Source organism: Rhodococcus sp. As11 (assembly GCF_048957735.1).
In the GTDB taxonomy this organism is placed as follows: domain Bacteria; phylum Actinomycetota; class Actinomycetes; order Mycobacteriales; family Mycobacteriaceae; genus Rhodococcus; species Rhodococcus gordoniae.
The window spans coordinates 1-115,343 of sequence record NZ_JARDJE010000004.1; the positions used below are offsets into that span (position 1 = coordinate 1).

Annotated in this window: 92 protein-coding genes, 2 tRNA genes and 1 riboswitch (1 of these 95 running past the window's edge); of the genes, 45 read left to right on the forward strand and 49 right to left on the reverse strand. The window is 67.2% G+C overall.

Annotated features, from left to right (window positions below):
* Positions 1-356: 356 nt before the first annotated feature.
* The 6 genes from PV766_RS06190 (at position 357) to PV766_RS06215 (ending at position 4,400) form a co-directional block, all read left to right on the forward strand.
* Positions 357-905, forward strand: coding sequence for a recombinase family protein (locus tag PV766_RS06190; protein ID WP_421096666.1), 549 nt, complete (start codon positions 357-359; stop codon positions 903-905).
* Between the two features lie 94 nt (positions 906-999).
* Positions 1,000-1,401 carry an ArsR/SmtB family transcription factor gene (locus tag PV766_RS06195; protein WP_230825412.1) on the forward strand — a complete coding sequence of 134 codons (402 nt, stop codon included), beginning with the start codon at positions 1,000-1,002 and terminating at the stop codon, positions 1,399-1,401.
* Positions 1,398-2,495 carry an ACR3 family arsenite efflux transporter gene (arsB, locus tag PV766_RS06200; protein ID WP_230825415.1) on the forward strand — a complete coding sequence of 366 codons (1,098 nt, stop codon included), beginning with the start codon at positions 1,398-1,400 and terminating at the stop codon, positions 2,493-2,495. The genes PV766_RS06195 and arsB overlap by 4 nt, the downstream gene beginning before the upstream one ends.
* A gap of 3 nt (positions 2,496-2,498) precedes the next feature.
* Positions 2,499-2,912 carry an arsenate reductase ArsC gene (locus tag PV766_RS06205; RefSeq protein ID WP_256062354.1) on the forward strand — a complete coding sequence of 138 codons (414 nt, stop codon included), beginning with the start codon at positions 2,499-2,501 and terminating at the stop codon, positions 2,910-2,912.
* 14 nt (positions 2,913-2,926) lie between these two features.
* Positions 2,927-3,970: an ArsO family NAD(P)H-dependent flavin-containing monooxygenase gene (locus PV766_RS06210; RefSeq protein WP_230825418.1), complete on the forward strand. Its 1,044-nt coding sequence runs from the start codon at positions 2,927-2,929 to the stop codon at positions 3,968-3,970.
* A gap of 22 nt (positions 3,971-3,992) precedes the next feature.
* Positions 3,993-4,400, forward strand: coding sequence for a low molecular weight phosphatase family protein (locus tag PV766_RS06215; RefSeq protein ID WP_421096667.1), 408 nt, complete (start codon positions 3,993-3,995; stop codon positions 4,398-4,400).
* 52 nt (positions 4,401-4,452) lie between these two features.
* Here the strand turns inward: PV766_RS06215 and PV766_RS06220 are convergent, their stop codons facing one another.
* A complete protein-coding gene (locus PV766_RS06220; protein WP_230825422.1) occupies positions 4,453-4,944 on the reverse strand; it encodes an ArsI/CadI family heavy metal resistance metalloenzyme in 492 nt (163 codons plus the stop codon).
* Between the two features lie 97 nt (positions 4,945-5,041).
* On the opposite strand from PV766_RS06220, the gene PV766_RS06225 reads away from it, so the two are divergent.
* On the forward strand, positions 5,042-5,401 hold the full coding sequence (locus PV766_RS06225) for an Rv2640c family ArsR-like transcriptional regulator (RefSeq protein WP_230825425.1): 360 nt from the start codon (positions 5,042-5,044) through the stop codon (positions 5,399-5,401).
* 474 nt (positions 5,402-5,875) lie between these two features.
* Positions 5,876-6,292, forward strand: coding sequence for a hypothetical protein (locus PV766_RS06230; protein WP_421096668.1), 417 nt, complete (start codon positions 5,876-5,878; stop codon positions 6,290-6,292).
* 770 nt (positions 6,293-7,062) lie between these two features.
* On the opposite strand, the gene PV766_RS06235 is transcribed toward PV766_RS06230, so the two are convergent.
* From PV766_RS06235 to PV766_RS06260, 6 genes are all read right to left on the reverse strand, one after another.
* Positions 7,063-9,426 (reverse strand): DEAD/DEAH box helicase, encoded by a 2,364-nt coding sequence (locus tag PV766_RS06235; RefSeq protein WP_421096669.1) that lies wholly within the window; start codon positions 9,424-9,426, stop codon positions 7,063-7,065.
* Positions 9,423-12,659 (reverse strand): AAA family ATPase, encoded by a 3,237-nt coding sequence (locus PV766_RS06240; RefSeq protein ID WP_421096670.1) that lies wholly within the window; start codon positions 12,657-12,659, stop codon positions 9,423-9,425. The genes PV766_RS06235 and PV766_RS06240 overlap by 4 nt, the downstream gene beginning before the upstream one ends.
* 721 nt (positions 12,660-13,380) lie before the next feature.
* Positions 13,381-14,661, reverse strand: a complete 1,281-nt coding sequence (gene brxD, locus PV766_RS06245; protein ID WP_421096671.1) for a BREX system ATP-binding protein BrxD — start codon at positions 14,659-14,661, stop codon at positions 13,381-13,383.
* Positions 14,658-17,312: a BREX-2 system phosphatase PglZ gene (pglZ, locus tag PV766_RS06250; RefSeq protein WP_421096672.1), complete on the reverse strand. Its 2,655-nt coding sequence runs from the start codon at positions 17,310-17,312 to the stop codon at positions 14,658-14,660. Before pglZ ends, brxD begins: the two co-directional genes overlap by 4 nt.
* Positions 17,309-21,013 (reverse strand): DUF6079 family protein, encoded by a 3,705-nt coding sequence (locus tag PV766_RS06255; protein ID WP_421096673.1) that lies wholly within the window; start codon positions 21,011-21,013, stop codon positions 17,309-17,311. The genes pglZ and PV766_RS06255 overlap by 4 nt, the downstream gene beginning before the upstream one ends.
* A 397-nt stretch (positions 21,014-21,410) precedes the next feature.
* On the reverse strand, positions 21,411-22,814 hold the full coding sequence (locus PV766_RS06260) for a P-loop ATPase, Sll1717 family (protein ID WP_421096674.1): 1,404 nt from the start codon (positions 22,812-22,814) through the stop codon (positions 21,411-21,413).
* Between the two features lie 1,439 nt (positions 22,815-24,253).
* Between PV766_RS06260 and PV766_RS06265 the strand changes: the two genes are divergently transcribed.
* Positions 24,254-24,730, forward strand: a complete 477-nt coding sequence (locus PV766_RS06265; RefSeq protein WP_421096675.1) for a hypothetical protein — start codon at positions 24,254-24,256, stop codon at positions 24,728-24,730.
* A gap of 66 nt (positions 24,731-24,796) precedes the next feature.
* Here the strand turns inward: PV766_RS06265 and PV766_RS06270 are convergent, their stop codons facing one another.
* The 6 genes from PV766_RS06270 to PV766_RS06295 form a co-directional block, all read right to left on the reverse strand.
* Complete coding sequence (locus tag PV766_RS06270; protein WP_421096676.1) at positions 24,797-26,668, reverse strand: DUF262 domain-containing protein; 1,872 nt, start codon at positions 26,666-26,668, stop codon at positions 24,797-24,799.
* Positions 26,665-30,264 (reverse strand): BREX-2 system adenine-specific DNA-methyltransferase PglX, encoded by a 3,600-nt coding sequence (pglX, locus tag PV766_RS06275; protein WP_421096677.1) that lies wholly within the window; start codon positions 30,262-30,264, stop codon positions 26,665-26,667. The genes PV766_RS06270 and pglX overlap by 4 nt, the downstream gene beginning before the upstream one ends.
* Positions 30,264-34,496, reverse strand: a complete 4,233-nt coding sequence (gene pglW / locus PV766_RS06280) for a BREX system serine/threonine kinase PglW (RefSeq protein ID WP_421096678.1) — start codon at positions 34,494-34,496, stop codon at positions 30,264-30,266. Before pglW ends, pglX begins: the two co-directional genes overlap by 1 nt.
* Before the next feature lie 228 nt (positions 34,497-34,724).
* A complete protein-coding gene (locus tag PV766_RS06285) occupies positions 34,725-35,963 on the reverse strand; it encodes a DUF2201 family putative metallopeptidase (protein ID WP_421096679.1) in 1,239 nt (412 codons plus the stop codon).
* Positions 35,960-37,189 carry an AAA family ATPase gene (locus PV766_RS06290; RefSeq protein ID WP_421096680.1) on the reverse strand — a complete coding sequence of 410 codons (1,230 nt, stop codon included), beginning with the start codon at positions 37,187-37,189 and terminating at the stop codon, positions 35,960-35,962. Before PV766_RS06290 ends, PV766_RS06285 begins: the two co-directional genes overlap by 4 nt.
* Before the next feature lie 81 nt (positions 37,190-37,270).
* Positions 37,271-38,635, reverse strand: coding sequence for a hypothetical protein (locus PV766_RS06295; RefSeq protein WP_085468302.1), 1,365 nt, complete (start codon positions 38,633-38,635; stop codon positions 37,271-37,273).
* 183 nt (positions 38,636-38,818) lie between these two features.
* Here PV766_RS06295 and PV766_RS06300 point away from each other — a divergent pair, with 183 nt between their 5' ends.
* On the forward strand, positions 38,819-42,037 hold the full coding sequence (locus PV766_RS06300; RefSeq protein ID WP_421096681.1) for an SNF2-related protein: 3,219 nt from the start codon (positions 38,819-38,821) through the stop codon (positions 42,035-42,037).
* A gap of 51 nt (positions 42,038-42,088) precedes the next feature.
* Here the strand turns inward: PV766_RS06300 and mshC are convergent, their stop codons facing one another.
* The 5 genes from mshC to PV766_RS06325 form a co-directional block, all read right to left on the reverse strand.
* Complete coding sequence (mshC, locus tag PV766_RS06305) at positions 42,089-43,330, reverse strand: cysteine--1-D-myo-inosityl 2-amino-2-deoxy-alpha-D-glucopyranoside ligase (RefSeq protein ID WP_421096682.1); 1,242 nt, start codon at positions 43,328-43,330, stop codon at positions 42,089-42,091.
* A gap of 74 nt (positions 43,331-43,404) precedes the next feature.
* The gene (locus PV766_RS06310) at positions 43,405-44,211 is read right to left on the reverse strand and encodes an SCO1664 family protein (RefSeq protein ID WP_421096683.1); all 807 of its coding nucleotides are present in this window, start codon (positions 44,209-44,211) and stop codon (positions 43,405-43,407) included.
* Between the two features lie 4 nt (positions 44,212-44,215).
* Positions 44,216-44,806, reverse strand: a complete 591-nt coding sequence (locus PV766_RS06315; protein ID WP_064064851.1) for a DUF3090 domain-containing protein — start codon at positions 44,804-44,806, stop codon at positions 44,216-44,218.
* A gap of 45 nt (positions 44,807-44,851) precedes the next feature.
* The gene (locus PV766_RS06320; protein WP_129976750.1) at positions 44,852-45,580 is read right to left on the reverse strand and encodes a histidine phosphatase family protein; all 729 of its coding nucleotides are present in this window, start codon (positions 45,578-45,580) and stop codon (positions 44,852-44,854) included.
* 36 nt (positions 45,581-45,616) lie between these two features.
* Positions 45,617-46,462, reverse strand: coding sequence for an undecaprenyl-diphosphate phosphatase (locus PV766_RS06325; protein ID WP_421096821.1), 846 nt, complete (start codon positions 46,460-46,462; stop codon positions 45,617-45,619).
* A gap of 211 nt (positions 46,463-46,673) precedes the next feature.
* Between PV766_RS06325 and PV766_RS06330 the strand changes: the two genes are divergently transcribed.
* The 4 genes from PV766_RS06330 to PV766_RS06345 all read left to right on the forward strand — a co-directional run bounded on the left by PV766_RS06330 (position 46,674) and on the right by PV766_RS06345 (position 50,248).
* Positions 46,674-47,612: an aldo/keto reductase gene (locus PV766_RS06330; RefSeq protein WP_059383563.1), complete on the forward strand. Its 939-nt coding sequence runs from the start codon at positions 46,674-46,676 to the stop codon at positions 47,610-47,612.
* A 262-nt stretch (positions 47,613-47,874) separates the two neighbouring features.
* Positions 47,875-48,882, forward strand: a complete 1,008-nt coding sequence (locus tag PV766_RS06335) for a hypothetical protein (RefSeq protein WP_129976748.1) — start codon at positions 47,875-47,877, stop codon at positions 48,880-48,882.
* Positions 48,882-49,136, forward strand: coding sequence for a DUF5703 family protein (locus tag PV766_RS06340; RefSeq protein WP_064064855.1), 255 nt, complete (start codon positions 48,882-48,884; stop codon positions 49,134-49,136). The genes PV766_RS06335 and PV766_RS06340 overlap by 1 nt, the downstream gene beginning before the upstream one ends.
* Positions 49,137-49,177: 41 nt before the next feature.
* Complete coding sequence (locus PV766_RS06345) at positions 49,178-50,248, forward strand: quinone-dependent dihydroorotate dehydrogenase (RefSeq protein WP_421096684.1); 1,071 nt, start codon at positions 49,178-49,180, stop codon at positions 50,246-50,248.
* Between the two features lie 58 nt (positions 50,249-50,306).
* Here the strand turns inward: PV766_RS06345 and PV766_RS06350 are convergent, their stop codons facing one another.
* Both PV766_RS06350 and PV766_RS06355 read right to left on the reverse strand, forming a co-directional pair.
* Positions 50,307-50,849: a YbhB/YbcL family Raf kinase inhibitor-like protein gene (locus PV766_RS06350; protein WP_421096685.1), complete on the reverse strand. Its 543-nt coding sequence runs from the start codon at positions 50,847-50,849 to the stop codon at positions 50,307-50,309.
* 30 nt (positions 50,850-50,879) lie between these two features.
* A complete protein-coding gene (locus PV766_RS06355; RefSeq protein WP_064064858.1) occupies positions 50,880-52,232 on the reverse strand; it encodes a M20/M25/M40 family metallo-hydrolase in 1,353 nt (450 codons plus the stop codon).
* A 133-nt stretch (positions 52,233-52,365) separates the two neighbouring features.
* On the opposite strand from PV766_RS06355, the gene PV766_RS06360 reads away from it, so the two are divergent.
* Positions 52,366-52,451 (forward strand) — tRNA-Leu (locus tag PV766_RS06360).
* A gap of 283 nt (positions 52,452-52,734) precedes the next feature.
* Positions 52,735-52,820: transfer RNA gene (locus tag PV766_RS06365), tRNA-Leu, on the forward strand.
* Between the two features lie 65 nt (positions 52,821-52,885).
* On the opposite strand, the gene PV766_RS06370 is transcribed toward PV766_RS06365, so the two are convergent.
* Complete coding sequence (locus PV766_RS06370; RefSeq protein ID WP_421096686.1) at positions 52,886-53,119, reverse strand: hypothetical protein; 234 nt, start codon at positions 53,117-53,119, stop codon at positions 52,886-52,888.
* 87 nt (positions 53,120-53,206) lie between these two features.
* Between PV766_RS06370 and PV766_RS06375 the strand changes: the two genes are divergently transcribed.
* From PV766_RS06375 to PV766_RS06405, 7 genes are all read left to right on the forward strand, one after another.
* Positions 53,207-54,676 carry an SDR family NAD(P)-dependent oxidoreductase gene (locus PV766_RS06375; RefSeq protein WP_421096687.1) on the forward strand — a complete coding sequence of 490 codons (1,470 nt, stop codon included), beginning with the start codon at positions 53,207-53,209 and terminating at the stop codon, positions 54,674-54,676.
* A gap of 124 nt (positions 54,677-54,800) precedes the next feature.
* Positions 54,801-55,169, forward strand: coding sequence for a universal stress protein (locus PV766_RS06380; protein WP_064064861.1), 369 nt, complete (start codon positions 54,801-54,803; stop codon positions 55,167-55,169).
* A gap of 66 nt (positions 55,170-55,235) precedes the next feature.
* Positions 55,236-55,616 carry a DUF2784 domain-containing protein gene (locus PV766_RS06385; RefSeq protein WP_255162787.1) on the forward strand — a complete coding sequence of 127 codons (381 nt, stop codon included), beginning with the start codon at positions 55,236-55,238 and terminating at the stop codon, positions 55,614-55,616.
* Between the two features lie 13 nt (positions 55,617-55,629).
* On the forward strand, positions 55,630-56,865 hold the full coding sequence (locus PV766_RS06390) for a saccharopine dehydrogenase family protein (RefSeq protein ID WP_421096688.1): 1,236 nt from the start codon (positions 55,630-55,632) through the stop codon (positions 56,863-56,865).
* A 291-nt stretch (positions 56,866-57,156) separates the two neighbouring features.
* Positions 57,157-58,194 carry a sulfite exporter TauE/SafE family protein gene (locus tag PV766_RS06395; RefSeq protein WP_421096689.1) on the forward strand — a complete coding sequence of 346 codons (1,038 nt, stop codon included), beginning with the start codon at positions 57,157-57,159 and terminating at the stop codon, positions 58,192-58,194.
* A gap of 70 nt (positions 58,195-58,264) precedes the next feature.
* Positions 58,265-58,792 (forward strand): hypothetical protein, encoded by a 528-nt coding sequence (locus PV766_RS06400; protein WP_421096690.1) that lies wholly within the window; start codon positions 58,265-58,267, stop codon positions 58,790-58,792.
* A gap of 69 nt (positions 58,793-58,861) precedes the next feature.
* On the forward strand, positions 58,862-59,491 hold the full coding sequence (locus PV766_RS06405; protein ID WP_421096691.1) for a hypothetical protein: 630 nt from the start codon (positions 58,862-58,864) through the stop codon (positions 59,489-59,491).
* A 149-nt stretch (positions 59,492-59,640) separates the two neighbouring features.
* Here the strand turns inward: PV766_RS06405 and meaB are convergent, their stop codons facing one another.
* The 3 genes from meaB to PV766_RS06420 are packed head-to-tail and all read right to left on the reverse strand — an operon-like array spanning position 59,641 to position 64,810.
* Entirely contained in the window at positions 59,641-60,690 is a 1,050-nt protein-coding gene (gene meaB, locus PV766_RS06410) for a methylmalonyl Co-A mutase-associated GTPase MeaB (RefSeq protein WP_016934943.1), read from the reverse strand.
* Positions 60,691-60,697: 7 nt separating this feature from the next.
* Entirely contained in the window at positions 60,698-62,944 is a 2,247-nt protein-coding gene (gene scpA, locus PV766_RS06415) for a methylmalonyl-CoA mutase (protein ID WP_421096692.1), read from the reverse strand.
* Complete coding sequence (locus PV766_RS06420; RefSeq protein ID WP_421096693.1) at positions 62,945-64,810, reverse strand: methylmalonyl-CoA mutase family protein; 1,866 nt, start codon at positions 64,808-64,810, stop codon at positions 62,945-62,947.
* Between the two features lie 275 nt (positions 64,811-65,085).
* On the opposite strand from PV766_RS06420, the gene PV766_RS06425 reads away from it, so the two are divergent.
* Genes PV766_RS06425 through PV766_RS06435 form a run of 3 tightly spaced genes read left to right on the forward strand, consistent with a single transcriptional unit; the run spans position 65,086 to position 66,891 of the window.
* Complete coding sequence (locus PV766_RS06425) at positions 65,086-65,766, forward strand: TVP38/TMEM64 family protein (protein ID WP_064064869.1); 681 nt, start codon at positions 65,086-65,088, stop codon at positions 65,764-65,766.
* 31 nt (positions 65,767-65,797) lie between these two features.
* Positions 65,798-66,379: a hypothetical protein gene (locus PV766_RS06430; protein ID WP_421096694.1), complete on the forward strand. Its 582-nt coding sequence runs from the start codon at positions 65,798-65,800 to the stop codon at positions 66,377-66,379.
* Positions 66,376-66,891, forward strand: a complete 516-nt coding sequence (locus PV766_RS06435) for a hypothetical protein (protein WP_064064871.1) — start codon at positions 66,376-66,378, stop codon at positions 66,889-66,891. The genes PV766_RS06430 and PV766_RS06435 overlap by 4 nt, the downstream gene beginning before the upstream one ends.
* 16 nt (positions 66,892-66,907) lie before the next feature.
* Here PV766_RS06435 and PV766_RS06440 read toward each other — a convergent pair whose 3' ends face one another.
* Both PV766_RS06440 and PV766_RS06445 read right to left on the reverse strand, forming a co-directional pair.
* Positions 66,908-67,117 (reverse strand): DUF2945 domain-containing protein, encoded by a 210-nt coding sequence (locus PV766_RS06440; protein ID WP_064064872.1) that lies wholly within the window; start codon positions 67,115-67,117, stop codon positions 66,908-66,910.
* Positions 67,118-67,193: 76 nt separating this feature from the next.
* The gene (locus PV766_RS06445) at positions 67,194-68,519 is read right to left on the reverse strand and encodes a DUF2254 domain-containing protein (protein ID WP_421096695.1); all 1,326 of its coding nucleotides are present in this window, start codon (positions 68,517-68,519) and stop codon (positions 67,194-67,196) included.
* A 111-nt stretch (positions 68,520-68,630) separates the two neighbouring features.
* Positions 68,631-68,721: riboswitch (glycine riboswitch) on the forward strand.
* 143 nt (positions 68,722-68,864) lie between these two features.
* On the opposite strand from PV766_RS06445, the gene PV766_RS06450 reads away from it, so the two are divergent.
* Positions 68,865-69,875 carry a DMT family transporter gene (locus PV766_RS06450; RefSeq protein ID WP_421096696.1) on the forward strand — a complete coding sequence of 337 codons (1,011 nt, stop codon included), beginning with the start codon at positions 68,865-68,867 and terminating at the stop codon, positions 69,873-69,875.
* Positions 69,876-69,926: 51 nt separating this feature from the next.
* Here PV766_RS06450 and PV766_RS06455 read toward each other — a convergent pair whose 3' ends face one another.
* From PV766_RS06455 to PV766_RS06465, 3 genes are all read right to left on the reverse strand, one after another.
* Positions 69,927-71,168, reverse strand: a complete 1,242-nt coding sequence (locus PV766_RS06455) for an SPFH domain-containing protein (protein ID WP_421096697.1) — start codon at positions 71,166-71,168, stop codon at positions 69,927-69,929.
* Between the two features lie 2 nt (positions 71,169-71,170).
* Positions 71,171-71,611 carry an NfeD family protein gene (locus PV766_RS06460; RefSeq protein ID WP_421096698.1) on the reverse strand — a complete coding sequence of 147 codons (441 nt, stop codon included), beginning with the start codon at positions 71,609-71,611 and terminating at the stop codon, positions 71,171-71,173.
* 192 nt (positions 71,612-71,803) lie between these two features.
* A complete protein-coding gene (locus tag PV766_RS06465) occupies positions 71,804-72,637 on the reverse strand; it encodes a DUF3097 domain-containing protein (protein WP_421096699.1) in 834 nt (277 codons plus the stop codon).
* 80 nt (positions 72,638-72,717) lie between these two features.
* Here PV766_RS06465 and PV766_RS06470 point away from each other — a divergent pair, with 80 nt between their 5' ends.
* The 7 genes from PV766_RS06470 (at position 72,718) to PV766_RS06500 (ending at position 80,615) form a co-directional block, all read left to right on the forward strand.
* Positions 72,718-73,527, forward strand: a complete 810-nt coding sequence (locus PV766_RS06470) for a hypothetical protein (protein ID WP_064064877.1) — start codon at positions 72,718-72,720, stop codon at positions 73,525-73,527.
* 170 nt (positions 73,528-73,697) lie between these two features.
* A complete protein-coding gene (locus tag PV766_RS06475) occupies positions 73,698-74,552 on the forward strand; it encodes a MurR/RpiR family transcriptional regulator (RefSeq protein ID WP_064064878.1) in 855 nt (284 codons plus the stop codon).
* Positions 74,553-74,667: 115 nt separating this feature from the next.
* The gene (locus tag PV766_RS06480) at positions 74,668-76,161 is read left to right on the forward strand and encodes a tyrosine-protein phosphatase (protein WP_421096700.1); all 1,494 of its coding nucleotides are present in this window, start codon (positions 74,668-74,670) and stop codon (positions 76,159-76,161) included.
* A gap of 39 nt (positions 76,162-76,200) precedes the next feature.
* Positions 76,201-77,232, forward strand: a complete 1,032-nt coding sequence (locus tag PV766_RS06485; protein ID WP_421096701.1) for an ABC transporter substrate-binding protein — start codon at positions 76,201-76,203, stop codon at positions 77,230-77,232.
* Entirely contained in the window at positions 77,216-78,883 is a 1,668-nt protein-coding gene (locus tag PV766_RS06490; RefSeq protein WP_421096702.1) for an ABC transporter permease, read from the forward strand. The genes PV766_RS06485 and PV766_RS06490 overlap by 17 nt, the downstream gene beginning before the upstream one ends.
* Before the next feature lie 26 nt (positions 78,884-78,909).
* The gene (locus tag PV766_RS06495; RefSeq protein ID WP_421096703.1) at positions 78,910-80,007 is read left to right on the forward strand and encodes an ABC transporter ATP-binding protein; all 1,098 of its coding nucleotides are present in this window, start codon (positions 78,910-78,912) and stop codon (positions 80,005-80,007) included.
* Positions 80,004-80,615, forward strand: coding sequence for a histidine phosphatase family protein (locus PV766_RS06500; RefSeq protein WP_421096704.1), 612 nt, complete (start codon positions 80,004-80,006; stop codon positions 80,613-80,615). The genes PV766_RS06495 and PV766_RS06500 overlap by 4 nt, the downstream gene beginning before the upstream one ends.
* Here the strand turns inward: PV766_RS06500 and PV766_RS06505 are convergent.
* On the reverse strand, positions 80,596-81,426 hold the full coding sequence (locus PV766_RS06505) for a class I SAM-dependent methyltransferase (protein WP_421096705.1): 831 nt from the start codon (positions 81,424-81,426) through the stop codon (positions 80,596-80,598). The genes PV766_RS06500 and PV766_RS06505 overlap by 20 nt on opposite strands.
* Before the next feature lie 169 nt (positions 81,427-81,595).
* Between PV766_RS06505 and PV766_RS06510 the strand changes: the two genes are divergently transcribed.
* Entirely contained in the window at positions 81,596-82,276 is a 681-nt protein-coding gene (locus PV766_RS06510; RefSeq protein WP_064064991.1) for a winged helix-turn-helix transcriptional regulator, read from the forward strand.
* A 24-nt stretch (positions 82,277-82,300) separates the two neighbouring features.
* Here the strand turns inward: PV766_RS06510 and PV766_RS06515 are convergent, their stop codons facing one another.
* From PV766_RS06515 to PV766_RS06550, 8 genes are all read right to left on the reverse strand, one after another.
* Positions 82,301-83,371, reverse strand: a complete 1,071-nt coding sequence (locus tag PV766_RS06515; protein WP_421096706.1) for a ferrochelatase — start codon at positions 83,369-83,371, stop codon at positions 82,301-82,303.
* 22 nt (positions 83,372-83,393) lie between these two features.
* Positions 83,394-84,200: an NADH-dependent enoyl-ACP reductase InhA gene (inhA, locus tag PV766_RS06520; RefSeq protein WP_016935267.1), complete on the reverse strand. Its 807-nt coding sequence runs from the start codon at positions 84,198-84,200 to the stop codon at positions 83,394-83,396.
* A 67-nt stretch (positions 84,201-84,267) separates the two neighbouring features.
* Positions 84,268-85,017: a 3-oxoacyl-ACP reductase FabG1 gene (fabG1, locus tag PV766_RS06525; protein WP_064064883.1), complete on the reverse strand. Its 750-nt coding sequence runs from the start codon at positions 85,015-85,017 to the stop codon at positions 84,268-84,270.
* Between the two features lie 65 nt (positions 85,018-85,082).
* A complete protein-coding gene (locus PV766_RS06530) occupies positions 85,083-86,063 on the reverse strand; it encodes a VWA domain-containing protein (protein WP_064064884.1) in 981 nt (326 codons plus the stop codon).
* Positions 86,060-87,019, reverse strand: a complete 960-nt coding sequence (locus tag PV766_RS06535; RefSeq protein WP_016934892.1) for a DUF58 domain-containing protein — start codon at positions 87,017-87,019, stop codon at positions 86,060-86,062. The genes PV766_RS06530 and PV766_RS06535 overlap by 4 nt, the downstream gene beginning before the upstream one ends.
* Positions 87,016-88,296 (reverse strand): AAA family ATPase, encoded by a 1,281-nt coding sequence (locus tag PV766_RS06540; RefSeq protein WP_421096707.1) that lies wholly within the window; start codon positions 88,294-88,296, stop codon positions 87,016-87,018. Before PV766_RS06540 ends, PV766_RS06535 begins: the two co-directional genes overlap by 4 nt.
* Before the next feature lie 169 nt (positions 88,297-88,465).
* Complete coding sequence (locus PV766_RS06545; protein ID WP_421096708.1) at positions 88,466-90,388, reverse strand: NlpC/P60 family protein; 1,923 nt, start codon at positions 90,386-90,388, stop codon at positions 88,466-88,468.
* A 332-nt stretch (positions 90,389-90,720) separates the two neighbouring features.
* Positions 90,721-91,269: a DUF6676 family protein gene (locus tag PV766_RS06550; protein ID WP_421096709.1), complete on the reverse strand. Its 549-nt coding sequence runs from the start codon at positions 91,267-91,269 to the stop codon at positions 90,721-90,723.
* Between the two features lie 342 nt (positions 91,270-91,611).
* On the opposite strand from PV766_RS06550, the gene acnA reads away from it, so the two are divergent.
* Both acnA and PV766_RS06560 read left to right on the forward strand, forming a co-directional pair.
* On the forward strand, positions 91,612-94,416 hold the full coding sequence (acnA, locus tag PV766_RS06555; protein WP_421096710.1) for an aconitate hydratase AcnA: 2,805 nt from the start codon (positions 91,612-91,614) through the stop codon (positions 94,414-94,416).
* Between the two features lie 105 nt (positions 94,417-94,521).
* Positions 94,522-95,088 carry a TetR/AcrR family transcriptional regulator gene (locus PV766_RS06560; RefSeq protein WP_016934200.1) on the forward strand — a complete coding sequence of 189 codons (567 nt, stop codon included), beginning with the start codon at positions 94,522-94,524 and terminating at the stop codon, positions 95,086-95,088.
* Positions 95,089-95,105: 17 nt separating this feature from the next.
* Here PV766_RS06560 and PV766_RS06565 read toward each other — a convergent pair whose 3' ends face one another.
* Positions 95,106-95,357, reverse strand: a complete 252-nt coding sequence (locus PV766_RS06565; RefSeq protein ID WP_026003301.1) for a helix-turn-helix domain-containing protein — start codon at positions 95,355-95,357, stop codon at positions 95,106-95,108.
* A gap of 90 nt (positions 95,358-95,447) precedes the next feature.
* Complete coding sequence (locus PV766_RS06570; protein WP_064064887.1) at positions 95,448-97,079, reverse strand: ABC-F family ATP-binding cassette domain-containing protein; 1,632 nt, start codon at positions 97,077-97,079, stop codon at positions 95,448-95,450.
* 168 nt (positions 97,080-97,247) lie between these two features.
* Between PV766_RS06570 and PV766_RS06575 the strand changes: the two genes are divergently transcribed.
* Together PV766_RS06575 and PV766_RS06580 are read left to right on the forward strand one after the other, a co-directional pair.
* Positions 97,248-98,363 (forward strand): lycopene cyclase family protein, encoded by a 1,116-nt coding sequence (locus PV766_RS06575; RefSeq protein ID WP_421096711.1) that lies wholly within the window; start codon positions 97,248-97,250, stop codon positions 98,361-98,363.
* Positions 98,364-98,461: 98 nt separating this feature from the next.
* Positions 98,462-99,481: a Ku protein gene (locus PV766_RS06580; protein WP_421096712.1), complete on the forward strand. Its 1,020-nt coding sequence runs from the start codon at positions 98,462-98,464 to the stop codon at positions 99,479-99,481.
* Positions 99,482-99,537: 56 nt separating this feature from the next.
* Here the strand turns inward: PV766_RS06580 and PV766_RS06585 are convergent, their stop codons facing one another.
* The 7 genes from PV766_RS06585 to PV766_RS06615 form a co-directional block, all read right to left on the reverse strand.
* On the reverse strand, positions 99,538-99,957 hold the full coding sequence (locus PV766_RS06585) for a metal-sulfur cluster assembly factor (RefSeq protein ID WP_064064890.1): 420 nt from the start codon (positions 99,955-99,957) through the stop codon (positions 99,538-99,540).
* Complete coding sequence (sufU, locus tag PV766_RS06590) at positions 99,954-100,448, reverse strand: Fe-S cluster assembly sulfur transfer protein SufU (RefSeq protein WP_064064891.1); 495 nt, start codon at positions 100,446-100,448, stop codon at positions 99,954-99,956. Before sufU ends, PV766_RS06585 begins: the two co-directional genes overlap by 4 nt.
* Before the next feature lie 4 nt (positions 100,449-100,452).
* Positions 100,453-101,706, reverse strand: a complete 1,254-nt coding sequence (locus tag PV766_RS06595; RefSeq protein ID WP_064064892.1) for a cysteine desulfurase — start codon at positions 101,704-101,706, stop codon at positions 100,453-100,455.
* Between the two features lie 4 nt (positions 101,707-101,710).
* Positions 101,711-102,499 (reverse strand): Fe-S cluster assembly ATPase SufC, encoded by a 789-nt coding sequence (gene sufC, locus PV766_RS06600; protein WP_016934996.1) that lies wholly within the window; start codon positions 102,497-102,499, stop codon positions 101,711-101,713.
* 51 nt (positions 102,500-102,550) lie between these two features.
* Positions 102,551-103,780, reverse strand: coding sequence for a Fe-S cluster assembly protein SufD (gene sufD / locus PV766_RS06605; protein WP_129976722.1), 1,230 nt, complete (start codon positions 103,778-103,780; stop codon positions 102,551-102,553).
* Complete coding sequence (gene sufB / locus PV766_RS06610; protein ID WP_016935404.1) at positions 103,781-105,226, reverse strand: Fe-S cluster assembly protein SufB; 1,446 nt, start codon at positions 105,224-105,226, stop codon at positions 103,781-103,783. It abuts the gene before it with no gap.
* A 115-nt stretch (positions 105,227-105,341) separates the two neighbouring features.
* A complete protein-coding gene (locus PV766_RS06615) occupies positions 105,342-106,160 on the reverse strand; it encodes a helix-turn-helix domain-containing protein (protein WP_421096713.1) in 819 nt (272 codons plus the stop codon).
* Positions 106,161-106,234: 74 nt separating this feature from the next.
* Between PV766_RS06615 and mptB the strand changes: the two genes are divergently transcribed.
* From mptB to PV766_RS06635, 4 genes are all read left to right on the forward strand, one after another.
* Entirely contained in the window at positions 106,235-107,962 is a 1,728-nt protein-coding gene (mptB, locus tag PV766_RS06620) for a polyprenol phosphomannose-dependent alpha 1,6 mannosyltransferase MptB (RefSeq protein WP_421096714.1), read from the forward strand.
* An 11-nt stretch (positions 107,963-107,973) separates the two neighbouring features.
* Entirely contained in the window at positions 107,974-108,918 is a 945-nt protein-coding gene (locus PV766_RS06625) for an ABC transporter ATP-binding protein (protein ID WP_064064896.1), read from the forward strand.
* Positions 108,915-109,712: an ABC transporter permease gene (locus PV766_RS06630; protein ID WP_064064897.1), complete on the forward strand. Its 798-nt coding sequence runs from the start codon at positions 108,915-108,917 to the stop codon at positions 109,710-109,712. Before PV766_RS06625 ends, PV766_RS06630 begins: the two co-directional genes overlap by 4 nt.
* A 68-nt stretch (positions 109,713-109,780) precedes the next feature.
* A complete protein-coding gene (locus PV766_RS06635) occupies positions 109,781-110,746 on the forward strand; it encodes a COX15/CtaA family protein (RefSeq protein WP_129976720.1) in 966 nt (321 codons plus the stop codon).
* A 71-nt stretch (positions 110,747-110,817) separates the two neighbouring features.
* Here the strand turns inward: PV766_RS06635 and PV766_RS06640 are convergent, their stop codons facing one another.
* A complete protein-coding gene (locus PV766_RS06640; RefSeq protein ID WP_016934848.1) occupies positions 110,818-111,159 on the reverse strand; it encodes a hypothetical protein in 342 nt (113 codons plus the stop codon).
* A 23-nt stretch (positions 111,160-111,182) separates the two neighbouring features.
* Between PV766_RS06640 and PV766_RS06645 the strand changes: the two genes are divergently transcribed.
* Entirely contained in the window at positions 111,183-112,148 is a 966-nt protein-coding gene (locus tag PV766_RS06645; RefSeq protein ID WP_421096715.1) for a quinone oxidoreductase family protein, read from the forward strand.
* Positions 112,149-112,225: 77 nt separating this feature from the next.
* Here PV766_RS06645 and PV766_RS06650 read toward each other — a convergent pair whose 3' ends face one another.
* Positions 112,226-113,203, reverse strand: coding sequence for a heme o synthase (locus tag PV766_RS06650; protein WP_064064899.1), 978 nt, complete (start codon positions 113,201-113,203; stop codon positions 112,226-112,228).
* A 212-nt stretch (positions 113,204-113,415) separates the two neighbouring features.
* On the opposite strand from PV766_RS06650, the gene tkt reads away from it, so the two are divergent.
* A protein-coding gene (gene tkt / locus PV766_RS06655; protein WP_064064995.1) for a transketolase crosses the window boundary here: on the forward strand, positions 113,416-115,343 show its 5' portion. The gene runs 175 nt beyond the window's last position; only the first 1,928 of its 2,103 coding nucleotides appear in the window; its start codon is at positions 113,416-113,418; its stop codon lies off the right edge, out of view.

The window sequence follows — 115,343 nt, forward strand, 5'->3', positions numbered from 1 at the left end:
TGCGTTGCGCTCGCAGGTCTTGGCCCGCGGTGCTGCATCGGGCATAGCCGATCAGGATTCCGTCCATGAGGCGACGAAAGTGCTGTTTGAGTCAGCTATTCGAGACCGACATGCAGGACGGTTAAACAGGACGGTCGGACGGGCGTCTTCCCCAGGACGCGATCGAGTGCCGGGCCCCTTCGGGGTGTGCTGTTTGAGGATCGGTCCGCAGACTTGATCTTGTTCCGAAAACGAACGTATATGAAACATCCGCGACCGAATCGGACGACCAGGCGCGACGTCTGTTCCGAAACTCATGTCTAAAACCAATGGTTCAAAACCAGGCTTGTCGGTGAGTTATGGAACACTTCGAGCTTGTGACCGAACTTTTGGGCTATGCGAGGGTCTCGACGACCGATCAGACCCTGGATCTGCAGAGCGACGCGCTGAGGGCCGCGGGGTGTTCGCGGATCTGGACCGAGACCGCCAGCGGTGCCACCACCGCCCGGCCGCAACTCGACGACCTGTTCTCTCACCTTCGGTCCGGGGACACCTTGGTGGTGTGGCGCCTCGATCGCCTCGGCCGGTCCCTGCCGCATCTGCTTCAAGTGGTCACCGACCTCGAAGAGCGCGGCATCGGGTTCCGGTCGGTAACCGAATCGATCGACACCACGACCGCCGGCGGCAAGCTGATCTTCTCCATTTTCGGCGCGCTCGCCGAGTTCGAACGCAATCTCATCCGCGAACGCACCTCGGCCGGCCTCGCCGCAGCCCGGGCCCGCGGCCGACTCGGGGGCCGGCCGCCGAAGATGACGTCGAAGAAGATCAAGCAGGCGAAGCTGATGCGCGACAACGGGATGAGTCAAACCGAGATCGCGGAGATCCTCGGTGTCGGCCGCACGACGCTGTATCGCCACCTGAAGTAGTAGTGATACCGCGCCGACGGTCTGGATCGCCCACGAACGGCTCCATGAGAACCGACGAGTTGGAGTCCTATTCGATATCTGTCAATATTGATGTATGTCGATACAAGCAGATCCCAAGGGCGGTGCCTGTTGCGCTCCGCTGGCGCGGGAACCACTGACGCCGGATTGGGCCGCAGACCTGGCCCGGATGTTCAAGGCTCTCGGTGATCCGGTACGGCTGCGGATGCTGAGCCTGATCGCCAGCCACCAGGGCGGCGAGAGTTGCGTGTGCGATATCAGCCCGGCCTTCGACCTGTCCCAGCCGACCATCTCACATCACCTCAAGGTGCTGCGCGAGGCCGGCCTGCTCGACTGTGAGCGCCGCGGGACGTGGGTGTACTACCGGGTGATCCCATCGGCCTTGGCCCAGTTGTCGGCCGTGCTCTCTGTCGAGGTGGGGGTCCTACCGGGTTCGGACTGCACTGTGATCGACGATGCCGTGGAGCCGGCCCGATGACCACGACGAACACCGAACACCCGGCGGTCGTCGGGAAGATGTCGACCCTCGACCGGTATCTGGCCGTGTGGATCGGCGCCGCCATCGTCGTGGGCCTGCTGCTCGGCCGGATGATTCCCGGACTCGGTGAAGCGCTGAGTTTCATCGAGATCGACGGCATTTCTCTGCCGATCGCCCTCGGTCTGCTGATCATGATGTACCCGGTGCTGGCCAAGGTGCGCTACGACCGCCTCGACACCGTCACCGGCGACCGCAAACTGTTGGTCTCGTCGCTGATCCTCAACTGGATCCTCGGCCCGGCGTTGATGTTCGCGCTCGCCTGGCTGATGCTGCCGGACCTGCCCGAATACCGCACCGGCCTGATCATTGTGGGTCTGGCCCGGTGCATCGCGATGGTCATCATCTGGAACGACCTCGCCTGTGGTGACCGGGAAGCCGCGGCGGTGCTGGTGGCGATCAACTCAGTCTTCCAGGTGATCATGTTCGCCGTGCTCGGCTGGTTCTACCTGTCGGTGCTCCCCGGCTGGCTCGGACTCGAACAGGCCGCCCTCGACGTCTCACCGTGGCAGATCGCGAAATCGGTGTTGATCTTCCTCGGCATTCCCCTGGTCGCCGGGTTCCTCACCCGCTACTTCGGCGAGAAAGCCAAGGGCCGCACCTGGTACGAGGACACCTTCCTGCCGAAGATCGGGCCGTGGGCGCTCTACGGGTTGCTGTTCACCATCGTGATCCTGTTCGCGTTGCAGGGCGAGCAGATCACCTCCCGCCCGTTGGATGTGGTGCGGATCGCGCTGCCGCTGCTGGCGTACTTCGCGATCATGTGGGTCGGCGGATACCTGTTCGGTGCCGCGATCGGCCTCGGCTACGAACGCACCACCACGCTCGCATTCACCGCGGCGGGCAACAACTTCGAGCTCGCCATCGCCGTGGCGATCGGCACCTTCGGGGTGACCTCCGGGCAGGCTCTGGCCGGGGTGGTCGGACCGCTCATCGAGGTTCCCGTCCTGGTTGCCCTGGTCTACGTCTCACTCGCCCTGCGGAAGCGCTTCACCCGTCACGAGTCGGCGCAGGTGCCGGCGCCACGAAAGGTCTGAGCCGTGAGCACACCGAGTGTGTTGTTCGTCTGTGTCCACAACGCCGGTCGCTCGCAGATGGCCGCCGGGTTCCTCACCGCTCTGGCCGGGGACCGGATCGAGGTGCGTTCGGCCGGCAGCGCCCCGGCCGAGCAGGTGAACCCGGCCGCGGTCGTGGCGATGGCCGAGGTCGGCATCGATATCTCCGGTCAGAACCCGAAGATCCTCACCACCGCGGCGGTGCAGGCATCGGATGTGGTGATCACGATGGGCTGTGGGGACACCTGCCCGGTGTTCCCCGGCAAGTCGTACCGCGACTGGGTGCTCGACGACCCGGCCGGGCAGGGCCTCGAGGCGGTGCGCCCGATCCGGGACGCCATCCGCGCCAAGGTCGAAGCCCTCATCGCCGAGTTGACCGCCCCGTCCACCCCGCGCTGACCCGAGGCTCTCCGATGACGAACGTCGATGTCGTGGTGATCGGCGGTGGGCAGGCGGGTCTGGCTGCCGGCTACTACCTGCGCCGGGCCGGGCACCGCTTCGTGATCCTCGACGATCAGGAACGGCCAGGTGGGGCGTGGCCGCACATGTGGCCGTCGCTGCATCTGTTCTCCCCGGCGGAATTCGCATCCCTGCCGGGGTGGCCGATGCCCCGCTGGCCGGGCGGTTTCCCACCGGCACGGCATGTCGTGGACTATCTCTCCGCCTACGAAACCCGCTACGACCTGCCGATCGAGCGACCGGTGCGCGTGCAGGCGGTGCGGCGCGACAATACTGACCTGCTCGTCGACACCGACCGCGGGCAGTGGCGGACGCGTCGGGTGATCAGCGCCACCGGTACCTGGCAGCAGCCGTTCTGCCCGAGTTATCCAGGTGTGAAGGTGTTCACCGGGCGGCAGTTGCACACCGTCGATTACCGTAGTCCGGCCGAGTTCAGCGGCGCCGATGTGGTGATCGTCGGGGGCGGCAACTCCGCCGCTCAACTCGTCGCCGAGATCACCACCACCGCAAGAACCATCTGGGTCACTAACCGGCCCCCACGATTCCTGGCGGACGGCGTCGACGGCCGGGCCTTGTTCGAACTCGCCTCCCGCCGGGCGATCGCGCTGGCCGCCGGACGGCCCGATCCCGGTGGCATCGCCGCACTGGGGGACATCGTGATGGTCCCGGAGGTGCTTGCCGCCCGCGACCGTGGCGTCATGACCGCGCTACCGATGTTCGACCGGCTCACCCGCGACGGCATCGCGTGGGGACAGCGTCACCAGCACGCCGATGTCGTGCTGTGGGCCACGGGATTTCGGCCCGCCCTCGCACACCTGCGGCCGTTGCGGCTGCGCGATCACACCGGCACGGTGCCGGTCGCCGGCACCCGATCACTCAAGGAACCGCGCCTGCACCTGCTCGGGTACGGCGACTGGACCGGTCCCGGTTCGGCCACCATCCTCGGCGTCGGCCGCACCGCCAAGACCGCCGTCGCCGACCTCGACCTCGACACCTGATCTGCGTGAAAGGACCTCGACCGTGAGCACACCCTCGGTGCTGTTCGTCTGCGTGAAGAACGGCGGAAAATCCCAGATGGCCGCCGGCCTGATGAAAGCCGCCGCCGGCGACACCGTCGCGGTGCACTCCGCCGGTACGAAGCCCGGCGCCAGTATCAATGCCCTGGCGGCCGAAGTGCTCCTCGAAGTCGGTGTCGACATCGCGGGCGAGACTCCGACACTGGTCGACCCCGACCTGGTTCGGGACGTCGATCTCGTGGTCACCCTCGGCCGCGAAGCCCGTCTCGATCCGGTGGCCGGGACACGGTTCGAGAACTGGGACACCGACGAGCCGTCCGAGCGCGGCATCGACGGCATCGAACGGATGCGGTTGGTCCGCGACGACATTGCCGCTCGTGTCACCGAGCTTGCCGACCGGCTCCGTCGCTGAAGACACCGATGTCGGCCACCCGAATCCGGTGGCCGACATCGAGGGGTGTTGTTCAGCAGCAGGACGGTGCGGTCGGCGCCTCCTGCTTGTCCTCGGTCGGGGCGGCGGCGGTGCCGCAGCACACGCCACCCTCCGCGGCGGCCGGATCGTCGAGGTGCTGGGGGCTCGAACCGAAGGTCTCCGAATCGGCGAGGACGGTGTAGACCTCCCACTTCTCCCCGGCCGGACCGGTGACCCACACCTTGTCCTGGGTAGCGAAGCAGCAGGTGGTGCCGATCTCCTCGTCGGTGAACAGCCCTTCGCCGGTGAGGCGGGCGATCTCAGCGTGGACCTTCTCGCTCGACTCGACCTCCACACCGAGGTGGTTGATGGTGCCGCCCTTGCCGGGGTTTTCGAGCAGAACCAGCTTCAGGGGCGGTTCGGCGATCGCGAAGTTCGCGTAGCCGGGCTTGAGTTTGGCCGGTTCGGTGCCGAACAGTTTCGTGTAGAAGGCGACCGCTTCTTGCAGGTCGTCGACGTTGAGGGCGAGTTGTGCGCGGGACATGACATCCTCCACCTGTGTGACATATGTCGAAATACTGGACGCGTACAGGATGCGCCACCTTTTCGACATATGTCAAGTAAGTGGCTAAGCTTGAAGTATGCCGAAAGCTCTGCCCGTGATCGATGTCAGTGCCCCGATCTGCTGCGAACCGGTTTCGGCCGCACCTATGAGCGACAACGCAGCTCTCGAACTCGCACTGCGCCTGAAGGCTCTGGCGGACCCGGTCCGCATCAAGCTCATGTCGATCCTGCTCACCGCCGACGGCGGTGAGGTATGCACCTGCGATCTCGCCAGCGGCGTCGACCTGGCCGAATCCACCGTCAGCCACCACCTCGGCCAGCTTCGCAAGGCCGGCATGGTCGAATCCGAACGACGTGGAATGAACGTCTTCTACCGTGCCCGCGCCGAGTCCCTCGAAGCCCTGCGGATGGTGCTGGACCCGAACTGCTGCCGCTGACATCTCACTCGACAACCAGAGCACCAACCATTGGGTGCAAGCGAGGTGTCGCTGCCCGCTGTGGTCCTGCACTCGAAACTGTGCTGGTTGAGGATCGTCAAACAGCACAGCCATCTCACGGGTCCGTTCCTAAGCAAGACACGCAGAAGATCACACAGAGCGTGAGCGCAACTTGAGACGGGCTCCACTGGAAGCTGGGCGAAGCAAAGGATCAATGCTTGGCTCTTGCGTTGACCTAGAGGTCTTGCAGGCAATCACGACCGTCTGGTCGACCTATTCCGAGAAGTTCGGTGACGCCGACTCGTGCGGCAGCGAGCCCTAGACCGCACGAGTCTGGCTGCGTTCGACGATCTCGACCCGGCGACAACCTACGCCTACGTAACTTCCGAACAACGATGAAAAACTTTGACGACAACTTCGCGTGACACTTCAACGCAACCTCGTCTGCTAGACTTTTCGGACATAGGAGGAGCAATGGGATTCGAAGTGTTCGACAAGAGGATGGCCCCGCTGGCCAAAGCACCCAGCGTCACCATTCAGAAGCGTGGAATCTTCTCAATCAACAAGGCTGCCCACAAGCTCATAGGTGAGCCCGCATCGGTGGAGCTCCTGTTCGACAAAGAAAAAAAGATCATTGCATTGCGTGAGTCCGACCAGCCGCATGCGTACGCGATTCGACCTCAGTCCGCTCGGAAAGATACGGGTCAGGTCATCATGTCTGCGACTGCGTTCACACAGTTCTATGACATCGACACAACCATCAGCAGGCGATACAAGCCTTATGAGCAAGACGGAATGCTTTGCATAGACCTCAACGGACCAAGCGTGGAAGTTGTGGGCAATCGCTCGAAGCGCACTACGGATAGCCAGCCGGAGGGCGGCGACACTTAAAAGACTTCTGGCCTGATCCCGCGCCAACGGGATCAGGCCAGGAACCGGTCCGAGGACGCGGTTGATGACTTGGAGAGTCTTCTTCAGCGTAGCGGAGTCCCCTAGAGGCGCGTGCCTCTACTCCTCATCCTCGGGCCAATTACCGGATGAGGAGTAGCCTGATGGCTCCTATCACCAGCGCGTACGGGATCACGGGTTCCGTGCCGTTCCTGGACGTCGACATCTCTGTCGACAACAAGTGGTTCCTGGATCCGCGAGCCATTCGGCTCCATGAGCGATCGGATCCGTTCGCCGCTAAGGCGAACGAATGCACCAGGACCTTCTTTGAGGAAGTCCTCGATTGCGTCGTCCGGGGCGATACCCGCTACGGGTTGTGGCTTCTTCGGCAGTTTTCGGAGCCCTGGGAAACAAGGCTGGGCCTTGCGAAGAGTGGGTTCAGTGGGCATGGGGGAGCCGAGGAAGTCGGCTTTTGGATTTGGCGAGCTCTCAACGAGAATCTCAGAGCGTTCATCGTGCTTGGCATCTTCCGGGAGATCGAGGAGTTGCCACTCTTCATAGAGGGCATAGACAGGGACATCACCTCGGACATCACCACGCGCATCGTTTTCGATGCGTTGGCCGACTTCACGTCTTATGTGATGGATGAGTATCCCGAGTTCACCTCCGGTGGGCACCGAGTAGAGACGTTCAACTGCCAGGCCTGGGATTCCTCTAGGCGTAGTTGGGTCGTCAAAGCGTTCGAGCTTCCCGTTGCAGCCAGCAAACCTCTGCTACTCGTTCCCCGGGACTGGGCACGGCGCACCTTGCTGATGTCCGCCTCTCGCTACTACGAGACGAAGGTGTTGGGTTACGCGCAGCTCGAGCGGGCGGTGCCGTTGAGTACGGGCAAGCTGCTCAAGACTCCGAAGGACCAGTTGAGAACTGTTCCGGGACTCGGACGCGGCCGTGTCACCAACCTTGAGGTCACGCGTCGAGCACATGAGAACAACAGCGATCTCATCGCCGAGTTCAAGCAGTTCGTCGACATGAAGTGGAAGCCTTCCGGCGGCGAGCAGCGTATCGCGTAGGAACCGTGTGGGGGGGGGGGGGGGCCCCCCCCCCCCCCCCACCGCGAGGGTCTTCTCTGCCAGCCCCGGTGGTAGCGCTGTAGAAAATTTCAGTCCGGCCACAGCGCTCGGTGCGACATGCGGGACGGTCCACACGGGGTCGGTCAGAGCCGCGTGCACCTCGGCCGGAGTGATACCTGGGAGCAACCGCAACGATTTCTCGTCGACCCGCTGGCACGGATCCACCAGTGCGGGAAGCGAAGCCTGCAACGTACGGTTGGCAGCCGTGCCTGCCCAGGTCCACCATCGGCCGGACCCTTCCGACGGCATCATCATCACCGACGCTGCCGCGTCGACGGTGTCCGCGTAACCCTGACGCAGTTCCTCAAGCACTTTGTCTGCGCGTCGGGTGAGAGTCACGCCGGTAGGCGTGACGCCGAGGAGCACTGCGCGCATCCCCTGCGTGACGTCGAAACTCACTCCGCTACCGGTGCCGGACCACTTCGCCTTGCCGCCACCGTCCACAGGTTCGACGAAGCACCGTCGTCGTTGCCAATCGACGTGGGTCACCAGCCATGAGCGACCACCGAGCAACAACACGCGGGGTCCGTCGACCTCTTCGACGAGCAGGTCGGTACCCACGGTGCCGACCTCATTGCGGCCGGCCAGCACCGTGAACTCGGGTGGCGCGCTGAAGACGGCGGTCAGGTCGGAGAAGTACCGACGTCCGAACCGGCGCTCGGCCTCGGGACCGATGTGCAGGAAGCTCTCGTCCCGCTCGAAGAACCCCTCCGAGCAGAGAAACGCCATGATCTCGTCGGCGTGCTCGTCGAAGATGGGCAGCGATCCCCACCAGTCCCGCCAGCTCTTCTCCCCCAGCCGGTGTTCCTGCAGACATAGCGCCAACATCTGCTGGGCAGCGATGTGCCGAGGGGACGGTGGGGCGACGATCGGTTCGACCCATCCCCGCGACCAACATTCGAGCATTCCCAGGGTGAGCAGCACCTGTTCGTCGTCGATGCCGAGGAACAAACAGTTGCGGACAGTGCCCGGACGACGCCCGGTGCGGCCGAGCCGCTGCAGGAACGACGCGACGGTACGGGGAGAACCGATCTGGATGACGCGGTCGAGGTCGCCGACATCGATACCGAGTTCGAGGGTGGACGTCGCAACGATCACCGTGTCCCGAGCATCGGCGAAGGCCGCTTCGGAGCGCCGCCGTTCGGCGGCCGAGAGCGACGAGTGAGAGAGGAAAGTTGTCACTCCGCGTTCCCTCAGTGCCGCGCCGAGTTCTTCGGCTCGGCGCCGCGAGTCGACGAACACCAGTCGCTTTTCTCCCTGATGCAGGGCGGCGATGACCGTTGCGGCATTGTCGATAGACCCGACGTAGTCGACGGTGATCTCGGGTGAGGAAGCCGCAGCACCCACCGCGGGGTCGACGACTCGACGAGGACGGCCGGGGACCCCTCCCTGCAACCACTGAAGCAGTTCGTCGGGGTTGCCGACCGTTGCGGACAGGCCGATACGCTGCAGCGGGCGGTCGGCGATACGTGCGAGTCGTTCGAGCACGGCGAGGAGGTGCCAGCCCCGGTCGTCGCCGGCGAACGCGTGCACCTCGTCGACGACGACGGCCCGCAATCCGGCGAACAGCACGCGCGGGTCGACCTTGGTGGACACCAGCATCGCCTCGAGGGATTCCGGTGTGGTGAGCACAATGTCGGGGCGTTCGCGCAGGATCCGCTGCCGTGCGGACTGGGGCACGTCTCCGTGCCACACGGCGGCGGTGCGACCGAGCCACTGGGCGTAGCTGTGGAGGCGCGGCTGGAGGTTGTTGAGCAGTGCCCGTAGCGGGCACACGTACAGCACCGAGGTGCCCTGCCAGTCCTGCTCGGCCATCGCCGAGAGCAACGGGAAGGCTGCGGCTTCGGTCTTCCCACCCGCGGTGGGAGCGAGTACCAGTGCATCGTCACCGGCGAGGATCGGTTCGACTGCCGCCGCCTGGGTGGGACGAAGGCCGTTCCAGCGCAAAGTGTTCGCGAGGTGGTACTGAACGCCGGGATGCAGGAGTTCGAACGGGTCGGCGATCACGAGTCACGCTTCCATGGCAGTTTCCGGATCCGAGGCTTGGGCATCCTGTCCGTCAACTGCTCGAACTTCTCGGCCGCGCGCTTGGCAGCGCCGCGCAGCGGAGACCCTGTGCTCGTATCGTCGGTGTCCGACGGTTCGTCCGCTGCTTGCTCCTCCGGAAGATCCGCGACTGCCGGTGCGGCGACGTCCTCGGGTTGCACGTCCCCCTCCGCTGTGGCCGTGGATGGGGGACGATCCTCGTCGAGCAGGAACAGCACTCGTGCAGCTTGTTCTTCCCACTTTCGGACATCGACCCCGTCCCGATCGTCGGTCGTGAAGAGCACGCCTCGCGGTCCGCCGCCCTCGGTGATGCCATGCTCGGTGTACAGGGCGCGCCTACGCTCCCAGGATGCTGCGTATCCCGCATCGTCGAGCATCCCGAGGTGTTCCCAGAAGACGGTGCGACCGTCGGGAGTTCTGATGGTGAAATCCGGTCTGATCGGGATGCCGCCGAGGACCAGTTCTTCCTCGTACTCCCAGGCGCCTGGAACCAGATAGTCGAGAATCTGCGTGATGATCAGTTCGTTCTTGCTGCGGACACGGATCCCGTTCCGGGTGATGTGCTTGTACCCCGCGTCTTCCGCGCGGCTCGGCAAACCGAGGGTGGGAACCGCGATCTGGGCCGGAGTGGGCGGAATGGTCAGATCCGTCAGTCTGCGCCAGGTGTCGGACCGCGTGTCGTGCTTCCAATCGGCAAGCTCGTCCAGAGGTGCCTCATGACACAGAACCACTCGACACGTCTGTCGTGTCAGAGCGGTATAGATCATCTCGCGCGACACCCGTGCCACTCGTGCGGGCAGCATGACGATCACGAGATCGAATTCGGATCCTTGTGCCTTGTGGACGGTCAACGCCCACGCCAGCTCGATGGGTGGAGTATCGTCCGCACCGCCTCCGCCGGCATCGAAACGTCGCCCGACTTGGCTCGAATACTCTACGACGGTCCGTCCGGGAGCGAACTGTGTTCCGGGGGTCCGAACGTCACCGACCACGACCCCGATCTCGCCATTCGCCAGATACGCTTCATCGTCCTCGCCCGTAGTGGTGCGAAAGGACGCGTCCTTACGATTCCTGAGGTTGACGACCTTGTCTCCGAACACGATCCGTTCCGAGCCGATCGGCCGAGGGATTCGGCGGTGAGCATTGGCTTCGAGCGCCCGCATCAGGTCGACCCGACGATAGGTCTCCTTCATGTGCCGGTTGAGCCGCACCGACCCTGCTCCGAAATTACGCAACGGCGAGAGGACCTGCCACTTTTCGAGTTTCTCGGCCGCGCGGTCGTACCGCACTTCCTGGCCGACAGTAGCCCCGTAGGACGCGGCGAACGAGCGACCGCCATCGTCGCGCCGTACGCCGAGTTCCTCTTCGAGAACCTGCTCGAGAACCTCTTCAGGGCGTCGACCGGCCCAGTGCACTGCCCGCAGCGTGTCCATCGCGTCCCCGCGACGCAGTCGCTCCCACACACCCTCACCTGACGGATCGCCGCCCGAAAACCAGTCGGCCAACATCAGATCGTCGCGCCGCGCACCGCTCTGCCTGCGGCGCACCGTCAGTTCCACCCAGCCGGGTGCGGTTCGGGGCCATCCGCCGCTGTACCGGCGACGGGCGGCGCGATCCAGGTCGACGAAGGGGCGACCGTCTCCGATCGGCGGGAGTTGACGGGGGTCGCCGACCAGAATCAGACGGTCGGGAAGGTCGAGCGCGTCGACGAGAGCAGCCAGCATGGTCTCGGTGAGCATGGACGCTTCGTCCACCACGACGAGGCCGTACCGGGAACGCGACGATGTCTCTCCGGTACAGGTGTAGCGGCCCGTGACCGGATCGAACCGCTCCGCCCGGGTGAGGAACTGGGCTATCGTCTGAGCCTCGACGCCCACCTTGTTGCTCAGCTGCACGCGTGCCTTCCCTGTCGGCGCCAGCAGCAGAACCCCTTCACAGTGGAACTCGGGACGGGACACCAGGGCCCGGATCAATGTGGTCTTCCCGGTCCCGGCCCGTCCGTTGAGGATCGTGAACCGGCTTTCGTACATCTCGGTGAGAGCCACGAGTTTCTCCTGCTGCGCCCGCGTTTCCTCGTCGCGGTCCGCAACTCCCCCGTCCGGCAGATCTTTCAACACTCCTCGCAATCCGGCGGCGAGATCCCTCGGGGCGCTGTGTCGCGGGCGGGACTGCAACTCGTCGACCATGTCGCGCACCGTCTCACGAACTCTCAGGAGGGAGCGCAGTTTGTAAGCGCCGGTGCCGTCTGCCAGCTCGGTTCGTGCTATCACCGGCCAGTTCGCCTCGGTGTCGGGGGCGAAACACTCGGCGTCCGGATGAATCTCCAGGTAACGCAGCAACGCTTCGTCGACGTCGGGAGGACGCACGAGCGTGCGGGCAGCGATCCTGGCGAGCACCGTGGGCACCGGCAGGAGTGTGTGCCCGTCCCGGGCCGCGAGTCGCAGCTCCTCGGCGATCAGTGCTTCGATCCGACGGTGGTCGGCAGGGTGATCGAATGGGCAGGTCGCCGGTAACGGATGCCGCGCGAGGACATCGCCGACGCCGTAGCAGCCACGGTCGACGACATCGAACAGGATGGGTTGTTCGTCGTCGAGGGTGTGCGTGACCAGGTGGTAAGGATCGTCGAGCAGGTCGCCGATCGTCAGGGGCACGCCCGATTCCTGGTCGAGAACAGCATCGAGTTGTGTCCGTGAGAGATCGAACCGCGAGAGTAGGCGCAAGGCATGCTTCTCGTCCCGGTCCAATTCACTCCACTGTTGGCGTCGCTCAGCGGTGAACAACTCATCGATGCGGGGGGAACCTCCGTTTTCGGCCATGCTGCGTTCCAGGACGTCCCAGGGGTCGTTCCCTTCATCGGTCGCTGTGGTGATCAGACGTGCCGTGTACGCGGGATGCCGGAACCCGAGCCTCCCGACTACGGCGGGAAGACCGGGAGCGACACCACGACGTTCCCAGGTCTGGGCGAGTTGATCGTCGAGCCAGTACAAGGACTCTTGAGGTACCGGACATCCGAGCTGTTCCGCAGCATCTGCTGCCGCGCGCAACGCCATCAGGGACTCGACCGCGGTATCCGCGGCGACATGCTCGGTGACGTAGGAGAATTCACGGTCGCGCTGAATGGGCGGTGCCAGTGCGGTGGTGACGTCGTGTCCGTCCTCGGCGAGCTTTGCGAGTTGCTGGAGCGGCAGTAGCATTCCGCCGCTTCCGTCCGGACGTAAGGTGTGCTCGAGCGTCGTTTCCCACATGTGATTCGGGAATGGTACCGGCGCATGGGTCGGCCAACGCCCGGGTAGCGCGATCCGTCGGATGAGGGCCGCGCCGACCAGGATTCGGCCGACATCATCGAAGGGCGAATGACGTAGATAGAAGAAGACCAGGGACCGACCGACGGTGACGTCGCGAAAGAACGTTTCGATGAGGGCCTGTTGGTTGTCCCCATGCAACAACCAGGTTTGTTGTCGTGGGTTGAATCCGAGTGCCTTGCATGCTTCGGACTCGCGGCGTGCGTCGTATCCGACGATCCTGTGTTCCTCGGCCAGCGTCGGCGCGTTCTCTGCCATCATCCAGTAGTACGGAGTGGCGTGTACAGACCATGCAGGCAACGTCAGCGTTTCGGAGGTGATGCCCTGAAGCGCCTCGTTCCATCGGTACGGGTGACGCTTCGGCACTGGCACCGAGTAGGGGTTCAGGAACGTTCCTCGCTCCGCTACGCAGGGCGGCCACGGAATTCCCAGGCTGGTCAGGGGAAGACCTGCTCGCTTCTGTTCGTATGCGTCGTCCCGTTTGGGACCGATCCCGTTGAGCAACACACAAGATGTGTTGCGTGCGGGATCCGCGCAGATCGTCCCGTTCCAACCGGAATCGTGCCACGGAACACGCACGGAGAGGTGTTGCACCACGTGGCCCATCCGGCCCTCAGAGGTTGAGGTCGATGTCGTCCGCCGATAATGCTTCCCGCTCGGCATCGGACAGTTCGGTGGGCGCGATCCTGATCTCGTAGTCGGCGTACGGGTCGAAATCGAGGTGGAGTTCGACGACGTCCAGGACGTCCACGAGCTTGCGCAGGAACAGCCGCGGAGCGATCCCCACTCGTCCACCGAGGTTGCCGGCGACAGCGGACGCGAAGCGGCGCAGGAACTCGTCGTCGACCGTCGAACGTACGCGTTCTCCCGCGTCGATACCGGAGCAGAACAGTTCGCGCACACGGCCCCCGAGTTCGACGAGTCGGTCGAGGTCGAAGCCTGTCAGTCGCAACTGTGGGGCGCGCGGATTGTCGAAGCGCGGATCTCGGGAGAAGTCGGTGTGCAGCCGATCCGCCAGGGGCGGGAGCAGCTGGATGCCTTGCCGACCTTCGAAGAATGCCGGTGTGCCGGTGATCAGCAGGTACAGACCCGGAAAGTGTCCATCGTGGATCTCGTCGATCAACTGACGCAGCGCATTGAGCGCTTTCGCGCGGGCGTCCGAGCGCACCCGCTGCAGAGTTTCCACCTCGTCGAGCACCAAGAGCAGACCTGCGTTGCCGGCGTCAGCCAACACTGCGAGCAGGCCGCGGAGGAAGCCGAGCGCGAGGAAATGGTCGAGGTCGCCTTTGATGCCGGCGCGGCGCTTGACCGATGCTGCGACATGCGGTTGGCCACCGAGCCAGGCGACCAGCCCGTCGGCGCCGTCGTGGTCCCCTTCTGCCACCATCCGGCGGTAGGCCCGAATTGCCATGGGAAACACCGGTGCTCGCGCGGCGACGTCCGCGAGGCGACGTTCGAGGAGATCGTCGACGCTCACGCCCTGCTGGGTGGCGTCGTCTTCGATGGTGAACAGCCACGCATCGAGGATCGGACGCAGCGCGGACGGCGGAATGGAGGCAGTGCGCAGAGATTCGATGCTGCGCCGGTACACGGTTTCGAGCTTGTGCAGTGGTGTATCGATCTCGTTGATCTGCACTTCGGCGACGGCGAACCCGCGTTTGGTGGCGCGGTCAGCGAGCCAGCGGGCGAAGAACGTCTTACCGGAGCCGTAGTCGCCGCGCACGGCCTTGAACATCGCTCCCCCGCCGGCGACCACTTCGAGCTCGGCGTCGAGTTCGGATTCGAACCGGTCGAGTCCGACGGCGAGCTGGTCGAGTCCGTTCGCGGGGACGGTACCGCGGCGCAGCGCGTCGAGGATTTCTCGTCGCCGACGTGGCGACACCGCCGCGGTCACGACCCGATCCCGAACTGTTCGCGCAGCGCGGCTTCGTCGAGGCCGACAACCCCGCTGTCGAGAAGCAATACTTCGTAGCCTTCGACGTCGAGTACTCGCTTGACCTGCAGCAGCGCGCCACCGACACGACTCGGGGTCAATCCCAGCAGCGCCGCGGCATGGGCGGTGGTCAGTTCCCGCGCGGGTGCCGCAAGCAGTGCAGCCAGCAGCGCGCGAATCTGGTCGGGACGCACCACGATCCGGCCTGCCAGCCGGATCTGATCGGCAAAGACCGTGGTGGCGAGCACCTGATCCGCCACATCCCCACCGGCGTCTGCAACGACGGGTTCTTCGCTGTCGAAGAGCGTGGGTGCCGCATGCTTCGCTGCCGGTGTGGGGTGCACCTGAGGTGCATCGACCCGGACGGGACTGTGCCACCAGTGTGGCTCGACCGGACCGAGTGCGGTGAGCGTGTCGGGACGCACTCCGGTGTGCAGAGCGAGCACGGGCACCACCACCTCCTCGGGACTGGCCCCGCCGTGGTAACCGGCGTTGACGGGTCCGTAGCGGATGGTGTCGTCGACGGCGAGCACCACCGAACGACTGTCGGTGAGTACCCGCGGCCCTCGCACCACGATCTCGCCCTCGTCCACCCGGTCGAGGTCACCGTGTGCGCGCTGCCCGTACACGGTGACACGGTCGCGTTTGACGGAGGTGCGGCGCTCGATGATGTGCCCGTGGTCGGAGGTGATGATCACAGCGCGACCTGCTCGCTGCGCCGCCTGCAGCAGTGGGCGCAGGTGGGTGATGGTGTCGATGCCCCAGTTGGTTCCGCCCGGGTCGGTGTGGTGGAGGGTGTCGTCGACGAAGTTCAGCACCGTAGCCACCAGCGGGCGTCCGGTGGTGTCGGCGATGGCATTGGCGACGTCGGTGGCCAGATCCGCGCCGGCGGGCACGGTGTCGAGTGCCTTCTTGTGGAAGATCGGGTCGGTGCGCCCCGGTGCCGCTTCCAGCTTCGCGTCTCGCAGGAGCTTGAGGAATCCGGTGCGTTCGGCGGCGTCGTTTCCTTCCCGCAGTTCACCGGACAACAGTGAACAGCGGCTCCGCTGCGTGAGGGTGGGCAGGACCGCAAGTGCGCCCGTTCGCCGGGAGGATCCGAGGACACCCGCCTCCATCCAGCCGGATTCTGCGGCGGCCGCGGCAAGTTCCGTTGCGGCCGCGACCGACAACGCATCGACCACGATCAGCAGCGTGGGCGTCGACTTGGCCAGGGGCAGCACCACGGTGGGCAGTAACTGTTCGACGAGTACGCCGGTGGGGTGCGGCGTGTCGGCGAGGGCGGCTGCAAACCGACGATCGTGACCGCGGCGGTGCGCGGTGACCAAGGCGATGACCTGGGTGATCGCCTCGGCGAGACGCCGATGATCCGAACCGCGATGCGCGGTCACGAGGGCGGCATCGACCCAGCCGTCGACGTCGACATATCGGCGGGTCAACGTGTCGAGCCCACCGTCGGCCGGGGTGTCCACGGCGAGCCACCGCAGCAACCGCACGGCGGCTTCGGCCGCTCGGCAGGAGGCGGAGGTGCGGGCGGACAGATGTTGCAGCACCTCCTCCCATGCCCGTTCGACACCGTCGATGCCCTCATGTTTCGGTCCGCGGGCGGCGGCGGGCAGGGCGTTCTCGATGGCCTTCGCCAGCTCGTCGAGGCGGGCGGTCAAACCCTGGGGAAGAAGTTCGGACCTCTCGGCGAGATGTTCGACGTTCAGCTCGCGCACGTGTGCGGCTGCGGATTCGAGAACCGCGCGGCGTTCCCGTTCGACGAGGCTGCCGACAACCAGGCCCGAGGTGTCGTCGTACCACGCGGCGAGATCGTCGGCACTGAGGCTGTCGAGGCCGAAGCGCTCGAGAAATACTCCGAGTTTGAGATGAGTGGTGGGGTCGGAGAACAACCCCGCAATGAGACCGAGTGGCACAAGCTCGGTGATCCGCTGGGCTTTCAGTAGCGCCGCCACGGGTTTGCTGAGTCGCCCTGCTCGTTCGGCAAGCCATGCGGCGACCGTCTGCGTGACCTCGGTGCCTCCATCTGCGCGGAGCCGAGCGAGGTTGTCGCTCACGTCGGCACGACGGCTCCATTCGAGGATCGCTAAGGTGTCGATCTCGGTGGCAGGATCGTCGGTGATCGCGAGTACGGTGCGCGCGAGGGTGGACATCACGTGCGCGCGGGTGAGCACACCACCCGGCGCGGGGGTGATCGCGGCGGCGGGAATCGCCGCGAGCAATCCGAGAGCCAAGGCCCGGTCGTTGGGTACTCGGTAGAGGGCGGGCTCGATGGTGGTGGCCGCGAACGTCGAACGCAGCGCGTCCCACGGGTCGGGGCTGAGGAGCCGGCCGTCGATGAGGTGGGACAGTACCCCGTCACCGAGATCCTTGTCGTCGACGGGGGTGAGGATGACGAGCCACTGGTTGTCGGCGCGGGATTCGAGGGCCTCCCACACGGCGAGGGTGGATGGGCACGGCACGACCGTCACCGGGGTTCCGTCGTGCTGGAAGGTACTGCCGTCCCACGCAGGCGCGGCACGGAGACCGAGAACACCGCTCGTGTAGCGCTTTTCGACGGCTTTCGCGAGCTTGGCGGTGATGATCGGACGGGTAGCGGTGAGCGTGTTCACTGCACCCACCACTTCACGTGCAGGCGTTTGCCATGCTTCTTGTGGGCTGCGCGCAGTCGTTTGGTGACATTTTCGATGTCATCGATATCGTCAAGGGTCACTTCGTCGGGGTCCGTAACGACCTCGTCATCCGAGGTGTCGTCCTCGATTTCGTCGTCAGTGTCATCGTCGGGATCGTCGTCGATGCGTTCGCTCACTACCCACTCGACCACTCGGGTCTCCGTGCGGTTGAGCTGGTCGGCCAGGGAAACTCCCGGAGTGGTGATCAGCTCCTTCAGCTTCTTCACGATCACCCGCGCGGATTCGCCTCGCTCACCGTCGGCTTCGGCACCGGCGAGCAATGCTCCGACCAGTTTCCATTGGAAGCCTCGCAACGCTGCTGCGTCGTGCGCCGCTTCCGTCCGCATCCGACCGGCGGATTCCGCCGAGCCCGGCACAGGTTCGGTGGCGAGCAGGTCGATGAGCGCGACGTTACCGGAGGTGCCGGCCAGGGTGTCGAGGTAGTCGGCGAGCGCCCGAGCGACGCTGATCCGGTCGGTGTCGGTGACGTCCAGTTTCAGGACTCGGTGGGCGTCGGCCAGCCGGTCGGCAAGCTGCCGGAGATCGGCGGTCTTCTCCCCCGCCCTGGCGCGTACCTGTTGCGCGAAGTCTGCGACGTTCGCACCCGTGAGGAAGGTGCGCGGCATCGTGTAGCCGAGTAGGTAGCTGACCGTGGTGCGGGCGGCGTCCCACGCCGCCTGTTCGGGCAGTTCCTCGGCGCGCAGTTCGATGCTCTCGCGCATCCGTCCGAGCGGCGGTGCCGGGACGGGCGCACCCGCCTCGAACCACGCACGTTTCCGGAGCAGCACCCACGCAGCCACGATCAGGTCGCGCGCTTCGGGCCGCAGTCCCCACGCGGGACTGATCGAGTCGATGTGGTGCTGCAGCACGCCGACGGTGACGCGGTCGGTGTCTGCGGCCGCTCGGTCGAGTTCGCCGGCCCAGTACGCGAAGGTGTCTTCACCGAACAGGAAGTGGTCTTCGGTGGCTTTGCCCACCTTCAGCGGCGCTGCGATGCGCTGCGCGACCTTGCGTTCGGCGCCGGCTGTGGGTACCCGGCCCTGGCGATCCGCGACCGCCTCTTCAACGAAACCGCGCACGATCTCGTAGTGACGAGTGGTGACCTCGTCGTCCGGGCTCGGGTACTGCGGATGGTTCGGATACAGCGCCGTGAATGCCTGGTCGATGACCTTGTCGAAGGCGTCCCGCAGGTTCACTGCGGTGGGTAGTTTCGGGCTGAAGTCCTTGCTGAGGGAGGTGAGGATCTCAGTGTGGCCGGGGTCGTCGACAAAGTACTTCGGGTCGGCCGCTTCGATGCCGTAGGCCTGCTCGAGAAGCCGCTCGAAGGCATTGAGGGTTCCCCGGTAGAGATTCTCGAGGATGCCTCGGGCCTGCGCCCGGTCGGCGGGTGACAGGTGGTCGGTGTTCTCCTGCCAGCGATCCCCGGTGCCGCCGAACAGCCAGTCGAGCTTGACGAGCAGGGCGAGGTCTTGCCTGGCCTCGTCGGAGAAGAACTTCGGCAACCACACGATGGTGTGCCGGTCGCCGCCGGAGAGGAGTCGGTCGATGCGGGCGATGTCGTCGGCCGCCGAGAATTCTCCCTCGTCGAAGGGGTAGTCGACGACGAGCCGCCAGGTGCCCGGTCGATTGTCGAAGTTCTGTTCGGGCACCGACGAGGCGTCGCGGACGTTTCCGAACACCACATCGACCTCACGACGGGAACCGCGCCAGATGACGGTGCGTGTGGCGCCGCCGGCGAGATCGTCCTGCCTGGTGTCGACGCCGAGCGCCTTGTGCACGAGGGTGCGGATGAGCACCTTGCGCTTGCCGGAGTTGTCTTCGCCGCGGATGCGTTCGAGGACGGAGTTGTAGTCGACGTTGGAGAGTTGCACCCGAATGATCGGGTTGGCGCCCTCGGAGACGGTGATCTCGGGGATGTCCTTGGCCCATTCACGGACCACGCCCAGGACGACGCGGGCTTCGCCACCCTTCATGCGGGTCTTGATGGATCCGTGGTTGAGGGCCGCGAGCCGGGAGGCGGTGATGTCACGCAGCGCCGGGACCTTCGGAGCGATGGCGGACAGCAACAGGGTCTTGGCGATCCGGTCGTGAGCGCGGAACCCGGCGGGTACCGAGTCGGGGTCGGTGTCGAGTTGCTCCTGGGTCACCTGGTGGCGGGTGAGCAGCAGGGGAAGCATCTTGTCGCGGTAGAGCGATTCGGCCGCCTTGAACAGGGTGGATGCCACACCGTCGATCGGTTCTTCACCGTCGACGATGGGTCCGAAGGCGTCGCCGACGGGGATGAGGTCGGCGGTGGTGAGGGTGTCGCGGCGTTCGACGAGCATGCGCTGCATCACCTTCAGCGCGGTGCGGTCGCGCTGCATCACGGAGGCGAGTTCGCGCAGCGTGGACACCAGTGCGGGCGAGAACGGGTAGGTGAGCCGGAACTCCTGCTCGGAGGATCCGCGATGTTCCTCGGTGGTGTTCATCGAATCACGCAGCACGTCCCACACTTCGGGGCTGCGCGTGACGGTGCGGAATGCCTCGTCGAGAGCCTGTTCGGCTTCATCGTTCTTCGGTTGCAGCAGGCGGATGTTCGCGACTTCGGCGAGATCGTCGTTGCCGAGTTCGATGGTGCGGAACCGGCCCTGCTGGTATTGCAGTACACGATCGGATGCGTCCTGCTCAGCACCGGAGGCGCCGGCATCGGCGAGCCACTTGCGCAGGTCCATCTGCCGCGAGATGAAGGAGACCAGGGGAATCGGCCGCGGGTTGCCGGAGCCTTCGACGAGCTTGGTGATCTTCTGCGATTCGCGGCTGAAGATCTCGTTGTTGCGCACGTAGAAGATCAGCCAGAGGATCAGTTCGTCGAGGAACAGCACCACCGCGTCATAGCCGAGTCCTCGGGCGTGCTCGGAAATGACGCTGAGCCCCCGATCCAGGTCGAGGTACTCGGCTTGCTCGAGGAACGACGAGAAGTAGTTGCGCACCAGCGCGGAGACAAGTTCTTTGCGCGACTCGCTCTCGGCACTTGCAGCAAGTCCGGCTTGGTAGCGCTCGAGCGTCCAACTGTCTGAGACCAGTCCGCCCCACGCGTCGTCTCCGCCTGCGCTGTCGCCACCGAGTCCGGCGAGGAACGGGCTGTCACCCATCTTCTCTCGCAGGTGCTCGGCATCGGCGAGAAGAGTGTCGGAGATGTGCAACGCGGGTAGCGGCGCCTCGGGGTGGAGGAGTCGGATCTGGTCGATGTAGCCGCGGAAGATCGCCTCTTCCATCGACTTGGTGCCGAGGAAGTGATAGGTGAGGCTGAGGATCTTCTTGCCGGCGATGTCGGCGTCGTATCGGTCGGTGAGGTCACGGAACCGTTCGGTGCGCAAGGCCGGGTGGTTGCCGAGCAGGGCATAGAGCACGGCCATGAAGTGCGATTTACCGGAGCCGAACGAACCGGCAAGGTAGGCGCCGCGCGAGGTCTTCCTGCGTATCGCGTCGGAGATCAGGGAAATCGCGGACGCGAAGTTGTCTTTGAGCGACTCGGTGAGCACGTACGCCTCGACCGTCGCGCGAATGTGCGCGTCGTCGGTGCTGTCGGTCAAGCGCAGCACGTAGTCGTCGGCGCCGACGCGTTCAGGAATGTCGATGACCTCCCGCAGCAGAATGCTCACGCTTGCCGTACCTCCTTCGTGGGTCCTCGTAACGGAGCGACCCCGAAGCCGGATCGCTGCGGGACCCATCCTGCCAAAGACTAGATGCGGCCCGCGCTTCGCCCGCCCGCATTCGCCTTATCACCCCACGTTGACGCCGACACTGGCCACACCGACTCGGTGCTCTTCCCAGGTCGACCCGCGCCCAGGAATTCCCCGGAAGAGTCACGCTGAATACTCCTATTCAGACACCACTCTCACCCCGAAAAGAATCAGGGTCAAATCTCACTTTCCCATCCATGACAATATCCATTATTACAGGGGAACCTTAGACAAGTCGAAGAAAAGAATCCTGAATATTTCATCAGATAGCGATTCCTCCGCACACAAATTGGCGCTACCAACACAATGCAATTCTTTACCTATCTCGAAGTCCCAACTCTTTAACTAGCGCCAAGTGCACCTGATGAGTCTCCGATTCAAGAGAACGTAGATGACGATCCTGGTAGCGGTAGACCGTCCGCGAGCCTCCAGTAGAACCTCCGGTACTATGCATGCCCACAGCAGAGGCCTCGAACAATTGTTCAAGCGCACTCATTGCCTGTCCCTCTGATAAGTTATTCGCTGCTGTTACTTCCTTCCATCGATCAATTGTGAAGGAGCGTGTCCTTAGCGCTTTCAGGCTGTTTACAATTGCAGTAAAGTCAGCAACATGGTAATCAAGTTCATCCTTAAGTTCATCTAAGACATGCTTGCTGTATCTGCTTTCCGCGTTATAAATATCCTCTGGCGCAATAGGTAGACTCTCGTCGGAGCGCTCTTGCGCAGAGTAGATTGCGAAAGCAATTGCGTCTCGCGGCCTCCCCAGGGTCCTCTTCAAGATATATTTCTTGGCGCTGGCCCTATTTCGCATCTCCGCCGTAGTAAATGCCTCTTCCCATCCTCGCCCAGCTGGAGATTCGACACTCCGCTGAATCCGGAGGTCAACAACGTCACTGAGCTGATCTTCCGACCAATCAAGATATACGGTGTCCTGACTCATTTTATTCTTGTCATTGAAAGAAACCTTCTCCCACAAATCTGTTCGCAGAAAAGAAATCACGGGAGCTGGCGATGGCCGGCCAAGCGCGATATAAACGTCTCGTGTTGCTTTGATGGCGCCGCCAATAATATTCCGACTGGAATCAGATCCATCCCAGGCGTCGTCGAGTCGGTCAATAAGAACTGTGGTCGGCGTCGTGCGGATCGCCTCCACCAAGAGGGATTCAAGAATGTCGATCGCCTCCGCAGTTTCCATGGAGAGAAAACCCTGCTCAGGACTATCCAACTCTAGCCCCCCACCCGAGAATATTCCCTCTAATGCAGGAAGATCCATCCGCTTGACGCGTTTAAACCAGTGAACTATCCCTTTCAGACCAGCAGAGTTAGGACCAAGTCCAATCTTTGCTAGCGCTTCGTCGCCCTTCTTTACATCCCCCGAAATCATCCTCCCTCGCAGCTTCAAATACATTGCTGTATAAATCAGCAGCTTCCACGATGTCGTGTACGCCAAGCTCTGGGGAACCCCTTTATCGACAATTCCCTTATGAAGTTCAAACACATACTCCATAAGGTCCAACTCGACGACTTCGGAGGATTTGAGGTTAGCGGCAAGGTGGCGGAATAAAGCAGTCTTTCCAGTTCCTTTCCTACCGACAACCAAGTGATTGCCCCGCGCAACTAAACCACGAATAACTCCCGTTTCCAGAAAGTAATCTAGAAGATTGGGATCGCTTTCGGCATCAAGGCGTCCAAAATCGAGTGCTGTTAGAGGTCGACTCATATCCGCATTGTGCCTTACCAACAAGCGATGAAGCGGGCAACCCTCGCGAAGCGTGTCGAGATCTGGGTGGCCGCACAGACATCTACAAACATGTGTTCGAGTTGACGGCTCTCGGTGCTCATGGGACCATCCCTGCACCAGCCTGAACACAGGTCGACCCCGGCTGGTGCTGGAACACCGAACCGGGGTCTGGGCACACGACAGATGGGACTGTCATGCACCGTAGGGTGGAGTCTATCCACACGCCCCCAGGGCGCACTTCTCATGGTTCGGCATTCGACGCCGACCTCCTCGTTCTCGCCCCGCTGGGGTTCTCACTGACGTCCTGACCTACCGAGCCTCTCGACCTTTCCGATCGAGAGGCTCGAGGTGTTTCGCTGCGACGTGTGCGCGGGCCGGTCCGGTAACCGCGGCATGTCGGGCATTCGTCGCTCATCTCCCGAGGTCCGACGTCAGCGCAGAAGACGCTGCGCGCAGGGGTGCCATTTCCATGCGTGAAACCGACTGGGCGCCAGTATCCTTCGTCTCCACTCTGGCGGTGGAGCACCCGATCGTGAGGGTCGACACGAACGACCGGGTCCAGCGTAAGCCGCACGTCACCTCCGACGTGGGGCCAGAAGTGCTGGCCGAGATGGTCTATCGGGGCATGGCGACCGGGCAGCGTTGGGGAAGGGGCCGAAGGCAAGCTCAGGGACCCGTAGGGTCTCCATACGGTTGGGCGCAGCCGCCCGCAGGGCGTCCGCGTTTCTATGTTCTTCCCGACCACGTCGAGAATGCACGGCAGAAGTTCGAGCCCAGGTCGACCACCCCGAGTGCCGTCGAGTGGACGATGAACGAACTACGGGTAGTTCAAGACCACAATGCCGCGGCCAAGACCAGGATGTCGGAGCACGTGCCCATACGCGATGCCGCGTCCGTAACCCACCTGAACCCGACCCGCGGGTGTGCTCTGGACCCGACCCGCGATGCGTGCGCACCCTACAGTGTTGACCGAATCTCAGATGACCGATTGCCCGCGGTCCTTGTACGAACGACACCGGTGCCGTCAAGCCCTGGCCCTCCGCCGAGTCAACTGCACTCGTTGCCGACAGGACCTCCCATCACGATCCGCGCCCGCTTGTAACAGCACTGGTCCGGCTTCGATATCAGGGATATGAGCACCGTCCGCCCACTTCAGTCAGGCGGCAAGATGTGTTCTCGAGCAATTGGCGGCCGGACGATATGTGAGCCTTGACATGACCGTGATTCCCTCCTCGATCGTGCGTACAACACTGTGTCTCAGCGCCATCAGTTCTCTAGCACTCGGATGCTCGAGCACCAGCGCTGACTCAGCACCCACAGACGCCGCACATTCGACCGCGAACGCGACAACGTCAGCAGGTCCACCGCGGAACCTTCAAGGTCGCATCGAAAAACAGTTCGGTGAGCCGGCGGGCGTCGTGGCGAAGGATTCGGGTGAGCCGGCGATCACCTTCGTCGTCGACAATCCCCGGATCCAACCTGACTGCACCGGCTTCTGGCAGTTCACACCGAACGGGGTATACCTGATCATGGATGTCTCCGTCGAAACGTCCGAAGACTACGCGACCGCCCGGACCGGCTCAGCCGGGTATAGCGTTTCACAGACCTTCGACCGAAACCTCAATGGATGGGCGTGGAAAGCCATCGGCCCGGATGGCAATGTCGTCGCAGACCTCGTATCGACCGCAGCGTTGAACTGCGACGAGAACCAGACCGACGTCTTCAAGGATCCGTTCTCGCCGACCTCGACGTACCAGGGCAGCTACGTTCTCGACGTCCCAGCCGGCACGACAAGCGTCTTCATCGAGTTCCCTGGGAAGGACCTCGGCTGGGAATGGCAGCTCCCCGCGAACCTGACGGCACCCGACGCAACCGGAGGCCCCGAGGGCTTCTGATCTTCGCACTCGGACAACGCACATGACCTCTGCTTCGGGACATTGATTCGATGTCCCGAAGCTCCACTACGGGCGCAACGCCTCCAGCCGATCGACGGACCAGATCTTGTTCGCGAGCGCAAGGACCAGTGCGCTGCGTTCGTCTTGTTCCGCCTTACCGAATCTGTCGAACGGCCGGAATGCCAGTCCCTCGACATCCCGGAACTTCAAGAACTGCGGCTGATGCTCGTATGCCGACGCCGTGAAGCTCGCGGCGTAGACGTTCTGCTTCGCGTAGTGCGGTGTCTTATCTTCAAAGGTCTTGCTCTGCAGGCTGCGGTTCACGTCGGCCCTGAGCAGGACCAGACCCGACACGTCGTTGCGCCACGCATCGAAATCCTGCTCGGAGTCGAAGTCGGCGCCGTCCCGGTCGTAGCTGTCCGAACGGACATGCTCGATGTCGTACGGGTTCTTCTGTCTGCGGTCGACGTAGTTGTCGAACTGATCGGCTTGACCCGACCCGACCTCGACGTATGCAGTGATGCGGGCGAGCAAGTGGTAGATGTAACGGCGACTGAACTGGTTGAACCGTAGCGCCGAGATCCCCTGACGTCCCTTGCCGACGCTCCCCTCGAACGTCACATCGTCGGAGCGAAGCTTGTCGGTGAGAATGTCGATCAACTCGCCGAGCGGTTTGCGTCGAATGTCGCGGCACAGCAACCACATCGTATAACTCACCGTGGAGTATCCGACCCGGATGTAATTGACGGTGCGCCGCATGATCCAGATGTCGAGATATGCTGCAACGACTTCGATCTTGGCGCGAACCGTCTCGTCATCATCGCCGACACACAGCGGTGCAAGCAAAACCGTGTACTGCCACGTGAAGTCGTTGTGCGCGTTGAAGAAAACCGACTTCAATTCCGGTGTGTAGGTGCGACTCGCTTCAAGGATCATCCGGTAGGCGCGGGCGAAGAACGGGAACTCCTCGACCATCACCCGCAGGTTCTGCTGTGCCCCTCCTGTTCCGATACGCTTCTCGTTGTCCCGGAGCCACCGGTGGAACGCCGAGCCGATCAGTTCCCAGTCCTTGTCCGTGGCCCCGGCCTTGCGGTCACGAGTGCTCTCCGCGTACTGCGCACGCAGCCACGCCTTGATACACGCGGCGTCACGTTCGACGTCGGGGTCCGGCTCCCAGGCGATGAGATCGAGGACCGTGTGCTTCCAGATGTTGTTGGCGCTTCTTCTACTGTCAGCCGATTCGATCGGCGCGAGCAGATAGGCCTTGAGCATATCGACGGGACTGAGCGGCTTACCACGATCGTTCATGGTCTCGAAGATCGAGTACGCCTGCGAGTCGGAGGCCGTGGAGATCTCGATGAGGCCCACTCGCCGCAGGAGCCAGTACACGAAGTTTTCGAATCCTGCACCGAGATCATTTGCCAGATCCAGGCTTTCGATGTCTCGGTATCGCTCGACGATCGTTCGGATCGATTCCTCTTTGCCGTCGGTGCTGAAGTCCTCACCGTTAAACAACGCTTCGATTACCGGCATCCGCTCGGGGATGGCCAGATTGAAGGTCTTCTCGCCGAAATCGTCGGAAAAGATCAGCGGTTCGATCGTGGACGCAACGCTGAGACCCCGGCCCTTTGCCTCTCTATACAGATGAATGAGTAGCAGAGTAAGCGAGGTGACGCGCTGCTGCCCATCCACGAGGTAGCTCTTGTTGTTGCGGTCGGCGACGATGATCGAACCCAGGAAGTAGTCGGCGTACTCGCCGGCCTTCTTCGGTGGATCGCCCTCGACGTACGACGTGTCGAACTTGTTCTGCAGGTCGGTGACGAGTTCCTCGATGTTGGTGCGTTCCCATTTGTATTCGCGCTGATACTCGTCGATGGAGAACGATCGGCTCTGCAGCAGTTCGGTGATCGTGCGGTAGTGCGGGGTGATGCTGCTCATGCCTGCTGGTCCTCCGTCTGAGACTTCTTCGCGGTGCGGCGAACGCGGGTAGCGGCCGGGGGACGCCACGCGGCAAGATCCTCGGTTGTGACTCCGAGGTCCGCGCTGTGGGAGCGCAGAACTTCCTCGATGGTGTCGGCGACCGACTCGCCGTACTCAGGGTCGATCTCGCCGTGCCATTGCCGTACCCACGGCAACAGCTCGGCCAGCCCGGCCAGCATCGGAGTCAGCTTGTCGGGATTCGCCTGATCCCAGCCGTCGGTCGCGATGCGTTCATCGACGAGGCCGGCGAGCGCGAGTGCCTGCTCGGCATGATCCCAACCCGCCCAGCCGAGAAGCATCGTCGGGTCGGTGTCGCGGTTCGCGCTCGGATAGGAAATGAACCGTTCCTTCGGAACATCGAGTTTGCCGCGCCGCGACCAGTACGAAGTCTTCAGGAAATCGGCAGGCTTGTACTTCGGCGGCACCGGAATAGGGGCGTCGAGCTCCTCACCCGCATCCTCTCGCCGCTGCAGGTCCCACGTGTGCTCCCACGCTTCGCGCTTGATGAGACCCGACGGCTTGTACCGCACCGCCGCGAGGTACGGGACGCCTTCTTCATCGAGAAGCTTGGCCAATGCCGCCGAGGTGGACATCTCATTGCTGCCGGCCCACAACCGCAGTACCTGACGGAAGTCGTCGTCGCGGTCGAGTCGGTCGGCAAGTTGGGCGATACTGCGCGGGATGGGGTGGTCACCTTCGAACCACAGATCGCGGTTCTCGACTCGATCCAGCAGCCAGTCGCGTAGCGCTTCGGTTACACGCTTGTCCCACGGCTCGGTCGCCCAGCGTCGCTTGTGTTCCGGCTTCTCCAACAACCGGATGCCCGGATTCGAGGCGATCACATCCAGGCGGCGCTGAAGGAGGTCGCGGTAGTCGGCGGGCAGGTGCGAGGGGATCTCGGTGATTGGGGTGGATCGGTGCCGTTCGAACCACGCCGTGTGCTCACCAGATTCGACGGCACGCGCGAGAGCAATCTCGAACGCGCGCTCCCCCAGCGCGATTCCGGGCAGTTCAGGAGAGAGGGTGAGGTCCTCGTCGATGAGGCCGTACAGGCGGTAGCACTCCCAATCGAGTTCCTCCTGGTGCGCGATCATCAGCGCGCGAATACGCTCGGACTCTGTGCGCGCGTGTTCCAATGCTTCGGCAGTTGGCCCCTCATCCGCGGCGATGGCAGCCGGGGAGTGTGCAGCAAGTTCCTGCGCAAGAGCATCGAGAGTACGGGCACGTTCCAAGGGGAAGGCCGGGGGAAGCGGAAAGTCCTTCAAGGTGGTGCCGTTGAACTGGTATCTAGGTTCCCAGTCCTCGTCCCCGATGCCGCCGCCGATGCCGCCGTTGCCCTTATTGAAGCAGTTCTGCTTGAGCCAGAAGCACCCCACCGAACTGTTCAGCACTCCGAGCAACCGCAGGTGGTCGTCCTCGCTCGCCCCCTCCGGCAACTTGATCACCGGCGCGGTCTGCTTGAACACTTTGCCGCCACGGTCCAGGACGAAATGGTTGTGCGTCGCGACTTCGGCGAAGGTGATGGAGAGGGGGGTCTTCAGCTTGCCCGCAGTCAAGCGGCCGAATTCATACCATTTCAGCCCGGCAGCAACTTTGGTCTTGCCTCCAAACATCTTGTTCTGCGCGAGGAGAGTCCGGTAAGGCCACATGAACTGCGCCGTCGATGGAATACCCTCGATGCTGAGCGTCTTGAAATTCGATGCGTAAGGCCAGATCACACGCTCGTGCTCATACTGTTCCCAGTCCCGGAGCTCGTCCCCGACAACCATGTCGCGGGCAGATTCTCCTCCGAGTTCTCGATCAGCGATCCTTCTGGGCTGGATAAACACATCATCTTCGAGTGTGAAAGATGTAATCCCAATCGAACTCGCAACCTTGTCGAGTATCTTGACGCTCACACTTTCGATTGCACCGACAAGTTCGACAGCGCCGCCACCGGACAAACTCCATGGGTGCGCTTTGAGAACTTCCCGCGGCAGGTTCGCAACGCTGATCCAGCCGTTTTCGAATCCAACGTCATCAATGTGATCCACGATCGCGGACCAGACGAGTCCCATTGCCGGATCGTCTGGACGACCGGGCTCTCCTCGCACACCGAGGACTGCGCGCACAGTCTTAGGACCCACGGAAGCACCCCGATTGCGACCGACCAGGATCACAGTCGGCGTGCCATGGCCGGGGATATAAGCCCCGGATGTGTCGATGACCTTCCGAAGGTCTCTGTAGGCAAGAAATTCCTCGATGAGCTTTGACCCGAACTCCCGCTTCATAAACGAATTCGACGTGATCTGTCCAACCCAACCGGCGGGAACTGCACCGTCCTGCTTGGCGAGGCGAAAGAACAACTCCATAAATGGGACCGTGAGCACGTACTTACCGTGACACGTGTCGTAGTGAAGCCGGTACAAGTCACGCAGAGCCGCATCCTTGATGCTGATGTACGGCGGATTTCCCACTACCACATCGTGTTCCCGACGAAGGATTCGCTTTAGGGCGTCGACATCCTCAATCGAAAGTGAGAACTCCTCCTGACCAATCGACAAAAGGTCGTCGCCAAGGGCTTCTTTATCCGAACCCCACAGAAGCGAGTCCCCTGCAGCAAGGTTCAATTCGATGTCGATCAACTTCTCGATCGACTTGTCCCCACTCGCATCCAACGCGGCGACCATCAGCCGGAAGCGCGCAATCGCCACCGCGAACGGGTTGATGTCCACACCGAATACCGACGCGAGTGCCTTCTGCACCAGCACACGTCGGCCGAGTGCGGGAGCCTCGTTCTCCCACCGTTCCAGCAGCCGGTGGAATGCACCGAGCAGGAAGTGGCCGGACCCGCAGGTCGGGTCGATCACCGTGAAGCCGTCGAGCGGACGCTCTTTCAGCGCCGGCTCGAGGGTCTGGTCGAGGATGAACTCCTCGACGAACTCCGGGGTCTGCAGAAGCGCGTAGGTCTTCTTCGCGAACTCGGACAGATCCTGATAGACATCGCCCAGGAAGCGGGTGTCGACATCGGCGAAGCTCCACAGCGGCTCACCGGATGTGTCCTTGTCCCACCAGAATTCGAGAAGACTGCGCGCCGCGTCACCCGAGGGGGCTACCTGGTGCATCGGCGAGTAGCTGTCGACCAACCCGCGGGTGGCTTCCATTTTGGCGAAATGCGCGACGATCGTTTCGAGCCACTCACGGTCGGTGCGCTCCGGGAACTCGGTGAAATAGGCACGTCGGGCGTCGAGTGCTTGCTGGCGCGCATCCGCGTCCGGTCCGCCGATCCACGCCTTCGACACTAGTGCGTGGTCTTCGCAGTAGCGCGCGAACACCGTCAGCAGCACCCACGCCACCGCGGCCTGCGTCACCCGTTCGTCACGCCAGGCTTGCCAAGACGCGGCCGTCCGCTGCGCCTGCAACGCGGCGGTGTACTCGGCTCGCCACCGCTGCTCCACCCCGGGCTGGCGGGTGTCAACATCCGCACCGTCGACGCGCGCACGCAGGTCGTCCTCGAGGACGGTGACCTGCCTGCGCAGCGCCTTCACCAATTCGGTCGCGGAAAAGTCCGCCATCACACCTTCTCGCTCTCCACGATCCCGGTCTTCCAAACCGGGTACACAACGAACTGTCCACCGGGCGAACCCAACTGGATCGGCTGGCCATCCACCAACGCGCCGCGCTGGCCACGCATCTGCGGCAACACCACCCATACCGGGCGGCGACGTGGTGCCGACAGGTCGGCCAGCCGGGCCAGTACGTCGAGGTAGCCGTAACGGGCCAGCGGCGACACCTCGGTGAGAACCAACGGTGTCGGCTGCGCGGCGTCGCCGAACACCCGATCCTCGAGGCCGGCGCAGACGCGCGGCATCACCTGCTCGAGCACCGCTCGCAGGCCCCGCGCATCCTTGCTTCCCGCCGCCGCAGCATCTGCGCTTCGCACCAGATCCCACGGCACACCCCGCTCGGACGAGAAGGTCCGCATCCCGTCGATGATCGCTCCGGTGACGTCGACGACCTCGCCCTGGTGCGCCTCGACGAGTTCTCGCGCGACGACCTGGTGGTCGCCGGGCCGATGGACGGGCACTCCGAACACCAGGAAGCCGTTCTCGGCCAAGGAGCGCGCCACCAGCGAGTTCCGTGACGCACCACCGTCGCCGGTCGCAGTGGACACGACGGGTCCGGCGGGCGGTCCGGTGTGAGTGGCGGTGCGGGTGTGCAGGGAGGTTTCGCTCGGCGGTGCGGCCTGCTCGTAGCGGTAGGCAGTGCCGTCCCAGGTGAGGCCGAGTCCGGCACGGTCAAGGTGTGCGTCGAGAGCGGGCCGCGCAGGGAGCCGGTCGAGTTCCGGGAATCGTGCGGCGACGCGCGCCCGGATCTCCGTCGGCGACAGCGCCTCGGTCTGGGCGAGTCCGGCAAGAGCGATGCGCAGCGCGTCGGACGGGCCGAGACTGCGGCTGTGCAGTTCACCGCGACCGGAGACGGCGGCGAACTTGGAGATTGCCGCCGCCAAGCGCACAAGACGCCCGTCCGGTGGCAGCGGCACCGGCACGTCCGGTCCGGCCGCGGCTGCGTAGGCGCGAGCGAACGCGCCGCGCACCTCGCGTGCCGCGGTGCCCATCGGGACCACCTGGGACATCGGGGTGGCGACCATGAGGTCGTCGGCGCGACGGCCCGCGGCTTCGGCTCCGGCGAGCAGAAGTTCGTCGTCGGCGACCAACGCGAGGCGTCCACCGTGGCGTCGGCGCACCCACCGTCGGGTTCCCTCGGCGGTTTCGTGCTCGGTGAGTCGATCCAGGGCGAGGCGCAACAGCCCGGCGGCGGCACGCTCCGCGAGACTCGGGGCCATGGCATCGGTGGTAGCGGCCGGAGCCTGGGGCAGCCGGGCGCGGATCTCGGCGGTGAGGGTGGAGATCGCGACTACCCCACCGGAATCGCGGAGGACCTGGTCGGCGACATCGATGAGTTCGTCGAGCAGCTCCCGAGTCGCCGGGTTCTCCGCCCAATCGGACTGCAGTTCCTTGAGAAGCTGGTTTCCTCGGGGACCGCTCTTCTTCAGCGCCGACGCCAGTTCGTTGCCGGACGCGAACGCATCGAGAGTGCCGGTGACACCGAGGAGCAGTTCCGCTGCACTGCGGCGGGTACTGGCCCTACCGGTGCCCACCGCCGATACCAACAGGGCGACGGCGTCGTCGAGGCCGAGCAGGCCCTGCTGATCCTGGGGCTTTGCTGCGGATCGGCCGAGTTCTTTGACCCACGTGCGATGCCGGTCGCGGATCTCGGTGCGGGTGGCTTTCGCTTCCTTGGCGACCAGACGGTTGAGTCGGGTGGAATCGAGCACCAGCAACTCGCCGACCGTGGTGACCTGCGCCGCGGCAAGAGCAGACACGGCCCGTGCGCTCAGCCCGGCGGCAGCAAGGGAGGTGCCGGCGACGACCTTGACTGCGCGAGTGGTCTTGTCTGCCTTCGCGGGAGCGGCGTCGAGGTCGGTGAACACCCGGCGCCAGTCGCGGAGCATTTCCTCGGCCGTGTCCGGGCGGGTCGCGACGTCGCGGGAGAGCGCCGAGGTGAAGTACGCGGTGAGACCTGCCGCGACGGGCGTCTCGAACATGGAGGGGGCGACGGTGACGTCGTCCTGCACGGTGGCCGGGTTCGCCTGTGAGTCCGGGCCGTACTGCGGCGCCGCACCGGTGGCCATCTCGAACAGGACGACAGCGGCGCCGTAGCGTTCGGCGGCGGTGTCGTACTGGTTGCGTCCACCGGTACCGAGGAACGGGTCGAGGTAGGGCGGGGTTCCGGCGTCGGTGTGGCGCAGATCGACCCCGGCCATCGAGAAGTCGAACAAGCGAAGGTGCGCGTCGGCTCGCGAGCTGGACTGGTGCACACCGAGATTCGACGGCTTGAGGTCGCGGTGCACCACCCCGGCACGCTCGAGGGCAACAAGCGCCTGCAGCAGATCGGTACCCCAGCGTTCGAGCAGATCGATCGACAGCCGCCCGCCCTTGGCGGCCAACTCCTCCGCGAGGGTGGTGCGCCCCGCGTAGTGCACGACGAGAGCCGCGCGGCCGCCGACGTTCTCCTCGGAGGCCAGCTGCACGATGCGAGGATCGTCGAGTTTGCCGAGCACCTGTGCCTCGGCATGGAGGCGGGCGGCGGCCTCGTCGTCGCGGGCGACCTTGAGGACCCGCTCGTGATCGCCCGCCTTGCGGTCCACGACAAGGATGCCGACGGCGGTCGAGCCCGCGCCCAGGCGCCGCTTGTAGACGAAGCGGCCGTCGCCGAGTTCGTCGCCGGGTTTCGCGTCGAGCGGATCGCTTTCCCCCTCGGCGCGGAACAGATCCGAGCGCACCGCCTCGAGTCGCTCGAGGAAGTCGGCGACCGAAGAGATCCGTTCTGCGGGACGGGGGTCGGTGGCGTCGAGCACGAGTTGCCGCAGGATCGAGGGGACCTGCGGCAGTTCCACCGCCAGGTCGAGACCGCCGTCGCGGCGCAATCGGTCGAGCAGTTCGCCTCGTTCCGTTGCCGGCGACTGCCCACCGGTGAGCAGGTAGAACGCGAGCGCGCCGAGTCCGAAGACGTCCATTCGGGCCGGATCGGCGGGGTTCACGCCCTCGGGAGCGGTGAACAGCCGCGCCTGGTCGCTCAGGCTGCCTGCCATCAGGCTCAGCGGCCCCGCGGACAGGCGGGTGATCCCGGTTTCCGCGTTGGCGGGCAGCACACCCGCGGTGTCCCAGTCGGTCACCTGCGGTTGCGGGCCGGTCTTGCGGTCGCGGACCACGATCGCCCGGGGGTTGAGGGTGCGGTGCACCACGCGGTGCCGGTGCGCGTAGTGGACGATCTCGGCGATCTCGGTGAGCGCCGCGAGTTGCCGCTCGAGCGTCATCTCGCCGTGGTGGTCCGCGAGCCACAGGTCCAGGCGGACGTCGCTCTCGGATTTCGGGAACACCAGGCCAATGCCGAGTTCCTTGTCCTTGACCACGTCGACGGGCACCTGCAGGCCGTCGTGCTTGAGCCGCGACAACAGCTTGTACTCGTGCTCCACACCGCGCGCCCGGGCGTGCTCCTCCGCGGACGTCGCCCCAGGCTTGGGCAGGTAGAAGCGGATGCGGGCGGCACGTTCCATGTCGACGTGATGGAAGGCGGGCCAATCCTGCCAGCCCTCGCCGTCACCGAGCGGCTGATCGTCGATCACCCAGGAACCGACTTCACGCTGGCGGCGTGGGGCGAGACCGATCGCCGTCATCAGGTCGCGGATCAACAGCGACTTTTCCTCGGAGACCGGTTCGTGCTTGGCCGGTGCCAGGAGGCGTTCGCTAAGGCCAGGCAGTCGGTTGCGGTGTTCGTAGCCGTCGACGCCGTAGAGGTTGATCTTGGAACTGGCGGGCAGCATGCACTCGAGGCCCGGATGATGCAGGTACACGAGTTCCTGCACGAACGGGATGATGCCCTTGAGGTTCTTCTGCCCGGTCTTCTCTGCCAAACGGTCCTTGAGAAGCGACGAGAAGTACTGTGCTTTCTTGCGCGCGAGCAGCAGCGGCGAATCCTCGGAACGATGGTTCCCGCGACTCCACACGTGGTCGTTTCCGCGTAGAACGCCGCTGTAGTACTTGAGTTCGATCAGGTAGAGGGTGTCGCGGGCGAGAACCAGCAGATCCACTTCATGCCAGCGGCCACGGTTGTCGCGGAACTCGAAGTTCGACCACGCCCGAAACGGTGGGGCGTCGGGAAGGATCTCCTTGATCCGTTCGAGCCCTTCGCGTTCGTGGTCGAACGGGGAAGGGCTGACCTCGACCCACCGGTCACTGTGCACCGGGTGCCCCCTCTTTCATCCGATCGTTCACGTCCGTCACAACTTACCCGGACACACGCAGTGCGGATCAGCGGCTATCCGGATCAGGACAAGGACGCTCGGACGCCTCGACCACCGGGAACATTCGACGCCGGAGAGCTCAGACCGATGAGACTGGATGACCGTCCCATCCGAAAGCACCGGCAAACGCCCAAGATCTCATCCAGCATGGTTTCGTTTCGGTCCCATTCAGCTCGCAGGTGTGCCGATCTGCACCACACGCGCCCATTCCGGCGGCCTGTCCGGAACGAAGTCGGGGTTCGATTCGCTGCGGGTCGCAATGCGGGGGAACAGGCCGACGATCGTCCGGCACCCCGGACGGCTGCTGGGCCAGGGGGTTTCCCCGTCGGTGAGCACCACCATTACATCCGGCCGGGGCCGAAGACGCAGCATCCGGGCGAATCCGGCGCGCAGATCCGTGCCACCGCCTCCGACCAGCGGAATGTCCTCGGCCTGACACAGCGGGTGCACGATCCGCGCGGCCGCGTCACAGGACAGCACCGTGACCAGGTCACGACGCCCTCCCACGGCCCGCGCGATAGCGGCGACCTCGAGCAGAGCACTGCCCAGATCCGCGTCGCTCACCGAGCCGGAGGTGTCGACGATGACACCGACCCGCGGCGGGGTTCGCCGCAGGCTCGGCAGCACCGCTCCGGGCACGGCAGCAGAGCGCCGCGCCGGCCGGCGGTAGGTGTAGTCGTCACCGGCGCCGGACGCGGAGGTGGCCGAGCGGATCGCCGCCCCCAACAGAGTTCGCCACGGCTGCGGCGGGTGCAGAGCCAACTCCGCCCACCGCTGCCACCCGCGGGGTGCACTGCCCGGCTGCCCGATGATGCTGTGCGCCACCCGGAAGCGCACAGCGTCCCGTTGCTCGTCGCTGAGCGCGTTCGCCCCCTCCGGGCCCCACTCCCACTCACGGCTCAGGCCGTCGGCACCGCTGCCGCAGTCGAGCCAGGCCAGCCTGTCGGTGCACGGACCGAGGCCGAACTGCTGCAGATAGTCCTCCATGAGCTGACCGGCGGGCAACTGCAGGGTCGACGGCAGAACGGCGTCGTCGGGTAGGGGCAATCCGTCACCGAACGCATCGTCGTTGATCTCCGCGTCGGCCGCGATGTTCATGCGTAGTCGATCGGCGCGACCACCCAGGTCGTGCGCGCGGGCGTAACGGTCGCTGCGGCCGTGGTGGTCGCGCAGCAAATGGGAGACCTCGTGAACAAGGACCGACGCCAGTTCCTCGACCGGCCGCTGAGCGACGAAGACGGGTGAGATGTAGCAGCGCCAGCGCCGGTCCACACCGATCGTCGGTACGCGAGGCGATGCGACGATGTGCAGCGCGTGCAAGGCGGTCGCGAGATACGGCCGGGCGCGCACGGCATACAACCGTGCGGCATAGATCCTGTTCGCGTCGAATGCCGGTGACGTCGTCATCGGCCGACCTGCGCGGCAGCGTCGTCCGCTGATCCCGCGACCGAGACGACACCGGCAAGCTCGTCGATCGATGCCGGCACCTCCCAGTCGTCGCGGCGCAACGTGGCCAGTGTGGTCGCCGGCACAACAACGAGATCGGGCGGCCCGGATTCCACCGCAGTGGCCAGCAGTGCCCACGCCGCGTCCCAGCGGGATTTGTCCGGCCGTCGGCGGACCGCGGCAACCACCGCGTCGAGCACGGCCTGGCGCAGATCGCCGCGCTCGGGAAGATCGGCAGCCGCCGGATCGGCGAGCAGCGCCTCCGGATCCGGAAGGTCCATACGCTCGATGGCGGCCAGCAGCTCGAAACCGGGTCCGTCACCGACACTCCCCCGAACCAGGAGGGACAGCACGTCCTTCGACGACGAGGTGGCGGTGGCGAACGCGATCAGCCGCACGGTCATGTCCCAGCTCCGCGGCGACGGCCAGGCACTGCCACGACGGGTCTGACTGCTGGGGAGTTGATGTACGAGGGCGGGCCGGGCGGCGAGGAGTTCACAGACCGCGCGGCGGGCGAACGTCACGGCGTCGGAGAACTTTTCCGGATCGAGGCGCGGCAGCGTCGCGCGTGGCCAGGTTCCGCCGAGACCTCGGACGACCACGTCGTGGTCGTAGGTCCAGTTCAGATGCACGAATCGGTTCGCCAACGGTGGACTCAGCTCCCAGCCGTCCGCTGCCGAGGACGGTGGGTTGGCGGCGGCGACGATGCGGATACCGGGCGGGAGTTGCAGTGCCCCGATTCGTCTTTCGAGGACGAGGCGGAGCAGGGCCGCCTGCACGGCGGGTGGTGCCGTCGACAATTCGTCCAGGAACAACAGTCCCCGCCCGGCCTGCACGAGCCGGACCGCCCAGTCCGGGGGTGCCATGGGGACTCCGTGAGTTGCGGGATCGTCGCCGAGAACGGGCAGACCCGAGAAGTCCGACGGCTCGTGCACACTCGCGATGACAGTGGTCAGCGGCAGGTCGACGGTCTCGGCGAGCTGGGTCAGGGCGGCGGTCTTGCCGATTCCCGGTTCACCCCACAGCAGTACCGGTAGATCCGCGGCGACCGCCACGGCGAGGGCTTCGAGTTGGTCGTTGGGGCGAGGCTCGGTGGTGACCGCGTCGAGCATCGCCGACAACGCTGCAGCACTGTCGAGTTCGTTGTTCGGGGACCGGGCAGGAAGGAGTGTGGAAGACATGTGCATCACCTGTGATGTCGGAAGGGACAGCAGGACACGACCCGTAGGACGCCCTGCGGAACAGTGCGCTTCGAGAAGGAAGGAGATTCAGTGTGATCGGGTGCGGCGCGACCGTCCGAGTCTGCGGGGTCGCGATGCGGGCGGTGGTTCCACCGGCTCGGAGACGTACCGGTCGTAGATGTTGCGGCGGTCCGCGGAGGTCCGGAGTTCGTCCAGCAGAGGTCCGTCACGGAGGATCGCGTCGGGACCGAGCAGCCCTTCGACGATTGCCAGCGCCCCGGCGGCATCTCCGTGATCCAGGCGTTCACGAACGCCCGGCAGGCAGTCGGGACGGCGATGCGCCTGGTCGATGGCGTGAAGACACGGCAATGGAGTGCCGCCCAGTCGGGCGAGCAGTTCTTCGCGCCGGATCTCGGCGGGATCATGGTCGAGCGCGGTCAGGACGCCGTCGACCAGCCCGAGCCGGTGCCGTTCACCACGGCAATCGATCAGGTGAGTTCGATTCCCCCGCTTCGGTATCCGGGGTGCTTGCGGCGGTGGCCGACCCGGATCCAGCGCTGCGGCGACCAGCGGGTGCAGACCGTCGGCGGTGATTGCTCCCGACCGGAGCAACGTCAGGTCGGGCGGCACCCAGATCGCGGCCTCGGGCAGCACCGGCAGCGCAGCGAGCCGGCCGCGCGGGTAGTCGTCCACAACACGCAATGCCACGGGATCCGTACCGCCGACCGGTTCCACCACTACGTCGAGTCGACCCCCGCATCGCACCCGCACGGGACCGTCACGGTGCCCGTCCGTGCGGAGCAGGATGCCGGATTCTGCAGCCCAGCGGTCGACGGCGCAGTTCTCCGGGATCATCGCGGCCAGACTGGGGGCGAACGCGGTGGTGGCCGGCACCTGCCCTGTGCCACCGCGTAGTCGCAGTTCAGCGGACCTGCGGACATCCCACAGGTGCCGGTGGAGGTCGAGGCGGAACCGTCTGTTGGGGCGTGGATGGGGATGGTTCGTCAAATCCGAGCCGTCCCACAACGTCAGCGCGATCCGCTGCCCCGCATCCGCCCAGGCCGGAGCGGTCCGAACGATCAGATGCATGGAACTGTTCGCACCGCAGCGTTTTCTGTGCTCATGCGGCCCGTACCGGGCCAGCGAGATGGTCAGCCCCGGACGCAGTAGTCCGTCGGGAGCTACGCGCGGTAGGTGCCAGCGCAGCAGGTCGGGAGCCAGGTGACGTAGATCGTCGAGGACCTGCGACGCAACGTCGACGCCGTGCCTGTTGCGCAGTACGCGTAGGTCGAGGTCGACGTCGAAACCCGCTGCGGCACAGGAACCGCGCCAGTCACCGGCACGACGTCGGTCGGTCGCGGCCTCGATCATGGTCGGCGGCACGGCGAACTCGCGCACGCGCAGCCAGAAGGACAGTCGGGGATCGGTCCCGTTCGCGGTCGGAGGGTGCATCAGCACTCACCGTGTGCGAACTGGGCCCCCAATCTTTGATCAGAGAAAGTTGTCATCGGCGCAATCGTAGCGTGTCGTGGCACGTGCGGCCAGTACGCGCGGCCGGTTGCCGCCTCGGGCGTGCTTCCGGTTGCGCTGGGGGTCGCATTCGCGCACGAGGTGCTGGACATAGACTGCTCACCCATGTCCGGGAATCCCGCCTTCGACCACCTCATCCGGTCCTTGATCGCCGCGGTCGGCGGGCCCACATTCGACCGCGGCAGCCGTTACGCCGAGCGGGGCGCGGTCGTCGATTGCGGATTCGACGAGGACGATCTCGTCGGTTTCGGAAGAATCGCCGGCACACGGATGTATCAGGCCGTCGTTCAACTGCACCCCGGGCCACGGGGACTCGAGTACGAGCACGGCGAATGCTCGTGCCCGGTCGGCTACGACTGCAAGCACACCGTGGCGCTTCTTCTCACATTGCTTGCCCCGCAGGAGGATACGACCCCGAAGACGCCCTCGTGGGAGGCACCGTTCGAAGCGATGTTCGAGGACCACGAGACCGGTAACGGCGTGCCCCTTGCCCTGCAACTGGCGTTGACACAGCGAACGCACGCTCCGGCGCCGATGCTCACCGCGCGGGTGCTGCGGCCCGGCCGCACGGGATGGGTGTCCGGCAACATCTCGTGGCAGAACCTGGCCTACACCTACGACGTGAACAAGCAGCATCAGCAGTTGCTGCTCGAATTCGCAGCGCTGGTACAGGCATCGACACGCAGTTACTACGGTTCCGCCTCGAGCACCGTCGACCTGTCCGCAGTGTCGCCGCGACTGTGGTCGCTGCTCGACGATGCCCACCGTCTCGGGATCGAGCTGCGCTACGCGAAGAAGAAGCACGGTGCGGTGCCGCCGCCGGGCACCGCAGATGTGCATGTCGACGTCGCCGATTCGGGTGACGGCCTGACCGTCACCCCAGCCCTGCACATCGGCGACGATTCGACCGGGACCGCCGTCGCGTTCATCGGCACCCCCGCCCACGGCGTCGTCTACCTCCCTTCAGGGGATCACGACGGCGGCGCGCCGGCAGATCTACCGTTCCGTCTCGCGCAGCTCCGCAACCCCGTTGCCGCCGGCATGCAACAACTACTGCAGAGCAGCGGTGCGCTCACCGTGCCGGCAGATCAGGTGCCGCGGTTCGCGACCACCTACTACCCGCGCCTGCACCGAGCAGCGACCGTCACCTCCACCGACGGATCGTTCACAGCACCGACCGTCAGCGGGCCGACGCTGCTCCTATACGTCGCCTTCCGTCCCGAACATCGCGCCGATCTGCACTGGCAGTTCGGCTACACCGTCGGCGACGGCGAGTACACGGTCGAGTTGTACGAACGTCTCGGCGACACCGTCCGCGACCGCGACGCCGAGGACGCGCTGCTCACCGAGATCCGGTCGGTGGTCGCCCCGTTCGGCCTGGACAACTCCGTCGACCGGCGGCTGTTCCCCCGCGTCGCCATCACCGACCTCGACACCGCACGACTGGTGTCCGAACTGCTGCCCCTGCTGACCGGCCGTGACGACGTACAGGTGCGCGTCGACGGCACCCCCGCCGACTACCGCGACGTCGGCGACAGCCTGCGCATCGGACTGTCCACCGAGGCCACCGCCGACTCCGACTGGTTCGACCTGAACATCACCATCGAACTCGACGGGGCCACCCTCCCTTTCCGGGAGGTGTTCACCGCACTCAGCGAGGGCGCGGCAACTCTGATGCTGCCCGACGGGGCCTACCTGCCCCTGGACAAACCCGCACTGCAACAACTGCGCCGACTCGTCGACGAAGCCCGCGCACTGCACGAAAACAACGATCCGGATCGATTGCAGCTGAGCCGATTCCAAGCCGGGATCTGGGAGGAACTGGCGGCGCTCGGTGTCGTCGACAAGCAGGCCGCAGCCTGGAAGAAACAGGTACAAGGCCTTCTCGACATGAAGGCGACAGCGAAGACCCGGGTGCCGAAGGCGGTACAGGCGACGCTGCGGCCGTACCAGCTCGACGGATTCCGGTGGTTGACGTTCCTGTGGACGCACGGACTCGGCGGAATCCTCGCCGACGACATGGGCCTCGGCAAGACCCTGCAGTCGCTTGCACTGATCTGCCACGCTCGCGCGAAGCGACCCGCGGATGCTCCGGTACTCATCGTCGCGCCGACATCGGTGGTTCCGAACTGGGCCACCGAAGCCCGGCGATTCGCACCGGACCTGAACGTCGTGGCGATCACCGAGACATCCGCCAAACGCGGTGTGTCGCTGGGTGATCTGCTCGACGGGATCGACGTCGTCGTCACGTCGTACACGCTGCTGCGCCTGGATATCGACGAGTATCTCGAACGGGCTTGGTCGATGCTGCTGCTCGACGAGGCACAGTTCGTCAAGAACCACCGGGCGAAGGCATATCAGTGCGTGCGGCAGATCGAGGCACCGCTGAAGGTCGCGATCACCGGAACTCCGATGGAAAACAACCTGATGGAGTTGTGGTCGCTGCTATCGATCACCGCACCCGGCCTGTTCCCCCATCCGACGAAGTTCCAGGACTACTACCGCAAACCCATCGAAAGCGGCAGCCACCCCGAACTGCTGGTGCAGCTGCGGCAGCGCATCAAACCGCTGATGTTGCGTCGCACCAAGGAACAGGTCGCCACCGACCTGCCGGAGAAACAGGAGCAGGTACTCGAGGTGGAACTCACACCGAAACACCGTGCCGTCTACGACCGGCAGTTGCAGCGCGAGAGGCAGAAAATTCTCGGGCTCGTCGACGACCTCGACAACAACCGCTTCACGATCCTGCGGTCGCTGACCCTGCTGCGGCAGATGAGCCTCGATCCGGCCCTCGTCGACGACGCGCATAACAAGGTCGGCTCCGCAAAGATCGATGCGCTGCTCGAACAGCTCGACGACGTGATCGTCGGCGGGCACCGAGCATTGGTGTTCAGCCAGTTCACCGGGTTCCTCGACCGCGTCCGGGCACGGCTCGACGCCGCCGGAATCGACTACCTGTATCTGGACGGCAAGACCCGCAAACGCGGAAAAGTACTCGAGGAATTCAAGTCCGGAGCGGCACCGGTGTTTCTCATCAGCCTCAAGGCCGGCGGATTCGGCCTGAATCTGGTGGAAGCGGACTACTGTTTCCTGCTCGACCCATGGTGGAATCCCGCGACGGAGGCGCAGGCCGTCGACCGTACCCACCGCATCGGGCAGACCCGCAACGTCATGGTGTACCGGCTGATCGCCCGCGACACCATCGAAGCGAAGGTGCGGGCGCTGCAATTACGCAAGGCGGAGCTGTTCTCGTCGGTCGTCGACGACGGAGAGATGTTCTCGTCGGCATTGACCGCCGACGACATCCGCGCCCTGCTGGCGTAGCTACGGTGCGTGGTCCCGGCAATGCCTGCCACCACACCACGCACCGACGCCTCAGCGCAGGTTCACACCAAGCAGCGCATCGACCGCGTCGGCGAACAGACCCGGCGCCGATGCGTCGTCTCCCCCGCGCTCGACGGCGAAGGTCGCCCACCCGTCCAGGGCGTCGAGGGCCTTGGGGGTGTCGAGATCGTCGGCGAGGTGCTGCCGCAGACGCGCGATCACATCGTCGGCCGACGCTGCCGACGACAACCCCGCTGCCTGCTTCCACAACGCCAGTCGCGCCTCGGCGGCGGCGAGGACCTCGGCCGTCCACGGCCGGTCGACGCGGTAGTGGCCCGACAGCAGGCCGAGGCGGATCGCGGCCGGGTCGACACCTTCCCCGCGCAGCTTGGAGACGAACACCAGGTTGCCGCGAGACTTGGACATCTTCTCGCCGTCGAGGCCGATCATGCCGGTGTGCACATAGTGCCGGGCGAACCGCCGGTCGCCGGTGACGGCTTCGGCATGCGCGGCGGAGTACTCGTGGTGCGGGAAGATCAGGTCGCTGCCGCCGCCCTGCACGTCGAAACCGGAGCCGATGCGGTTGAGAGCGATGGCCGCGCATTCGATGTGCCAACCGGGACGTCCGTCGCCGAAGGGCGACGGCCACGCCGGTTCGCCGGGACGCTGCGCGCGCCACAGCAGGGCGTCGAGCGGGTCGCGCTTGCCGGGACGTTCCGGGTCGCCGCCGCGCTCGGCGAAGAACCGCATCATCGTGTCGTGGTCGTAGCCGGACTCGTAGCCGAACTGCTCGGTGGCATCGGTCCGGAAATAGACGTCGGGGTACTCGGCGTCGTCGACGATGTACGCCGCACCGGAGGCGACGAGCTTCTCGACGAGCTCCACGACCTCGTTCACCGACTCCACGGCACCGATGTAATCGCGCGGAGGCAGCACCCGCAGGGCTTCCATGTCCTCGCGGAACAGCGCGGTCTCGCGCATGCCGAGGACGACCCAGTCCTCACCGTCGCGCTCGGCGCGTTCGAACAGCGGGTCGTCGACATCGGTGACGTTCTGCACGTAGTGGACGTCGTGGCCGGCGTCGCGCCAGATGCGGTTGACCAGATCGAAGGCCAGGTAGGTGGCGGCGTGGCCGAGGTGCGTGGCGTCGTAGGGGGTGATACCACACACGTACATCGTCGCGGTGTCACCCGGGGTGACCGGACGCACCGCTCGGTCCGCGGTGTCGAACAACCGCAGCGGAGGCCCCTGGCCGGGGACGGACGGGATCGCGACGTCGGACCAAGATTGCATGACCACGAGCCTAATGGAGTCGGAGAAGTGCTCCGCGCGGGCACCCGGGACGCGACGGGCGAAGCGCGGATGCCTCAGAACGCCGGCCAGGGAATGCGCCGGTCGCCGCGCGGATGCGGCATCACAGGATGCTCGAGCAGACGGATGATCCGGCGCTGCAATGCGCGGACCTCGACGCCGGTGATGTGCTCGCGCAGCTCCTCGGCGAACCCGCCGTCGAACCGGCGCAGCAACTTGTCGAGATCGGCGAGCAGGACCGGATCGACCGTCTCGCCGCTCCACCCCCACAGCACGGTGCGCAGCTTGTCGTCCTGGTGCAGGCAGATGCCGTGATCGACGCCGTAGACGTGTCCGTCGAGACCTTCGAGGACGTGCCCACCTTTGCGGTCGGCGTTGTTGAGGACGACGTCGAGCACCGCCATGCGCTGCAGGCGCGGATCGTCGGCGTGGACGAGCACCACCTCGGCGCCGTCCAGATCACGGGCACGCAGGATCGGCAGCCACCCCTGTGCGACCGCGCCCGCCGGGCACAGATCCACCAAGTCCAGTCGTTCCGTGGCGCCTTGCACCGAGTCGACCGTGTCGATCCAGCGCTGCACCATGCCGGGTCCGTACGGCCCGTCGCGCAGCACCGTGAGCGGAACGACGTCCCAGCCGAGCGCCTCGGAGATCAGGTACGAGGCGACCTCGCGTCCGGCGAGGGTGCCGTCGGGGAAATCCCACAGTGGCCGCTCGCCCCGGACGGGCTTGTAGACGCACCGCACGACGGTGTCGCCGTGCCGCGCGTCGCACACGAGGGTGGCGTTGCTCGCGTGCACGATCTGTCCGACGACGGTGAGGTCGCCGTCGGTCAGCGCGGTCCGCACGTCCGGCGTCGTCACGTGGTCAGCTTTCTTCCTCGCCGAACCACGAGGCCGGATCGAATCCGGGGGTGCGCAGATAGCCGTTGGTGCGGATGCAGATGTGCCCGTCGGCACCGATCGGTTCGCCGCACAGCGGGCACGGAGTGCGACCGGCCGAGACGACGAGTTCGGAGCGGGCCGCGAACTCGCGGGCCTGGACCGGGGTGAGGAACACCCGCACGGCGTCGGGGCCTTCCTCGGTGTCGTCGAGCACCACCGATTCGTCGAGTTCGGTGTCGGTGACCGCGAGCAGTTCGACCACCACCGAGCCGGCATCGGCGTCCCAGCCCAGACCCATCGTGCCGACGCGGAACTCCGCCTCGATCGGTGTCACCAGCGGGCTGACGTCGACTTCGGGGTAGTCGGGGATCACGGTGCCGAACCGGCGCTGCACCTCTTCGAGGAGCAGGCCCATCCGGTCGGCCAGGATCTGCACCTGCTGCTTTTCCAGCAGCACGCTCACGACACGGGACTCGTGCACGGCCTGCAGGTAGAACACCCGGTCGCCCGGTTCACCGACGGTGCCGGCGATGAACCGATCGGGGGTTCGAAACACGTGTATCGCGCGGGCCATCACACCTCCTCGAGTCCCCACACTCTGCCATGACGGTCACTGCCATTATCCGCGCGCCGTCTCCTGCCGGTGCCCTCGAGGCGGGTCGCCGGGTTCCTCCACCGCACCGGGGACCTCCCCGCCGGGCACGGACTTCGGTTCGGACGGGCCGGCGAGCCCGGACAGGTCCGAACCGGTGTCGTTCACGCGCAGCACGAACGGCCGGGTGTCGGTGTAGCGGACGATGCTGATCGACGCCGGTTCGGCGACGATCCGCTGGAACGCATCGAGGTGGGTCGCGAGCGCGTCGGCGAGGATCGACTTGATCACGTCGCCGTGACTGCAGGCGATCCACACGACGTCCTTGCCGTGCGTCTCGCGCAGACGCCGGTCGTGTTCGCGGATCGCGGCGACCGCACGGGACTGCACCTGCGCAAGCCCTTCGCCGCCGGGGAAGACCACCGCGGACGCGTGCTGCTGCACGACCGCCCACAACGGTTCCTTCACCAGTTCTTTCAGCTCGCGTCCGGTCCACTGCCCGTAGTCGACCTCGGCGAGCCGCTCGTCGACGACCGGTTCGAGTCCGCGATCGGTCGCGAGCGGCTGCACCGTCTGCCGACAGCGCAGCAAGGGCGATCGCACGATCTCGGTGATCTCGAGCCCGGCGAAGCGGGTGACGAGATTCTTCGCCTGCACGTGGCCGACCTCGTCGAGTTCGACACCGGGCGATCGACCTGCCAACACGTGCGAGGTGTTCGCGGTCGAACGTCCGTGCCGCAGCAGGATGACCGTCATGCGCCCAGCCTAGAGGTACGGCCTGCCGGCAGTCTGTCAGGTGGCGGAGACCACGCCCGTGGCGAGCAGCGCCAGCACGACCGCACCGAGGATCACCCGGTAGCCGACGAACCAGTACATCGAGTGGTTGACGACGAAGCGCAGCAGCCACGCGATCGCCGCGTAGCCGACCGCGAACGCGATCACAGTCGCGACGAGCAGCTGCGCCCCCGAGGCGTCGAGTCCCTCGCCGGCCGGTTCGAAGGCGTCGGGCAGGCTGAACAGACCGGACGCGACGACCGCGGGAATGGCGAGCAGGAACGAGTATCGGGCCGCGGCCTCGCGGGTGAGTCCGAGGAACAGGCCCGCGGAGATGGTTCCGCCGGAGCGGGACACGCCGGGGATCAGCGCCAGCGCCTGCGCCGAACCCATGATCAGACCGTCCTTGAGCGTGAGTTGACTCACATCGCGCCGCTGCTTACCGAAGTACTCGGCGGCGGCGATGACGATCGAGAACACGATGAGCATCGTCGCGACCAGCCACAGATTGCGGGCGACGGTGCGGATGTCGTCCTTGAACAGCACACCGAGGATGCCGATCGGGATGGTGCCGAGGATGACGTACCACCCCATCTTGTAGTCGTGGTCGGCACGGCGCTCGCGATGGAACAGACCGCGGAACCAGGCCTTCATGATCCGCCAGATGTCGCCGGCGAAGAAGACCAGCACGGCCGCCTCGGTGCCCAGCTGGGTGACCGCCGTGAAGGACGCGCCCGCATCCTCACCGAAGAAGATCTCCGAGACGATCCGCAGGTGGCCGGACGAGGAGATCGGCAGGAACTCCGTGAGCCCCTGCACGATGCCGAGCACGATCGTCTGCAGCCAGGTCATCGATTCGCCGATCATGCGGCGGCTCCCGGCACGGAGGCTGCGGCGGGGGCGGGTCGACGGTCTCGGATGCAGGGAGCAATTCTCACTCGGCGAAGGGTACGTGGTGACCGATCGGTCGGCGCGCCGGACGCTGTACGGCGGGTCGCGCGCATTAGGGTGCAATACCGGGGTCGTGGCCGAGCGCGGCGACGTCCCGTCGTGTCGGGAGGAAACGCGGACGGTTATGGAATACAGGACAGTCGGTGCGAGCGGCCTGCGGGTTTCACGGCTCGGCCTGGGCACCTTGACGTGGGGTCGCGGAACGGACGGCGACGAGGCCGCGGCGCAGCTGTCGGCCTTCGTCGATGTGGGAGGCACGCTCGTCGACACCTCCCCCGCCTACGGAGACGGGGTCGCGCAGCGGATCCTCGCCGAACTGCTCGACGACGTGGTGCCCCGCGACCAGCTGGTGCTCTCGGGCAGCTCCGGCATCGACACCACCACCCTCGGCTCCGGCCGGGTGGACTGCTCCCGTTCGGGGCTGCTCAACCAGCTCGACGCGACGCTGCGCGAACTCGGCACCGACCACCTCGACGTGTGGCAGGTCGCGACGTGGGATCCGCACACCCCCGTCGACGAGGTGATGGACGCCCTCGAGTTCGCGGTGACCAGCGGGCGCGTGCGCTACGTCGGGGTGCGCGGTTATCTCGGCTGGCAGCTCGCGACCGCGGCGGCCGCGGCGCGGCGCCCGGCTCCGCTGATCAGCACGCAGGTCGAGTACTCCCTGCTCGCCCGCGGTGTCGAGGAGGAACTGATCCCGGCGGCCGCACATCACGGAGTGGGTGTCTTCGCAGCGGTCCCGCTCGCCGGCGGTGTGCTCACCGGTAAGTACCGGTCGGGTGTGCCGGCGGATTCGCGGGGCGCCGACGATGTGCACACCGAGGAAGTGCGCCGTTATCTCACCGAATCCGCGGTGCGGGTGGTCGACGCGGTGGCCACGGCCGCCGACGGCCTCGGCACGTCGCCACTGGCGGTGGCCCTGGCCTGGGTGCGCGATCGACCGCATGTGGCGTCGACGCTCGTGGGCGCACGGGATCTCGCGCAACTGACCGGAGTGCTGGTCGCGGAGGAGTTGGCCTTGCCACCGGCGATCGCCGCGGCGCTCGACGACGTGAGCGCGTGATCCCGGCAACACCGATCACACCTCGCTCCTTTCCCGAAGGTGGGCACGACGAACACGCCGTGGTGGTCGTGCTGCCCCCGCCGTCCGAGCCGCGACCTGCCTGCCTCGGCGCAGAGCTGAGCAGCAGGTCACATCCGGCCCGGCGGGCGGCGTCCTGATTTCTTTCCCGCGACCGGCATCAGGAACACTGAGGGTCGGCGCGCCGGTCGCCGGGAGGCGTCCGGCAGGTGCGGATCGAATCCGAGGACGAGGAGCAGCAACGATGGGCAGAGCGGGCATCCGGGCGGTCACGATGGTGGGTGCGATCGCGCTGGTCGCGCTGGCGGGTTGCTCGTCGGAGAGCACCCCGGACGTACTGCAGACCATCGAACCCGCCACGCCGGCGGCCGCGCCCGAGGTCGGCCCATCCCCCGCCGGCGATGTCCGCCCCCTCGACCTGCAGGTCGACGCCCTGATCGTCGAACCGTCCACCGGTACCTTCGCCGCGCTCGTCGACGACGGAGCACGGGTGGCGCTGTTCGACGACGCCGAGTCCGAACCGCGTCTGGTGGACCTGCCGTCGTCCGCGGCGACCGTCGTGGCCGGACCCGACGGCAGTGTGCTCGCTCCCGCATCCGGTGCCGTGCTGCGTATCGACGCTGCCGCGGGCACGCTCACCGAGGTTCCGGTCGACGGCACCGCATCGTCGGCGGCCGTGCTGTCCGACGGTCGCTGGGCCGTCGGGACCGACGACGGCCGCGTGCTGGTCGTCGACCCCGGCTCCGGTGAGGTAAGCACCACGGTCGGTGGCCTCGCCTCCGTCGACGCCCTCGCCGTCACCGGGGACGCTGTCGCGGCGCTCGACCGCCGGCAGACCTCGCTCACCGAACTCGACCTGGCCGACGCCCATCTCGGTCCCGCGCTGCGCTCCGGTGAGGGAGCGACGCAGCTGACCACCGACCCGTTCGGGCGCGTGATGGTCACCGACACCACCGGGGACGAGCTGCTCGTCTACACCCTCGACGCGATCGTCCTGCGGCAGCGCTATCCCGTCGGTCCCGCCCCGTACGCTGTGACCTACGACGAAACACGGGATCTGGTCTGGGTGACTCTGACCGGCAGCAACGAGGTCGTGGGCTACGATCTTTCGACCGGGATCCCGCGAGAACGCCACCGCTTCGCAACGGTGCGGCAACCGAACTCGATCGCCGTCGATCCGGTCGACGCGGCTCTGGTGATCGCATCGGCGACCGGTGACGGTCTGCAACGGATCCCGATCGAAGGACAGTGATGGCGAACGAGCGACTCGGCCGGTTCACCCGGTTACCTGTCGGCTGGGACACCAGCAACGACGAATACGAGTACGTGCCGCTGAAACTTCCCCGGGACGTCTCCCGGGTGAGTGCGTCGATGCGGCTGGCGATCTCCGCGGAATTCCACGGCTGGGAACTCACCCGGGTGCGCCTGTACCCGGACGGAAGCCGCCGCGTGCTGCTCCGGCGCCGCAAGACGCTCCATCACGTCCCCGAACCCACCGTCCGCTGATCATCACCCCGGGCCTCGCCCGGGCCTGCAGGGAGTTGTCCGTGTACCGCTTGCTTCTTCGGCTCATGTTCCTGTTGTCGCCGGAACGAGCCCACCATCTCGCCTTCCTGGCGATGCGCTGGGCGACCAGGTTCGAGCCGGTGCGGACCGTGGCGTCGAAGATTCTCGTCGTCGACGACCCGGTACTGCGCAACTCGGTGTTCGGCGTCGAGTTCCCCAACCCGGTGGGCCTGGCCGCGGGCTTCGACAAGGACGCCACCGGTGTGGACGTCTGGGGTCCGCTCGGCTTCGGGTTCGCCGAGGTCGGCACCGTGACCGCGCAGGCGCAGCCGGGTAATCCGCAGCCGCGCCTGTTCCGCCTGCCCGAGGATCGGGCGATCGTGAACCGGATGGGGTTCAACAACCACGGGGCCGGTGAGGCCGCCAACCGGCTGCGGCAGCGCCGCCGCACCGTGCCGATCGGCGCGAACATCGGCAAGACCAAAGTGGTGCCCGCCGAGCAGGCGGCGCAGGACTACACCGACAGCGCACGGCTCCTCGGTCCTCTCGCGGACTTCGTGGTCGTCAACGTCTCGTCGCCGAACACCCCGGGTCTGCGCGATCTGCAGGCCGTCGAGTCGCTGCGCCCGATCCTCGCCGCGGTCCTCGACACCGTGACGGTGCCGGTGCTCGTCAAGATCGCCCCGGATCTGTCGGACGAGGATGTCGATGCGGTGGCCGACCTGGCGCTCGAACTCGGCCTGGCCGGCATCGTCGCCACCAACACCACCATCCGCCGCGACGGATTGAACACCCCACAGAGCCGGATCGAGGAGATCGGCGCGGGTGGTCTGTCGGGTGCGCCGGTGGCCGAGCGATCGCTCGAGGTGCTGCGCCGGCTGCGCTCACGGGTCGGCGACCGGTTCACGCTGATCTCGGTCGGCGGCATCGAGACGCCCGAGCAGGCCTTCGAGCGCATCCTGGCAGGTGCGTCCCTGGTCCAGGGCTACACCGGGTTCATCTACGGCGGCCCGTTCTGGGCGCGCCGCATCAACAAGGGCATCGCCCGCAAACTGCGCGCGCACGGTTACCGGTCCATCGCCGACGCGGTGGGCGCCGCAGCACGAGTCTGATCGTCACACGGATCGGGGGCCCGGGACGCCAGTGGTCCCGAGCCCTCGATCCGTTGTGTCAGCGCACCTCGTAGGTGCCGGTCAACAGACCGCGGGCGATGGCGTGCCCGAAGACGTTGAAGCCGAGGAAGGCCGGGCTCGAGTCGGGCGTGACGCCGTCGAGCACCTCGACGTCGAGTGCGTGCACCGCGACGATGTAGCGGTGGTGGCCGTGACCGGCCGGCGGAGCAGCGCCGATGAAGCCGTGGGCTCCGCCGTCGTGGCGCAGCGTCACGGCCTGCTCCGGAAGAGCGTCCGAGTCGGCGCTACCGGCACCCGTCGGCAACTCCGTGACGGAAGCCGGGATGTTCGCGACGGCCCAGTGCCAGAAACCGGAGCCCGTCGGGGCATCCGGGTCGAGCACCGTGACGACGAAGCTCTTCGTCTCGGCGGGGAAACCCGACCAGGACAGCTGCGGGGAGACGTCGCCGCCCCCGGGGATTCCGAACGCACCGCTGGCCTGCGGGAGTTTCCATTCCTCGCCCTCGGCGAAGTCCGCGCTGGTCACCTCGAAGGTGGGCAACTCGGGCAGGAACGTGTACGGATCGTAATCGAAAGCCATTCCGGTCCTTTCGTGACGGTGTCGAGTGTTCTAGGCGTGCAGGAGGAAGTGTTCCATGACACGGGTGCCGAAGCGCAGCGCGTCGACGGGGACACGCTCGTCGACGCCGTGGAACAGGGCCGCGAAGTCCAGGTCGGGCGGCAACTGCAGCGGCGCGAACCCGAAGCAACGGATCCCGAGCCTGGCGAACGCTTTGGCGTCGGTGCCGGCCGAGAGCATGTACGGCACGGTCCGGCCGATCGGATCGTGCGCGAGGATCGCGGCGTTCATCGCGTCCACGAGCTCGCCGTCGAAGGTGGTCTCGTACGGCTCGAGTCCGGTGATCCACTCGCGGGTGACGTTCGGGCCGATCAGCTCGTCGACGGTGCGTTCGAACTCGGCGAGCCGGCCGGGCAGGATGCGGCAGTCGACGACGGCGTGCGCGGTGCGCGGGATGACGTTGGCCTTGTAGCCGGCGTCGAGCATGGTGGGGTTCGCGGTGTCGCGCAGGGTCGCGCCCACGATGCGGGCGATCGAGCCGAGCTTGGCGAGTGCCCCCTCGAGATCGGGTGAGGCCGGATCGAAGTCCAGCCCGGTCTCCTCACTCACGACGGAGAGGAACTCGGCTACGGAATCGTTCACCACGAGCGGGAAGGTGTGGGAACCGAGCCGGGCCACGGCGCGGGAGAGCACGGTGACGGCATTGTCCTCGTGCAGGAACGAGCCGTGCCCGGCGACACCGGTCGCGGTCAGGCGCATCCAGCGCATGCCCTTCTCCGCGGTCTCGACCATGTACAGGCGCCGTTCGGTGCCGTCGGGACGTGGCACGGTCAGGGAGAACCCACCGACTTCCCCCACAGCCTCGGTGACGCCCTCGAACAGGTCGGGCCGGTGCTCCACCAGCCATTGCGAACCGAACTTGCCCCCGGCCTCCTCGTCGGCGACGAACGCGAACACCAGATCACGCGGGGGCACGATGTTCTCGACCTTGAAGTAGCGGGCGACGGCGATCATCATGCCGACCATGTCCTTCATGTCGACCGCTCCTCGTCCCCACACGTAGCCGTTCTCGACGGCACCGGAGAACGGGTGCACGCTCCAGTCCGCGGCCTCGGCAGGCACCACATCGAGATGGCCGTGGAGCATCAGCGCACCGCGACTCGGGTCTTCGCCCGCCAGCCGGGCGAAGACGTTGCCGCGGCCCGGCGCGCCGGATTCGACGTAGGTCGTCTCGTAGCCGACCTCCTCGAGCACGGAGGCCACCCATTCGGCGCACTCGCGTTCGCCCCGCGTCGTGGTGGGTTCGCCGGTGTTCGAGGTGTCGAACCGGATGAGGCGGGAGACGAGGTCGACGACCTCCTCCTCTGCTCGGGACGGCTGGTGGGCGCTCGTGTCAATGGCCATGGCCGTATGTCTACCACCGCCCGTCCACCCTCACGACAGTTCGGATCAGTGCAGGTGGAGGCGGCGATTTGGGACCGTCGGCGCGGTGGGTTACTCTTTCACAGCGCCCACGACGAGCGGGCGCGAGCATCAGGTCCGAGTGGCGGAATGGCAGACGCGCTAGCTTGAGGTGCTAGTGTCCTATTAACGGACGTGGGGGTTCAAGTCCCCCCTCGGACACTCTGAGTCGAGACAGACGACGAAGGCCCCGAACATCATGTTCGGGGCCTTCGTCGTTGTCGGAGACACGATCGAACCGGTGGCAACCGCTACCACTTTCGTTATCCGCCGCAGCAATTGCCGGGCGGATGACGAACAAGCGAGCGGATACCTGTGAGGCCCGACCCGTCGAGTACCGCGAGAGTGTCTGAAGTGCCGTTTTGGGGATCGGACGCCCCATGCGCTACTGTTTCCTCAGCGCCCGCGGGAGCGGGTTCTACCGACATGCCCCGTGTGGGCGTCGGTCCGAGTGGCGGAATGGCAGACGCGCTAGCTTGAGGTGCTAGTGTCCTATTAACGGACGTGGGGGTTCAAGTCCCCCCTCGGACACTCCGAAACCCGAAGGCCCCGAACCGAAATCGGTTCGGGGCCTTCGGCTCGTCCGGGCAGACCGCTCAGTCCCGGCGGCCTTTGCGGAAGTAGCGGATCGGCCCGAAGAAGTTCACCGCGATCGTCAGCGCCCAGCGCAGCTTGCTGCCGTTGACCTTCTCGGCCGGCCGAGTCGCCAGATCGGCCCAGGCCGCCACGGCGAGCGACAACTGCACCGCCGCGAGCAGGAGCACGAGCACCTGCTGGAAGCGGCCGAGTTCCGCGAACTTCTTCTTGGACAGGAGCGGGTTCGGACTCATCTTTCCTCCGGTACCTCCGTAGGGAATGCGGACACGATCATCCTGCCCGATACGATCGGGCCCACAGCAGCACACGGAAAAAGGCAGATGAACCTCCACAGCGACACCACGGCCGAACCAGAGACAGACGGCTTCGCCCGCATCGACCCCGACGACCTGGCCACCTGCCTGCGGGTGCTCGATCAAGCGGCCGCTCTCGCCGCCGAGCATCCCGATGCGATCACCGTGCAGCGGGCCGTGGGACACATGTTCAAGAAGTTCAAGCGGCGGCGCCGCAACGAGGTCCGTAAACAGCGCGCCGACGCCGACCGTCAGGTGCTGTCCGCGACCGCCACGGCCTCTCCCACCCGCATCGACGACGAGACCGCCGGCCTGCCGCTGGCCTCGGCGAGCCGCGGCACGAGCGCGGGCACGCTGCTGCGACCGCGGCCCTGCTACGTCTGCAAGGACAAGTACACCCGGGTGGACTCCTTCTACCACCAACTGTGCCCGACCTGCGCGGAGGAGAACCACGCGAAGCGGGACGCCCGCACCGATCTGCGGGGCCGGCGCGCCCTGCTCACCGGCGGACGGGCCAAGATCGGCATGTACATCGCGCTGCGGTTGCTCCGCGACGGCGCACACACCACCGTCACCACGCGGTTCCCCAACGACGCCATCCGCCGCTTCAGCGCGATGGAGGACAGCGGCGACTGGCTGCACCGGCTACGCATCGTCGGCATCGACCTGCGTGATCCCGCCCAGGTGGTCGCCCTCGCCGACGACCTCGCCGCGCAGGGCCCGCTGGACATCCTCATCAACAACGCGGCGCAGACGGTGCGCCGCTCCCCCGGCGCCTATTCGGCGCTGGCCCAGGCGGAGGCCGATCCGTTGCCCGCCGGCCCACGCCCCGAGGTCCTGACCTTCGGCAAGCCGTCGGATGCCCACCCGGCCGCACTGGCCGGATCGCTGCCCGTCGACCTGTCGGCGCACTCGCTGACCTCGCTGGCGTTGGTGGCCGGTTCGGCGACACCCGAGCGGGTCGCGGCCGGAGTCGCCGTCGACGCCGGCGGGTTGCTGCCGGATCTCGTGCACACCAACAGCTGGGTGCAGACCGTCGGCGAGGTCGAGCCGCTCGAACTGCTCGAGGTCCAGCTGTGCAACTCGGTGGCGCCGTTCATCCTGGTCAACCGTTTGCGTCCTGTGCTTGCCGCGTCGTCGGCCCGCCGTAAGTACATCGTGAACGTCTCCGCGATGGAAGGGCAGTTCGGCGGTCGCCGTTACAAGGGCGCCGGGCATCCGCACACCAACATGGCCAAGGCGGCGCTGAACATGCTCACCCGTACCAGCGCCGAGGAGATGCTCACCGACGGCATCCTCATGACCGCCGTCGACACCGGGTGGATCACCGACGAGCGGCCGCACCACACCAAGATGCGCCTCGCCGAGGAGGGCTTCCACGCCCCGCTCGACCTCGTGGACGGCGCGGCGCGCGTGTACGACCCGATCGTGCAGGGCGAGGCCGGTACGGATCTGTACGGATGTTTCCTCAAGGACTTCCGCCCGGCGCCCTGGTGATCCGGGGAGATCGGCGCGACACGACCGGGGCGGTGGAGACCGGTTCCACACCGACCCTCGTCGCCCGGATGCCGCGTCGCGGCGATAATGGAGGACGTCGCCCGGTGCCCGCACGAGGAGAGTCATGACTGTCGCTGTCGTTCACGCCGATACCCCCGAAGGCCGGATCGCTCTCGAGGCCGCGGTGCGGGAGGCCGCCGACCGGCAGCAGTCGCTGGTGGTGCTCCATCCGCTCGACGAACCCGACGAGGTGGAGGACGTGCGGGCACAGGTGAGCGAGGTGGCGGGAGCCGACGGCTGGGAACTGCTCTCGGCCGTCCACGACGGTGATCCCGTCGGCACGACCGTCGAGTTGCTCGCGCGCAGCGGCGCGGAGCGGGTGGTCATCGGCAGCCGCGGGCGCACCGCGACCGGCAAGTTCCTCGTCGAGCGGGCGGTGCAGCGTCTGATCACCGAGTCGTCGGTGCCGGTGCTCGTCATCAAGGCGGGCTGACGCCCATCCGACTCACCGCACTGCGGGCTCTGTCCGTTCCACGGCCGAGCGTTCTACTCTGGACACATGGCGTTCCGGGTGGTCGCCGACCTCACGGCCTTCGTGCATCTGATGTTCGTGCTCTACGTCGTGTTCGGTGGTTTCCTCGCGTGGCGGTGGCGCCGCACCATCGTCGCGCATGTCGTCGCCGTGGCATGGGGAGCCGCCTCGGTGGCCGTAGGGTTCGACTGTCCGTTGACGGCAATGGAGAACTGGGCGCGCCGCAACGCCGGCCGGGAGGGTCTGCCGCCGAGCGGATTCATCGATCACTACCTGACCGGCGTGATCTACCCGGAATCCGCACTCGGGGCCGTCCGTGCCCTCGCCGCGGCCGCTGTGGTGGTGTCGTGGGTGGCGCTGTGGCACCGGATTCGTGTGACGAAGGTCGCCCCCGTGACTTACTCCTGAGTAGGGTGGGGGCATGACTGTCTCCCGGGATCTCGACATCGTCGTCTACGGCGCCACCGGCTTCGTCGGGCGCCTCACCGCCGCCTATCTCGCCGAGAATCTCCCCACCGGCGTCGCCGTCGGACTCGCAGGGCGCTCACGCACCAAACTCGAGAAGCTCGCCGCCGACCTCGGAACAGACTGGCGCCTGATCGAGGCGAACGCCGACGACCCTGCCTCACTGACGGCGCTCGCCGAATCCACGCGCGTGGTGATCACCACCGTCGGCCCCTATGCCGCGTACGGACTGCCGCTCGTGCAGGCGTGCGCCGAGGCGGGCACCGACTATGTCGACCTCACCGGCGAGGTCCTCTTCCACCGCGAGAGCATCGACCGGTTCGACGACGTGGCCCGGCGCACCGGTGCCCGCATCGTCCACTCGTGCGGTTTCGACTCCGTGCCGTCCGATCTCGGCGTCCATGCTCTCTACCGCGCCGCGGAGGCCGACGGCAACCTGCCCCTCACCGACACCACCTTCGTGCTCGGCTCCTTGCGCGGCGGGGTGAGCGGTGGAACCATCGATTCGCTCCGCAGGCAGCTCGATGCGGTCCGCAAGGATTCCACCGCCCGGAAGATCGCCGCGCGACCGTATTCTCTGTCCCCCGACCTGTCGAAGGAACCCGATCTCGGTCGCCAGAACGATTTTGCATTCGTCGACGGCAGATCCGTCGCCCCCGGCGTCTCGGGCCGGCTGGCCCCGTTCTTCATGGCCTCCTACAACACCCGAATCGTGCGCCGCAGCAACGCGCTGCGCGACTGGGCCTACGGACGCCGGTTCCGGTACCGGGAGACCATGAGCGTCGGCTCCTCGCCGCTGTCCCCCGTCCTCGCCGGGCTCGTCGGGCTCGGTACAGGCGCTCTCGCCGCCGGCCTGTCGTTCGCACCCACGCGGTTCGTCCTCGACAAGATCCTGCCCGCCCCCGGGGAGGGGCCGTCGGAGAAGACACGGGAGAACGGCTACTTCACCGTCGATCTGTATGCCTCGACCGAGTCGGGCACCCGATACACCGCCCGCTTCGCAGCGCAGGGCGACCCGGGTTACAAGGCCACGGCCGTGATGCTCGCCGAGTCCGCCCTGTCGCTCGCGCTCGGCGGTGAGGCACTGCACGCCGGAGGCGGCGTCCTGACCCCTGCGGTGGCGTTCGGTGACGTACTGACCGAACGCCTTCGCGCGGGCGGCTTCGAGATCACCGCCCGTCGCCTCGGCTGACATCGCGCCGCGGGCCCGGACCGGACGCGCCGGGCCCGCCGAGTGCGATTCCGTCGCGAGTACGGGCTATGCTCGACCGCACCGAACGATCCGCGCGCAACGAGACCTGAGGACGAGAACATGGAAGCGACGAGTACCGAGGTGGCTCCGGCCGCTCGTCTCGCGCTCATGTCGTTCTGGCCCACCCGCCGCGGCGCCTGCTTCGATTGTCTGTGTTGCACCCCGGAGTGTCGCTGAGCGCTCTGCCGCTCGTCCATCTTCTCGGGTTCTTCCAGCTTTCGGAGCAGACATATGTTCAATTTGCTCATTTTCACGCTCGTCGGTGTGGGCGCACAGCTCGTCGACGGCGCTCTCGGCATGGCTTTCGGCGTCACCGCGACGACCCTGCTGCTGTTCAGCGGTGTCGGTCCGGCACACGCGAGCGCCGCGGTGCACCTCGCCGAGGTGGGCACCACGCTCGTATCGGGCGCATCGCACTGGCGTTTCCGCAACATCGACTGGAAGGTCGTGTTGCGGCTCGGCGTTCCCGGAGCCATCGGAGCCTTCCTCGGCGCGACGGTCCTGTCGGGACTGTCGACCGAGGCCGCCGAACCGGTGACCGCCGGCATTCTGCTGGCCATCGGTGTGTACGTCGCGCTGCGCTTCTCGGTGCGGCCCCCGGCGGTCGCGCATGCCCGTACCTCTCCGCACACCGCGAAGTTCTTGTCGCCGCTGGGTTTCTTCGGCGGGTTCATCGACGCGAGCGGCGGTGGCGGATGGGGACCGATCACCACCAGCACCCTGCTCTCCCGCGGCAAGACGGCACCGCGCACCGTGATCGGATCGGTGAGCGCGTCGGAGTTCCTCGTCGCGGTCGCGGCGAGCCTGGGTTTCCTGTTCGGGCTCGGCCACGACTCGCTCGGCAATCTCGTGATCGTCGCCGGCCTCGCTCTCGGCGGTGCCCTCGCGGCACCGATCGCGGCCTGGCTGGTCAGTCGTGTCCCCGCAACTCTGCTCGGTACCGGCGTCGGCGGTGTCATCGTGCTGACCAACGCGCACAAGCTCGCCGGGACGTTCGGGCTCTCCGGCGCGGCACTGGCCGCGCTCTACCTCTTCATCGTCGCCACGTGGCTCACGCTGCTGATCGTGTCGTGGAAGCGTTCGCGCCTCACTCCCGCGGAGAAGAGCGGATCGCTCGAACCGTTGACGCAACCGACCCCGGTGACCTTGCTCGAAGACACCGACCGGACCCCCTTCGCGGGCGGTCGTCCGGAGCTTCGAAACGTACCCGGGCACAACGACACTCGCTTGAATTCCACCCCGTCACCATGGTCTCCCGACGAGGCATGACAACCGCTATCATGCCCGCGTGCGACAAAAGCGAATACATAAGAGTGCCTTCGTCTTCTTCACTGCCGGTGTGGCTCTGACGGCCTGCTCCTCCGAGGATTCCACGGTCGACATCCGCAATGCAGCCGATATCGGTTCTCCGACGTCCGCCACCGCCGAATCGCCGTATCTGGTGAAGATCACACAGAACTACCCGAGTTGCGAGGCCATCGGCGCACCCCTCGAGCGCTACATCGACGGGCTGACCCCCGCCCCCGGCGGCATCGTGAGCACCCGACGGGTGAACTGTGTATGGGAGGCCGAAGCCGGTGAACCGCCCTCCGGGCTCCGTTCCGTCGCGGTCGTCGTCGAACCCGAGACCGTCACCCCCGCCACCGCCGCGAAGACCGGCCTCGTGGTGCTTCCCGACACTGCCATCGAGGCGGCCGGGGGATTCGCGCACAGCATGCCGATCAACCTGGCCGGCACCGCCTTCACCGCGACCGGCGTCGAACTTCCGCAGGCGTCGGTGTCGATCACCGTCGGCGGCCGCGACGCCGCGTCGGTCCTCGATCCGGCGGGCGGCGTGGCGTTCGCCAAACAGCTTCTCGGGCTGTAGCACCCGGTGTCGCGGCCGTCGATCGCCCCTGTGGAACCAAGATCACATACAACTCGTACGAACGCTACGATGCGCCGTGTGAATCCCACCCGTTACGCGGTCGCATCCGCGACCCTCGCCGGCGCCCTGCTCCTCGGCGCCTGCTCCTCCGGCGACGACGCCTCGTCCGACACCGCATCGGACACCACAGCCTCGGATACTGCAACCACCGACACCGCGCCCTTCGACGCCGACACCGTCGGCGAACCGACCGGACTCGGCAGCGACATCCTCGCCCGCTTCGGTTCGTGCGACGATGTCGCACCCGCCGTGGCCACGTACATCGAAGGTCTGACCCTGCGTTCGTCGAGCGGTGTGGACGAGTACAGCGTCTACTGCTCGTGGGAGACCCCGGACAGCGCGACGAGCCTCGACGAGATCCGGTCGGTGGAGATCGTCCTGGCTCCGGGCTCGGGCACCGTCCCGTCGGCGAGCGACCTCGAAACCGGCGGTCTCGAACTGATTGCCGACGCCGACATCGAGGCCGCCGGGGGCATCGCCTACACCATGGGACAGGCCGTCTCCGTCGCCGCCGTCTCGGTCACGCAGATCCAGCTCCCCGAGGTGGAGGTGTCGATCACGGGCGGTCAGTGGGGCGACCATCCATCGCTCGACGCCCCGACATCCGTGACCGTCGCCAAGGAACTGCTCGACCTGTAGGCCCGTCCGCGCCGATCGTGCGCAATGAGCACACCGCGCACGATCAGGACCTGGACCGCGATGTACGTGAGCCGGGAGACGAGATGAGTCGCCGCGACGATCGCGAACGCACCGAGGACGGCGACGCGATCACGCGGCGGCTCATGCGGTCAGGAGCCCTCGCCCGAAGTTCCGGGGTCGTCCACCCCGTCGAACGCATCGAGCAACCGCCGGGCGGCGAGTGCGGCGGTGAGCGATCCGTCGCGCACCCCGGACTCGACATCCTTGCGGATCGCCCGCACGCGCGGCGACGTCTCGAGGCGACGCAACAGCTGGTCGTGCACCATCGTCCACGTCCAGTCCACCTGCTGCCGACGACGGTTCTCGTCGAACATGCCCGCCTCGGTGAGCACCTTCTTGTGGTCGAGCACCGTGTTCCAGAAGGTGTCCAGACCGTTGCCGGTCATGCCGCTCATGGTGATCACCGGCGGCTTCCAGATCGCGTCGTGCGGATGCACCATCCGCATCGCGCCGGCGAGTTCGCGGGCGGCGACCCGCGCGTCGCGTTCGAACTCTCCGTCGGCCTTGTTGACGGCGACGAGATCGGCGAGTTCGAGCACGCCCTTCTTGATGCCCTGCAGCTGGTCGCCGGTACGGGCCAAGGTCAGGAAGCAGAACGTGTCGACCATGTTCGCCACGGTGACCTCGGATTGCCCTACACCGACGGTCTCGACGAGGATCACATCGAATCCGGCGGCCTCGAGCAGCACCATCGTCTCGCGGGTGGCCTTCGCGACCCCACCGAGGGTGCCGGCCGACGGCGACGGCCGGATGTAGGCGTCCCGCTGCACCGCGAGACGCGCCATTCGCGTCTTGTCGCCGAGAATCGATCCGCCCGTGCGAGTCGACGACGGGTCGACGGCCAGCACCGCGACGCGATGCCCCTGCTCGAGCAGATACATGCCCAGCGCGTCGATGAAGGTCGACTTGCCGACCCCGGGCACACCCGTGATCCCGACACGAATTGCGTTGCCCGCCTGCGGGAGCAGGCGCAACAGCAGCTGCTGCGCCTGCTCCCGATGGTCGTCGCGGTTCGATTCGATCAACGTGATCGCCCGGGCGAGGCCGGCCCGCTCGTTGGCGAGCACGGCCCCTGCCAGGGCGTCGACGTCGACCTGACGTCGGCGGGTCTGCGCGGCGCCGACCGAGGTGTCGCTCATGCCGACGTCAGCCTCCGAGGTGGTGGCCGAGCTGCGCGGCGAGCTTGGTCAGCAGACCGCTCGCCGCATCGGCGATCACCGTGCCGGGCGGGAAGATCGCCGCCGCACCCGCCGCGTAGAGCTCGTCGAAGTCACCCGGCGGGATGACACCACCGACGACGACCATGATGTCCTCGCGGCCCACCTCGGCCAGTGCCTGCTTGAGAGCAGGGACCAGCGTGAGGTGACCCGCGGCCAACGACGACACGCCGATGACGTGCACGTCGTTGTCGGCCGCCTGCTGGGCGACCTCTTCGGGGGTCTGGAACAGCGGTCCCACGTCGACGTCGAATCCGAGGTCGGCGAAGGCCGTGGCGATCACCTTCTGGCCGCGGTCGTGACCGTCCTGGCCCATCTTCGCGACGAGGATGCGCGGGCGGCGGCCCTCCTCCTCGGCGAACTTCTCGACCAGCTCGGTCGCGGCGGTGATGTTGGTGGCCTTGCCGGCCTCGTCGCGGTACACGCCGCTGATCGTACGGATCTCGGCCTGGTGGCGGCCGAAGACCTTCTCCAGGGCATCGGAGATCTCACCGACCGTGGCCTTCGCGCGCGCCGCGTCGATGGCCAGCGCGAGCAGGTTGTTCTCGAGACCCTGGCTGTGCGCACCGGCGGCGCGGGTGAGCGCCTCGAGTGCGGCGCGGGTGGCTTCCTCGTCGCGATCGGCGCGCAGCTGCTCGAGCTTGGCGAGCTGCTCCGCCCGTACACGCGAGTTCTCGACCTTGAGGACCTCGATCTCGTGATCTTCGGTCACCTGGTACTTGTTGACGCCGATCACCGGCTGGCGACCCGAGTCGATGCGCGCCTGGGTGCGGGCGGCTGCCTCCTCGATGCGCAGCTTCGGGATACCCTCCGAAATCGCCTGTGCCATACCGCCGGCGGCCTCGACCTCGGCGATATGAGCACGCGCCTTGTTGGCGAGTTCGTGGGTGAGCCATTCGACGTAGTGCGAGCCACCCCACGGATCGATCGGCCGCGTGGTGCCCGACTCCTGCTGCAGCAGCAGCTGGGTGTTACGGGCGATCCGTGCCGAGAAGTCGGTGGGCAGTGCCAGCGCCTCGTCGAGGGCATTGGTATGCAGCGACTGGGTGTGGCCCTGGGTCGCAGCCATCGCCTCGACGCAGGTACGCGCGACGTTGTTGAAGACGTCCTGCGCGGTGAGCGACCAGCCGGAGGTCTGCGAGTGGGTACGCAGCGACTTCGACTTCGGGTTCTTCGCACCGAACTTCTCGACGAGCTCGCTCCACAGCAGCCGGCCCGCACGCAGCTTCGCGACCTCCATGAAGAAGTTCATGCCGATCGCCCAGAAGAACGACAGGCGCGGCGCGAACTTGTCGACATCCATACCCGCGTCGAGTCCGGCGCGGATGTACTCCATGCCGTCCGCGAGGGTGTAGGCGAGCTCGAGGTCGGCCGTCGCCCCGGCTTCCTGGATGTGGTAGCCGGAGATCGAGATCGAGTTGAAGCGCGGCATCTTCGTCGATGTGTACGCGAAGATGTCGGAGATGATCCGCATCGACGGCTTCGGCGGATAGATGTACGTGTTGCGGACCATGAACTCCTTCAGAATGTCGTTCTGAATGGTTCCGGCCAACTGCTCGGGCTTGACGCCCTGTTCCTCGGCCGCCACGACGTACAGCGCCAGGATCGGCAGCACCGCGCCGTTCATGGTCATCGACACCGACACCTGCGACAGATCGATGCCGTCGAACAGCTGACGCATGTCGAGGATCGAGTCGATCGCGACACCGGCCATACCGACGTCACCCTGCACACGCGGGTGATCGGAGTCGTAGCCGCGGTGCGTGGCCAGGTCGAAGGCCACCGACAGACCCTTCTGACCGGCGGCGAGGTTGCGCCGGTAGAAGGCGTTGGACTCGGCGGCGGTGGAGAAGCCGGCGTACTGACGGATGGTCCACGGCTGGTTCACATACATCGTCGGGTACGGCCCACGCACGAACGGCGCCAGACCCGGGTAGCTGCCGAGCGGGTACCCCTCGGCGACGACTGCGTCACGGTCGGCCTTGGTGTAGACCGGCTTGACGTCGATGCCCTCGGGCGTCGACCACACGACGTCCTCGGTGCTGTAGTTGTTCGCCTCGGCGACGGACTCGACGAGCGCGGCGGCCTGCTCCGCGGTGGGAGCGGCGGGCGCCGGCGCGGCCGGGTCCGTCAACGGGACGTCGGCGAAGCTGCCGATTTCGTGTTCGATGCTCACTTACGCTCCCAGAGTGTTCAGCAGGTCGGTGAGGGCGGCGACCGCGTCGATGCGCGCGGTGAGGAAGCCGTCCGGACGATCGTCGCCCTGTGCATCCCCCACGGCCTTCTCCGGTCCGGCCAACAGCACGGTCGTGATACCCGCCGCACGCAGCGCGGCGGTGGCCGTGCCGGCCTGCTCGCCGTAGCGGGCGTCGGTGCCGCACAGCACGGCGACGGACGTTCCGGCATCGCTCACCAGCGACGACAGATCGGCATCGAGATCCAGTGGACCGGGATTGACCGCTTCGACGCCACCGGCGGCGAGCAGGTTCGCCGCGAAGGTCGCGCGCACGTTGTGTTCGGCGATCGGTCCGAGCGGGGCGAGCAGCACCCGCGGCCGGACCCCGTGCGAAGCCAGGTAGGTGTCGGAGCGGTCGCGCAGCGCCTCGAACGGCGCGGCGTAACGCGCAGCGGACGCGCCGGCCTCGGCGACACCGACCGGCAGCGGCTTCTCGGCCAGGTTCGGGAACTCGTTGACACCGGTCACCGAGAACGTGCGGTGCGCGATGTCGGACTCGCGGCGGGCACGCGTCTGCGCGATACGCTCGGCGATCAGGCCGGCATCGAGAGCGGCGCGGTATCCACCGGCCGCCTCGATCTCCTGGAAGAAGCCCCATGCCTTCTCCGCGATCTGCGCGGTCAGTTCCTCGACGTACCAGGAACCGGCGGCGGGATCGAGAACGCGACCGAGGTTGGACTCCTCGAGCAGCAGCAGCTGGGTGTTGCGGGCGATCCGGGCGGAGAACGCCTCGGACACCTCGAGCACACCGGCCGGCAGTGCGGAGTCGAACGGCAGGACCGTGACGGCGTCGGCGCCACCGACACCCGCGCCGAAGGCGGCGAGGGTGGTGCGCAGCATGTTCACCCACGGATCGCGCTGGGCCATCATCGCCGCGGAGGTCACGGCGTGCTGCGGGGCGTTGCCGGCCTCGGGGGCACCGGCGACCTGGGCGACGCGCGCCCACACCTGACGACCCGCGCGGAACTTGGCGATGGTCTGGAACTGGTCGTCGGTCGCGGCGAGACGGAACTCGAGCTGACCGAGCGCGGCCGCGACGGGAACCCCGGCGTCGACGAGTGCTCGCACGTAATCGAGGCCGGCGGCGATCGCGGCACCGAGTTCCTCGGCGTCGGACGAACCGGCGTTGTGGAAGGCGGTGCCGTCCACGGTGAGGGCACGCACCGCTTCGGTGCGGTCGGCGGCGGCCCGGGCCAGCTCGACGGCCTCGGCCAGGGTGACATCGGGACGCTCGGAGAACACGCTGGTGAGCGGCGCCGCACCGAGGGAGACGCGCACGGCGGCACGATCCTCGATGTCGGTGCGGTTGTCGAGCACGCCGTAGACGGCCGTGCTCGCCGCGACCGCATCGGCGCCCGCATCGAGACGGATCGGCGCGAGATCGAGAAGTACACCGTTCAGTGCGGTGTCGAGTGCGTCGACGGGGACGGCGCCGGCGCCGAGACCGAGCCACACCGAGCTGACACCGTTGTTCAGGGCGTCGAGGATGCGCTCGTTGACCGAGGCCGCATCGGTGCCGGTGAACCGGACATCGACAAGCCATCCGCTGTTGACGTCGCGGGTGGACGAGCCGCCACGGACGAATGGGAACTCGCCGGGCAGGGGTGCTTCGTCGCGTTCGTCGCGGACGCCGTACAGCGGCGCGACGGTGATGTCGTCGTAGGTCGTGGTCGCGAGCAGACGCTGCGGCTCGGGTCCGAGTTCGGCCGGGTCGACGCGTCGGGACTTGGCCAACACCCCCGCCACCGCGTCCTGCCACTGCGCATATGCGCGCGCGGCATCCTCGGCTTCTGCAGCTAATGACACGGGCGATTCCTCCTACTGCGGGTTTGCAGGCTTTGTACGGACGGCGTTGTCGGCCGGAGGTGGGCAACCTCGAAAAGGGTAGGTTGCCGTCGGTGTGATGCTATCCCTACACACCGTGCGGTCGTTGTGGGGATCACCACAGTTTTCCTAGCGCTCGATAATGACGTCCTCGAATGAAACGGTATCGTGCGCACTTCCCGGCTCTGCTCCGGGGGAAGCGGACGCGTCGCCCGGTAGTGTGGGCATCCGTGACGAGGCTTGCCGCAGACCGCAGAGTGCTCGGAATTCTCGCCCTGGTGGCGGCACTCGTCGTGGCAGCTCTCGTGGTGCCACATCCGTCGATCGCCCAGATCCGGCAGTGGTCCGAATCGGTGCACGGCCCCGCCCTGGTCCTGACATTCTTCGCTGTCCACGCGCTCGTGACGATCGCCCCGGTGCCGCGCACGGTGTTCACGCTCAGCGCCGGCGTGCTGTTCGGCAGCGCCGTCGGCATCGGCGTAACGGTCGCCGCCTCCACGGTCAGCGCTGTCCTGGCGTTCCTGCTCGTGCGCGCGGTCGGACGCAAGGTCGTAGAGTCGCGGCTCACGCACTCGGCGGCGAGGGCGATCGATCTACGTCTCGCGCGTCGCGGATGGCTTGCGGTCGGCTCGCTACGGCTGATCGCCGCCGCCCCGTTCTTCGTCGTGAACTGTTGTTGCGCCGTCTCGGCGGTCCGCCTCGTGCCCTACACGCTCGCCACGGTCGTGGGCATCCTGCCGGGCACCGTAGCGGTCGTGCTCCTCGGCGACGCTCTCACCGGGCAGACCGATCCGCGGCTGATGGTGATCACGGGCGTATGCATCGCGCTCGGTGTGGCGGGATTGCTCCTCGAAGCGCGCCTACCCGCACCTGCGGGCTCCGCACTCGATGCCGCCGGTACGGCAGCACCCACCACGAGGTCAAGCATGGAGGCTTGATTTTCAGGAGTCAAGGCTCCACGATTGACCTATGTTCGTGCTTACCGTCGATCAGCGCGGAAGCCGGCGAGACGTGGATCGGGTCGAGGACCTGCTCATGGCCCTCGACGACCTGCCGCTAATCCGCCGGTTCGATCGCACCGCAGGCGACGAGGTCCAGGCCGTCGCCGACGATCCCGCCCTCGTCGTCGATCTCGTCCTCGAGCTGCTCCGCCGGGAACACTGGAGCATCGGGGTGGGGATCGGCGCGGTGGAGACCCCCCTGCCCGAACAGACCCGAGCGGGTCGCGGGCGCGCGTTCGAACACGCCCGCACCGCGGTCGAACGGGCCAAGAACGCCCCCGGGCAGGTCGCGGCCGAGGGCGACGACACCGCGGCCACCGCAGATGTCGATGCCGCGCTCACCCTGCTCGCCACCGTCGTCCTGCGCCGGTCCGAACAGGGGCATCAGGCGATCGTCCTGGCCCGAGAGGGCCTGTCGCAGGCACGGATAGCCGAACACCTCGGCATCAGCAAGCAAGCGGTATCCCAGCGCCTCGCCACCGCCGGATGGCAGGCCGAACTGGCCGGGCGCGAACTCGTGCGCCGACTCCTGGAAAGGGCCGACCGTTGACCGTCCTCTCACTGATGTGCCTGGCCGTCGCCGCCCTCGCACCCGCGCTCGTCCTGCGGCCGAGCCTGCCGGTGTGGCCGACCGCGTCGCTGAGCATTGCGGGTCTCGCCGGTTCCGCACTCGCCGCCACCGCGACCACACCGGTTCAGGGCGTCACACTCGCGGCAACACTCGTTCTCACGGCGACGGCTGCGATCACCGGAGGTGGGCCCGCCGTCCTCGTCGCGTTCCGGATCGCTCGCCGGCAACCCGACGCCGGTCCCGCTCCCACTCCTCCCCCGGGTCCGCTGCGCGGCGGCCGCGTCATCGGAGTTCTCGAACGTGGGGCCGTCACCGCCTCGATCCTCGCCGGGTGGCCGGAGGGGATCGCCGTCGTCATGGCCGTCAAAGGCCTCGCCCGCTATCCCGAACTGCGCGAGCCGAACGCTTCGGAACAGTTCATCATCGGCACGTCCACGTCGGTGCTGTGGGCGGTCGCGGTGTGCGGCGTCGGTCAGGCACTGATCACCTGACCGTCGACTCTTCGCGTCAGATCTTCTGCAGCGCACTTCCCTTGTGCATCGCGACGTGATCCGTCTTGTCGCTCCGGATCTCGTACTGCGGCTCGTCTTCACTGCACCGCCGCATGCGTCCTTTGAATTCCACGTCCTTCGTGTGCTTGTCGATGATCACACCTTCGACATATCCGGCTTCCGAATTCCATCGGACGTGGTCACCGACGGAGAAGTGGGTCGTCATGTCTTCGTCCTCCCGATCGGCCGGTTCCTGTGACCGATGGATAGCCGCCGCCCACCGGTCCTACACGGCGGTCCGGTCAGACCGGTCGGTGTTCTGCGGGATCCGTCGCTCCCTCTGCGACGGCGCGGAACCGTTCCAGGTCGTCCGGATGGAATTCCGGCCGGGCGACGACCGCGTCGACGAGCATGCGCAACTGGTGTTGCAATGCCGGCACGTACTCGGTGCGTCCCTGCTCCGAGACGTAGTCGACGAGCATGCGCAGCACCCGGGCGAGCGCTGTGGAGACGTGCAACTGCGCCGAACCGGCTTGTCGGATCTGCTCGAAGGCATGCTCGATGTACTCCTCGGGAGACAGGATCCACGGACGTAACAGGATCCGACCCTCCGCACCCGCGATCGCCGGCGCCGGATTGTCGGTGACCAGTAATGTGCGCAGGAGACTTCCGAGCCGCAGCACCACTTCGGTCGCGGTCGTCGGATCGTTGATCGCCTGGCTCAGCGCGCGCAGCGCGATGTCGACGAGTTGCCGCAGCGCGAAGTCCACGTCCTGCTGCATGGTACGTACATTCGAAATCTCCACGGCCGCCTCGAGTCGCCGTAGCGTCACAGCCCGCTCCGGCGTCGGATGGATCCGGAGAAGAGGTTCCCCTCGGTGGATGTACGCGCCGGGTCGTGTCTCCATTCGTACAACGGCCCTCGGTGGGACCACGGCGAGAACGAGCTCGGCCGGCGCCTGGGTCACCCAGCCGTCACGCGGGGCGTACACCGTCGCGCCTTCCGAGAAATCCGATTCCGGCACCCGCTCCGCGTGGAGCTCGCGGTTCGCACTGCGACCCGTGTGCGAGATGACATTCTCGGCTTCCGACGCGATGCTGCGCACGACCTCACCGACCTGCAGACCGTGAGCCAGCCGATTCAGATAGGCGATGATGAGCACCACGGTCGACACTGCGAGGGCCACCGCGAGAGTGGTCGACAGTGTCGGGGCCGGCGCCGCCTCGTCCGCGCCGATGTGGCGCAGCGTCAGTACGCAATAGACGAACGTCGCGACCAGCATTCCGATGACCGTCTGGCTGACGCGATCCCGGATGAAGGAGCGCATCACCCGCGGCGAGAACTGACTGCTGGCCAGCTGCAGGCTCACCACGGTCAACGAGAAGACGACACCGGCGGTGGTGATCGTGGCGCCCGCCACGGTGCTCAGCAACCAGATCGCCGCATTGCTGTTCATCTTCATGCCCCAGCGGAAGGGGGCGACGCTCCGATCGATGTAGCCGCTCACCTCCGCGAGCACGGCTCCGGCGACGACGATGAGGGCGGGCAGGGCGAACAGACTCTCCCGAAATCGGTACACCCCCGCAGCGATCCGCAGCTGCATCCACGATCTCGGCAGAGTGCTCATGCCCACCAAGCCAACCACCGAGTGCCGGTACTGCGGGTACTCGCATCGGACGTCCCTGCGGATCGGTCGTTGCCGATCCATGAGATACTCGACGGACAACTGAACAGCCACCGAACCGCGGCGGGAGAGTCCCGCACACAGCGGGCGCCGAAGGAGCAACCTCCCCGGGAATCTCTCAGGCCCCCCAGACCGCCACGGCGAGGCTCCTCTGGAAAGCAACTCTTCCGGGTTCACCGAAGGTGTAAGCGGATCACGTCCGCGAAAGCTCTCAGGTCCGATGACAGAGCGGGGAACGACATCACCCGCTGGTGCTCTCTTCGAGCACCCTGGACCCGAGGAAGACGTGTGACCGTTTCCCTGGGCGCGCCGCCGCGCGCCGGTACTTCGCTGTCCGCGCCGCCGCGCGCTGTCGATTCGCTGTCCGAGCCGAGTGGCCCTGTTCTCCCTCCCTCCCCCACTCCGACGTCGCCGCCGCGTGCGAACCGGCGGCTCGGAATCGCCGCGATCGTGTTGTCCGCGACGGCGATGGGTGCCGCCGGCCTGTTCGGCCGCAAGGCCACCCCCGACGGCGCGGTTCTCGGCGAGGCACTCACGCTCGGACGGATGGCGGTCGGGGCAATCGGCATGCTCGTCCTGATCGCGTTGTCCCGACGACTCGGGCAGGTGCGCCGCACCCGTCTGTCCTGGCCGGTCGTGGGAGGAGGCGTCTTCCTCGGACTGTCCCTCGCGACCTATCTGTCCGCCACGGTGTTGACCGACCTGTCCCGGGCCGTGGCGCTCCACTATCTCGGTCCCCTCGTCGCGACAATCCTCGCGCGGGTGTTCCTGAAGGAGGGGATCGGTCGCCTCGACGCGCTGTCGATCGGGACCGCGTTCGCCGGGATGCTCCTTGCCGCCGGTCTGGTGGGCGGTGATCGTTCCGGCGGCGAGCACGACACGCTGGGCACAGTGCTGGGCGTGGCCTCGGGTCTCTTCTACGGTGCGGCTCTGCTGTGCTACCGCTATCGCACCGACATGCCGTCCGACGTCCGGTCCCTGTGGAACTTCGTCTTCGGTGCCGTCGCGACGGGCGCGATGGTCGTGGTGACCCGACCCGACATGTCGGGGATGACCGTGACGCAGTGGTTGTGGGCCGGCGGGTTCTTCGTCGTCTGCGGTCTGTTCGCCCTCGGCCTGCTCGTGGTCGCGGGGAAGCATCTTCGTGCTGCGGAGCTGTCCGGACTGTCCTACCTCGAAGTCGTGGTCGCACTGATGATCGGCATGGCGGCGTTCGGAGAGTCCGTGACGGTGCTCGCCGCGGGAGGCGCCGGGCTGATCCTGGTGGCCATGGCGCTACCGATGCTCGGACGCCGATAACGAGTGGGAGGGTGCGCCACTCGGCGCACCCTCCCACTCGGATCCATTGGGCTACTGCTGTTGTCGCGGCGGTTCGACCGCCTCTTCGGCCGCGTCGTTCGCCATCCAGCGTTGCGCCGGTGGCGGGGTGGGCAGAGCCGATCGGCCTCCGCCTGCGCCCTGCGCGTCCTCTGTTGCGAGACCTGTCCGGACCGCAGGATCGACCGGCTTGCGCGCGACCGCCTCGGCTTCGGCGACAGCCTGGGCCACCTCCGGGTCGCGCTTGGTCGCGAACCAGTCCTCGACCTCGGCACTGTCGTCCTCGGGCCGCTGCAGCGCCTCTTCGACGGGACTCGGCTCGAACCGGAAGACACCGTCCTCACCGGGCGCGCCGAGGGTTCGTGCGAACCCTTCGAGCGCCTTACCGAAGTCGCTCGGCACCACCCACATCTTGTTGGCGTCGCCCTGCGCCATCTGCGGCAGCGTCTGCAGGTACTGGTAGGCGAGCAGTTCCGGAGTGGGCTTGCCGGCCTTGATCGCTGCGAACACCTTCTCGATGGACTTCGCCTCGCCCTGGGCCTCGAGATAGCGGGCCGCGCGATCACCCTGGGCGCGCAGAATCCGCGATTGGCGATCGGCCTCGGCTTCGAGGATCGCGGCCTGTTTGGCGCCTTCGGCGGAGAGGATGCGCGATTGTTTGTCGCCCTCGGCGGTCTTGATCGCCGATTCGCGGTTGCCCTCGGCCGTGAGGATCATGGCACGCTTCTCACGATCGGCCTTCATCTGCTTCTCCATCGATTCCTGGATCGACGGCGGCGGATCGATGCTCTTGAGTTCGACTCGGGCCACCCTCAGTCCCCACCGTCCGGTGGCCTCGTCGAGCACACCCCGCAGCTGGCCGTTGATGGAATCGCGGGAGGTGAGGGTCTCTTCGAGGGTCATTCCGCCGACGACGTTGCGCAAGGTGGTGACGGTGAGCTGCTCGACGGCGGCGATGTAGTTGCTGATCTCGTAGACGGCGGCCTGCGGGTTCGTGACCTGGAAGTACACGACCGTATCGATGCTCAGCGTGAGGTTGTCCTGGGTGATGACCGGCTGCGGCGGGAACGAGACGACACGTTCGCGCAGATCGACCTTCGCCCGGATGCGATCGACGAAGGGCACCAGGAAGGTGAGCTGACCCGATGCCGTCCTGTAGTACCGGCCGAGACGTTCGATGACCGCGGCCTCCGCTTGAGGTACCAGCGAGACCGATTTCGCCACGACCACCACGACCAGTGCCACCACCACGGCGAGCACGATCAATGCTTCCATCCTCAGACACCCCTCCATACGACGGCAGTCGCGCCGTTTATCTGCATCACTGTCACTGTCGTACCCGGCTCGTACACCTCGGTGGCGTCCAGTGGTCGGGCGGTCCACACGTCGCCGTCGATCTTCACGCGCCCGGAATGCTCCCCTACCTGCTCCAGGACGAGGGCATGCTTTCCGGGGAGAGCGTCGATACCGGTCGGCAGAGCGGGCGGCAGGGAGTACCTCCGCCTCAGCACCGGCCGGACACCGAGCAGCAGCACCACCGATGTCACCGCGAAGATCATCGCGTCGATCCAGACCGGAAGATCGGTCGCCGCGGAGACACCTCCGGTGACGAGCGCAGCGGCGCCGAGCATCAGCAGCGCGAAATCGCCCGTGAGCGCTTCGCCGGCCGCCAACGCCGCTCCGGCGATCAACCAAATCAATGCGGCCACGGTCACCATCGAACCACAAATCGGACATCCCGGCAGATGCCCTGGTGGAACAGCTGCCGCACGCGTCGTTCCTCCATGTTCCGTGACGCACGAGCGATTCCGGGGGTGGAATTCTTTATTTCTTCCACTTCCGTCCTGTCCGGATTACATCATCGAGTCATCACGTAACCGCTCGTGTACCGGTCCGAGGTGCGCCGGTCCTCAGCCCTCGTCGGGTTCGGTGACGAAGTCCACGAGACGCTCCACCGCGCCGATGAGATGCGATTCGAGGTCCCGGAACGATTTCACGGCGCCGTACACTCGTCGCCACCCCTCCTGCGGTGTGCCCCAGCCGAGTTCACGGCACACCCCGGTCTTCCAATCCTCGCCGCGCGGGATGGTGGGCCAGGCGTCGATGCCCACGGCCTTCGGCTGCACCGCCTGCCACACGTCGATGTAGGGATGGCCGGTGACCATGACGTGCGGACCGAGGTTCGCGGTGAGGCGCTCCTCCTTGGACCCGGTGACCAGGTGGTCGGCGAGGACACCGACACGCCGGCCCGGTCCGGGCTCGAACTCGGCGAGGCGGGCACCGAGATTGTCGAGGCCCTCGAGCTGCTCGACGACCACTCCCTCGACCCGCAGATCGTGTCCCCACACCCGTTCGACGAGGGCGGCGTCGTGCACGCCCTCCACCCAGATCCGGCTGCCCCGCGCCACGCGTGCCCGCGCACCGTCGACACGGGTCGATCCCGAGGCCGACCGGGTCGACCGCGCCGCGGGACGGGCCTTCGGCCGGACGAGGGTGACGGGCGTTCCGTCGACGAGGAACGCCGCGGGCCGCATCGCGAACAGCCGGGTACGTCCCTGCGCGTCCTCGAGTCGCACGAAATTGCCGTCGTAGGTCTTCTCGATGCCCACGATCGCACCGCACCAACCGGATGCGGCGTCCTCGACGACGACACCGCGATCCGCTGCGAGTTCGGGAACGGCCTTCTTCTTCGTGCGGGCGTGACCGGCATAGATGTCGCCGCCGTATATATCGCGTGGGCTCACGCCGGTCGACCCTAGGACATCGCGCGGGGTGGCTCGCGCCGCCACGCCGACCACCGCCCGGGCCGCCGTATGCTTTCGGGGTGAGTTCTCCGAGCCTGACGCTGACCGTGTGGGCGGGGTCGTGGCTGTCCGGTCACACCTCCCCCGACGACGTGATCGACGCATTGCACGAATGGGCGCCGATGCATCTCGTGGGTGCCCACGATGCGGCGGCGGCCTCCGCAGCCGGCCTCCCCGACCGGGGGGTCGCCGACGGTGCCGCCCTGCTCCTCACCCTGATCCGCCGCGTCGACACCGCTGCCGGCGCGGGACTGCGTCTCGTCCTTCCCGCCCCGGGCGCCGTACACGCCCTGCCCGCCGGCACCGCGTTCGCATCGGCGGCACTCGCGGCAGGCGAAGGCGTCGTCGTGGGAGCGCCCGGTACCCCGGGACTGGGTCTGGTGCCCGTGATCGAGGGTCCGGACGTCCTGCGGTGGAATGTCTTCACCCTGCCCGCCGTCCTCGAGATCGCACTCGACGGTGGTCTGGGTGCGGCCGAGTACGCGATGCGGGAGGCGGTACGCGATGCCGCCTCCGCGCTGAGCGGTATCCCGACGGTCGGCACCGACGGTCGCCGTACCGACCCGCGAGCGGAGATCGCCGAGGAGGTCGCCGAACTCGCCCGGCACCGGTATCCCCCCTCACTGCCCGCACGTGCCGTGCGCATCCTCGACACCGCCGACCAGGTGGCGGCGATCCTCACCGTGGCGGGCCGCGGTGGGGGTCTGCGTGCCGGTTCGGTCTCGGGCACCGCCGGTCGCGAAGGCGCGCTGCAGCCGCTGTGGGCCGCGGTGCGCGAGGCCCGTGTCGGCGCGGTCGCGGCTGCTCTGCGGGCCGAGCATCATCGTTGACCGTTCCCGGGCCGTGCGGTGACCGATCGGTGAACGGCGCCCTCCCCCGTCGGTGACGCCGGGATGAACGGTGAGCACCCGCAGCCCGATCGGCCCGGAGCGTCGTTAACCTGACGATCCTGAGCTCGCCGGAGTCCGCCGGCGTGGGGACGAACAGGACAGTTCTCAATATGTCGCATCCTTCCGACCGATCCTGGCGTTCGAGCGCCACCCTCGCCCGTCTGCGCTCCGGACTCGCAACGCTCGGACCCGGCGAACAGCGCGTCGTGCGCACCGTGTTGACCGAGCCCGCCGCGGTGGTGGAGTTGTCCACCGCCGAGCTGGCGGCAGCATCGGGCACCTCCCCGGCGACCGTCGTACGCGCCTGCCAGAGTCTCGGTTTCCGCGGTTTCCACCATCTTCGTCTCGAACTGGCCCGGGCGGCACCGGATCCCGAGCACCCTCCTGCCACTCCTCTGGATTCGGCGTTCTCGGCCGCGACGGAAGCACTCACCGCGACCCGCGCAACCGTCGACGAGGCCGGTTTTGCACAGGTCGTCGACCTCGTCGTGAGAGCCCGTCGAATCCTGTTGGTAGGAAACGGTTTCTCGTCGCCGCCGATCCAGGACGCGGCCCTGCGCCTCACCACGGCCGGTCGCAGTGTCGAGGCTCCGGTCGACATCCTCGGTCAGCAGTTCTCGGCCCGGCTCCTGACCGCCGACGACCTGTGTCTCGCGGTCAGCTATTCGGGCGCGAACACACACACTCTCCGGGCATGTACCGCCGCACACGAGCGCGGTGCCACGATCGTGTCGGTGACGAGCTACCCCGGCACACCACTGACACGCATCTCGGATCATGTGCTGATCGCCGGTGCAGGTGCCCACGAGAACGAAGCGGACTCGTTCTCGGCACGCGTGTCGCAGAGCACGATCCTGTACGCGCTGCAACGAGCCGTGCTCGCCCACCCGGAGCATCCGGAGGTTCACACCGGCGCCCACGACGTGGTGGCGGCAGCGCTGACCGACACACTTCCCGATTGTTAACCCGTTCGACAACGCCCGTTCCGGACGAAGGGGCCGAACGTTCGATCCAACCGCCCACGATATGCCTTGCCGGAACGGTGTTCCGGAGGCAGTGGAACGGTGAGAGAGGCGAATCGTGGAGTCCATCGAGGTCGACGGTGTGTTCAATGTGCGCTCGGTGTCGGGGCCGTACCTGGCCCCCGGCCGACTGTTCCGTTCCGCCACGCTCGACCACCTGACGGACGAAGGGCGGAAGGTGCTCGAGCAGATCGGGATCCGAACGGTCATCGATCTGCGGGACAACCGCGAGCGACCGGGGAGCACGGCCACCGCATCGTGGAACGTCCTGCACCATCCGCTCTACGATCCGGCGACCGGCCCACCCCGAAGCGGTGAGATCACCGCGATCTACCGCACCCTGCTCGACGAGCGCGGCACCGCTCTCACCGACGCCGTCCGGACCCTCGCATACTCTCCCGCCCCGGCGCTCGTGCACTGCACCGCAGGCAAGGACCGCACCGGACTCGTCGTCGCAGTGGCGGCGGCCGCGGTCGGAGTACCCGACTCGGCGATCCTCGACGACTACTCGTGCTCGGGGCCTCGGCTGCGACCGTACCGCGAGAATGCGGTGCGGATTCTGCTCTCCGATCTGACGCTCGACCCGGCACAGTACGCGGAATCCGTGGAACTGCACCTGGATTCCCCGGCCCCGGCCCTGCAGTCGGCACTCGACCACATTCGTCGGCGACACGGGTCGGTGACGGGATATCTCGATGCCCACGGCTTCACCGCGGACGATCTCGCTGCTCTGCGAACCCGCCTGCTCGGCGAACCGGAACTGACGGTGTTGCACCTGAGCGACGTCCATGCACGCGGTACCGAGGACCCCTCAGGGCGCGGTACCGAAGAATTCTTCTTCGGTGTCGACGGCGTGGGACGTCTCCGTGCGGTGATCGAGGGAGCCTCGACGTCGCGTCTACGGCCGGACATCGTGGTCGTCACAGGTGATCTCGCACATCGGCGGGCGGTCTCCGCCTATCCGCGACTCGCTGCGGTCTTCGACGAGATCCGCACGCGTCTGCAGTGCCCGGTGCTCACGGTGCCGGGCAACCACGACGACCCGGTCGCCTTCGCGTCGGTGTTCGGCACGAATCCTGAGGAACACCTTCGAGGGTTCCGGGTGCTCGGTGTCGACACGAGTCCGGGGTCGCTCTCATCGGACGAGCTCGAGCGGTTGTCGCACGAACTCGCGACTCCGGCTCCGTACGGGACGGTGGTCGTGATGCATCATCCGCCGGTTCCGTCGCCTGCCGCCACGTTGACGGGCCGTGAACTCGCCCGCGCCGACGAATTCGCCGCGGTACTGCGTGGTTCCGATGTCACCGCGATCCTCGCCGGCCATTTCCATCACCCGATGGCCGGTGTGTTCGCGGGGGTCCCCGTCTGGGTCGGCGGCTCTCTGGCCTACCTGCAGGACATCGGAACGCCGGGGGACTCCCTCGTCGCCTTCGACGACCCTGCCTACTCGCTCGTGCAGTGTTCCCGTTCCGGTGTCCGTGCCCTACCCGTGGCACTGCGCACCCCCGAGGTGCTGTTCCGGTCGAGCCCTACGCTCACCGTCGCCTCCTGATCCTCATCTCCCTCCCCGTCGTCCATCACAGGAGCACAAGTGACATCCCTTCCCCGTCTCGTGTCGGTTGCCGCGCTCGGCACGGTCGCCGCATTCGCCCTCGCGGCCTGCTCGGAGCCGGCCGCCTCCGATTCGGAGCAGACCGGTTCGTCCACCGGCGACGCGCAGACCATCACGGTCTACACCTCCGAACCACAGGCCAAGATCGACGAGATCGCCGCAGCATTCACCGATGAGACAGGTATCGGTGTCGAGATCTTCCGGGCCGGCACCGGTGACCTGACGGCTCGGATCGAGGCCGAACGCACCACCGGTGAGATCGGCGCGGACGTGCTGCTCGCCGCCGACGCCCCGACCTTCGAAGGCTACAAATCCGAAGGGCTCCTGCAGCAGTACACACCCCCCGAGTCGAACGCGCTGAATCCCGATGTCGTCGACCCGGAGGGCTATTACGTCGGCACGCGGATCATCCCGACCGTCATCGCCTACAACACGACGGCCATCGAGACGCCCCCGACCTCGTGGAAGGAGCTCACCGATCCGGGCTATCTCGGACGCATCACCCTGCCGAACCCGAACGTCTCGGGTGCTGCGGCGTTCAACACCGCCGTCTGGCTCGACACCTCCGAGCTCGGCGAGCAGTGGCTCGCCGGTCTTGCCGCGAACGAGCCCGTCGTCGCCGAGAGCAACGGCCCGGTCGGCCAGGCGGTCGCGGCCGGGACGCAACCGGTCGGCATCGTCGTCGACTATCTCGTCCGCGAACTCGCCGCGAAGGGATCTCCGATCGCGGTGTCCTATCCCACCGACGGTGTCCCGTACATCACCCAGCCCGCCGGCATCTTCACCGACTCCGACCGGACCGAAGCCGCCCAGAAGTTCGTCGATTTCCTCGTGAGCAGGAAGGGGCAGGAAATCGCGGTCTCACAGCAGTATCTTCCGGTGCGGGACGACGTGGGCACACCTGCCGGTGCTCCCGCCCTGTCCGAACTCACGCTGCTGACACCGGACCTCCAGACGATCACGGACACCCAGGACGAGGCTGTCCGGAAGTTCGATGACCTCGTCGGCTGACCTCCGCACTCGGCCCGCCGCCCGCATGCCCTCCGGGCGGCGGGTCGATCCCGTCCTCGGTGTGCGGGTCGCGGTGTGGGTGTTCGTCGCCGCCGCGATCATCGCCCCACTCGCGACCGTGGTGGCGCTCGGCGCGAACGGGCGGCACATCGGACAACTCCTCGACGACGATATCGCCGGGGCCGCGATCAACAGCGTCGTCTCGGCGGGATGCTCGGCGTTGTTCGCCGTCGTCCTGGCCACCGCGATGGCGTTGCTGCTCGACCGTACCGATCTACCCGGCCGAGGCTCCCTCCGCCTGATCCTGCTGTCGCCCCTGTTGATTCCGCCGTTCGTCGGTGCCATCGCCTGGACGGGGCTGCTCGGCCCCAGCGGAATGGTCAACCGCTTCTGGACCGACCACGTCGGAGGCCCGCTCTGGAACATCTACGGGGGCGACGGGGTGGTGTTCCTCCTGACGGTGCACTCCTATCCGATGGCATATCTCATCATTTCGACCGCGCTGCGCAGGATCCCCGGAGACCTCGAGCAGGTGGCGCGCATCGGCGGAGCCTCGCCCTGGCGGGCGATGCGCACCGTGACGATCCCCCTGCTGCGACCGGCACTTCTCGCCGCGTTCACCCTCACTGCGGTGGGCAACCTCGCCGACTTCGGCATTCCGGCCCTCATCGGGCTGCCCGAGCGATACACGACCCTGTCGACGATGGTCTACCGGTACATCCAGTCGGGGACGGTCGATCGTCCCCTCGAGGTGGTGTCCACCATCGGCGTCGCCCTGCTGGCGCTCGCAGTGCTCGCCGTGGTGACGGACCGCGGACTGTCCCGCCGGCACCGGCAACTCGACGGAGCCGTCACCGCACCACGACAGATCCGGCTCGGGCGTGCACGCGTCCCGGCCGGTGTCGCCGCGTGGGTCGTCGGCCTCGGCCTGACCGTCCTGCCGATCCTGGCTCTCGCGACGCAGGCGCTGCTACCGGCCCCGGGCGTTCCGCTGACCTGGGACAACTTGACCCTGGACAGCATGGTTGCGGCCGTGACCGCACCGGGAACCCTGGTCGGAGTGAAGAATTCGCTGATTCTGGCCGTCGGCGCAGGCGTCGTGTGCGCGGTGGCCGGCCTGGCGATCGGCGTGCTCACCACGCGCACCCGATCCCGCGACAATGCGGGGCTCGACCTGACGGTGATGCTCCCGCAGGCGGTGCCCGGCCTCGTCATCGCGGTCGGATGGCTCATTCTGGGCCGCTACACCGGACTGTTCGACACGCGGTGGGTGATCCTCTGCGCCTATGTGACGGCTTTCCTCGCAGTCGTCGTCCAGGCCGTACGCGCCCCGCTGTCGACCACGTCCGAGTCCCTGGAAGAGGTGGCCCGCACATCCGGCGCGTCGCGTCTTCGAGCGCTGCGGGACGTGCCGTGGGCGATGACCGTACCGGCCGCCGTGACCGGAGGCGTGCTGGTCGCCGTGACCGCGGCACGTGAACTGACGATGTCGGTGCTGCTCGTCGCGCCGGGCACCCAGACACTGGGTGTGTCGATCTTCAATCTGCAGCAGGCCGGCGACTACAACGCCGCGTCGGCGTTGTCCCTGCTCGTCGCGCTCGTGGGAATCGCCGGCCTCGGTGCGGTCAGGGCTTCCCGTGCGGCTCGATGAACTACTCACAGATCGGATAACTTTTCATGTCCGCGATCACCCTGACCGGTGTCGACCTGCGCTTCCCCGACGGCACCGCAGGACTGTCCGGAATCGACCTCGACGTTCGGGACGGCGAATTCGTAGCCCTCGTCGGTCCGTCCGGATCGGGGAAGACGACCCTGCTCCGCACGGTGGCCGGCTTTCTCGACCCCACCGACGGCACGATCCGGCTCGGTGAAGACGTCGTTGCCGACGGCACTCGGAGTGTCCCCCCGGAGAAGCGCCGTCTGGGCATGGTGTTCCAGAACCACGCCATCTGGCCGCACCGGAACGTGTGCCGCAATGTCGCGTATCCGCTGGAGATCGCGAAGCTCCCGCGTGCCCACCGCGCGTCGCGGGTCGCCGAGGTGCTCGAGCTGGTGGGGCTTCCGGGTCTGGAGAAGCGGGATCCGGCGACCCTGTCCGGCGGGCAGCGACAACGGGTGGCGCTCGCTCGCGCACTTGCCGGCCGGCCCCGCGCTCTGTTGCTCGACGAGGCGTTGTCCGCCCTCGACGAGCCGCTCCGCGACCGGTTGCGTCTCGAATTGCGCACCCTCACCCGCTCCCAGCAACTCACGGTCGTCCACGTGACACACGATCGTGCCGAGGCGCTGGCGCTCGCCGACCGCGTCGTGGTGCTCGACCACGGCCGGATCCTGCAGATCGGCACACCCGAGGATCTCGTGCTCCGCCCGCGGTCCGCCTTCGTCGCCTCGTTCTTGTCGGATGCGAATCTGCTGACCGGAAGCGTGTCGGCGGACGGCTTCGTCAGCGACGACGGTGCCGTCCGGCTGCGACCGGATGCGATTCCGGACGATGCCTCCGGGCGGGGCACTCTCGCAGTTCTTCCCGCCGACATCACGTTGACGGCACCACAGGACGCGCCGAGGCAGGGCATCGTGATGTCGTCGCTGTTCGGACGCGATGCCAGCGACGTCGTCGTCTCGTGCCGCGGTATCGAATTCCGTTGTGCCGTCGCAGGGTTACGTCCGGCGGTCGGAGACCGCGTGGGAGTGTCCGTCCACCGCGCGCTGTTCTACCCGTCGACCGGCAGGGTGACGACCGACGAGGACGCGAACGTGTTGTCCGGGGTGGGTCGATGAACACCACCCGACTGGCTCTCGTACGGCACGGGCGTACCGACTGGAATCGGCGCGGCCTGCTGCAGGGCAGCACCGACGTCCCACTCGACGAGGTCGGCCGGGAGCAGGCACGGGGCGCCGCGCGCCTACTCGAACTCCTCGACCCCACCGGCTGGGACACCGTTGTGTCCTCGCCGCTGTCACGCGCGTACGACACCGGCCGAATCGTGGCCGCCCATCTGTGCATCGGGATGTCCGGAACGATTCCGGATCTGGCCGAACGTACCTACGGCGATGCCGAGGGCTCGACCCGGGAGGACGCCGAGGCGCGCTGGCCCGGCGGGAATTTCCCCGGACTCGAACCCCTGGGGGCAGTCGCCACGAGAGGCGTACGCGCACTCGACGTCGCTGCCGCGATGCACCCCGGCTGCCGGATCGTGGTCGTCTCGCACGGCGCACTGATCCGCGCTGTACTCGACCGGCTGTCACCGGAACCCGCGCCGCGCATCGTCAACGGCGCCGTGAGCGAACTCGAATGGTCCGGCCGGTGGGTGGTGCGATCGGTCAACCGCACCGCGCCACCGGACCCGGACGCCCGCGCGGGGCGGGTCAGCTCCGCTGCGCGGTGACCAGCAGGTATTCCCAGTCCATCGCTCCGCCACCGAGATCGTGACGCTGGGCGAGTTCGAGGAGCTCACGATCGAGGGACGCGACCCGCTCCTGATCGTCGGCGATGTTGCGGTACACCGCGATCGTGGGACCGTATGCGGCCTTGAAGAAGTCCCGGAAGTCCGCACCGGTCGCGAAGCACTCGACACGGAGATTCTCGGTGCGTGCCTGCAGGTCGGTGACGCGATCGCCGATCAGTTCTCGTACGTGCACCTCGTCGCCCCACAGCGGTGGCGGTTGCGCGCCCGGAGGAGGCGGCGGCGCATACGGTTTCATCGTCGCGAACATCTGTCCGATGAAGCCACCCGGTGTCCAGCTCAGCAGGCCGATTCGGCCACCCGGCCGTGTCACCCGGAGCAGCTGGTCGGCGGCGGCTCGGTGGTAGGGCGCGAACATCACTCCGACGCAGGAGATCACGGCGTCGAAGCTCGCATCGTCGAACGGGAGCGCTTCGGCGTCCGCCTCCTGCCAGTCGAGATCCGCACCGGCCGCCTCGGCGTCACGCCGGCCGACCTCGAACAGTTCCGGTGTCAGGTCGGTGGCGACGACCGTCGCTCCGGTGAGCGCGGCCGGAATCGAGGCGTTGCCGGACCCCGCGGCGATGTCCAGGACGCGGTCGTCCGGACCGATTCCGGTTGCGGACACGAGTGCGGGTCCGAGTTCGGCGATGACCTGTGTCGCCACCGCCGGATAGTCGCCGAGTGCCCACATCGCCCGGTGCTTGGCCTTGAGGACGCGATCGGCGTCGTGTGTCGTGGAGATGCCGGTCATCAGAGGATTCCTCCTGTCGAGGGACCCGGCTTCGGCACCGTCGGGCGGCGGCCCCGGGTCACAGATCGACTGTAGGAAGGCCGGGACGGTGTCCTCCAGTACACAATCTGTACCGCATCGCCGTCCGTTCGTGCTGGTCGCGGCGGTCCGACCGGCCTACTATCCGATCATGGGCCCGCCCTACCAGCAGTTCTGTCCCGTCGCCAAGGCGATGGAACTGTTCGACGAGAGGTGGACGCTGCTCGTGGTGCGCGAACTCGTGCTCGGCAGCGAACGGTTCAACGACCTCCGACGGGGCCTGCCCCGCATGTCACCGACGCTGTTGTCGAAGCGGTTGCACGGGCTCGCGGCGGCGGGCATCGTGCAGCGCCTCGAGGACGGAACCGACGTCCGGTACGTGCTCACACCCGCAGGACGCGACCTCGAGACCGTCGTCGACGCGCTCGGCGCCTGGGGGACGCGCTGGACCGGCAGGCTCGGCGACGCCGATCTCGATCCGAGGCTGCTGATGTGGGACATGCACCGACACGTCGACCGTGCCGCCGTGCCGGGATCACGGACGGTTGTCGAGTTCGTCTTCCCAGCGGTCACCCACGCGGCGCGCCGGTGGTGGCTCGTCATCGGTCCCCACGAGGTCGACGTATGCGACGAGAACCCGGGATTCGAGGTCTCGGTCCGGGTGACGGCCGGGTTGCGGGAGCTGACCGAGATCCGGCGCGGCGAAGCCACCTGGTCGGACGCCGTGCGTTCGGGCACCGTCGTCGTCGACGGGCCGAGCGTCCTGCGTCGGTCTCTGCCGCGCTGGTTCCGCTTTCCCCTCGCCGTACCGGCCGGACAACCCGCCGGATGAGGCGGTGCGACAGATCAGTCCAGATCAGTCGGCGGGCCGGGCCGGGCGTTTCGGCGGCTCGCAGCACCCGACGGCGCACAGGCTCCCGTTGCACCCGGCTCCGAGCAGCGGTTCGGTGCCGCAGCGGCGGGCGGTGACCCCGTCGCGCCGTTCGTCGACGAGTTCGCGGACGAGTCGAGCGAAGCGCGGGTCGGTTCCGGCCGTGGCCGCGCGCGAGAAGCCCATGCCCAGCTCGGCGGCGCGGTCGCGGGCTTCGGTGTCGAGATCCCACACGACCTCGAGGTGGTCGGAGACGAATCCGACCGGCACGACCACGACCGCAGCCACGCCGCGTTCGTGCAGGGCCTCGATATGGTCGACGATGTCGGGTTCGAGCCACGGCACCTGCGGCGGACCCGACCGCGACTGCCACACCAGGTCGTAGTCGTCCTCGCCGAGCGCCTCGGCCACCAGCCGCGCGGCCTCGGCGACCTGGCGACTGTAGAGATGTCCGCCTTCCTCCGGCGGACCACCCGTCGCGTCGAAGGAACTCGGGACGGAGTGGGCCGTGAAGACCACGCGCGCGGAGTCGCGCACCTCGTCCGCGAGTTCGACGCGCGCTGCGCGCACCGCATCGGTGACGGCGTCGACGAACAGCGGGTGATCGTAGAAGTGCCGCAGCTTCGTCAGCTGCGGAGCGTTCTCGACGGCGTCCCGAGCCCGCGCGATGTCCTCGTGGTACTGCCGGCATCCCGAGTAACCGCCCCAGGCGGACGTCGCGAACACCAGCGCGTTGCGGATCCCGTCGTCGCGCATCCGGGTGACGGTGTCCTCGACCATGGGATGCCAGTTGCGGTTGCCGAAGTAGATCGGCAGTTCGATGCCGTGCGCGTCGAATTCGACGCGCACGGCATCGATGATCGCCCGGTTGAGGGCATTGATCGGCGAGACACCCCCGAAATGCAGGTAATGCTGCGCGACCTCGTCGAGCCGTTCCGGGGGGATACCTCGCCCGCGGGTGACGTTCTCGAGAAACGGCCGCACGTCGTCGGGACCTTCCGGTCCGCCGAACGACAACAGCATCAGCGCGTCGTACGCCTCGGGGGTGTTCGTCATCGAAATGCCTTCCGTGGTGCGGTCAGCCGCCGAAGCCGACCTGGGAGTGGAACCCGCCGTCGACGTAGACGATGGAACCCGTCGTCCCGGGTAGCCAGTCGGACAGCACCGCACACACGGTCTTCGCCACAGGCGTCGGATCATCGACGTCCCAGCCGATCGGGGACGCGGCCGACCAACCCTCGTTGAGCCGGTTCATCTCGGCGCCCGGACCGGTCGCGTCGCCGGCGATGGCCTTCGCGGCGAGCGTCTTGATCGGGCCGGCGGCGACGAGATTGGACCGGATACCGCGCGGGCCGACCTCCTTGGCCACGTAACGGTTCACCGACTCGAGCGTCGCCTTGGAGACACCCATCCAGTTGTAGAACGGCACGGCCCGGGACGGATCGAAATCCATTCCCACGATCGAACCGCCCTCGTTCATCACGGGAAGGACGGCCTTGGCGAGCGCACCGTACGAGTAGGCCGACACCTCGAGTGCCACCGCGACGTCCGTCCACGGCGCGTCGAGGAAGGGGCTGCCCAGGCACGATCGGGGCGCGAAACCGATGGAATGGACGACACCGTCGATTCCTTCCGGTGCGAGTTCGCGGATCTTGTCGGCGAGACCGTCGAGATCCTCCTGGTTCTGCACGTCGAGGCTGATCGCCGGCGGCACAGGCTGCGGGAGACGCTGCGCGATCCGGTCGATCAACCGGAGACGTTCGAAACCGGTGATGATCACCTTCGCGCCCTGTTCCTGCGCGACCTTCGCGGTGTGGAAGGCGATGGAGGCATCGGTGATGATGCCGGTGACGAGAATGGTCTTGCCCTCGAGCAGTCCGCCCATGAGTGTGTCGGTCCTCCAGTGAGATTCGGATGTGGTCGGTGCGACCGCGGTATGGTCCGCCGGACCGTCAGTGGCCCATGCCCATGCCGCCGTCGACCGGGATCACGGCGCCGGAGACGTAGGCGGAGTCGTCGGAAGCGAGGAAGCTGACGACGGCTGCGACATCCTCGGGCCTGCCCAGGCGCTGCAGCGGGATGAACTTCTTCGCGGTCTCACGCAGGTCGTCGGACAGATCAGCGGTCATGTCCGTCTCGATGAAACCGGGGGCGACGACATTGGCCGTGATCGAGCGCGAACCGAGTTCGCGAGTGACGGAGCGGGCGAGACCGATGACACCGGCCTTCGAGGATGCGTAGTTGATCTGACCGGCCTGGCCCGCGAGACCGACCACCGAGCCGAGGAAGATCATGCGGCCCCAGCGGCCACGCAGCATCGCGCGGTTCGCGCGCTTGGCACATCGGAAGGCGCCGGTGAGGTTCGCGTCGATGACCGAGGTGAACTGGTCCTCGGTCATGCGCATCAGCAGGGTGTCGTCGGTGATGCCGGCGTTCGCCACGAGCACCTCGACAGGACCCTGATGATCCTCGACCTCTGCGAACGCGGCATCGACCGAATCGGCGTCGGTGACGTCGCACCGCACACCGAACAGGCCGTCGGGCGCACCCGAACCGCGATGGGTGACGGCGACCTTGTGGCCGTCCGCCTGCAGCCGACGGGCGACGGCAAGGCCGATCCCGCGGTTTCCACCCGTGACGAGCACGGATCGAGGGGTGGCACCCGCACGCGTGGACGCTGCGGCACTTTCTGCGTCAGTCATGCGTTCCAACCTATCTGGTGGCCGGTCCAGGACGGAAAACGCTCCGTGAAGGCGCACAATGCGGATCAGGGCAGCCGCTGGCGCAGCACCATCGCCGCGCCGAGTCCCGCGATCACCGAGAGCGCTCCGAGCATGAGCCAGGGACGGCTCGCGTCGCCGCGGGTCGTCTCGAAGCCGATCTGCTCCTCGAGCGTGTCGTAGGCATCTTCGAGTTCCTCGAGGCTCGCCGCGGTGAAGAAGCTGCCGCCCGAGAGATTGGCGATCTCCTTGAGCGACGGATCGTCGACGGGCACGGGGATCCGATCGTCCTCGATGGTGACGGTTCCCGTCTGCGTGCCGAACGAGATCGTCGAGACCGGGATGCCCTTCTCCGCGGCCTGTCGTGCCGCGGTGAACCCGCCGCGCGGATCGTCGGGACTCTCGGGCACGGTCTGCTTGCCGTCGGACAGGAGCACGATCCGCGCCGGCGGCGCCTGGTCGCTGCCGCCGAGTACCGCGGCGAGCGTGTCGATCGACTGCATCGCCGTGAAGATCGCCTCGCCGGTCGCGGTGCGTTCGCTCAGCTGCAGGTTGTCGATCGCGGACTTGGTCGCCTCGCGGTTGGTGGTCGGTGAGACCAGAACCGAGGCGGTACCCGAGAACGCGACGAGACCGAGGTTGATGCCGGGCGTCAGGTCGTCGGCGAACTGCTTGGCGGCTTCCTGCGCCGCCGCCAGGCGGGTGGGCGCGACATCGGTGGCCTCCATCGACAGCGACACGTCGATGACGAGCACGACCGTGGCCCGGTTGCGCGGTACCCGCTGCTCGGCGGTGGGACCGGCGAGCGCCACCGTGAGGAAGACCAGGCCCACGAGCAGCAGGGCGACCGGAATGTGCCGGGCGCGTCCGGGACGGGCGGGAGCGACCTTCTCGAGCAGTTCGAGATTCGTGAAGCGCAGCGTGTTCGCCTGGCGCCGACGCTGGACCAGCACGTACGCGCCCCCGAGGGCAGCGACGACGAGCAGCAGCAGCAACCACCACGGTGAGGTGAATCCGGACAGGCTCATCGTCCCCCCTGCCGTGCGGGTACGCCGTAGCTGTGCCGACGCGCCGCGACGAACCGCACGACATCGCCGATCCAGTCGCGGTCGGTGTGCAGGGTCAGGACGGGCGCACCACAGCTGCGCAGCGCCTGGTGCACGGCCGCCCGATGCTCGGCGGCCGCCTGCGCGTAGTCGGCCCGCAGTTCCGGAGTGGTCGTGAACTCGCGGGTGCGGCCCGTCTCCGGGTCGTGGAGGACCACATCGCCCAGATCGGGCAGTTCGAGGTCGCGGCGGTCGAGGATTTCCACGGCGAGGAGTTCGTGACGGCCGGACAGTGCCCGCAGGGACCTCTCCCAGTCGAGCGGACCGAGGAAGTCGCTCACCACGACGGCGAGCCCCCGGCGGCGCTGAGGGCGTCGCAGCGCCTCGACGACGCCTCGGAGATCACCACGGGTCCCGTCCGGCGGATGCGGGGTGGTCGCGACCGTCCGCAACAGCGACTGGGCATGCAGCCGTCCGCCACGCGCGGGGACGCGGACCGTCTCGCTGCCGGTGGAGACCACCGCCCCGATCCGGTTTCCGCCGCCGGTGGTCAGGTGCGCCAGCGCGGCCACCGCCGCGACCACCAGATCGCGCTTCTCGCACAGACCGGTACCGAAGTCCAGGCTGGCCGACAGGTCGATCGCGAGCCACGTCTCGAGTTCGCGATCGGCGACGGTCTGACGCACATGCGGATGCGTGGTGCGCGCGGTGACCGACCAGTCCATCTGCCGCACGTCGTCGCCCGGCTGGTACTCCCGGGCGTCGCCCGGTTCGGAACCCGGCCCCGGGATCAGACCGAGGTGATCGCCGTGCAGGACACCGTCGAGACGGCGCCGCACGGTCAGCTCGAGGGTGCGGAGCGCGGCGGTGAGCGCGGGATCGCGCAGTTCACCGGATCTGAACCGCGGTGGAGACCCGTCGTGAGGACGTGTGCTCACCGCGCGCCCGCACCTCCCTGCGGACCGGGCGCACCGACGGGTGTCTGCGGGCCGGCCGCGGACCGCGGATCGACGGGAGCCGGTGTCGCCGACGGCACGGGTGCGTTCGCCTGCGGCGCGACCTGCGGAAGGCCGACCGTCTGCAGGATTCGGGTGATGATCTGATCCGCGGAGACATCGTCCGCGAGCGCGTCGTAGGACAGCACCAGGCGGTGACGGAGCACATCGGGGATGACGTCGACGATGTCCTGCGGCACCACGTAGTCGCGGCCCCGCACGAGTGCGAGGGCACGTGCCGAGGAGATGATGCCCAGCGTCGCTCGGGGCGATGCGCCGTAGGCGATCCAGCCCTGCACGTCGTGCAGCCCGAGTTCGGTGGGCTGCCGCGTCGCGAAGATGACACGCACGACGTAGTCGACCAGCGCGTGGTGGACGAAGACACGTCCGGCGATCTTCTGCAGGCGCAGGAGCTGCTCGTTGTCGAGCACCTGCTTCGGCTCCGGAGCGGCGACGCCCATCCGGTAGACGATCTCGCGCTCCTCCTCCACCGTCGGATAGTCGACGAGGACCTTGAACAGGAAGCGGTCGCGCTGCGCTTCCGGCAGCGGATAGACACCCTCGTTCTCGATGGGGTTCTGGGTTGCCATCACGAGGAACGGCTCAGGCATCGGGAAGGTCTTCCCGCCGATGGTGACGTGCCGTTCGGCCATCACCTCGAGCAGAGCCGACTGCACCTTCGCCGGCGCGCGGTTGATCTCGTCGGCGAGCACGAAGTTCGCAACGACAGGGCCGAGTTCGGTGTCGAACTCCTCGCGTCCCTGACGGTAGATGCGAGTACCGACGAGGTCGGTCGGCACGAGGTCCGGAGTGAACTGCACCCGGGAGAAGGACCCGCCGACGACCTTCGCGAAAGTTTCGACGGCCAGCGTCTTCGCCACGCCCGGCACACCTTCGAGCAGCACGTGGCCGCGGGCGAGAACACCGACGAGCATCCGCTCCACCAGCAGGTCCTGGCCCACGATCACGCGTTTGACCTCGTAGACGGCCCGTTCGAGGAGACGGACGTCGTCGGCCGGGTCGTACGCCTTCGCACGGGCGTCGCCGCCGGGCTCACGGGTATTCACACCGGACGCCCGCGGTGCCGGTGAGATGTTCACGCCGGTCGTCTTCGGCGCCGGCGCAGCACCCGCCGCAGCCTGGTTGTTCTTCCGTCCGTCGTTGCCACCCTGGTTGCCCGGCGTTGCCGAACCGGACGTTCCACCCTCGCGTGAGGTCACCGACAATCCACCGCTTTCGCCTACGTCGCTCCGTTGGAAACACCTGCTGCACCACTATTGCAGGTGCCGGCTCGGTGTGTCGTCACCCCTGCACCGACCGGGAGACGCACCCGGATCGACCGGATGGGCGCCTGTCCTCGGCGGCACGAGGCCGCGGCAAACCTCGCCCTCACGACACCATGCGCACCACGTACGGTGTCATGCCGCCCCAGCGTACCGGCGAGATCTTCACGTACGACCCCGACTGCGGCGCCTCGAGCATCTGTCCGTCACCGAGGTACAGCGCGACGTGCTGACTGGCGTTGGGTCCGTAGAAGATCATGTCGCCCCGTCTCATCTGGGACGACGGGATCTGTGAGCCTGCCGTGTACTGGTAGCCGGTGTAGTGCGGTAGCGAGACGCCGATGCCCGCGAACGCATAGATCATCAGTCCGGAACAGTCGAAGCCGACCTTGGCGTAGTCGCCGTGGACATCGGCGACACCGCCGTCGCGGATACCGCGGGTCGGTCCGTTCTCGTTCCCGCCGCCCCAGGCGTAGGGCACGCCGATCTGGGACATCGCGCGGTCGATGACGACCTCCACCGCGGCAGGACCGGTGACGCTCGGACGGGACGGGGCGCGAGGCGGCGAATCAGATGTGGAAGGACGGGAGCCCGTTCCGCCGGTGCCGGATCCCGGGCTCTCCACGACGGGGTCGCCCGGATCCGGGTTGTCCCAGTCGATCCCACCGTCGTCGCTACCGGTGCCGTCGTCCACGTCGGGAACGGTGCCGCCGTCCGTGTCGTCCGGGACGGTCCCACCGTCCGTGTCGTCCGGGACGGTCCCACCCTCGGTGTCGTCCGGGACGGTGCCACCACCCGTATCGTCCGGGACGGTCCCGCCGTCGGGGTCGTCGTCCGTGTAGTCCGGGACGGTCCCACCCTCGGTGTAGTCCGGCAAATCCGTACCCGTACCGGTGCCGTCGTCCTGGGGTGCCCCGGACTCGGTGGTGACATCCGGCAACGCGACGTCGCCGTCGGTCGCCGCGGGTGACTCCTCGACCAGGGTGTGGGGGCGGCGGCCGTTGGCGAGTTCCGCCGCACGTGCCCGGGCTGCGGCGTCGGCCGCGACACGCTCGGCCGCCCCCGCAGCCGCGACCCGCGCCGCCTCGGCAGCCGCCGCGGCAGCAGCTTCCTCGGCTGCACGGCGACGATCCCAGTCGAGATACTGCGCGCGTTGCCCCTCGAGTCCGGCGACGTTCACACGGGCCGTGTCGAGCTCGCTCTGGGCGCCCGCACGTTCCTGCTCGATGCGCGACTTCTCGGCGGCCTGCCGGCCGAGTTCGGCACGCGCGACCGCGATCGCGGCCTCCGCTTCGGCCTTGCGTTGTTCGGCCGCATCCGCAGCCGCGTCGGCCTCGAGCTTGGCCGCCCGCGCCCGCGAATGGGAGTTGGCCTCCGTGGCCCGGGCGCGCTGGAGCGCGTCGAGCACGGCGGTACGCCCGGCAGAGAGCACCCGCATCACCTGGGCACGGTCGAGCAGGTCGTCGGGACCGTCGACGTCGAGGAAGGCCGCGAGGGACACCGAATTGGCGCCGCGTGTGTAGCTGTCGCGGACGAACGCGTCGAAGTTCTGCTGCGCGGCGGCGATCCGATCGGCGGCGTCGTCGAGTGCACGACGGGAATCCGCGACCACCCGTTCGGCGAGATCTGCCGCATCGCGCGCGTTCTGCAGGTCGACAAGGGCCCGGTTGACATCCTCGCGTCGGATCGCGACCTGCGCGTCGAGCTCGGCGAGTTGCTGATCGGCGTCGGCGATCCGGACGATCAGTTGCCCGACCCGATCGATATTGGCCGCCACGGCCGCTCCTGCGCGATCGATCTCCGCGTCGGACGGGTTCGGCGGCGGGGGCGGCGCGGCAGAGGCCGTCGTGGAGACGGTGAGGAGTACGGCTGTGACCAGTCCCAAACCGGCGAGCAGCGTGCCGGTGCGCGCCCGCGGGGTACGGCGGGGCGTCGGACTGTCGGGCCGAGGGCCTGCAGTGAGCGCCCGGCCGGCACCGTCCGGCCCCGACCGTCGCGGAATCCCCCCGTGGATACCGAACCGTCTCACTTGCGTCTCCCTCGATCGCGCTTGGTGGCCAAGGCATCCGGCCGGACGACCCGAGGAAGGCAGGCAGCATCGGTCAGCCGTGGGTACCCCATGGCTCACACGCTGCGGTCGTACACCGGCTGTGGACAGCGTCCCCACGAACCGGGTTGTGACACACCTTCCCCAAGAGCGTCATGAGAACCGTACGACACCACAGGGGTATGTCGCATGACAGTCACGAAGATCGTTCGAAGAACACCGTGAGGACACCGAACGGCATCATCTGCCGGATCTCGGCGGAACCGTCGGACGGACGGCCCGGACAACCCCGCGGTGGTGACGGGAAAGAGACGTCAGGAGGCGTCGGGCGATGACATTCCGTTACCTCCGGCAACGGTCTGGTCACCATCCGTCCGGCGCCGCTTCGCCAGGAAGGTCGCACCGGCCGCAAGAGCGACGACGGCGACGATCAGCAATGTCATCAGTGTCCAGGGGGGCGACGGCTCGAGCACCGAATCGACGAAGTTGCGCGTGGACACCACCGGATCGCCGGTGTATGTGCGGTCCTGGGCCGCCTCGAGGGTGACCCGGTCGAGATCCGCGCTGAACGTCCCGACCCAGCCGGGGCTGAGGACCAGCACGGTCCCGCCGTCCTCGGCCCCCACCTCCGTCGCGAGGTCGCGAAGCTGCGAATCCATACGCGGGTCCCGGTCGAGTACGACCACACTCAGGTCGATCCCGTTCTCGTGCGCGCGCTGCACCTCTGCGACGAGATCGTCGACGTACTGCGACGGTGCCGCAACCTGATCGTCGGCAAGATCGGCGAGCACTGTGTCGACGGAGACCCCGGCAGGCAGATCCGTGAGCGCAGGGCCCGGTATACGAAGCAGTGGCGCAGACATCTCTCTCCGGTGGTACTGAACAAAGTCCGGGCGACCGGCGGTCCGGCCGCTCGGAAACGACACGAAGCGCCACACCCGTGCGGCAGTGCAGAACACTACGCGATCGCGCGACGGCGGCTCGCAGCACTCGTCGCGAACAGGACCGATACCCGTGACGCCCCGCGACGGCACGACAAACCCCGGCTTCGGTTCAATACAGGACAAGCGTACTGTTAGAATCGAGTGCGAGACGCCACGACATTCTGCATCCGGGCCACGGGCCGTGGGTGGAAGTCGTGTGCCTCGCTTCAGCCGTCGACACAGCCCCGTCGGCGGCCAGCCGAAACGACGAGTGGAGCTGACGTGAGCACCAGTAGTGATTCGTTCGGCGCCAAGGGTTCGCTGCAGGTCGGAGACAACTCGTACGAGATCTTCCGCCTGTCGGCCGTCCCCGGCACCGAGAAACTTCCTTACTCTTTGAAGGTCCTGGCCGAGAACCTGCTGCGCACCGAGGACGGTGCCAACATCACGGCCGATCACATCCGGGCCATCGCCGACTGGGATCCCTCCGCCGACCCGAGCATCGAGATCCAGTTCACGCCTGCCCGCGTGATCATGCAGGACTTCACGGGCGTCCCCTGTGTCGTCGACCTCGCGACCATGCGTGAGGCCGTCACCACCCTGGGCGGCGACCCGAACAAGGTCAACCCCCTCTCCCCCGCCGACATGGTCATCGACCACTCGGTGATCCTCGACTACTTCGGTCGTGCCGACGCCCTCGAGCGCAACGTCGACCTCGAGTACGAGCGCAACGGCGAGCGTTACCAGTTCCTCCGCTGGGGTCAGGGCGCCTTCGACGACTTCCGCGTCGTCCCGCCGGGCATGGGCATCGTGCACCAGGTCAACATCGAGTACCTCGCCCCGACCGTCATGGTCCGCAACGGGCAGGCCTACCCCGACACCTGCGTCGGCACCGACTCGCACACCACGATGGTCAACGGTCTCGGCGTGCTCGGCTGGGGCGTCGGCGGCATCGAGGCCGAGGCCGCCATGCTCGGCCAGCCGGTCTCCATGCTGATCCCGCGCGTGGTCGGCTTCAAGCTCACCGGTGAGATCCGGCCCGGCGTGACCGCCACCGACGTCGTGCTCACCGTCACCGACATGCTGCGCAAGCACGGCGTCGTCGGCAAGTTCGTCGAGTTCTACGGCGCCGGCGTGGCCGAGGTCCCCCTCGCCAACCGCGCGACCCTCGGCAACATGAGCCCCGAGTTCGGTTCCACCGCAGCGATCTTCCCGATCGACGACGAGACCATCAACTACCTGCGCCTGACCGGCCGCAGCGACGAGCAGCTCGCTCTCGTCGAGGCGTACGCCAAGGAGCAGGGCCTGTGGCACGATCCGAGCCGCGAGCCCGAGTTCTCCGAGTACCTCGAGCTCGACCTGTCGACGGTCGTCCCGTCGATCGCCGGCCCCAAGCGCCCGCAGGACCGCATCCTGCTGTCCGAGTCGAAGGTCGCCTTCCGCAAGGACATCCACAACTACGTGGAGGAGAACCTCCCGGCCGAGCACAGCAAGCTCGACGAGGCCGTCGAAGAGTCCTTCCCGGCGTCCGACCCGGCCGTGCTGTCCTTCGCGGACGACGGTGCCGTCGACGTCCACTCGGCTGCCAACGGGGCCCACGGCCGTCCGTCGAAGCCGGTCGAGGTCGTCTCGGAGGAGCGCGGCGAGTTCGTCCTCGACCACGGCGCGGTCGTGGTTGCGGGCATCACCTCCTGCACCAACACCTCCAACCCGTCGGTCATGCTCGGTGCCGCACTGCTCGCCCGCAACGCGGTCGAGAAGGGCCTGTCCACCAAGCCGTGGGTCAAGACCAACATGGCTCCGGGTTCGCAGGTCGTCAACGACTACTACGAGAAGGCCGGCCTGTGGCCGTACCTCGAGAAGCTCGGCTTCTACCTCGGCGGTTTCGGTTGCACCACGTGCATCGGTAACACGGGCCCGCTGCCCGAGGAGATCTCGAAGGCCGTCAACGACAACGACCTCTCGGTCACCGCGGTGCTCTCCGGCAACCGCAACTTCGAGGGTCGCATCTCCCCCGACGTGAAGATGAACTACCTGGCCTCGCCGCCGCTGGTCATCGCGTACGCGCTCGCGGGCACGATGGACTTCGACTTCGAGACCGACGCCCTGGGCAAGGACACCGACGGCAACGACGTCTTCCTGAAGGACATCTGGCCGTCTGCGCAGGAGATCGACGACACCATCAAGTCGGCGATCAGCCAGGACATGTTCCGCAAGTCCTACGCCGATGTCTTCAAGGGCGACGAGCGCTGGCAGAACCTCGAGACCCCCGAGGGTGACACCTTCGCGTGGGACGAGAACTCGACGTACGTCCGCAAGGCTCCGTACTTCGACGGCATGACGATGGATCCGGATGCGGTCTCCGACATCAAGGGTGCGCGTGTGCTCGCGCTGCTCGGCGATTCGGTGACCACCGACCACATCAGCCCGGCCGGGCCCATCAAGCCGGGTACCCCGGCCGCGCAGTACCTCGACGCCCACGGTGTCGAGCGCAAGGACTACAACTCGCTCGGTTCGCGTCGCGGCAACCACGAGGTGATGGTCCGCGGTACCTTCGCGAACATCCGTCTGCAGAACCAGCTGCTCGACGGTGTCTCCGGTGGTTACACCCGCGACTTCACCCAGGACGGTGCTCCGCAGGCGTTCATCTACGACGCCTCGCAGAACTACCAGGAGGCCGGAATCCCGCTGGTCGTCCTCGGTGGCAAGGAGTACGGTTCGGGTTCCTCGCGTGACTGGGCCGCCAAGGGCACCCGCCTGCTCGGCGTCAAGGCCGTCATCACCGAGTCGTTCGAGCGCATCCACCGCTCGAACCTCATCGGCATGGGCGTCATCCCGCTGCAGTTCCCGGCGGGCGAGTCGGCCAAGTCCCTGGGCCTGACCGGCACCGAGGTCTTCGACATCGAGGGCATCGAGAAGCTCAACGAGGGCGTCACGCCGAAGACCGTCAAGGTCACGGCGACCAAGGAGGACGGCGAGAAGGTCACCTTCGACGCCGTGGTCCGCATCGACACCCCGGGTGAGGCGGATTACTACCGCAACGGCGGCATCCTGCAGTACGTGCTGCGGAACATGATCCGCGGCTAGAGAGCACTGCACGTGACCCGATCGGTCACACCTGTGTGAAGCGGCGGGCCCGGGACGAGACTCGTCTCGGGCCCGCCGTCTCCTCGAGCGGAAAGGAAGTGGCGCGTGCCCAAGGTCAGTGAGGACCATCTCGCCGCGCGGCGCAGGCAGATCCTCGACGGTGCCCGTCGCTGTTTCGCCGAATACGGTTACGAAGGCGCGACCGTGCGACTGCTCGAAGATGCCACGGGCCTGTCCCGCGGTGCGATCTTCCACCATTTCAAGGACAAGGACGGCCTGTTCCTCGCGCTCGCGCAGGAGGACGCACGGCGCATGGCGGACGTCGCCGCCAACGAGGGTCTCGTGCAGGTCATGCGCGACATGCTGTCTACGCCCGACCAGTTCGACTGGCTGGGAACCCGACTCGAGATCACCCGCCGCCTGCGTACCGATCCCGAGTTCGCGAAGGCATGGACGCAGCATTCCGCAGAACTGACCGAGGCCACCGTGGGTCGTCTCGAACGACAGCGCGAAGCGGGCAGGCTCCGCGACGATGTGCCGACCGAAGTTCTCCTCGGATATCTCGACCTCGTCCTCGACGGTCTCGTCGCCCGCCTCGCCTCAGGGCACGCCGAACAGGATCTCGTCGCGGTCCTCGATCTCGTCGAGGAATCGGTGCGTCGACGCGACTGACACGCGCTGTCGCCCGCTCAGCCCGTCTCGTCGCCCGCTGCCGCCCTGCGGCGGTTCGGCCCGCCGCGGCCCCGCAGCCGTACCTGCGACTCCACGAGCACGTTGTGCACGAAACCGTAGGATCGACCGGTTTCCTGCGCGAGCGTCCGAATGCTCGCACCCTCCTCGTAGCGGCGCTTCAGATCCTCCTGCAAGCGGTCCCGCGATTCCCCCGTAACCCGGGCTCCCTTCGCGTAGGTCGTCTCTCCACCACCGGAATTTCGCGCCATCGGATCCTCCCTGCGCCCTCGCCAAAGGTCCCTTTCCCAGGCTAGAGGACCGCCCGGGTGCGCGGACGCAGATCGGACCAGCGGAGCCGATCAGGCGAGCTGGATGAGTTCGAGGTATTCCTGGGACCAGTGGTCCTCGGTTCCGTCGGGAAGCAGGATCACCCGTTCGGGATCGAGCGCCTCGGCCGCCCCCGGATCGTGGGTGACCAGCACGACGGCACCCTCGTAACTGCGCAGAGCGTCGAGCACCTGCTCACGTGAGACCGGATCGAGGTTGTTGGTCGGCTCGTCGAGAAGCAGCACGTTCGCCGCCGACGACACGAGCCCCGCGAGCGCCAGCCGGGTCTTCTCACCGCCGGAGAGCGTTCCCGCGGGCTGCTCGAGCTGGGGGCCGGTGAACATGAACGCGCCGAGCAGTCCCCGCAGGTCCTGTTCGCCGGCGTCCGGCGCGGCGTGCCGGATGTTCTCCCATACCGACGCCGAGTCGTCGATGGTGTCGTGTTCCTGGGCGAAGTACCCGATCTTCAGACCGTGGCCCGGGACGAGCTCGCCGAGATCGGGGGTTTCCACTCCGGCGAGAAGACGCAACAGGGTGGTCTTACCGGCGCCGTTGAGGCCGAGGATGACCACGCGGCTGCCGCGGTCGATCGCGAGGTCGACACCGGTGAAGATCTCGAGCGAACCGTAGACCTTGGTCAGTTCCTTCGCCATCAGCGGTGTCTTTCCACATGCAGCAGGCGTCGGGAACCGGATCTTCGCGACCTTGTCGGCCACCCGCACGTCGTCGAGGTCGTCGAGAAGTTTCTCGGCGCGCTTCGCCATGTTCTGGGCGGCCGTGGCCTTGGTGGCCTTGGCTCCGAGCTTGGCGGCCTGCTTCTGCAACGCGGACGCCTTCTTCTCTGCGTTCGCACGCTCGCGGCGACGACGCTGCTCGTCGGTGGCACGTGCGTCGAGGTACTTCTTCCAGCCCATGTTGTAGATGTCGGCCTCGCCACGCACCGCGTCGAGGAACCAGACCTTGTTCACCACGTCGGCGAGCAGGTCGACGTCGTGGCTGATGACGATGAGCCCGCCGTCGTGGTTCTGCAGGAAGCCACGGAGCCAGGTGATCGAGTCGGCGTCGAGATGGTTGGTCGGTTCGTCGAGCAGCAGCGTGGTGTCGGACTTTCCGCCGGACCCGTCCGAGGCCGCGAACAGGATGCGGGCGAGTTCGACACGGCGGCGCTGACCACCCGACAGCGTGTGCAGGGGCTGGCCGAGGACGCGGTCGGGCAGACCGAGACTGTGGCAGATGGTCGCGGCCTCGGATTCGGCGACGTATCCACCGAGGGTCGCGAAGCGTTCCTCGAGTGACCCGTACTTGCGCACGGCGCGGTCGCGGATCTTCTCGTCCACGGCCTCTGCCATGAGCGCCTGCTGCTTCTCCATGCTGCGCATGATCTCGTCGAGGCCTCGCGCCGAGAGCACCCGGTCCTTGGCGAGGACGTCGAGATTGCCCTCCTTGGGGTCCTGGGGCAGGTACCCGATGTCGCCGGAGCGGATCACGGTGCCGGCGTAGGGCTCGCCTTCACCCGCGAGGATTCGCAGGGTCGTGGTCTTGCCGGCGCCGTTGCGTCCCACGAGGCCGATCCGGTCCCCGGCCTGCACCCGCAGCCCCGAGCCGGGGGCGGTGAGCAGCGTCCGCACGCCGGCGCGGACTTCGAGGTCGGTAGCGGTGATCACGCACGGGCTCCTAGGAAGAAAGACGGTGGATGGGTGCCATGGTGGCAAACAGCCGGGCACACGAACCACTCATTTTACCGTGGCGCGGCCCCACCCTCACGGTGAGATTCGCTACCCTCCCGCGGCGCACCCCTGCCCCCCACCGGCGGGCGACCTAGGCTGGCGCCCGTGACGCACCGTCCCCCTACCGACCTCGTCGTGGCCGGGCTCGGCCCCGCCGGCCGGGCACTGGCGTTCCGCGCGGCCGTGGCCGGGCTGTCCGTGACGGCCGTCGACGTGCGCCCGCAGCGACGGTGGACCGCGACCTACGCGGCGTGGGCCGACGAGCTGCCGGCCTGGTTACCTGCGGAGACGGTGGCGTCGCACATCGGCAGACCCGCCGTGTGGACGACCGGGCCCCGCCTCCTCGATCGCGTCTACCGGGTGCTGGATACGGCGCGGCTGCAGGACGTGCTCGACCTCGGCGCGGTCGCGGTGGTCCGGGGTCGCGTACGCGACGTCGGATCGGAGGGTGTCGTCCTCGAGGACGGGCGCCGAGTGTGTGCGCGCTACGTCGTCGACGCCCGCGGGGTTCCTGCCGATCCGCAGCGCGCCCAGCAGACGGCATTCGGCGTGATCGTGGACGACGCGACCGCGGCACCCGCCCTCGACGGGCACGACGCCTGGTTCATGGACTGGCGTCGCGACAACGGGACCGCTCCGGACGATGTCCCGTCCTTCCTCTACGCGGTGCCGGTCGGTGACGGCCGCACGATCCTCGAGGAGACCTGTCTCGTCGGGCGCCCGGCACTCGACCTCGGCGAACTCGAACGGCGCCTCCGTGTCCGGCTTGCGGCACGAGGGGTGTGCACGACCGGCGACGAACGGGTCGAACGGGTGCGCTTCGCGGTGGAGGGCGCACCGACGTCGCCCGGGGTGATCGGTTTCGGTGCCCGCGGCGGTCTCATGCATCCGGCCACGGGATACGCGGTGGCCACGGCACTGTCCACCGCGGATGCGGTGGTGGACGCGATGCGCCGCGGCGACGACCCGCAGCATGTCCTGTGGTCTGCCCGCGCCCGTTCGGTGGCGGCGATGCGGCAGATGGGATTGCGGGTCCTGCTGCGACTCGACGCGCACGGTGCGATCGAGTTCTTCGACGCGTTCTTCGACCTGCCGGTCGCGCAGCAACGGGCGTATCTGTCGGGTCGCGACGATGCGTCGGGTGTGGCGAGCGCGATGTGGCGGCTGTTCCGGGTGCTACCCCGGCCCCGGCGCATGACGATCCTGCGGTCGCTCCGCTGATCTCCCGGCTACGACGGTGTGGCGAATGTCTCGACGAGCCGCCCGGTGAGTTTCGCAGCTTTCCAGCGTTCTCCCGGGGTGTCGATCATGATGGACACATGCGGTCGATCTGGAAAGGCTCACTCGCGTTCGGCCTCGTCAACGTGCCGGTGAAGGTGTACTCGGCCACCGAGTCGCACGACATCACCTTCCACCAGGTGCATGCGAAGGACGGCGGGCGGATCAAGTACCAGCGCGTGTGTACCGAGTGCGGTGAGGTCGTTCCCTACCAGGAGATCGACAAGGCCTACGACTCCGAGGACGGCGAGCGGGTCGTGCTCACCGACGAGGACTTCGAGAAGCTTCCCGCGGCGGAGAAGCACGAGATCCCGGTCCTGCAGTTCGTGCCCACCGAACAGATCGATCCGATCCTGTTCGAGAAGTCCTACTATCTCGAGCCCGATTCGTCGTCGCCGAAGGCCTACGGCCTGCTCGCCGCGACCCTCGAGCAGAGCGACCGGACGGCGCTGGTGCACTTCACGCTTCGTCAGCGCACGCGACTGGCGGCGCTGCGCACCCGCGACGGGTTGCTCATCCTGCAGACCCTGTTGTGGCCCGACGAGGTACGCGCGGCCGAGTTCGAGTCGCTCGACGACATCGAGAAGCCGAAACAACGCGAACTCGCGATGGCCGAGGCCCTCGTCGAATCGATGTCCGACGATTTCGATCCCACCGAGTTCACCGACGAATACCAGGTGGAGCTGCGCACGCTGATCGACGAGGCCCTCGCGCGCGGTGGCGAGAAGGTCTTCCAGGTCGCCGAACCCGACACCGACGAGGAGGACGCCGAGGTGCTCGACCTCGTCGCTGCCCTGCAGCGCAGCGTCGACGCGGCGGGTAAGAAGGTTCCGTCCGGTTCGTCCTCGGACGGGAAGAAGTCCTCGAAGGACGACGAAGACGACGAGGGCGCGAAGAAGAAGGCTCCCGCGAAGAAGACCGCATCGAAGAGCACGGCGAAGAAGAGTCCCGCGAAGAAGAGCACCGCGAAGAAGACCGCGTCCACGAGTACGGCGGCCAGGAAGAGTCCTGCGAAGAAGACAGCTGCCAAGAAGACCTCCGGCGAACGCAAAGGCGCCTGACCCCCGACGAGAAGTCGGAGATCAGGCGCCGAGGCCCGGAACCCGGAAGCTGCGGCTCAGACGGTGAACCCGAGTGCGCGCAGCTGCTCGCGTCCGTCGTCGGTGATCTTGTCGGGACCCCACGGCGGCATCCACACCCAGTTGATACGCAGTTCGTCGCACAGACCGCTGCGCACGAGTGCGCCCTTGGCCTGATCCTCGATGACATCGGTGAGAGGGCACGCCGCCGACGTGAGGGTCATGTCGACGGTCACGATCTCGTCGGCCTCGGAGATTCCGTAGACGAGACCGAGATCGACGACATTGATGCCGAGTTCGGGGTCGACGACGTCGCGCAGCGCTTCCTCGAGTTCGTCGAGGCGGCCCGGATCCAGCGGGGGGGCCGTGGCCGCGACGAGCGTCGAGGTCTCGTCCGCGCCGGCGTCGGCCGTCGGATCCTCGTCGGTGTTCACGGTGCCGGGTGCGGGTTCGGTCATCGGTTCTGTCCTTCGCTCGAAAGGGTGTGCGCGCCGTCCGTCAGGGTGTCGGAGGCGGCGTCCACGGTCTGCGCGACCGCGTCCTTGAAAGCCATCCAGCCCAGCAACGCGCACTTCACGCGCGCCGGGTACTTCGCCACGCCGGCGAACGCGATGCCGTCGCCGATCAACTCCTCGTCGCCGTCGACGGTGCCGCGACTGCTCACCATCTCGACGAACCCGTCGACCATCTTCAGCGCATCGCCCAGCGGAGCACCGATCACCTGGTCGGTGAGCACGGACGTCGACGCCTGGCTGATCGAGCACCCCTGGCCGTCGTAGGAGACGTCGGCAACGGTGTCGCCGTCGAGATGCACACGCAGCGTCACCTCGTCGCCGCAGGTCGGGTTGACGTGATGTACTTCGGCGCCGAACGGTTCGCGCAGCCCGCGGTGATGCGGGTGCTTGTAGTGGTCCAGGATCACTTCCTGGTACATCTGCTCCATCCGCATCGGATCACGCCTCCCCGAAGAATTTCTGGGCGCGCCGGATCGCCGCGCCGAGTGCCTGCACCTCGTCCGGCGTGTTGTACACGGCGAACGACGCGCGGGCGGTCGCGGCCACCCCGAAGCGGCGGTGCAACGGCCAGGCACAGTGATGCCCGACCCGGATCTCGACGCCCTCGTCATCGAGGATCTGGCCGAGATCATGGGCGTGGATTCCGTCCACGACGAACGACACGGCCCCACCGCGCTGGTCGGCGGTGGTCGGACCGATGATGCGCACGCCCTCGATGCCGGCGAGTTCGGCGAGCGCCGCAGTGGTGAGTTCGTGCTCGTGCGCGGCCACCGCGTCCATGCCGATCTCCTGCAGATAACGCACGGCGGCACCGAGCCCCACGGCCTGCGAGGACATCGGGGAACCGGCTTCGAACCGCTGCGGCGGTGCGGCGAAGGTCGTCGCCTCCATGGTGACCGTCTCGATCATCGAGCCACCGGTGATGAACGGCGGCACGTCGGCGAGCAGGTCGCGTCGTCCGTAGAGGACACCCACACCCGAGGGACCGAACATCTTGTGGCCGGAGAAGGCGGCGAAGTCGACTCCGAGCGCGCGGAAGTCGACGGCCATGTGCGGCACCGACTGGCACGCGTCGAGCACGACGATCGCGCCGACCTCCTTCGCGCGTCGCACGATCTCCTCGACGGGGGCGACCGCGCCGGTTACGTTCGACTGGTGCGTGAACGCCACGACCTTCACAGCCTCGGTCAGCGTCAGCGAGTCGAGGTCGATGCGGCCGTCGTCGGTGACGCCGTACCAGCGCAGAGTGGCACCCGTGCGCCGCGCGAGTTCCTGCCACGGAACGAGGTTCGCGTGGTGCTCGAGCTCGGTGACGACGATCTCGTCACCCGGTCCGAGCCGGTGCGGGAACCGGTCGTCGGCGAAGGCGTAGGCGACGAGGTTGAGCGACTCGGTGGCGTTCTTGGTGAACACCACCTCGTCGACGTCGACCCCGACGAAGCCGGCGATGACAGCGCGGGCGTCCTCGTACGAGTCGGTCGCCTCCTCCGACAACGCATGCGCACCGCGGTGCACGGCCGCGTTCCGCGTCGCGAGGAACTCACGCTCGGCGTCCAGCACCTGCACCGGACGCTGGGAGGTGGCCCCCGAGTCGAGGTAGACCAGGGGTTTGCCGTCGCGCACCGTGCGCGCGAGGATCGGGAAATCCGCCCTGATCCGGGCGATGTCCAAGGTCCGCACCGGCACCGTCATCCGATCACGCTCCTTGCGTTGCTGCCTGGGTGAAACGAACGTAGCCGTTGGTCTCGAGCTCGTCGGCGAGCTCGGGGCCACCGGACTCGACGACGCGGCCACCCACGAAGACGTGCACGAACTGCGGCTTGATGTAGCGCAGGATGCGGGTGTAGTGGGTGATGAGCAGGACGCCGCCGTTCTCGTTCTCCTGGTAGCGGTTCACGCCCTCGGAGACGACGCGCAGCGCGTCCACGTCGAGGCCCGAGTCGGTCTCGTCGAGGATGGCGATCTTCGGCTTCAGCAGACCGAGCTGCAGGATCTCGTGGCGTTTCTTCTCGCCACCGGAGAAGCCCTCGTTGACACTGCGCTCGCCGAAGGCCGGATCGATGTCCAGCTCGGACATCGCCTGCTTGACCTCCTTGACCCAGTGGCGCAGCTTGGGGGCCTCGCCGCGCACGGCGGTCGCGGCGGTGCGGAGGAAGTTCGACATCGACACGCCGGGCACCTCGACCGGGTACTGCATCGCGAGGAACAGGCCGGCGCGGGCGCGCTCGTCGACGCTCATCTCGAGCACGTCCTCACCGTTGAGGGTGATGCTGCCCGAGGTGATCTCGTACTTGGGGTGGCCGGCGATCGCGTACGACAGGGTGGACTTGCCGGAGCCGTTGGGGCCCATGATGGCGTGCGTCTCACCCGAGCGGACCGTGAGATCGACGCCCTTGAGAATGTCGATGGGTTCGGCGTTCTCGTCGGTCTGAGCGACACGGACGTGCAGGTCCTTGATCTCGAGGACGTTCGAAGGTGTGGACATCGAAATGCGTTTCCTTAGTGGAGAGGTATCGGGAGTACGGGGAGACGGCCGTCAGGCGCCGACGGCGGCGAGTTCCGCCTCGATGGCGGCCTCGAGCCGTTCGCGGACCTCGGCGACCGTGATGCGCTCGAGCAGCTCGTGGAAGAATCCGCGGACGACGAGGCGACGCGCTTCCTCTTCGGGGATACCGCGAGCACGCAGGTAGAACAGCTGCTCGTCGTCGAAGCGGCCGGTCGCCGACGCGTGACCGGCACCGACGATCTCACCGGTCTCGATCTCGAGGTTCGGCACCGAGTCGGCGCGCGCTCCGTCGGTGAGCACCAGGTTGCGGTTGAGCTCGAAGGTGTCGGTGCCCTCGGCCTCGGCGCGGATGAGCACGTCGCCGATCCACACGGTGCGCGCGTCGGGCTTGCCGGAGGCCGGATCGCCCTGCAGCGCACCCTTGTACACGACGTTCGACTTGCAGTTCGGCTGCGAGTGGTCGACGAGCAGGCGCTGTTCGAAGTGCTGACCGGCGTCGGCGAAGTACAGGCCGAGCAGTTCGGCGTCGCCGCCGGGACCGTCGTACTTGGTGGTCGCCGACACGCGTACCAGATCGCCGCCGAGCGCGACCGTGAAGTGACGGAGCACGGCATCGCGGCCGAGGCGGGCGTGGTGCGCGGCGACGTGCACGGCGTCGTCGGCCCAGTCCTGCACCGCGACGACCTTCAATTGCGCGCTGTCGCCGAGCACGAACTCGATGTTCTCGGCGTAGGTGCCGCTACCGCGCTGGTCGATGACGAGCGTGAGGTTGGCGAACTCCTCGAGCCGGATCTGCACGTGACCGTAGGCGACGGCTCCCTCACCCGGTCCCGTGATCGTCACGGTGACGGGGTCGGCGACCTCGACCTCGCGGCCGACGGTGAGGACGGTTGCGGTCTCGAACGCCGAGTAGGCCTGCGCTGCGATCCGGTCGAACGGCACACCGGCCTGTCCGAGCCGCGCGTCGTCGCGCGCGACGGTCTCGACCTGCACGCCGTCGACCGGGGTGACCTCGACGGTCGCGGTGCCGGTCGCGGTGGCGGTGCCGTCGTGCAGACCGCGCAGGCGGCGCAGCGGGGTGAACCGCCAGACCTCGTCGCGTCCCGAGGGAACCTCGAAGGCGTTCACATCGAACGACGTGAAGACCTCGCCCTTGTTGACTGCCGGCTTGCCGGCGTTGTCGATCGCCGGGGCACGGTTCTCCCCGCGCACGGCTTCCTGCACTCCGGTAGCCGGAGCGTTCTTCGCTTCCGCAGTCATTTAGCCGACTGCCCCTTCCATCTGCAGTTCGATCAGGCGGTTGAGTTCGAGGGCGTACTCCATCGGCAGTTCCTTGGCGATGGGCTCGACGAACCCGCGCACCACCATGGCCATGGCCTCGTCCTCGTCGAGTCCGCGGCTCATGAGGTAGAACAGCTGGTCGTCGCTCACCTTCGAGACGGTCGCCTCGTGACCCATCGTGACGTCGTCCTCACGGATATCGACGTACGGGTAGGTGTCGGAGCGGCTGATCTGGTCGACGAGCAGCGCGTCGCACTTGACCGTCGACTTCGAGCCGTGGGCTCCCTTGTTGACCTGCACGAGGCCGCGGTAGGAGGCACGTCCACCGCCGCGCGCCACCGACTTCGACACGATGGTCGAGGAGGTGTGCGGAGCCAGGTGCAGCATCTTCGCGCCGGTGTCCTGGTGCTGACCCTCGCCGGCGAAGGCCACGGAGAGCACCTCACCGCGAGCGTGCTCGCCCATCATCCACACGGCCGGGTACTTCATCGTCACCTTGGAACCGATGTTGCCGTCGATCCATTCCATCGAGCCGCCGGCCTCGACCTTGGTGCGCTTGGTCACCAAGTTGTAGACGTTGTTCGACCAGTTCTGGATCGTCGTGTAGCGGCAGTGACCGCCCTTCTTGACGATGATCTCGACCACTGCGGAGTGCAGCGAGTCGGACTTGTAGATCGGCGCGGTGCAGCCCTCGACGTAGTGCACCGAGGCGCCCTCGTCGACGATGATCAGGGTCCGCTCGAACTGGCCCATGTTCTCCGTGTTGATGCGGAAGTAGGCCTGCAGCGGGATGTCGACGTGTACACCCGGCGGAACGTAGATGAACGAGCCTCCCGACCACACCGCGGTGTTCAGGGCGGAGAACTTGTTGTCCCCGGCCGGGATGACCGTGCCGAAGTACTCCTTGAACAGCTCGGGATGCTCACGCAGACCCGAGTCGGTGTCGAGGAAGATCACGCCCTGGCTCTCGAGGTCCTCGCGGATCTGGTGGTAGACCACCTCGGACTCGTACTGGGCGGCGACACCGGCGATCAGGCGCTGCTTCTCCGCCTCCGGGATGCCCAGCCGGTCGTAGGTGTTCTTGATGTCCTCGGGGAGCTCGTCCCAGCTCGCGGCCTGCTTCTCCGTCGAGCGCACGAAGTACTTGATGTTGTCGAAGTCGATCCCGTCGAGGTTCGAACCCCACACCGGCATCGGCTTCTTGTCGAAGGTGCGCAGCGCCTTGAGACGGATGTCGAGCATCCACTCGGGTTCGTTCTTCTTCGACGAGATGTCCCGCACGACCTCTTCGGACAGGCCGCGCTGCGCCGTGGCACCGGCGGTGTCGGGGTCCGCCCAGCCGTATTCGTAGTGTCCGAGAGAATCGATCGTCTCTTCCTGCGTCAGCGGCGCGGCGCCGGACGTCTGATCCGATGCGACGGTCATGCGAGCTCCTTCCGGAGTCTGGTGGGCGTCGGCGCGGGCTGTGCGTCGACGGTCGACGGGTGGGTGGATGTCTTCGTGTTGTGCCCGGTGTCTCGCAGCACTCGAGTGGGGGACGTCACGTGGGCGGCTCCGGCCGGGGCACATCCGCTCTGGGGAGAACGGGCACGTGGGTCGTGCAGAAGGCGTCGCCGTTGGCGATCGTCGCGAGGCGTTGCACGTGGGTTCCGAGGATCCGCACGAATGCCTCCTGCTCCGCCTCGCAGAGTTCGGGGAACTGCTCGGCGACATGCGAGACCGGGCAGTGGTGCTGGCAGATCTGCACGCCGGTGCCGACCCGCCGGGTCGAGGCCGCGAACCCGGAGGCGGTGAACGCGCCGGCGATCTCCTCGGCAACGCTCTCGACGTCGTCGACGTTCTCGTCGGCGGGCGCCACATTGCCGAGGATCGAGTCCACGCGGCGACGCGCGAAGTCCTCCACGGCGGCGTCGCCGCCGAGCTCGCGAAGGTGACGCATCGCGGCGGTGGCGAGATCGTCGTAGGAGTGGCCGAGCCGGGCGCGCCCGACGGCGGTGAGCTGGAAACGACGCGCCGGTCGGCCGCGACCGCGGCCCTGCCGGCGCGGAGGTGCGGCGGCCTGCGCCTCGCCGGACTCGATGAGCGCGTCGAGATGGCGTCGCACACCGGCGGCACTCAGGCCGAGACGGTCGCCGATCTCCGGCGCGGTGATCGGGCCTTCTTCGAGCAGCAGCTGCACGACCGCGGCGCGCGTCTGACCCTCCGGGATCTCGCGACCGGTCGACGGAGGATTCCTGCGTACGTCCTCGACGCGTGACGCCGCCGCGACAGGTACGTGACCTGCGCGTTCTGCGGCATCGGTGGTGTCGGACGGGTATTTCACAACACCAGTGTGACGGAATTCGGAAGCACGGTCCACCAAGGGTGCCCTTTGTTACACCCTCATCACGGAGTCCGCGGAAACCACATCCACCCTCCCGTTACGCTTCTGACGTGCCGTCGACTCCTTCCCTGTCAGCCCCGCGCACGACTCCTCCGTCGTCGGGTCGATCGGGAGTCCGCGAACACCTGCACACGTGGGTCCGACGCGCCCTGGGGCTCGAGGCCCCCGGTCCCCATGCCGACGTCTCCGTCGTATTGCACGGCGACGAGACCGAAGGTCGCGGACTCGACGCGACGGAGAACACGTATCTGCACCGTATCCGGCTGCTCGGCGCCACCGGTGCCGTGCTCATGGCGGTCGGCGCGCTCGGCGCCGGGGCGCAGCCGGTCCTGCAGAACCCTGTGCAGGGAGTACGAGCTCTCGGGCTGGCGGCGCGCATGCCGAGCGCCGCGCTCACCACGACCATGATCGGTACGGCGCTGGTGATCCTCGCCTGGCTGCTGCTCGGACGATTCGCCATCGGCCGGAGCGCGCCGGACGGTCCCGTGCGCCGACTGTCCCGGTCGCAACTCGACCGCACCCTGCTGTTGTGGATCCTCCCGCTCGTCGTGGCGCCACCGATGTTCAGCAAGGACGTGTACTCCTATCTAGCGCAGAGCGAGATCGCGGCACGCGGACTCGATCCCTACGCGATCGGACCGGCGGGAGCGCTGGGCGTCGACCACGTCCTGACCCGGACGGTGCCGAACATCTGGCGCGACACCTCGGCCCCCTACGGTCCGGCCTTCCTGTGGCTCGGCGAGAAGATCACCTACGTCACAGGCGAGAACATCGTGGCCGGCATATTCGTCCACCGACTGCTCGCACTCGTCGGTGTGGCCCTGATCGTGTGGGCGTTGCCTCGGCTGGCCCGCCGGTGCGGGGTGGCGTCGGTGAGCGCGTTGTGGCTCGGCGCAGCCAACCCGCTGTTGCTGTTCCACCTGGTCGCGGGCATCCACAACGAAGCCCTGATGCTCGGCCTCATGCTCGCCGGCGTCGAACTCTCGTTGCGGGCGGTCCACCCGGGCGACGAGTCCGTGTCGCGTCTGCGTCTCGCGGGATGGCTCGCTGCCGGCACGGCGCTGATCGCCCTGTCGTCGATGATCAAGGTGCCCTCGCTGCTCGCGCTGGGATTCGTCGGCATGGCCCTGGCCCGCAAGTGGGGTGCCACCTTCCGCGCCGTGATCCTCGCCGCCGTGATCCTCGGTGTCGGGACCGGCGTCGTGATCGTGGCCGTGAGCTGGGGCAGCGGTCTGGGCTTCGGCTGGACGAAGACCCTCGGGACCGCCACCGAGGTCCGCAGCTGGATGTCGATCCCGACCCTCCTGGGCATGGGCACGGGTCTCGGGGGCGTGCTGCTCGGCCTGGGCGACCACACGACGGCCGTGCTGTCCATCACGCGCCCCATCGCCGCACTGGTGGCGGCCTTCATCACGGTGCGCATGCTGCTCGCGGTGCTGACAGGCCGGATCCATCCCGTGGGTGCGCTGGGCGTGTCGCTGGGCGCGATCGTGCTTCTCTTCCCGGTGGTACAACCCTGGTATCTGCTGTGGGCGGTGATCCCGCTCGCCGCCTGGGCGACGCGCCCGGTGTTCCGGATCCCCACCATCGCGTTCTCGTCCGTGGTCGGCATGATCCTCATGCCCAACGGCAGCGAGTACCAACCGTTCATCATCGTCCAGGCGTCGATAGCGACCATCGTCGTGGTCGGTCTGATCATCGTCGCGACACGCTCCCGACTGCCGTGGCGACTGCAGGAGCGCACACCACCGCGTCCGGCGGAAACAGCGGACGCCTAGGCTGGAACCCTGTGATCCCGAGTTCTCCCGCCGGTGCGGTACCGGCCGTGCGCCTGGACGGCGTCGTCAAGACCTACGGGGGCGTCACCGCCGTGAACGGTCTCGACCTGACCGTCGAACGCGCCCAGGTGCTCGCCCTTCTCGGTCCGAACGGCGCCGGTAAGACCACCACCGTGGAAATGTGCGAGGGGTTCGTCACTCCCGACGCCGGCATCGTCCGCGTCCTGGGTCTCGACCCCGTGGCCGATTCCGACGCTCTCCGCCCCAGGATCGGGGTGATGCTGCAGGGCGGCGGCGCCTATCCGGGTTCACGGGCCGGCGAGATGCTCGACCTGGTCGCGGCGTACTCGGCCGACCCCCTCGATCCGGACTGGCTGCTCCGGCGCCTCGGACTCACGGACGCCCGCCGCACCCCCTACCGCCGGCTGTCGGGCGGGCAACAGCAACGTCTCGCGCTCGCGTGCGCGCTGGTCGGGCGCCCCGAACTGGTGTTCCTCGACGAACCGACGGCCGGCCTCGACGCTCAGGCCCGGCTGCTCGTCTGGGAGTTGATCGACGCCCTGCGCCGCGACGGCGTGAGCGTGCTGCTCACCACTCACCTCATGGACGAGGCCGAGGAACTCGCCGACGAGATCGTCATCATCGATCACGGCCGGGTGGTCGCTGCGGGTACGCCCGACGAGGTCACCCGCGACGGCGCCGAGGGCCAGCTGTGGCTGACCGCGCCTGCCGGACTCGACCTGAGCGCACTGCAGTCGACCCTTGCCGGCACTCATCGGGTCCGTGAGGACAATCCCGGGCGGTATCTCGTGGAGGGCACGATCGAACCGTCGGTCGTGGCGGCGGCAGCGACCTGGTGCGCGAGCCTGGGAGCACTGGCAACCGAGATCCGCGTGGATCAGCGCAGCCTCGAGGACGTCTTCCTCGAATTGACCGGTCGGGAGTTGAGAGGGTGAGCGTGACCCACGATCGTCTGGCGAACAACCGGTTCGCGGAGGGGACGTTCACCCCGCGACCGCAGCCGAACTCGCCGTCGAAGATGCTCGCGGCGCAGACAGTCATGGAACTGAAGTTGTTGCTGCGCAACGGCGAGCAACTCCTGCTGACCATGTTCATCCCGATCACCCTGTTGATCGGGCTGTCCCTGCTGCCGATCGGCGATCTCGGCGACTCGCGGGTCGATCGCGTGCTGCCTGCGGTGATGATGGTGGCGGTGATGTCGACGGCGTTCACCGGGCAGGCGATCGCCGTGGGCTTCGACCGGCGCTACGGCGCCCTCAAGCGGATCGGCGCGACAGCGCTTCCCAAGTGGGGAATCATCGCCGGGAAGAGCGCGGCCGTGGGGATAGTCGTCGCCCTGCAGTCCGTGCTGCTCGGAACGATAGGACTGGCGCTGGGTTGGCGACCCTCCCCCGTCGATCTGCTCATCGGGGCGGTCGTCATCGCCCTCGGCACGGTGATGTTCGCGACACTGGGTCTGCTCCTCGGCGGAACGCTCCGTGCCGAGATCGTGCTCGCCCTCGCGAACATCGTGTGGTTCGTGCTGCTCGGGATCGGCAGCATCGTGGTGCTCGGCGACGTGATCCCGGAAGCGGTGGCCCACCTGCTGCGGATCGTCCCGTCCGGGGCGCTGACCCTTGCGCTCGAGAGCGCCACGACGGGTGTGTTCGACTGGCTGTCGATCGTCGCGCTCGTGGTGTGGACGGTGATCGGCGGCACCGCCGCGGCGAGATGCTTCCGGTTCACCTGAGCGACGGGATACCCGATCCGGCGCAACCCAACTACAGCGTGTAGTGGTTCACGCCGTACCATCGAATCGTGTTGTATCGCGGCTACCTGAGCCTTGTCGACCGTCTTCCCCTGCCCTCGTTGCGGACGCAGAAGATCATCGCGTTCCTCACGATTCTCACCCAGGGTGGCATCGCCGTGACCGGCTCGGTCGTCCGCGTCACCGCCTCCGGACTGGGTTGCCCCACCTGGCCGCAGTGCTTCCCCGGCTCGTTGGTCCCGGTGGGTGTGTCGAGCGGGGTGAACACGCTTCACCAGATCGTCGAATTCGGCAACCGGCTGCTGACCTTCGTGGTCGTGGCCGTCGCCGCCGCGATCGTGCTGGCCGTCACCCGGGCCCGTCGCCGCAAGGAGGTCATCGCCTGGGCATGGGTGATGCCCGCGGGCACCGTGCTTCAGGCGATCATCGGCGGGATCACCGTGCTGGCCGGTCTCGCCTGGTGGACGGTCGCGATCCACCTGCTCGCGTCGATGCTCATGGTGTGGCTGGCAACGGTGCTCTACGCGAAGGTGAGCGAGCCGGACGACGGCACGGTGGTGCAGGTGCTGCCCCCGCCGCTGCGATGGCTCACCGCACTGTCGGGAGTCGCGCTCGGTGTGGTCCTCGTGCTCGGCACGATGGTCACCGGCGCCGGTCCGCACGCCGGCGACAAGAGCGTCGAGAATCCCGTCCCGCGCCTCGCGCTCGACATCACCAATCTCGTCCATCTGCACGCCGAGGCGCTCGTCGGCTATCTCGCGCTGCTGATCGGCCTGACCTTCGCCGTCTACGCGGTCCACGCCCCGCGAGCCGTCACGCTCCGTCTGAAGGTCGTGCTCGCCCTGGTGGTCGCGCAGGCCGGCATCGGCCTCGTGCAGTTCTGGACGGACGTGCCCGCCGTGCTGGTCGTCTGCCACGTCGCCGGGGCCGGACTGTGCACGGCGGCCACCGCCGCGGTCTGGGCCGCCGGACGGACACGCACGACGATCCCGGATCGCGAGCCCGTTCCGGTCTGACCGGCAGCCGGCGCGGCCCCCTTCCCGAATTCGGGAAGGGGGCCGCGATCGTCGTACGGGTGTCGGGTCCGTCAGCGCTCGTTGCGGGCCTTCGGGAACTTGGTCTGACGCGCCACCCAGCCGGCCATCCTCGCCCAGTGCCCCTTCTGCGGGTTCGCGATGCTGGTGACCTCACGGTCCCACTCCGAGACCGTGACGTCAGGGATTTCTTCGACGATGGCGCGCGCCGTCGGCAGATCCTTCGCGACACGGTCGCCGAGGGTGCCGTCGGCGGCGACCACGGTGATCCGGACGCCCGACAGACCGATGGGCTGCAGCACGGCCTTGCCGGAACCTCCGTGCGCCGCGACGAAGCTGCGGATGGACGAGACGATGTCGGCCGGTGCGGCCACGACCTGGGTTTCCACGCTCATGTCTGCAGAATACTGTGAACCGCATGCATGCGATCGAAGTGGCACAGCACGGTGGTCCCGACGTCCTCGTCTCCGTCGAAAGACCCGACCCCGAGCCCGGCCTCGGAGAACTGCTCGTCCGCACCGACGCGATCGGCGTGAACTTCATCGACACCTACTTCCGCACGGGTCTCTATCCCACCGACCTGCCCTACATCCCCGGTTCGGAGGGCACCGGCACGGTCGTGGCGGTGGGCGAGGGCGTCCGCGACACGGCGGTGGGTGACCGCGTGTCGTGGTGCGCGGCGCCCGCTTCCTATGCCGAACTCGTCCGGGTCCCCGAGAACATCGCGGTCCCGGTCCCGGAGTCCGTACCGGCCGACCAGGCCGCCTCCGTCCTGCTCCAGGGCATGACAGCGCACTACCTCCTGAACTCCGTCTACGCGGCGCAGCCCGGCGAGACGGTGCTCGTCCACGCCGGTGCAGGCGGTGTGGGGCTGATCCTGACTCAGCTCGCCGTCGCGAAGGGTGTGCGGGTGATCACCACCGTGTCGTCCGACGAGAAGGAAGCCCTGTCACGGGAGGCCGGCGCCACGGAGGTACTGCACTACGGCGACGACCTCGCCGGGCACGTGCGCGACCTCACGGGCGGCGAGGGGGTGGCCGCGGCGTACGACGGTGTCGGTGCCGCGACCTTCGAGTCGTCGCTGGCGTCGGTCCGCGTGCGCGGCACGGTCGCCCTGTTCGGTGCTGCGAGCGGGCCCGTCCCTCCCTTCGACCTGCAGCGCCTCAACCCGGCGGGATCATTGTTCGTCACCCGCCCGACCCTGGCGCACTACACCCGAGACCGCGACGAGCTGTTGTGGCGTGCGGGCGACGTGCTCGCGGCGCTCGCCGACGGGTCGCTGAAGCTCCGTGTCGGTGCGCGCTACCCCCTGGCGGAGGCCGCCCGTGCCCACACCGATCTCGAGGGACGCCGGACCACCGGCTCGATCGTCCTGATCCCGTGATCGACCGAGCCCACACGACGACGCCCCGACCGTTCGGCCGGGGCGTCGCTGTGGAGCAGTCGTCGTGTGAGTGACGATCAGAAGTAGGAGCCGATCGTGGGCAGTGCGAGTACGGAATCGATCGCCAGACCGAGACATACCACCGCGAGGTAGTTGTTGGACTGCAGGAACAGTTTGAGCGGCTTGACCGACGCTCCGCCGCGCACGCTGTTGTACAGCTGGTGGGCGACGAGCAGGAACCAGGCGCCCGCGAGCAGCGCGACCGCCGCGTAGATCACCCCGGCGGCCGGGACGATCACCAGCGTCGCGATCACCGTCGCCCAGGTGTACATCAGAATCTGCTTGGTGACGTGCTGTTCGGTGGCGATCACCGGCAGCATCGGCACGCCCGCGGCCTTGTAGTCCTCCTTGTAGCGCATCGCGAGCGCCCAGGTGTGCGGCGGCGTCCAGAAGAAGATGACCAGGAACAGCACGACCGGTTCCCAGCTCAGCGAACCGGTCACGGCAGCCCAGCCGACCATCACGGGCATACACCCGGCCGCCCCGCCCCAGACCACGTTCTGCCAGGTCCGGCGCTTGAGCACCATCGTGTACACGAGCACGTAGAACGCGATGGTCGCCACGACCAGGACGCCGGCCAGCAGGTTGGCCCGCCACCACAACCACACGAACGACGCGACACCGAGCACCATGCCGAAGACGAAGGCGTTGCGCGTCGGCACCGTCTGCCGGGCCAGCGGACGCAACGCCGTGCGTTTCATCACCTTGTCGATGTCGGCGTCGACGACACAATTGAGCGAGTTGGCGCTCGCGGCGCCCATCCAACCGCCGAACAATGTGCTCAGGATGAGCACGATGTCGACGTTCCCGCGATCGGCGAACAGCATCGCGGGAATGGTCGCGACCAGCAGAAGTTCGATCACGCGCGGCTTCGTCAACGCGATGTAGGCGAGGACGGTGCCGGAGATCCGGCCCCACGCGGTGTCGGAGCGCGGGGCGCTCGGCGCTTCGGGGGCGCCGAAGCCGTGTCCTCCCGGCCGTCGCCCTGCCCGCACACTGTCTCCTTGTCCCACGCGGATCCGCACCTTCGTTTCGCCCGTTCACGGTCGCCCGGTTCCGGACGCTCCTCTACTACGAACGATGGTAGACCGGACCGTTGCCCGGACCGAATCGACCCGTTCGGAGCAGCGCACTAGTCTGAAGTAGCGCGCGGGCCGACTTCCACCCGCCGGGACCCCGTACACCCATGTCAGGAGACTTCACGCTCGTGTCGATCACAGACGAGATCCGCACCCTCACCCAGCCTGCGCATCCTGCCGACTGGACCGACCTGGACACCAAGGCGGTCGACACCGCGCGCGTGCTCGCCGCCGACGCCGTGCAGAAGGTCGGAAACGGGCATCCCGGTACCGCGATGAGCCTCGCTCCTCTCGCGTACACCCTCTACCAGCGTGTGATGCGCCACGATCCGACCGACCACGAGTGGGTCGGCCGCGACCGCTTCGTACTCTCGTGCGGACATTCGAGCCTGACGCTGTACGTCCAGCTGTACCTGTCCGGCTACGGTCTCGAACTCGCCGACCTCGAGGCACTGCGCACGTGGGGTTCGCTCACCCCGGGCCACCCCGAGTACGGGCACACCGCCGGAGTCGAGATGACCACCGGCCCGCTCGGCCAGGGTCTCGCGTCCGCGGTCGGCATGGCGATGGCTGCCCGCCGCGAGCGCGGCCTGTTCGATCCCGAGGCGCCCGCAGGCAAGAGCCCGTTCGACCACTACGTCTACGTGATCGCCTCCGACGGCGACATCGAGGAGGGCGTGACCTCCGAGGCGTCGTCGCTCGCCGGTGTCCAGCAGCTCGGCAACCTGATCGTCTTCTACGACGACAACAAGATCTCCATCGAGCACGACACCGCGATCGCTCTCGGTGAGGACGTCGCCAAGCGCTACGAGGCGTACGGCTGGCACGTGCAGACCGTCGAGGGCGGCGAGAACGTCACCGCACTGCTCGAGGCCGTCGAGGCCGCGAAGGCCGTCACCGACCGTCCGTCCTTCATCTCCGTCCGCACGATCATCGGCTACCCGGCCCCGACGAAGATGAACAGCGGCGACGCGCACGGTGCCGCGCTCGGCGCCGACGAGGTCGCCGAGATCAAGAAGATCCTCGGCTTCGACCCCGAGAAGAACTTCGACGTCGATCCGGCGGTGATCGAGCACACCCGGCAGGTCGTGACGCGTGGCGCCGAGGCGCGCGCGGCGTGGCAGGCCGACTTCGACGCGTGGGCCACCCGCGAGCCGCAACGCAAGGAGCTGTTCGACCGCCTGTACGCCGGTGAGTTCCCGGAGGGCTGGGTCGACGCCCTGCCGACCTACGAGCCCACCGAGAGCGGTCCCGCGACCCGCTCGGCGTCCGGCAAGGCCCTCGCCGCGCTCGGACCGGTGCTGCCCGAGCTGTGGGGCGGCTCCGCCGACCTCGCCGGCAGCAACAACACCACGATCCCCGGTTCCGACTCCTTCGGCCCCGAGGCGATCTCCACGAAGGACTGGAACGCGCAGCCCTACGGACGCACCCTGCACTTCGGTGTGCGCGAGCACGCCATGGGTTCGATCCTCAACGGCATCGCCCTGCACGGCCCGACCCGCCCCTACGGCGGCACCTTCCTCGTCTTCTCCGACTACATGCGACCCGCGGTGCGTCTCGCGGCCCTCATGCAGACCCCGTCGATCTACGTGTGGACGCACGATTCGATCGGTCTCGGTGAGGACGGCCCGACCCACCAGCCGATCGAGCACCTCGCGGCGCTGCGAGCGATCCCGAACCTCGCGGTGATCCGCCCGGCCGACGCCAACGAGACGTCGTTCGCGTGGAAGGCCGCGTTGGAGAACCGCACGGGCCCGACCGCGCTCGCGCTGACCCGCCAGAACGTCCCCGTGCTCGAGGGCACGCGGGAGAAGGCCGCCGAGGGTGTCGCCCGCGGCGCCTACGTCCTGGCCGAGGCGGCCTCGGGGACCCCGGAGGTCGTGATCCTCGCGACCGGATCCGAGGTCCAGCTCGCCGTCGCCGCCCGCGAGACCCTCGAGGCCGACGGTGTGGCCACCCGCGTCGTCTCCGTGCCGGTGCTCGACCGCTTCCTCGAGCAGGACCAGGCCTACCGCGACGAGGTCCTGCCCCCGTCGGTGCGCGCCCGCGTGTCCGT

Coding starts and splice junctions, on each gene's coding strand:
- PV766_RS06195 (WP_230825412.1), top strand. CDS start 1,000: ATGTCGATACAAGCAGATCCCAAGGGCGGTGCCTGTTGCGCTCCGCTG.
- arsB (WP_230825415.1), top strand. CDS start 1,398: ATGACCACGACGAACACCGAACACCCGGCGGTCGTCGGGAAGATGTCG.
- PV766_RS06210 (WP_230825418.1), top strand. CDS start 2,927: ATGACGAACGTCGATGTCGTGGTGATCGGCGGTGGGCAGGCGGGTCTG.
- PV766_RS06220 (WP_230825422.1), bottom strand. CDS start 4,944: ATGTCCCGCGCACAACTCGCCCTCAACGTCGACGACCTGCAAGAAGCG.
- PV766_RS06225 (WP_230825425.1), top strand. CDS start 5,042: ATGCCGAAAGCTCTGCCCGTGATCGATGTCAGTGCCCCGATCTGCTGC.
- PV766_RS06230 (WP_421096668.1), top strand. CDS start 5,876: ATGGGATTCGAAGTGTTCGACAAGAGGATGGCCCCGCTGGCCAAAGCA.
- PV766_RS06240 (WP_421096670.1), bottom strand. CDS start 12,659: ATGCTACTGCCGCTCCAGCAACTCGCAAAGCTCGCCGAGGACGGACAC.
- PV766_RS06260 (WP_421096674.1), bottom strand. CDS start 22,814: ATGAGTCGACCTCTAACAGCACTCGATTTTGGACGCCTTGATGCCGAA.
- PV766_RS06270 (WP_421096676.1), bottom strand. CDS start 26,668: ATGAGCAGCATCACCCCGCACTACCGCACGATCACCGAACTGCTGCAG.
- pglX (WP_421096677.1), bottom strand. CDS start 30,264: ATGGCGGACTTTTCCGCGACCGAATTGGTGAAGGCGCTGCGCAGGCAG.
- PV766_RS06285 (WP_421096679.1), bottom strand. CDS start 35,963: ATGACGACGTCACCGGCATTCGACGCGAACAGGATCTATGCCGCACGG.
- PV766_RS06290 (WP_421096680.1), bottom strand. CDS start 37,189: ATGCACATGTCTTCCACACTCCTTCCTGCCCGGTCCCCGAACAACGAA.
- PV766_RS06295 (WP_085468302.1), bottom strand. CDS start 38,635: ATGCACCCTCCGACCGCGAACGGGACCGATCCCCGACTGTCCTTCTGG.
- PV766_RS06300 (WP_421096681.1), top strand. CDS start 38,819: ATGTCCGGGAATCCCGCCTTCGACCACCTCATCCGGTCCTTGATCGCC.
- mshC (WP_421096682.1), bottom strand. CDS start 43,330: ATGCAATCTTGGTCCGACGTCGCGATCCCGTCCGTCCCCGGCCAGGGG.
- PV766_RS06315 (WP_064064851.1), bottom strand. CDS start 44,806: ATGGCCCGCGCGATACACGTGTTTCGAACCCCCGATCGGTTCATCGCC.
- PV766_RS06320 (WP_129976750.1), bottom strand. CDS start 45,580: ATGACGGTCATCCTGCTGCGGCACGGACGTTCGACCGCGAACACCTCG.
- PV766_RS06330 (WP_059383563.1), top strand. CDS start 46,674: ATGGAATACAGGACAGTCGGTGCGAGCGGCCTGCGGGTTTCACGGCTC.
- PV766_RS06335 (WP_129976748.1), top strand. CDS start 47,875: ATGGGCAGAGCGGGCATCCGGGCGGTCACGATGGTGGGTGCGATCGCG.
- PV766_RS06340 (WP_064064855.1), top strand. CDS start 48,882: ATGGCGAACGAGCGACTCGGCCGGTTCACCCGGTTACCTGTCGGCTGG.
- PV766_RS06350 (WP_421096685.1), bottom strand. CDS start 50,849: ATGGCTTTCGATTACGATCCGTACACGTTCCTGCCCGAGTTGCCCACC.
- PV766_RS06355 (WP_064064858.1), bottom strand. CDS start 52,232: ATGGCCATTGACACGAGCGCCCACCAGCCGTCCCGAGCAGAGGAGGAG.
- PV766_RS06370 (WP_421096686.1), bottom strand. CDS start 53,119: ATGAGTCCGAACCCGCTCCTGTCCAAGAAGAAGTTCGCGGAACTCGGC.
- PV766_RS06375 (WP_421096687.1), top strand. CDS start 53,207: ATGAACCTCCACAGCGACACCACGGCCGAACCAGAGACAGACGGCTTC.
- PV766_RS06380 (WP_064064861.1), top strand. CDS start 54,801: ATGACTGTCGCTGTCGTTCACGCCGATACCCCCGAAGGCCGGATCGCT.
- PV766_RS06385 (WP_255162787.1), top strand. CDS start 55,236: ATGGCGTTCCGGGTGGTCGCCGACCTCACGGCCTTCGTGCATCTGATG.
- PV766_RS06390 (WP_421096688.1), top strand. CDS start 55,630: ATGACTGTCTCCCGGGATCTCGACATCGTCGTCTACGGCGCCACCGGC.
- PV766_RS06395 (WP_421096689.1), top strand. CDS start 57,157: ATGTTCAATTTGCTCATTTTCACGCTCGTCGGTGTGGGCGCACAGCTC.
- PV766_RS06405 (WP_421096691.1), top strand. CDS start 58,862: ATGCGCCGTGTGAATCCCACCCGTTACGCGGTCGCATCCGCGACCCTC.
- meaB (WP_016934943.1), bottom strand. CDS start 60,690: ATGAGCGACACCTCGGTCGGCGCCGCGCAGACCCGCCGACGTCAGGTC.
- PV766_RS06430 (WP_421096694.1), top strand. CDS start 65,798: ATGTTCGTGCTTACCGTCGATCAGCGCGGAAGCCGGCGAGACGTGGAT.
- PV766_RS06440 (WP_064064872.1), bottom strand. CDS start 67,117: ATGACGACCCACTTCTCCGTCGGTGACCACGTCCGATGGAATTCGGAA.
- PV766_RS06445 (WP_421096695.1), bottom strand. CDS start 68,519: ATGAGCACTCTGCCGAGATCGTGGATGCAGCTGCGGATCGCTGCGGGG.
- PV766_RS06455 (WP_421096697.1), bottom strand. CDS start 71,168: ATGGAAGCATTGATCGTGCTCGCCGTGGTGGTGGCACTGGTCGTGGTG.
- PV766_RS06460 (WP_421096698.1), bottom strand. CDS start 71,611: ATGGTGACCGTGGCCGCATTGATTTGGTTGATCGCCGGAGCGGCGTTG.
- PV766_RS06475 (WP_064064878.1), top strand. CDS start 73,698: ATGTCGCATCCTTCCGACCGATCCTGGCGTTCGAGCGCCACCCTCGCC.
- PV766_RS06490 (WP_421096702.1), top strand. CDS start 77,216: ATGACCTCGTCGGCTGACCTCCGCACTCGGCCCGCCGCCCGCATGCCC.
- PV766_RS06495 (WP_421096703.1), top strand. CDS start 78,910: ATGTCCGCGATCACCCTGACCGGTGTCGACCTGCGCTTCCCCGACGGC.
- PV766_RS06500 (WP_421096704.1), top strand. CDS start 80,004: ATGAACACCACCCGACTGGCTCTCGTACGGCACGGGCGTACCGACTGG.
- PV766_RS06505 (WP_421096705.1), bottom strand. CDS start 81,426: ATGACCGGCATCTCCACGACACACGACGCCGATCGCGTCCTCAAGGCC.
- PV766_RS06510 (WP_064064991.1), top strand. CDS start 81,596: ATGGGCCCGCCCTACCAGCAGTTCTGTCCCGTCGCCAAGGCGATGGAA.
- PV766_RS06515 (WP_421096706.1), bottom strand. CDS start 83,371: ATGACGAACACCCCCGAGGCGTACGACGCGCTGATGCTGTTGTCGTTC.
- inhA (WP_016935267.1), bottom strand. CDS start 84,200: ATGGGCGGACTGCTCGAGGGCAAGACCATTCTCGTCACCGGCATCATC.
- fabG1 (WP_064064883.1), bottom strand. CDS start 85,017: ATGACTGACGCAGAAAGTGCCGCAGCGTCCACGCGTGCGGGTGCCACC.
- PV766_RS06530 (WP_064064884.1), bottom strand. CDS start 86,063: ATGAGCCTGTCCGGATTCACCTCACCGTGGTGGTTGCTGCTGCTGCTC.
- PV766_RS06550 (WP_421096709.1), bottom strand. CDS start 91,269: ATGTCTGCGCCACTGCTTCGTATACCGGGCCCTGCGCTCACGGATCTG.
- PV766_RS06565 (WP_026003301.1), bottom strand. CDS start 95,357: ATGGCGCGAAATTCCGGTGGTGGAGAGACGACCTACGCGAAGGGAGCC.
- PV766_RS06580 (WP_421096712.1), top strand. CDS start 98,462: ATGCGGTCGATCTGGAAAGGCTCACTCGCGTTCGGCCTCGTCAACGTG.
- PV766_RS06585 (WP_064064890.1), bottom strand. CDS start 99,957: ATGACCGAACCCGCACCCGGCACCGTGAACACCGACGAGGATCCGACG.
- sufU (WP_064064891.1), bottom strand. CDS start 100,448: ATGCGGATGGAGCAGATGTACCAGGAAGTGATCCTGGACCACTACAAG.
- PV766_RS06595 (WP_064064892.1), bottom strand. CDS start 101,706: ATGACGGTGCCGGTGCGGACCTTGGACATCGCCCGGATCAGGGCGGAT.
- sufC (WP_016934996.1), bottom strand. CDS start 102,499: ATGTCCACACCTTCGAACGTCCTCGAGATCAAGGACCTGCACGTCCGT.
- sufD (WP_129976722.1), bottom strand. CDS start 103,780: ATGACTGCGGAAGCGAAGAACGCTCCGGCTACCGGAGTGCAGGAAGCC.
- sufB (WP_016935404.1), bottom strand. CDS start 105,226: ATGACCGTCGCATCGGATCAGACGTCCGGCGCCGCGCCGCTGACGCAG.
- PV766_RS06640 (WP_016934848.1), bottom strand. CDS start 111,159: ATGAGCGTGGAAACCCAGGTCGTGGCCGCACCGGCCGACATCGTCTCG.
- PV766_RS06645 (WP_421096715.1), top strand. CDS start 111,183: ATGCATGCGATCGAAGTGGCACAGCACGGTGGTCCCGACGTCCTCGTC.